This is a genomic window from Streptomyces sp. DS1-CR2, from assembly GCF_055760475.1.
In genome coordinates, this window is the sequence record NZ_CM147085.1 from 2,300,001 (window position 1) to 2,412,599 (window position 112,599).

At 71.2% G+C, this 112,599-nt stretch carries 108 protein-coding genes, 1 rRNA gene, 3 pseudogenes and 1 riboswitch (2 of these 113 running past the window's edge); of the genes and pseudogenes, 54 read left to right on the forward strand and 58 right to left on the reverse strand.

Annotated elements, in window-relative coordinates:
- Window positions 1-141: ribosomal RNA gene (locus tag ACY0PA_RS11370) — 16S ribosomal RNA — on the reverse strand (it extends 1,387 nt beyond the left edge of the window).
- Between the two features lie 569 nt (window positions 142-710).
- Window positions 711-1,352 (reverse strand): DNA-3-methyladenine glycosylase, encoded by a 642-nt coding sequence (locus ACY0PA_RS11375; RefSeq protein WP_473084511.1) that lies wholly within the window; start codon window positions 1,350-1,352, stop codon window positions 711-713.
- 193 nt (window positions 1,353-1,545) lie between these two features.
- Here ACY0PA_RS11375 and ACY0PA_RS11380 point away from each other — a divergent pair, with 193 nt between their 5' ends.
- From ACY0PA_RS11380 to ACY0PA_RS11390, 3 genes are all read left to right on the forward strand, one after another.
- Complete coding sequence (locus ACY0PA_RS11380) at window positions 1,546-2,328, forward strand: sporulation protein (protein ID WP_473084512.1); 783 nt, start codon at window positions 1,546-1,548, stop codon at window positions 2,326-2,328.
- Between the two features lie 95 nt (window positions 2,329-2,423).
- Complete coding sequence (locus ACY0PA_RS11385) at window positions 2,424-2,963, forward strand: YbhB/YbcL family Raf kinase inhibitor-like protein (protein ID WP_473084513.1); 540 nt, start codon at window positions 2,424-2,426, stop codon at window positions 2,961-2,963.
- A 145-nt stretch (window positions 2,964-3,108) separates the two neighbouring features.
- The gene (locus ACY0PA_RS11390; protein WP_473084514.1) at window positions 3,109-3,615 is read left to right on the forward strand and encodes an HNH endonuclease; all 507 of its coding nucleotides are present in this window, start codon (window positions 3,109-3,111) and stop codon (window positions 3,613-3,615) included.
- A gap of 90 nt (window positions 3,616-3,705) precedes the next feature.
- Here the strand turns inward: ACY0PA_RS11390 and ACY0PA_RS11395 are convergent, their stop codons facing one another.
- The 3 genes from ACY0PA_RS11395 to ACY0PA_RS11405 form a co-directional block, all read right to left on the reverse strand.
- Window positions 3,706-4,638 (reverse strand): SPFH domain-containing protein, encoded by a 933-nt coding sequence (locus ACY0PA_RS11395; RefSeq protein WP_100592537.1) that lies wholly within the window; start codon window positions 4,636-4,638, stop codon window positions 3,706-3,708.
- Between the two features lie 139 nt (window positions 4,639-4,777).
- Complete coding sequence (locus tag ACY0PA_RS11400; RefSeq protein WP_473084515.1) at window positions 4,778-5,209, reverse strand: NfeD family protein; 432 nt, start codon at window positions 5,207-5,209, stop codon at window positions 4,778-4,780.
- Between the two features lie 64 nt (window positions 5,210-5,273).
- On the reverse strand, window positions 5,274-6,089 hold the full coding sequence (locus ACY0PA_RS11405) for an ABC transporter ATP-binding protein (protein WP_473084516.1): 816 nt from the start codon (window positions 6,087-6,089) through the stop codon (window positions 5,274-5,276).
- A 105-nt stretch (window positions 6,090-6,194) separates the two neighbouring features.
- On the opposite strand from ACY0PA_RS11405, the gene ACY0PA_RS11410 reads away from it, so the two are divergent.
- On the forward strand, window positions 6,195-6,983 hold the full coding sequence (locus tag ACY0PA_RS11410; protein ID WP_473084517.1) for a hypothetical protein: 789 nt from the start codon (window positions 6,195-6,197) through the stop codon (window positions 6,981-6,983).
- Between the two features lie 219 nt (window positions 6,984-7,202).
- Here the strand turns inward: ACY0PA_RS11410 and ACY0PA_RS11415 are convergent, their stop codons facing one another.
- From ACY0PA_RS11415 to ACY0PA_RS11430, 4 genes are all read right to left on the reverse strand, one after another.
- Window positions 7,203-7,337 carry a hypothetical protein gene (locus tag ACY0PA_RS11415; protein ID WP_473084518.1) on the reverse strand — a complete coding sequence of 45 codons (135 nt, stop codon included), beginning with the start codon at window positions 7,335-7,337 and terminating at the stop codon, window positions 7,203-7,205.
- Between the two features lie 93 nt (window positions 7,338-7,430).
- Window positions 7,431-7,673 (reverse strand): chaplin, encoded by a 243-nt coding sequence (locus tag ACY0PA_RS11420; RefSeq protein WP_100592533.1) that lies wholly within the window; start codon window positions 7,671-7,673, stop codon window positions 7,431-7,433.
- 200 nt (window positions 7,674-7,873) lie between these two features.
- On the reverse strand, window positions 7,874-8,518 hold the full coding sequence (locus tag ACY0PA_RS11425) for a response regulator (protein ID WP_100592532.1): 645 nt from the start codon (window positions 8,516-8,518) through the stop codon (window positions 7,874-7,876).
- Window positions 8,511-9,656, reverse strand: a complete 1,146-nt coding sequence (locus ACY0PA_RS11430) for a GAF domain-containing sensor histidine kinase (RefSeq protein ID WP_473084519.1) — start codon at window positions 9,654-9,656, stop codon at window positions 8,511-8,513. Before ACY0PA_RS11430 ends, ACY0PA_RS11425 begins: the two co-directional genes overlap by 8 nt.
- 201 nt (window positions 9,657-9,857) lie before the next feature.
- Between ACY0PA_RS11430 and ACY0PA_RS11435 the strand changes: the two genes are divergently transcribed.
- The 3 genes from ACY0PA_RS11435 to ACY0PA_RS11445 all read left to right on the forward strand — a co-directional run bounded on the left by ACY0PA_RS11435 (window position 9,858) and on the right by ACY0PA_RS11445 (window position 12,658).
- Window positions 9,858-10,559 carry an SDR family NAD(P)-dependent oxidoreductase gene (locus ACY0PA_RS11435; RefSeq protein WP_473084520.1) on the forward strand — a complete coding sequence of 234 codons (702 nt, stop codon included), beginning with the start codon at window positions 9,858-9,860 and terminating at the stop codon, window positions 10,557-10,559.
- Complete coding sequence (locus ACY0PA_RS11440; protein ID WP_473084521.1) at window positions 10,556-11,638, forward strand: S-adenosylmethionine:tRNA ribosyltransferase-isomerase; 1,083 nt, start codon at window positions 10,556-10,558, stop codon at window positions 11,636-11,638. Before ACY0PA_RS11435 ends, ACY0PA_RS11440 begins: the two co-directional genes overlap by 4 nt.
- A 297-nt stretch (window positions 11,639-11,935) precedes the next feature.
- Complete coding sequence (locus ACY0PA_RS11445; RefSeq protein WP_473084522.1) at window positions 11,936-12,658, forward strand: transglycosylase SLT domain-containing protein; 723 nt, start codon at window positions 11,936-11,938, stop codon at window positions 12,656-12,658.
- A gap of 87 nt (window positions 12,659-12,745) precedes the next feature.
- On the opposite strand, the gene ACY0PA_RS11450 is transcribed toward ACY0PA_RS11445, so the two are convergent.
- Window positions 12,746-15,280, reverse strand: a complete 2,535-nt coding sequence (locus ACY0PA_RS11450; protein WP_473084523.1) for an ABC transporter ATP-binding protein/permease — start codon at window positions 15,278-15,280, stop codon at window positions 12,746-12,748.
- 250 nt (window positions 15,281-15,530) lie between these two features.
- Here ACY0PA_RS11450 and ACY0PA_RS11455 point away from each other — a divergent pair.
- A pseudogene (locus ACY0PA_RS11455) lies at window positions 15,531-17,413 on the forward strand (streptophobe family protein).
- Window positions 17,414-17,526: 113 nt separating this feature from the next.
- Window positions 17,527-18,765: a phosphoserine phosphatase SerB gene (gene serB / locus ACY0PA_RS11460; protein WP_473084524.1), complete on the forward strand. Its 1,239-nt coding sequence runs from the start codon at window positions 17,527-17,529 to the stop codon at window positions 18,763-18,765.
- A gap of 98 nt (window positions 18,766-18,863) precedes the next feature.
- On the opposite strand, the gene ACY0PA_RS11465 is transcribed toward serB, so the two are convergent.
- From ACY0PA_RS11465 to ACY0PA_RS11480, 4 genes are all read right to left on the reverse strand, one after another.
- Window positions 18,864-19,382, reverse strand: a complete 519-nt coding sequence (locus ACY0PA_RS11465) for a SixA phosphatase family protein (RefSeq protein ID WP_326776438.1) — start codon at window positions 19,380-19,382, stop codon at window positions 18,864-18,866.
- Window positions 19,383-19,467: 85 nt separating this feature from the next.
- Entirely contained in the window at window positions 19,468-19,683 is a 216-nt protein-coding gene (locus ACY0PA_RS11470) for a hypothetical protein (RefSeq protein ID WP_473086295.1), read from the reverse strand.
- A 221-nt stretch (window positions 19,684-19,904) separates the two neighbouring features.
- Window positions 19,905-20,024, reverse strand: coding sequence for an SGM_5486 family transporter-associated protein (locus ACY0PA_RS11475; protein WP_264484672.1), 120 nt, complete (start codon window positions 20,022-20,024; stop codon window positions 19,905-19,907).
- Between the two features lie 60 nt (window positions 20,025-20,084).
- A complete protein-coding gene (locus tag ACY0PA_RS11480) occupies window positions 20,085-21,368 on the reverse strand; it encodes a CynX/NimT family MFS transporter (protein WP_473084525.1) in 1,284 nt (427 codons plus the stop codon).
- Between the two features lie 147 nt (window positions 21,369-21,515).
- Here ACY0PA_RS11480 and ACY0PA_RS11485 point away from each other — a divergent pair, with 147 nt between their 5' ends.
- Window positions 21,516-22,199: a FadR/GntR family transcriptional regulator gene (locus ACY0PA_RS11485; protein ID WP_473084526.1), complete on the forward strand. Its 684-nt coding sequence runs from the start codon at window positions 21,516-21,518 to the stop codon at window positions 22,197-22,199.
- A 27-nt stretch (window positions 22,200-22,226) separates the two neighbouring features.
- On the opposite strand, the gene ACY0PA_RS11490 is transcribed toward ACY0PA_RS11485, so the two are convergent.
- The 3 genes from ACY0PA_RS11490 to fabG all read right to left on the reverse strand — a co-directional run bounded on the left by ACY0PA_RS11490 (window position 22,227) and on the right by fabG (window position 24,247).
- Complete coding sequence (locus tag ACY0PA_RS11490; protein ID WP_473084527.1) at window positions 22,227-22,604, reverse strand: hypothetical protein; 378 nt, start codon at window positions 22,602-22,604, stop codon at window positions 22,227-22,229.
- A gap of 153 nt (window positions 22,605-22,757) precedes the next feature.
- Complete coding sequence (gene fabI, locus ACY0PA_RS11495; RefSeq protein WP_473084528.1) at window positions 22,758-23,525, reverse strand: enoyl-ACP reductase FabI; 768 nt, start codon at window positions 23,523-23,525, stop codon at window positions 22,758-22,760.
- Window positions 23,526-23,530: 5 nt separating this feature from the next.
- Window positions 23,531-24,247, reverse strand: a complete 717-nt coding sequence (fabG, locus tag ACY0PA_RS11500; protein WP_116502852.1) for a 3-oxoacyl-[acyl-carrier-protein] reductase — start codon at window positions 24,245-24,247, stop codon at window positions 23,531-23,533.
- A 244-nt stretch (window positions 24,248-24,491) separates the two neighbouring features.
- Here fabG and ACY0PA_RS11505 point away from each other — a divergent pair, with 244 nt between their 5' ends.
- The 3 genes from ACY0PA_RS11505 to tyrS all read left to right on the forward strand — a co-directional run bounded on the left by ACY0PA_RS11505 (window position 24,492) and on the right by tyrS (window position 28,853).
- On the forward strand, window positions 24,492-26,015 hold the full coding sequence (locus tag ACY0PA_RS11505) for a TldD/PmbA family protein (protein ID WP_473084529.1): 1,524 nt from the start codon (window positions 24,492-24,494) through the stop codon (window positions 26,013-26,015).
- 91 nt (window positions 26,016-26,106) lie between these two features.
- Window positions 26,107-27,501: a metallopeptidase TldD-related protein gene (locus ACY0PA_RS11510; protein ID WP_473084530.1), complete on the forward strand. Its 1,395-nt coding sequence runs from the start codon at window positions 26,107-26,109 to the stop codon at window positions 27,499-27,501.
- A gap of 83 nt (window positions 27,502-27,584) precedes the next feature.
- Window positions 27,585-28,853, forward strand: a complete 1,269-nt coding sequence (tyrS, locus tag ACY0PA_RS11515; RefSeq protein ID WP_473084531.1) for a tyrosine--tRNA ligase — start codon at window positions 27,585-27,587, stop codon at window positions 28,851-28,853.
- Between the two features lie 70 nt (window positions 28,854-28,923).
- Here the strand turns inward: tyrS and ACY0PA_RS11520 are convergent, their stop codons facing one another.
- Window positions 28,924-29,199, reverse strand: a complete 276-nt coding sequence (locus ACY0PA_RS11520; RefSeq protein ID WP_473084532.1) for a GlsB/YeaQ/YmgE family stress response membrane protein — start codon at window positions 29,197-29,199, stop codon at window positions 28,924-28,926.
- A gap of 214 nt (window positions 29,200-29,413) precedes the next feature.
- On the opposite strand from ACY0PA_RS11520, the gene ACY0PA_RS11525 reads away from it, so the two are divergent.
- Together ACY0PA_RS11525 and ACY0PA_RS11530 are read left to right on the forward strand one after the other, a co-directional pair.
- Entirely contained in the window at window positions 29,414-29,800 is a 387-nt protein-coding gene (locus tag ACY0PA_RS11525) for a DUF3099 domain-containing protein (protein ID WP_473086296.1), read from the forward strand.
- Window positions 29,801-29,996: 196 nt separating this feature from the next.
- Window positions 29,997-30,218, forward strand: coding sequence for a hypothetical protein (locus ACY0PA_RS11530; RefSeq protein WP_100592515.1), 222 nt, complete (start codon window positions 29,997-29,999; stop codon window positions 30,216-30,218).
- 10 nt (window positions 30,219-30,228) lie between these two features.
- On the opposite strand, the gene moaA is transcribed toward ACY0PA_RS11530, so the two are convergent.
- The 3 genes from moaA to ACY0PA_RS11545 form a co-directional block, all read right to left on the reverse strand.
- Window positions 30,229-31,218 carry a GTP 3',8-cyclase MoaA gene (moaA, locus tag ACY0PA_RS11535; RefSeq protein WP_399979709.1) on the reverse strand — a complete coding sequence of 330 codons (990 nt, stop codon included), beginning with the start codon at window positions 31,216-31,218 and terminating at the stop codon, window positions 30,229-30,231.
- Between the two features lie 143 nt (window positions 31,219-31,361).
- Complete coding sequence (locus tag ACY0PA_RS11540) at window positions 31,362-32,990, reverse strand: solute symporter family protein (protein WP_473084533.1); 1,629 nt, start codon at window positions 32,988-32,990, stop codon at window positions 31,362-31,364.
- Complete coding sequence (locus ACY0PA_RS11545) at window positions 32,987-33,355, reverse strand: DUF485 domain-containing protein (RefSeq protein WP_473084534.1); 369 nt, start codon at window positions 33,353-33,355, stop codon at window positions 32,987-32,989. Before ACY0PA_RS11545 ends, ACY0PA_RS11540 begins: the two co-directional genes overlap by 4 nt.
- A 329-nt stretch (window positions 33,356-33,684) precedes the next feature.
- Here ACY0PA_RS11545 and ACY0PA_RS11550 point away from each other — a divergent pair, with 329 nt between their 5' ends.
- The 4 genes from ACY0PA_RS11550 to ACY0PA_RS11565 all read left to right on the forward strand — a co-directional run bounded on the left by ACY0PA_RS11550 (window position 33,685) and on the right by ACY0PA_RS11565 (window position 38,764).
- Window positions 33,685-35,226 (forward strand): S8 family serine peptidase, encoded by a 1,542-nt coding sequence (locus ACY0PA_RS11550; RefSeq protein WP_473084535.1) that lies wholly within the window; start codon window positions 33,685-33,687, stop codon window positions 35,224-35,226.
- A gap of 103 nt (window positions 35,227-35,329) precedes the next feature.
- On the forward strand, window positions 35,330-36,886 hold the full coding sequence (locus ACY0PA_RS11555; RefSeq protein WP_473084536.1) for a S8 family peptidase: 1,557 nt from the start codon (window positions 35,330-35,332) through the stop codon (window positions 36,884-36,886).
- Between the two features lie 87 nt (window positions 36,887-36,973).
- On the forward strand, window positions 36,974-38,380 hold the full coding sequence (locus ACY0PA_RS11560; protein ID WP_473084537.1) for a CoA transferase: 1,407 nt from the start codon (window positions 36,974-36,976) through the stop codon (window positions 38,378-38,380).
- Between the two features lie 93 nt (window positions 38,381-38,473).
- Window positions 38,474-38,764: a hypothetical protein gene (locus tag ACY0PA_RS11565; RefSeq protein ID WP_473084538.1), complete on the forward strand. Its 291-nt coding sequence runs from the start codon at window positions 38,474-38,476 to the stop codon at window positions 38,762-38,764.
- Here ACY0PA_RS11565 and ACY0PA_RS11570 read toward each other — a convergent pair.
- The 8 genes from ACY0PA_RS11570 to ACY0PA_RS11605 all read right to left on the reverse strand — a co-directional run bounded on the left by ACY0PA_RS11570 (window position 38,754) and on the right by ACY0PA_RS11605 (window position 46,548).
- Complete coding sequence (locus tag ACY0PA_RS11570; protein ID WP_473084539.1) at window positions 38,754-39,797, reverse strand: zinc-dependent alcohol dehydrogenase family protein; 1,044 nt, start codon at window positions 39,795-39,797, stop codon at window positions 38,754-38,756. The two genes, ACY0PA_RS11565 and ACY0PA_RS11570, sit on opposite strands and share 11 nt — an antisense overlap.
- Before the next feature lie 58 nt (window positions 39,798-39,855).
- A complete protein-coding gene (locus tag ACY0PA_RS11575; RefSeq protein WP_473084540.1) occupies window positions 39,856-40,581 on the reverse strand; it encodes a lysoplasmalogenase in 726 nt (241 codons plus the stop codon).
- On the reverse strand, window positions 40,578-41,480 hold the full coding sequence (locus tag ACY0PA_RS11580; protein ID WP_473084541.1) for a sterol desaturase family protein: 903 nt from the start codon (window positions 41,478-41,480) through the stop codon (window positions 40,578-40,580). Before ACY0PA_RS11580 ends, ACY0PA_RS11575 begins: the two co-directional genes overlap by 4 nt.
- 124 nt (window positions 41,481-41,604) lie before the next feature.
- The gene (locus ACY0PA_RS11585) at window positions 41,605-42,327 is read right to left on the reverse strand and encodes a VIT1/CCC1 transporter family protein (RefSeq protein WP_473084542.1); all 723 of its coding nucleotides are present in this window, start codon (window positions 42,325-42,327) and stop codon (window positions 41,605-41,607) included.
- A 22-nt stretch (window positions 42,328-42,349) separates the two neighbouring features.
- Window positions 42,350-43,576 (reverse strand): amidohydrolase family protein, encoded by a 1,227-nt coding sequence (locus ACY0PA_RS11590; protein ID WP_473084543.1) that lies wholly within the window; start codon window positions 43,574-43,576, stop codon window positions 42,350-42,352.
- Window positions 43,573-44,856 (reverse strand): amidohydrolase family protein, encoded by a 1,284-nt coding sequence (locus tag ACY0PA_RS11595; RefSeq protein WP_473084544.1) that lies wholly within the window; start codon window positions 44,854-44,856, stop codon window positions 43,573-43,575. The genes ACY0PA_RS11590 and ACY0PA_RS11595 overlap by 4 nt, the downstream gene beginning before the upstream one ends.
- 10 nt (window positions 44,857-44,866) lie before the next feature.
- Window positions 44,867-45,751, reverse strand: a complete 885-nt coding sequence (locus ACY0PA_RS11600) for an SDR family NAD(P)-dependent oxidoreductase (protein ID WP_473084545.1) — start codon at window positions 45,749-45,751, stop codon at window positions 44,867-44,869.
- On the reverse strand, window positions 45,751-46,548 hold the full coding sequence (locus ACY0PA_RS11605; RefSeq protein WP_473084546.1) for an acetoacetate decarboxylase family protein: 798 nt from the start codon (window positions 46,546-46,548) through the stop codon (window positions 45,751-45,753). The genes ACY0PA_RS11600 and ACY0PA_RS11605 overlap by 1 nt, the downstream gene beginning before the upstream one ends.
- 83 nt (window positions 46,549-46,631) lie before the next feature.
- Between ACY0PA_RS11605 and ACY0PA_RS11610 the strand changes: the two genes are divergently transcribed.
- The 6 genes from ACY0PA_RS11610 (at window position 46,632) to ACY0PA_RS11635 (ending at window position 52,099) form a co-directional block, all read left to right on the forward strand.
- Window positions 46,632-47,261, forward strand: coding sequence for a TetR/AcrR family transcriptional regulator (locus ACY0PA_RS11610; RefSeq protein WP_473084547.1), 630 nt, complete (start codon window positions 46,632-46,634; stop codon window positions 47,259-47,261).
- A 61-nt stretch (window positions 47,262-47,322) separates the two neighbouring features.
- Window positions 47,323-48,318, forward strand: a complete 996-nt coding sequence (locus tag ACY0PA_RS11615) for a DEDDh family exonuclease (RefSeq protein ID WP_473084548.1) — start codon at window positions 47,323-47,325, stop codon at window positions 48,316-48,318.
- 63 nt (window positions 48,319-48,381) lie between these two features.
- Window positions 48,382-48,615 (forward strand): hypothetical protein, encoded by a 234-nt coding sequence (locus ACY0PA_RS11620; RefSeq protein ID WP_473084549.1) that lies wholly within the window; start codon window positions 48,382-48,384, stop codon window positions 48,613-48,615.
- Between the two features lie 54 nt (window positions 48,616-48,669).
- Complete coding sequence (locus tag ACY0PA_RS11625) at window positions 48,670-49,464, forward strand: SURF1 family cytochrome oxidase biogenesis protein (RefSeq protein WP_473084550.1); 795 nt, start codon at window positions 48,670-48,672, stop codon at window positions 49,462-49,464.
- An 89-nt stretch (window positions 49,465-49,553) separates the two neighbouring features.
- Window positions 49,554-51,338: a glycoside hydrolase family 15 protein gene (locus ACY0PA_RS11630; RefSeq protein WP_473084551.1), complete on the forward strand. Its 1,785-nt coding sequence runs from the start codon at window positions 49,554-49,556 to the stop codon at window positions 51,336-51,338.
- A gap of 5 nt (window positions 51,339-51,343) precedes the next feature.
- Window positions 51,344-52,099, forward strand: a complete 756-nt coding sequence (locus tag ACY0PA_RS11635; RefSeq protein ID WP_473084552.1) for an SDR family oxidoreductase — start codon at window positions 51,344-51,346, stop codon at window positions 52,097-52,099.
- A gap of 38 nt (window positions 52,100-52,137) precedes the next feature.
- Here ACY0PA_RS11635 and amaP read toward each other — a convergent pair whose 3' ends face one another.
- Genes amaP through ACY0PA_RS11660 form a run of 5 tightly spaced genes read right to left on the reverse strand, consistent with a single transcriptional unit; the run spans window position 52,138 to window position 54,414 of the window.
- Window positions 52,138-52,716, reverse strand: coding sequence for an alkaline shock response membrane anchor protein AmaP (amaP, locus tag ACY0PA_RS11640; RefSeq protein ID WP_473084553.1), 579 nt, complete (start codon window positions 52,714-52,716; stop codon window positions 52,138-52,140).
- Between the two features lie 4 nt (window positions 52,717-52,720).
- Entirely contained in the window at window positions 52,721-53,383 is a 663-nt protein-coding gene (locus tag ACY0PA_RS11645) for a DUF6286 domain-containing protein (RefSeq protein WP_473084554.1), read from the reverse strand.
- Window positions 53,380-53,724: an Asp23/Gls24 family envelope stress response protein gene (locus ACY0PA_RS11650; RefSeq protein WP_473084555.1), complete on the reverse strand. Its 345-nt coding sequence runs from the start codon at window positions 53,722-53,724 to the stop codon at window positions 53,380-53,382. Before ACY0PA_RS11650 ends, ACY0PA_RS11645 begins: the two co-directional genes overlap by 4 nt.
- Window positions 53,725-53,727: 3 nt before the next feature.
- Window positions 53,728-53,913 (reverse strand): hypothetical protein, encoded by a 186-nt coding sequence (locus tag ACY0PA_RS11655; protein ID WP_473084556.1) that lies wholly within the window; start codon window positions 53,911-53,913, stop codon window positions 53,728-53,730.
- A 39-nt stretch (window positions 53,914-53,952) separates the two neighbouring features.
- Window positions 53,953-54,414, reverse strand: coding sequence for an Asp23/Gls24 family envelope stress response protein (locus ACY0PA_RS11660; RefSeq protein ID WP_473084557.1), 462 nt, complete (start codon window positions 54,412-54,414; stop codon window positions 53,953-53,955).
- 117 nt (window positions 54,415-54,531) lie between these two features.
- Between ACY0PA_RS11660 and ACY0PA_RS11665 the strand changes: the two genes are divergently transcribed.
- Window positions 54,532-55,266: an Asp23/Gls24 family envelope stress response protein gene (locus ACY0PA_RS11665; RefSeq protein ID WP_473084558.1), complete on the forward strand. Its 735-nt coding sequence runs from the start codon at window positions 54,532-54,534 to the stop codon at window positions 55,264-55,266.
- A 33-nt stretch (window positions 55,267-55,299) separates the two neighbouring features.
- On the opposite strand, the gene ACY0PA_RS11670 is transcribed toward ACY0PA_RS11665, so the two are convergent.
- The 3 genes from ACY0PA_RS11670 to ACY0PA_RS11680 all read right to left on the reverse strand — a co-directional run bounded on the left by ACY0PA_RS11670 (window position 55,300) and on the right by ACY0PA_RS11680 (window position 58,469).
- Window positions 55,300-56,112, reverse strand: coding sequence for an enoyl-CoA hydratase/isomerase family protein (locus ACY0PA_RS11670; protein WP_473084559.1), 813 nt, complete (start codon window positions 56,110-56,112; stop codon window positions 55,300-55,302).
- 128 nt (window positions 56,113-56,240) lie between these two features.
- Window positions 56,241-56,465, reverse strand: a complete 225-nt coding sequence (locus ACY0PA_RS11675; RefSeq protein ID WP_189492003.1) for a helix-turn-helix domain-containing protein — start codon at window positions 56,463-56,465, stop codon at window positions 56,241-56,243.
- Window positions 56,466-56,870: 405 nt separating this feature from the next.
- Window positions 56,871-58,469 carry an ABC-F family ATP-binding cassette domain-containing protein gene (locus ACY0PA_RS11680; protein ID WP_473084560.1) on the reverse strand — a complete coding sequence of 533 codons (1,599 nt, stop codon included), beginning with the start codon at window positions 58,467-58,469 and terminating at the stop codon, window positions 56,871-56,873.
- 234 nt (window positions 58,470-58,703) lie between these two features.
- Here ACY0PA_RS11680 and ACY0PA_RS11685 point away from each other — a divergent pair.
- Window positions 58,704-58,826 (forward strand): annotated as a pseudogene (locus tag ACY0PA_RS11685) (VOC family protein); the annotation flags it as partial.
- 16 nt (window positions 58,827-58,842) lie between these two features.
- Here the strand turns inward: ACY0PA_RS11685 and ACY0PA_RS11690 are convergent.
- The 3 genes from ACY0PA_RS11690 to ACY0PA_RS11700 all read right to left on the reverse strand — a co-directional run bounded on the left by ACY0PA_RS11690 (window position 58,843) and on the right by ACY0PA_RS11700 (window position 62,307).
- Window positions 58,843-60,252, reverse strand: coding sequence for a hypothetical protein (locus ACY0PA_RS11690; protein WP_473084561.1), 1,410 nt, complete (start codon window positions 60,250-60,252; stop codon window positions 58,843-58,845).
- Window positions 60,253-60,432: 180 nt separating this feature from the next.
- Window positions 60,433-61,560, reverse strand: coding sequence for an alpha/beta hydrolase (locus ACY0PA_RS11695; protein WP_473084562.1), 1,128 nt, complete (start codon window positions 61,558-61,560; stop codon window positions 60,433-60,435).
- 69 nt (window positions 61,561-61,629) lie between these two features.
- Entirely contained in the window at window positions 61,630-62,307 is a 678-nt protein-coding gene (locus ACY0PA_RS11700; protein WP_473084563.1) for a class II aldolase/adducin family protein, read from the reverse strand.
- Between the two features lie 203 nt (window positions 62,308-62,510).
- On the opposite strand from ACY0PA_RS11700, the gene ACY0PA_RS11705 reads away from it, so the two are divergent.
- From ACY0PA_RS11705 to cobI, 10 genes are all read left to right on the forward strand, one after another.
- On the forward strand, window positions 62,511-63,254 hold the full coding sequence (locus ACY0PA_RS11705; protein ID WP_473084564.1) for a lysozyme: 744 nt from the start codon (window positions 62,511-62,513) through the stop codon (window positions 63,252-63,254).
- Window positions 63,255-64,288: 1,034 nt separating this feature from the next.
- Window positions 64,289-65,566: an anion permease gene (locus ACY0PA_RS11710; protein WP_473084565.1), complete on the forward strand. Its 1,278-nt coding sequence runs from the start codon at window positions 64,289-64,291 to the stop codon at window positions 65,564-65,566.
- Between the two features lie 15 nt (window positions 65,567-65,581).
- Window positions 65,582-65,803 carry a hypothetical protein gene (locus tag ACY0PA_RS11715; protein ID WP_356289598.1) on the forward strand — a complete coding sequence of 74 codons (222 nt, stop codon included), beginning with the start codon at window positions 65,582-65,584 and terminating at the stop codon, window positions 65,801-65,803.
- 129 nt (window positions 65,804-65,932) lie between these two features.
- A riboswitch (cobalamin riboswitch) is annotated at window positions 65,933-66,053 on the forward strand.
- A 113-nt stretch (window positions 66,054-66,166) separates the two neighbouring features.
- Window positions 66,167-67,108, forward strand: coding sequence for a cobalamin biosynthesis protein (locus ACY0PA_RS11720; protein ID WP_473084566.1), 942 nt, complete (start codon window positions 66,167-66,169; stop codon window positions 67,106-67,108).
- On the forward strand, window positions 67,105-68,616 hold the full coding sequence (locus ACY0PA_RS11725) for a cobyric acid synthase (protein ID WP_473084567.1): 1,512 nt from the start codon (window positions 67,105-67,107) through the stop codon (window positions 68,614-68,616). The genes ACY0PA_RS11720 and ACY0PA_RS11725 overlap by 4 nt, the downstream gene beginning before the upstream one ends.
- Entirely contained in the window at window positions 68,613-72,308 is a 3,696-nt protein-coding gene (cobN, locus tag ACY0PA_RS11730) for a cobaltochelatase subunit CobN (RefSeq protein ID WP_473084568.1), read from the forward strand. The genes ACY0PA_RS11725 and cobN overlap by 4 nt, the downstream gene beginning before the upstream one ends.
- Window positions 72,305-74,365 (forward strand): putative cobaltochelatase, encoded by a 2,061-nt coding sequence (locus ACY0PA_RS11735; RefSeq protein WP_473084569.1) that lies wholly within the window; start codon window positions 72,305-72,307, stop codon window positions 74,363-74,365. Before cobN ends, ACY0PA_RS11735 begins: the two co-directional genes overlap by 4 nt.
- Window positions 74,365-74,964, forward strand: a complete 600-nt coding sequence (cobO, locus tag ACY0PA_RS11740) for a cob(I)yrinic acid a,c-diamide adenosyltransferase (protein ID WP_329574575.1) — start codon at window positions 74,365-74,367, stop codon at window positions 74,962-74,964. Before ACY0PA_RS11735 ends, cobO begins: the two co-directional genes overlap by 1 nt.
- A gap of 8 nt (window positions 74,965-74,972) precedes the next feature.
- Window positions 74,973-76,475, forward strand: a complete 1,503-nt coding sequence (locus ACY0PA_RS11745) for a cobyrinate a,c-diamide synthase (RefSeq protein WP_473084570.1) — start codon at window positions 74,973-74,975, stop codon at window positions 76,473-76,475.
- A complete protein-coding gene (gene cobI, locus ACY0PA_RS11750; RefSeq protein WP_473084571.1) occupies window positions 76,472-77,236 on the forward strand; it encodes a precorrin-2 C(20)-methyltransferase in 765 nt (254 codons plus the stop codon). The genes ACY0PA_RS11745 and cobI overlap by 4 nt, the downstream gene beginning before the upstream one ends.
- A 23-nt stretch (window positions 77,237-77,259) precedes the next feature.
- Here cobI and ACY0PA_RS11755 read toward each other — a convergent pair whose 3' ends face one another.
- Complete coding sequence (locus tag ACY0PA_RS11755) at window positions 77,260-77,991, reverse strand: ZIP family metal transporter (protein WP_473084572.1); 732 nt, start codon at window positions 77,989-77,991, stop codon at window positions 77,260-77,262.
- A gap of 162 nt (window positions 77,992-78,153) precedes the next feature.
- On the opposite strand from ACY0PA_RS11755, the gene cobM reads away from it, so the two are divergent.
- The 5 genes from cobM to cobC are packed head-to-tail and all read left to right on the forward strand — an operon-like array spanning window position 78,154 to window position 84,004.
- A complete protein-coding gene (gene cobM / locus ACY0PA_RS11760; RefSeq protein WP_473084573.1) occupies window positions 78,154-78,981 on the forward strand; it encodes a precorrin-4 C(11)-methyltransferase in 828 nt (275 codons plus the stop codon).
- A complete protein-coding gene (gene cbiE, locus ACY0PA_RS11765; RefSeq protein WP_473084574.1) occupies window positions 78,978-80,276 on the forward strand; it encodes a precorrin-6y C5,15-methyltransferase (decarboxylating) subunit CbiE in 1,299 nt (432 codons plus the stop codon). Before cobM ends, cbiE begins: the two co-directional genes overlap by 4 nt.
- Entirely contained in the window at window positions 80,273-82,033 is a 1,761-nt protein-coding gene (cobJ, locus tag ACY0PA_RS11770; RefSeq protein WP_473084575.1) for a precorrin-3B C(17)-methyltransferase, read from the forward strand. The genes cbiE and cobJ overlap by 4 nt, the downstream gene beginning before the upstream one ends.
- Entirely contained in the window at window positions 82,030-82,956 is a 927-nt protein-coding gene (locus ACY0PA_RS11775; protein ID WP_473084576.1) for a sirohydrochlorin chelatase, read from the forward strand. Before cobJ ends, ACY0PA_RS11775 begins: the two co-directional genes overlap by 4 nt.
- Entirely contained in the window at window positions 82,946-84,004 is a 1,059-nt protein-coding gene (gene cobC / locus ACY0PA_RS11780) for an Rv2231c family pyridoxal phosphate-dependent protein CobC (RefSeq protein WP_473084577.1), read from the forward strand. The genes ACY0PA_RS11775 and cobC overlap by 11 nt, the downstream gene beginning before the upstream one ends.
- Window positions 84,005-84,080: 76 nt before the next feature.
- On the opposite strand, the gene ACY0PA_RS11785 is transcribed toward cobC, so the two are convergent.
- Both ACY0PA_RS11785 and ACY0PA_RS11790 read right to left on the reverse strand, forming a co-directional pair.
- Window positions 84,081-85,013, reverse strand: a complete 933-nt coding sequence (locus tag ACY0PA_RS11785) for an SCO1860 family LAETG-anchored protein (protein ID WP_473084578.1) — start codon at window positions 85,011-85,013, stop codon at window positions 84,081-84,083.
- Window positions 85,014-85,347: 334 nt separating this feature from the next.
- On the reverse strand, window positions 85,348-86,442 hold the full coding sequence (locus ACY0PA_RS11790) for an amidohydrolase family protein (RefSeq protein ID WP_473084579.1): 1,095 nt from the start codon (window positions 86,440-86,442) through the stop codon (window positions 85,348-85,350).
- Between the two features lie 110 nt (window positions 86,443-86,552).
- Here ACY0PA_RS11790 and ACY0PA_RS11795 point away from each other — a divergent pair, with 110 nt between their 5' ends.
- From ACY0PA_RS11795 to thpD, 5 genes are all read left to right on the forward strand, one after another.
- Complete coding sequence (locus tag ACY0PA_RS11795; RefSeq protein WP_473084580.1) at window positions 86,553-87,671, forward strand: pyridoxal-phosphate-dependent aminotransferase family protein; 1,119 nt, start codon at window positions 86,553-86,555, stop codon at window positions 87,669-87,671.
- A gap of 385 nt (window positions 87,672-88,056) precedes the next feature.
- Window positions 88,057-88,551 (forward strand): diaminobutyrate acetyltransferase, encoded by a 495-nt coding sequence (ectA, locus tag ACY0PA_RS11800; RefSeq protein WP_473086297.1) that lies wholly within the window; start codon window positions 88,057-88,059, stop codon window positions 88,549-88,551.
- 107 nt (window positions 88,552-88,658) lie between these two features.
- Entirely contained in the window at window positions 88,659-89,930 is a 1,272-nt protein-coding gene (gene ectB, locus ACY0PA_RS11805; protein ID WP_454402564.1) for a diaminobutyrate--2-oxoglutarate transaminase, read from the forward strand.
- Between the two features lie 60 nt (window positions 89,931-89,990).
- A complete protein-coding gene (locus ACY0PA_RS11810) occupies window positions 89,991-90,389 on the forward strand; it encodes an ectoine synthase (protein ID WP_100592467.1) in 399 nt (132 codons plus the stop codon).
- A gap of 5 nt (window positions 90,390-90,394) precedes the next feature.
- Window positions 90,395-91,288, forward strand: a complete 894-nt coding sequence (thpD, locus tag ACY0PA_RS11815; RefSeq protein WP_473084581.1) for an ectoine hydroxylase — start codon at window positions 90,395-90,397, stop codon at window positions 91,286-91,288.
- Here the strand turns inward: thpD and ACY0PA_RS11820 are convergent.
- The 5 genes from ACY0PA_RS11820 to ACY0PA_RS11840 form a co-directional block, all read right to left on the reverse strand.
- Entirely contained in the window at window positions 91,272-91,481 is a 210-nt protein-coding gene (locus ACY0PA_RS11820) for a hypothetical protein (RefSeq protein WP_473084582.1), read from the reverse strand. The two genes, thpD and ACY0PA_RS11820, sit on opposite strands and share 17 nt — an antisense overlap.
- A 47-nt stretch (window positions 91,482-91,528) precedes the next feature.
- Complete coding sequence (locus ACY0PA_RS11825) at window positions 91,529-92,581, reverse strand: aminotransferase class V-fold PLP-dependent enzyme (RefSeq protein ID WP_473084583.1); 1,053 nt, start codon at window positions 92,579-92,581, stop codon at window positions 91,529-91,531.
- A gap of 115 nt (window positions 92,582-92,696) precedes the next feature.
- Window positions 92,697-93,413, reverse strand: coding sequence for a DsbA family oxidoreductase (locus tag ACY0PA_RS11830; protein WP_356274805.1), 717 nt, complete (start codon window positions 93,411-93,413; stop codon window positions 92,697-92,699).
- 132 nt (window positions 93,414-93,545) lie between these two features.
- Window positions 93,546-94,154: a DUF1349 domain-containing protein gene (locus ACY0PA_RS11835; RefSeq protein ID WP_473084584.1), complete on the reverse strand. Its 609-nt coding sequence runs from the start codon at window positions 94,152-94,154 to the stop codon at window positions 93,546-93,548.
- A 72-nt stretch (window positions 94,155-94,226) separates the two neighbouring features.
- On the reverse strand, window positions 94,227-95,759 hold the full coding sequence (locus ACY0PA_RS11840) for an aldehyde dehydrogenase (NADP(+)) (RefSeq protein ID WP_473084585.1): 1,533 nt from the start codon (window positions 95,757-95,759) through the stop codon (window positions 94,227-94,229).
- Between the two features lie 134 nt (window positions 95,760-95,893).
- Here ACY0PA_RS11840 and ACY0PA_RS11845 point away from each other — a divergent pair, with 134 nt between their 5' ends.
- Together ACY0PA_RS11845 and ACY0PA_RS11850 are read left to right on the forward strand one after the other, a co-directional pair.
- A complete protein-coding gene (locus ACY0PA_RS11845; RefSeq protein WP_116502788.1) occupies window positions 95,894-96,667 on the forward strand; it encodes an IclR family transcriptional regulator in 774 nt (257 codons plus the stop codon).
- 153 nt (window positions 96,668-96,820) lie between these two features.
- Window positions 96,821-98,284: a penicillin-binding transpeptidase domain-containing protein gene (locus ACY0PA_RS11850; protein ID WP_473084586.1), complete on the forward strand. Its 1,464-nt coding sequence runs from the start codon at window positions 96,821-96,823 to the stop codon at window positions 98,282-98,284.
- Here ACY0PA_RS11850 and ACY0PA_RS11855 read toward each other — a convergent pair.
- Together ACY0PA_RS11855 and ACY0PA_RS11860 are read right to left on the reverse strand one after the other, a co-directional pair.
- Window positions 98,274-99,029, reverse strand: a complete 756-nt coding sequence (locus ACY0PA_RS11855; protein WP_473084587.1) for a hypothetical protein — start codon at window positions 99,027-99,029, stop codon at window positions 98,274-98,276. The two genes, ACY0PA_RS11850 and ACY0PA_RS11855, sit on opposite strands and share 11 nt — an antisense overlap.
- A 32-nt stretch (window positions 99,030-99,061) precedes the next feature.
- Window positions 99,062-100,516 carry an NCS2 family permease gene (locus ACY0PA_RS11860; protein ID WP_473084588.1) on the reverse strand — a complete coding sequence of 485 codons (1,455 nt, stop codon included), beginning with the start codon at window positions 100,514-100,516 and terminating at the stop codon, window positions 99,062-99,064.
- Between the two features lie 457 nt (window positions 100,517-100,973).
- Between ACY0PA_RS11860 and ACY0PA_RS11865 the strand changes: the two genes are divergently transcribed.
- Window positions 100,974-101,591: a helix-turn-helix domain-containing protein gene (locus ACY0PA_RS11865; RefSeq protein ID WP_473084589.1), complete on the forward strand. Its 618-nt coding sequence runs from the start codon at window positions 100,974-100,976 to the stop codon at window positions 101,589-101,591.
- Window positions 101,592-101,656: 65 nt separating this feature from the next.
- Here the strand turns inward: ACY0PA_RS11865 and ACY0PA_RS11870 are convergent, their stop codons facing one another.
- The 7 genes from ACY0PA_RS11870 to ACY0PA_RS11900 all read right to left on the reverse strand — a co-directional run bounded on the left by ACY0PA_RS11870 (window position 101,657) and on the right by ACY0PA_RS11900 (window position 108,312).
- Window positions 101,657-102,451: an HAD family acid phosphatase gene (locus ACY0PA_RS11870; RefSeq protein WP_473084590.1), complete on the reverse strand. Its 795-nt coding sequence runs from the start codon at window positions 102,449-102,451 to the stop codon at window positions 101,657-101,659.
- Between the two features lie 459 nt (window positions 102,452-102,910).
- Entirely contained in the window at window positions 102,911-103,681 is a 771-nt protein-coding gene (locus ACY0PA_RS11875) for an MBL fold metallo-hydrolase (RefSeq protein WP_473084591.1), read from the reverse strand.
- A gap of 40 nt (window positions 103,682-103,721) precedes the next feature.
- Window positions 103,722-104,336: a TIGR03086 family metal-binding protein gene (locus ACY0PA_RS11880; protein ID WP_473084592.1), complete on the reverse strand. Its 615-nt coding sequence runs from the start codon at window positions 104,334-104,336 to the stop codon at window positions 103,722-103,724.
- Between the two features lie 178 nt (window positions 104,337-104,514).
- Entirely contained in the window at window positions 104,515-104,877 is a 363-nt protein-coding gene (locus ACY0PA_RS11885; RefSeq protein ID WP_473084593.1) for a hypothetical protein, read from the reverse strand.
- A complete protein-coding gene (locus ACY0PA_RS11890; RefSeq protein WP_473084594.1) occupies window positions 104,829-106,109 on the reverse strand; it encodes an RNA-guided endonuclease InsQ/TnpB family protein in 1,281 nt (426 codons plus the stop codon). Before ACY0PA_RS11890 ends, ACY0PA_RS11885 begins: the two co-directional genes overlap by 49 nt.
- Before the next feature lie 92 nt (window positions 106,110-106,201).
- Entirely contained in the window at window positions 106,202-107,365 is a 1,164-nt protein-coding gene (locus ACY0PA_RS11895; protein WP_473084595.1) for a hypothetical protein, read from the reverse strand.
- Window positions 107,362-108,312, reverse strand: a complete 951-nt coding sequence (locus tag ACY0PA_RS11900; RefSeq protein ID WP_473084596.1) for a 5-dehydro-4-deoxyglucarate dehydratase — start codon at window positions 108,310-108,312, stop codon at window positions 107,362-107,364. Before ACY0PA_RS11900 ends, ACY0PA_RS11895 begins: the two co-directional genes overlap by 4 nt.
- A 230-nt stretch (window positions 108,313-108,542) precedes the next feature.
- Here ACY0PA_RS11900 and ACY0PA_RS11905 point away from each other — a divergent pair, with 230 nt between their 5' ends.
- A complete protein-coding gene (locus ACY0PA_RS11905) occupies window positions 108,543-109,352 on the forward strand; it encodes an NAD-dependent epimerase/dehydratase family protein (protein WP_473084597.1) in 810 nt (269 codons plus the stop codon).
- A 9-nt stretch (window positions 109,353-109,361) separates the two neighbouring features.
- Here the strand turns inward: ACY0PA_RS11905 and ACY0PA_RS11910 are convergent.
- A pseudogene (locus ACY0PA_RS11910) lies at window positions 109,362-109,709 on the reverse strand (diaminopimelate decarboxylase); the annotation flags it as partial.
- 417 nt (window positions 109,710-110,126) lie between these two features.
- Between ACY0PA_RS11910 and ACY0PA_RS11915 the strand changes: the two are divergent.
- The 3 genes from ACY0PA_RS11915 to ACY0PA_RS11925 all read left to right on the forward strand — a co-directional run.
- Window positions 110,127-110,888, forward strand: a complete 762-nt coding sequence (locus ACY0PA_RS11915; RefSeq protein WP_454402605.1) for a DeoR/GlpR family DNA-binding transcription regulator — start codon at window positions 110,127-110,129, stop codon at window positions 110,886-110,888.
- A 96-nt stretch (window positions 110,889-110,984) separates the two neighbouring features.
- Complete coding sequence (locus ACY0PA_RS11920; protein ID WP_473084598.1) at window positions 110,985-112,355, forward strand: ABC transporter substrate-binding protein; 1,371 nt, start codon at window positions 110,985-110,987, stop codon at window positions 112,353-112,355.
- On the forward strand, window positions 112,352-112,599 hold the beginning of the coding sequence (locus ACY0PA_RS11925; protein ID WP_473084599.1) for a carbohydrate ABC transporter permease. Its footprint extends 688 nt past the window's final position; the window shows 248 of its 936 coding nt (coding positions 1-248); its start codon is at window positions 112,352-112,354; its stop codon lies beyond the right edge, outside the window. The genes ACY0PA_RS11920 and ACY0PA_RS11925 overlap by 4 nt, the downstream gene beginning before the upstream one ends.

A 112,599-nucleotide genomic window follows, 5' to 3' on the forward strand; every position in this document is an offset into this window, starting at 1 on the left:
GTCCCAGAGTGCAGGGCAGATTGCCCACGTGTTACTCACCCGTTCGCCACTAATCCACCCCGAAGGGCTTCATCGTTCGACTTGCATGTGTTAAGCACGCCGCCAGCGTTCGTCCTGAGCCAGGATCAAACTCTCCGTGAATGTTTTCCCGTAATCGGGACCACACCACGAGAGCGGAACCGCCGGGAGGAATAATCCCCACGATTCACTGCGTCCTCGCTAGTGTTGCCCCACCCCGGTGTCGGAGTGAGGACTTTTTCAAAGGAACCTCCAACCCACCAAAGATGGGCCGGGGTTGTCAATCTGGCGTTGACTTTTGGCACGCTGTTGAGTTCTCAAGGAACGGACGCTTCCTTTGTACTCACCCGAGAGACTCTCTCAGGCTTTCCTCCGGGCAGTTTCCCTTCGGTCTTGCGTTTCCGACTCTACCAGATCCGTTTTCCGTTCCGTTTCCGGTTCGGAATTCATTTCCGGTGGCCGTTGGGGGCCTTTGCCTTTCGGCTGCCTTTCGGCGTGTCCACTACGTTAGCGGATTTCCCTTGGGCCTCATAATCGAGTCCCGCGGATTCAAATTCGGGCATACAGGCACGCCGAATAGGCCCCCGCCGAGGGGAAGTCGTAGCTAGTGGTTTGGCCGCCTTCGGCTGCTGGCAGATTGCCGTAACCGGGTCAAGCGGCTCGGGCTACATTACGGATCCACCAGGGGCCAGTCAAGTTGAACGACGGCGTGGCGTATGCGGCCGATATGGGCTCACCGTCGGGTCGTTGACGGTCCAGTAGCGCCAGGGGTGGACGCCGCCCTCGCCGGCCACGCCCGTGCGCGGACCGTTCCGTACCTGGTCGCGTGGCGTGGGGGTGCCGGAGAGGATCGCGAGCGGGGAGTCCGGGGAGGCGCAGACGTCGGTGCCGTTCAGTGCGCGGTCCACGTCCAGGGCCGTGGCCAGGCGCGCCGGCCCTTTGGCCAGTTCCTTGTCGTTGCGGGCCGATAGTCGACGTTTACGCGTGAGGTCGGCGCCCTTCGTGATCTCGCCGGCGCGGAGCAGGACCCCGCTCGCGGTGCCTTCCGGGCCGCACACCAGGTTGAGGCAGGACCACATGCCGTAGGTGAAGTAGACGTACGCGTGTCCGGGCGGACCGAACATCACGTCGTTGCGGGCGGTGCGGGAGCGGTACGCATGGGAGCCGGGGTCGTTCGGGCCGTCGTAGGCCTCCACCTCTGTGAGGCGTAGCTCGATCGGGCCTTCCGCGGTGTTGCGGACGAGGACGCGCCCGAGGAGATCGGGAGCGACCTCCAGTACAGGCCGGTCGAAGAACTCCCGTGGGAGGGGCGTACGGTCAGGGGCCGCGATCATGGCGGACGAGCGTAGTCCAACGGAGAAGTGACGGAGAACTGCGGCGAATCGGCGTGGACGGGTAGCCCTCGGGCTTCTTTGCTTGCCAGGGTGAGCCGCGCGGAACCGGTCACCGGTCTATCGCGTTGGTAGAGATCAAGGATCGCGACAGGAAGACACGGGCCACGGGTGTGGCACGGGGAGGAGTGGAGTCATGGGGTTCAAGCGGCTGCTGGCGAGTCTCGGTGCGGGCGGTGCGTCGGTCGAGACGGTGCTGACCGAGGTCAATGTGGTGCCGGGTGGCGTCGTCCAGGGTGAGGTGCGGATCCAGGGCGGGTCCGTGGACCAGGACATCGAGGGTCTGTCGGTCGGTCTGCAGGCGCGCGTCGAGGTCGAGGGCGCCGACCAGGAGACCAAGCAGGACATCGAGTTCACGAAGCTGCGCCTCGGCGGGGCGTTCCAGCTGCAGGCGAACGCGGTGCACGCGGTGCCGTTCGGGCTCGAGATCCCGTGGGAGACGCCGGTCACGACGATCGACGGGCAGCAGCTGCGCGGCATGAACATCGGTGTGACGACGGAGCTGGAGATCGCGCGCGCCGTGGACTCCGGTGACCTCGACCCGATCAACGTGCACCCGCTGCCGTCGCAGCAGGCGATCCTGGATGCCTTCATCGGGCTGGGCTTCCGGTTCAAGAGCGCTGACATGGAGCGCGGACACATCCGGGGGACGCGGCAGAAGCTGCCCTTCTACCAGGAGGTCGAGTTCTTCCCGCCGCAGCAGTACCGCGGGCTCAACCAGGTCGAGCTGAGCTTCGTGGCGGACGACCGCGAGATGGACGTCGTCCTGGAGATGGACAAGAAGCCGGGGCTCTTCAGCGAGAGCAGTGACACCTTCCGGTCGTTCGTCGTCGGGCACAACGACTTCCAGGGGACGGACTGGTCGGCGTATCTGCACCAGTGGCTGTCCGAGGTCGGTAGCAAGCGCAACTGGTTCTGATCCCCGTGCGTCGGCCGGTGGCGGCGCCGTCCGCTGCCGGCCCGGCGGGGCATAGGCTCGGCACCGAGAGTTTTCGCCGATCAGGAGGTGCCGACGTGACCGACCTCAAGAGGCCGCCGCTTCCCCATGACTTCCATCCGCAGGTGCCGTCGTTCACGGTGGTGAGCGAGGACTTCGAGGCGGGCGCGGTACTCAAGGACGCTCAGGTCTACGCGGCCGGGAACACCTCGCCACAGCTGCGGTGGGAGGGCTTCCCCGCCGAGACGAAGAGCTTCGCGGTGACATGTTTCGACCCGGACGCACCCACGGGCAGTGGTTTCTGGCACTGGACCGTGTTCGACATCCCGGTTTCGGTGACCGAGCTGGCGGCCGGCGCGGGCAGCGGCAAGTTCGAGGGGCTGCCCGCCGGTGCGGTGCAGGTGCGCAACGACTACGGGACGAAGGACTTCGGGGGCGCCGCGCCGCCGCCCGGTGACCCGGCCCACCGTTACGTCTTCACCGTGTACGCGGTGGATCAGGAGAAGCTGGGTCCCGACTCGGACGCCTCGCCGGCTGTCGTCGGGTTCAACCTGCGCTTTCACACGCTGGCGCGTGCGCAGGTGATCGCTGAGTACGCGGCTTCCGCGGATAGCTAGCGTTCATCGTCTGTTTGCCCGTTCCCGGTCATGGAAGTGATCGGGGGCGGGCATTTTTATTGCGTTGTCCATCTCGGCGCGCCCGGCCAGAGTTGATCCAAGCCCGCCACGGGGGTGGGCCGGGGACGTACGGGAGGTGGGCGAGATGCGGGACACGCTGGTACTGAACGCCAGCTTCGAGCCGTTGTCGACGGTGACGCTCAACCGGGCCGTCGTGCTGGTGCTGCAGGACAAGGCCGTCGTCGAGCGGGCCCACCCCGGACTCCGTGTGCGTGCGGCCGCCGTGGACATACCGGTGCCGCAGGTGATCAGGCTCTGCAGGTATGTACGGGTGCCTTTCCGAAGACAGGCTCCGTGGTCGAGGCGGGGTGTGCTGGTGCGTGACCAGCACCGGTGCGCGTACTGCGGGCGGCGGGCGACGACTGTGGACCACGTGGTGCCGCGGTCGCGCGGGGGTGCGGACTCCTGGCTGAATACGGTCGCCTCGTGCGCGGAGGACAACCACCGCAAGGCGGACCGGACTCCGGAGCAGGCGGGGATGCCGCTGCTGCGGGAGCCGTTCGAGCCCACGCCCGCCGACGCGATGCTGCTGACGCTCGGGCAGTCCGAGCGGGAGGCGCTGCCGGCTTGGCTGGCGCGTACGGCGGCGTAGCCCGGGACGCGGTGATGCACGGAAAAGCCCGCCTCCGGGGTGCCGGGGCGGGCCTCTTCGTGTGCGGGGCGGTCAGTCGGGTCAGTCGGGTCAGTCGATGGGAGGCTGTTCGCGGCGCTCGGCGCCCGCGGGGGCCGAACCGCCGCCCATCGGGCCGAAGTTGCCCATGGCGCCGGAGAGTCCCTTGAGTGCGTCGCCGATCTCGCTGGGCACGATCCAGAGCTTGTTGGCGTCGCCCTCGGCGATCTTCGGGAGCATCTGGAGGTACTGGTAGGCGAGGAGCTTCTGGTCGGCGTCACCGGCGTGGATGGACTCGAAGACCGTACGGATGGCCTGGGCCTCGCCCTCTGCGCGCAGGGCGGCGGCCTTGGCCTCACCTTCGGCGCGCAGGATCGCGGACTGCTTCTCACCTTCGGCGGTGAGGATCTGCGACTGGCGGATACCTTCGGCGGTGAGGATCGCGGCGCGCTTGTCGCGGTCGGCGCGCATCTGCTTCTCCATCGAGTCCTGGATGGAGGTGGGCGGCTCGATCGCCTTGAGCTCGACGCGGTTGACGCGGATGCCCCACTTGCCGGTGGCCTCGTCGAGGACGCCGCGCAGGGCCGCGTTGATCTCTTCGCGGGAGGTCAGGGTCCGCTCGAGGTCCATGCCGCCGATGATGTTGCGCAGGGTGGTGACGGTGAGCTGTTCGATGGCCTGGATGTAGCTGGCGACCTCGTAGGTCGCGGCGCGGGCATCGGTCACCTGGTAGTAGATGACGGTGTCGATGTTCACCACCAGGTTGTCCTGGGTGATCACCGGCTGGGGCGGGAAGGGCACGACTTGTTCGCGCAGGTCGATCCGGTTGCGGATCGAGTCGATGAACGGGACGACGATGTTCAGGCCCGCGTTCAGTGTGCGGGTGTAGCGGCCGAAGCGTTCGACGATGGCCGCGCTTGCCTGCGGGATGACTTGAATGGTCTTGATCAGGGCGATGAAGACCAGCACCACCAGAATGATCAGGACGATGATGATCGCTGACATCGCGTCTCCCGTGCCCTTCGTGCCGTCGTCGTTCCGGCGGGTCCCGCCGGAAGATCTTGAGGATCTTGCTGGTCGAGTCTGTCAGAACGGGCCCTGCAGCGTGGGGAGTTCAAGCCACCTCCCCGATCAGGCACCATGATCACACAACGATCGCGGTGGCTCCCTCGATGTCGACGACGTCGACCTGACGGCCCGGCTCGTAGCTCGCGGAATCGTCGAGTGAGCGGGCGGACCAGACCTCTCCGGCCAGCTTGATGCGGCCACCGCTGCCGTCGACGCGTTCGACGACTACGGCCTGTTTGCCCTTCAGGGCCTCGATTCCGGTGGCGAGCACGGGTCGTCGGGCGCTGTGGCGGGCCGCGATGGGCCGTACGACGGCGATGAGCCCCACCGAGACCGCGGCGAAGACAAGGACCTGCATCACCATCCCGCCGCCGAGACCGGCGGTCACGGCGCCCGCGACGGCACCGGCGGATAGCATGCCGAATTCGGGCATCGCGGTGATGACGAGGGGGATTCCGAGCGCGGCCGCCCCGATCAGCCACCACACCCATGCGTCGATGTCTGCCACATGGTCATGGTAGGACCGGGGTTACCTCCGGGGACAGGGCGCCGTGGGGGCGGCCCGCGCCGGGTCAGCCCAGCGGGAGGCCCTGCGCGCTCCAGCGCTCGCCTCGCTGCTCGACGACGAGCGGGAGGCCGAAGCAGAGGGAGAGGTTACGGGAGGTCAGCTCCAGCTCCAGGGGGCCCGCGGCGAGGACCTTGCCCTGGCGGATCATGAGGACGTGCGTGAAGCCGGGGGCGATCTCCTCGACATGGTGCGTGACCATGATCATCGAGGGGGCGATCGGGTCGCGGGCGAGGCGGCCGAGGCGTCGTACGAGGTCCTCGCGGCCGCCGAGGTCGAGACCGGCGGCGGGCTCGTCGAGGAGGAGGAGCTCGGGGTCGGTCATCAGGGCGCGGGCGATCAGGGTGCGCTTGCGCTCGCCCTCGGAGAGCGTGCCGAACTTGCGCTCCACGTAGTCGCTCATACCGAGGCGGTCGAGGAACGCGCGGGCGCGCTGCTCGTCGATGTCCTCGTAGTCCTCGTGCCAGCCGGCGGTCATGCCGTACGCGGCGGTGAGGACCGTCTGCAGGACGGTCTGGCGCTTGGGGAGCTTCTCGGCGAGCGCGATGCCGGCGACACCGATGCGCGGTCGCAGCTCGAAGACGTCGGTGCCGGGCTTTCCGAGGGTCTCGCCGAGGACCGTGGCGGTGCCCTGGCTGGGGAAGAGGTAGCTGGAGGCGACGTTCAGGAGGGTCGTCTTGCCGGCGCCGTTCGGGCCGAGGATGACCCAGCGCTCACCCTCCTTGACCGACCAGGAGACCTGGTCCACCAGAGCCCGGCCCTCGCGGACCACGGATACGTCCACCAGCTCCAGTACATCGCTCATGAGCGCGTTGTCTCCCATTGCAGTCTCGGCAGTCGCGTGCGCCTTGTGGACGCATCCCCATGGGAAAACCTACGCCACCGGTCGACCGGTCCAATCCATCGGCCGGTCTTTAGGGTGGGGCCCATGCTTTCGGAACCACGCTCAGGTCGGCTGGCCTCATGGGGAAATGCCCTTTTGGCCGGGTTTGTTTCTCCTGATGACGCCGCGCTCGCCATAGTCGGTGAGGATGCGGTGCACCGGGTGGAGGGGCTGCCCGGCGAGTCGGCGCCGGTGGGGCTGACGCTCGCCCTGGGGCGGCTGCGCACGCTGGGGGCGACGGGGCTGCGGGTGGCGCTGCCCGCGCCGGGCCACCCGCTGGGCCTGAGCGGCCCTCCCGAGTTCAATGCGCGCGCCCTCGACGCGGAGGAGGCCGTCGTGTGCCAGGGGGCCGCGCTCGGGCTCGTGCCCGAGGTGTACGAGGCCGGGCCCGCCGGCGACGTCCATGTCGACGTCCTGTGGCACTGCCTTCCCGTGCGGGAGGCGCCCCCTGCGGATGTGCCCTCGCTCAGTGAGGCCGAGCGGGAGCTCGCGGAGGCGCTGCGGGACGCGACGGCCGTGCTCTCGCGGCTCGACGTGGCCGGGTCGGGGCCGGTGGCCGAGGCGGCGGTGGACGCGTACCGGGCGCGGGCGGAGCGGGGGCGCGAGGTCCTCGCGCCGGGCTATCCGCCGCGCGCGGTAAGGGTGTTGGAGCTGGCGCAGCGCGTCGGGCTGCTGATCTCGGTGGCGCACGAGAGCGGGCACGGCGGGGCCATGAGTGCCTCGGAGATGGCGGCGCGGTCACAGGCGCTGCGTCCGGTGGAGCGGACGGCCCGTCGGGCGCAGGTCGCGGCGTACAACGCGTTCGTGGAGGAGCGGGAGCACGGGGGGCGGTGAGGTGTGTTGCGCGTTGGGGCGGGGCCGCAGAGCGTCGGTGCGCGGGAGCCAGATGCGTGCCGGGGCGCCGGAGTCGGGGACGCCGGAGCGCCGGAGCTCGGTAGCGGCGTCACACGAGCCTGAGTTGGGGGCGCCGCAGCGCAGGCCGCTCCGGGGTCGCGTGACTCGCCGGTAGGGCCCCGCGGATCTGTGTCCGTGGGGGCCCTTCCTGGGGGTGTGTCAGTTGCCCGAGCCCGCATCCGGGGAGTTGGCCGCCTGGCCGTCGGCGCCCGCGCCCGCGAAAGCGGCTCCGACACCGGCGCCCGCGGCGAGAGCCGCGACGGCGACGGTCAGGGCGGGGTCGGCGACGCGCACGTACGGATCAACTGGCCCCCGGCCGGGCCGGAAACGGGACCGGCCCCCGGGACACCCGGGGGCCGGTGGTCACTGGTGGACCTGAGGCGTACGTCAGTGGTTGACGCCGAGGTTGCCGAAGGCCGGGTTGAGCACACCGATGACGTTCACGGTGTTGCCGACGACGTTGACCGGGACGTGGACCGGAGCCTGGATCACGTTCCCAGAGACGACGCCCGGCGAGTGCACGGCCTGGCCGTCCGCGTGCGCGTCGGTGGCGGAGGCCATACCGGCACCGGCGGCGACGAGCCCACCGGCAACCATCGATACGGCCGCGACCCTCTTCAGCTTCTTCACTTCTTGACCCTCCTAGGCGATCACTGCGACGAGCCGCCGCAGCACGCACTGGAGAACGCCGGAGCCTCGCGCAGGATGCGCCATCCGGGGGACATACACACGACAGTATGAATCTCAGCCCGGAACGCAACCATCCGAATTGCCGTCCCCCCAATTCCGGCCCGGCGGAGCCGCACACCCTCCCGCAGCCGCGGCACGGTTCAGCCGGCCGCCCCATGGCGTACGGCCCACAGGGCGGCCTGGGTGCGGTCCGCCAGGTCGAGCTTCATCAGGATGTTGGACACATGGGTCTTGACCGTCTTCTCGGAGAGGACGAGGGCGCGGGCGATCTCGCGGTTCGAGCGGCCGTCCGCGATCAGGCCGAGCACCTCGCGCTCCCGCTCGGTCAGGGAATTGCCTCTCCCCTGCCCGCCATTGGTCTCCTCCTGCGAGAGCAGGGCGCCGGCCACCTCCGGCTGGAGCAGCACATGCCCGGCGTGCACCGAGCGGATGGCGCCGGCCAGGGCGTCCGGGTCGACGTCCTTGTAGACATACCCGGCGGCGCCCGCTCGCAGGGCGGGGACCACGGTGCGCTGCTCGGTGAAGCTGGTGACGATGAGCACGCGCGCGGGGTTGGCGAGCTCGCGCAGCTTGCGCAGGGCCTCCACGCCGTCCATGACGGGCATCTTGACGTCCATCAGGACGACGTCGGGCTTCAGCTCCTCGGTGAGGGCGACGCCCTCGGCGCCGTCGGACGCCTCCCCCACGACCTCGATGTCGTCCTGGACCTCGAGGAACGTGCGCAGCCCGCGGCGGACGACCTGGTGGTCGTCGACCAGCAGCACCCGGATCCTGTTGTCAGCCACCGGGGACCTCCATCTCGATCGTGGTGCCCTTGCCGGGCTCCGATTCCACCGTCAGACGGCCGCCGACGCCACTGGACCGGTCGCGCATCGAGACCAGGCCGAGGTGGCGTCCCGCGTGCCGGACTGCCTTGGGTTCGAAACCGCTGCCGTCGTCGGTGACGCGCAGGACGGCTCCGCGGCCTCGCTTGTCGAGCGTCACGCGGACGTGCTCGGCGCCCGAGTGGCGCAGCGCGTTGTGCAGCGCCTCCTGGGCGACGCGGAGCATGGCCTCCTCCTGGGCGGCGGGCAGGGCACGGATGCCGCCGCAGTCGAAGGTGACGTGGGCCGAGTGGGCGCGGTCGAGGACCTGGATCTGCGTGCGCAGCGTGGCGATCAGGCCGTCCTCGTCGAGCGCTGCGGGGCGCAACTCGACCACCGCGGCGCGCAGTTCGTCGGCGGCTTCGGCGGCCAGCTCGGCCACATGCTGCAACTCGCCCTTGGCGCGGGACGGGTCGCGGTCGACGAGGGCCGCGGCGGCCTGGGCGGTCAGGCGCAGGGAGAAGAGCTTCTGGCTTACGGCGTCGTGCAGTTCATGGGCGAGGCGCGAGCGCTCCTCGGCGATGGTGAGTTCGCGGCTGCGCTCGTACAGGCGGGCGTTCGTCAGGGCGATGGCCGCGTGCTGGGCGAGGATCGTCAGCAGCTCCTCGTCCTCCAGGGTGAAGCCGCAACACCCTTGCGGCTTCGGGCACTTCTTGTTGGCGAGGAAGAGGGCGCCGATGACCTCGTCCCCGTCCCGGACGGGCAGGCCGAGGAAGTCGGACATGTCGGGGTGCGCGGACGGCCAGCCCTCGAAGCGCGGGTCCTCGCGCACGTCGCCCAGTCGCTCGGTCTTCGCGTCGCGCAGCATCGCGGCGAGGATGCCGTGCTGGCGCGGGAGCGGGCCGATGGCCTTCCACTGCGCGTCGCTCACGCCGTCGACGACGAACTGGGCGAAGCCTCCGTGGTCGTCCGGCACTCCGAGGGCCGCGTACTCGGCGTCGAGCAGCTCGCGGGCCGACGCGACGATCGTCTTGAGGACGTCGCGCACCTCGAGGTGTCTGCTCATGGCCAGCAGCGCGGAACTCACCGCGGAGAGGCCGGATCGTGGGCCGTGACTCATGACCTCAAGGTACCGGCGGGGTGTGACAGCGCGTATCGGGCCTGTGGCGGCCGCCTTCTGGTCCGGTGGACGTAGGGCGAAGGGCCCTCGTGAGGTGCGGCCCGCGGACGAGGCGCCGGGGGCGGGTCGGTTCCTACGTTGGAGGCGGATCGAAGCACGTAGGCAATAGGGCGGCCCGACGGGCCCGAGGGGACGGATGTCATGCCGGTGGCGATCATCACGGGGGCTTCGAAGGGGTTCGGTCGCGCGCTCGCCGTGGCTCTCGCGCGGCGCGGCTGGGATCTGGTGCTCGACGCCAGGTCCGGGGCGGTGCTGCGGGAGGCGGCGGACGAGGCGGGGAAGTACGGGACAAGGGTGGAGGCGCTGCCGGGGGATGTCACGGACACGGCGCACCGCGCGGAGCTGGTGGCGGCGGCGCGCGGTCTCGGGGGTCTCGATCTGCTGGTGAACAACGCGAGCGCGCTGGGGGCCGAGCCGCTGGTGCGTCTTGACGCCCTGCCGGTGGAGGGCCTGCGGCGTGCCCTTGAGGTCAATGTCGTGGCGGCGTTCGGTCTGGTGCAGGAGGCGCTGCCGCTACTGCGCGGGGCGGCCGGGGGCGCGGTCGTGTCGGTGAGCTCGGACGCGTCGGCGGAGGCGTACGAGACGTGGGGCGGTTACGGCGCTTCGAAGGCCGCGCTCGACCAGCTGTCCGCGGTCCTCGCGGTGGAGGAGCCGGGACTGCGGGTGTGGGCGGTGGATCCGGGCGACATGCGCACGGACCTCTACCGGGCGGCAGCGCCCCTCGACGACGACTCGGACAGGCCGCTGCCGGAGACGGTGGTGCCGGCGTTCCTGCGGCTGCTCGACGAGCGGCCGGACAGCGGGCGGTATGCCGCCCCCTCTCTTCTTCTGGATGCACGGTGACCGTCGCGGTGCGGGTGCCGGAGGAGCTGTCGGCCCGGGTGCCGGCGGAGCAGCGTGGGCCCGGCCTGGACCGGGACGCGGTGCGGCTGCTCGTTTCGCGCGGCACGGACGTCACGCACCGGGACTTCGCCGAGCTGCCGGGAGAGCTGCGAGCCGGGGATCTGCTCGTGGTCAATACGTCGCCGACGCTGGCCGCGGCGGTCGACGGGCGGATCGGGCACGCGCGCGTGGTGGTGCACTTCTCCACGCGTGGCGATGACGGTCGCTGGGCCGTCGAGTTGCGGGACCCGGACGGACATGGCACCACGCGCCCGCGTGCGGGCGGTCCGGAGGGGACGGCGGCTGTGCTCCCCGGGGGCGTACGTCTCATCTGGGAGGAGCCGCTGGCGGGCGGCGGGGCGCGGTTGTGGTGGGTGCGGGTCGCGGGGGACGTGCCCGCGCTGCTGCGGCGCCACGGCAGACCCATCCGCTACTCCTATACGGAGCGCGATCAGCCGCTCTCCGTCTATCAGACGGTGTTCGCGCTGCCGTACGCCGACGGGGCGGGCAGTGCGGAGATGCCGAGTGCGGCGCGTCCGTTCACGGCGCGGCTTGTGGCAGAGCTGGTCAGCAGGGGGGTGCAGTTCGCGCCGATCACGCTGCATACGGGGGTGGCGTCGGCGGAGTCGTACGAGCCGCCGTATCCGGAGCGGTTCGAGGTACCGGAGGCGTCGGCGCGGCTGATCAACGCGGCGAGGGCCGGGGGCGGGCGAGTGGTGGCGGTCGGTACGACGGCCGTACGGGCCGTGGAGTCGGCCGCGGGGCCCGACGGGGTGGTGCGGGCGGCCTCGGGCTGGACGGACCTCGTGGTGACGCCCGAGCGGGGAGTGCGAGTGGTGGACGGGCTCCTCACAGGGCTGCACGAGCCTGAGGCCTCACATCTGCTGATGTTGGAGGCCATCGCTGGAGTCGAGGCAATTACCAGTACATATACGGAAGCATTGGGACATTTTTACCTGTGGCATGAGTTTGGGGACGTCAACCTCATACTTACCGATGAATCCGGTCACGTAGCGCGTTGCAGTGGCAACGCATGGTGAGTTCGCTACGTGCCCGATGTGAGCCCGCGCATAGGACGTACGTCACGTACGAAGGCGGCTAGGAATGAGCTGCGGGCGGCGACACCGGGGCAGGAGGGGCGAAACGGACCTCGATGGGGGGCCTGATCCACTACCTGGCTTCGTACGTCACATGATTGCCACGGAATTTTGCGGCCGCTAACAATGGCTCTCGTTGCTCGACAGCGTGGGCCTCAATACCCACAGCGTTCATGACCGAAACATGAGCGGTCCTGCTTTGGACCGGTGAGCGACTTCCCCGATTCGAAGAGGTCCTCCATGCCCAAGCTCAGCTTCTCCGGTCATAGTCCCCTGACGAAGACCCACAAGTACTCGATCGCCGGTATCGCCACGCTCGGCGCCGCTGCCCTCGCGTTCACGCTGGTGCCGGGCAACTCCACCGCGGAGGCCGAGACGATCTCGGCGGCTCCGGTGGCCTTCGAGGTGGCCGCCGGCAAGCCCCAGATCAAGGACGTGCACGCCAGCGTCACCAACCAGCTGGCCACCGCCGACCAGCAGGCCAAGAACGCGGCCGCCAAGCTGAAGGCCACGCAGAGCGCCGCGGCGAAGGTCGACGCAGCTGCAAAGGCCAAGGCTGAGGCCGCCGCCAAGGCGAAGGCCGAGAAGGACCGTGCGGTCAAGGAGGCCGCCAGCCGCGCCGCCGCCCGCAAGCCCGTCTACGCGAACAACCTGGACGGCTGGATCCGCGAGTCCCTGGCCATCATGAAGTCCAAGGGCATCCCCGGCTCCTACGAGGGCCTGCACCGCAACATCATCCGCGAGTCCTCCGGCAACCCGAAGGCGATCAACAACTGGGACATCAACGCGATCAACGGCATCCCCTCGAAGGGTCTGCTGCAGGTCATCCCGCCGACCTTCACCGCGTACCACGTCCCCGGTACCTCGTGGAACATCTACGACCCGGTCGCCAACATCACCGCCGCCGCGAACTACGCCGCGGACAAGTACGGCTCGATGGACAACGTGAACAGCGCTTACTGAGACTCTCCCTGGACCTCAGGGTTTCTGTGAACGCCGAAGGGCGGCACCCCGTGCGGGGTGCCGCCCTTCATCCGTGCGCGGGTCACGCTACTTGCGCATGACCTCGGGCTCGTGGCGGCGCAGCAGGCGCGCGACCGCGAAGCCGCAGATGACACCGAGCGCGATCAGGATCGCGAGGTTGATGCCCCACTGGCTCACCGAGTGCTCCCACAGCGGGTCCAGGTCGTTCGGGTGCGCCTGGTCCCACGGCGGCATGAGGTGCGCGAGGTCCAGCGTCGAACCGGCGCCGGCGATGGCCCAGCGCGACGGCATCAGCCAGGCGAACTGCTCCAGGCCCGGCGAGCCGTACACCTGGAACAGGATGCCGGTGAAGACGACCTGGACGATCGCGAACATGACCAGGAGCGGCATCGTCTTCTCGGCGGTCTTCACCAGCGAGGAGATGACCAGGCCGAACATCATCGACGTGAAGCCCAGCGCGATGATCACGATGCACAGCTCGACGGCCGGCGGCATCATCAGGCCCTCGGCGGGCAGGTCGCGCGGGAAGAAGCCGATGGCGCAGATGATCACGCCCTGGATGGCCGTGACGACGCCGAGGACGATCACCTTCGACATCAGGTACGCCGAGCGGGAGAGGCCGGTGGCCCGCTCCCGTTCGTAGATGACGCGTTCCTTGATCAGCTCACGTACGGAGTTGGCCGCACCCGAGAAGCACATGCCGACCGCGAGGATCAGCATGATCGTGCCGGCGTCGCCGTTGAAGCGGGACGGCGGCTTGGGCGGGCCCAGGCCGAAGTCGGCCGGGATCACGGTGCTGACGACGCCGAGGACCGCCGGCAGGATCACCATCAGGCCCAGGAAGCCCTTGTCGGACGCGATCACCGACGTGTAGCGGCGGATCAGGGTCCACAGCTGCGAGCCCCAGCCCTGCGGCTTGGGCGGCTTCATCGCCTGCGGTGGCGGCATGTGTACGGACTGTGCGGCGACGGCGTCGATGTCCGCGGCGTACATCTGGTAGTGCTGCGAGCCCTTCCAGCGGCCCGCCCAGTCGTAGTCGCGGTAGTTCTCGAAGGCGGAGAAGACGTCGGCCCAGGTGCTGTAGCCGAAGAAGTTCAGGGCCTCCTCGGGCGGACCGAAGTACGCCACCGAACCGCCGGGCGCCATCACCAGAAGCTTGTCGCAGATCGCCAGCTCGGCGACCGAGTGCGTGACGACGAGGACCGTGCGGCCGTCGTCGGCGAGGCCGCGCAGGAGCTGCATGACGTCGCGGTCCATGCCCGGGTCGAGGCCGGAGGTCGGCTCGTCCAGGAAGATCAGCGACGGCTTGGTGAGCAGCTCCAGGGCGACGGAGACGCGCTTGCGCTGGCCACCGGAGAGCGAGGTGACCTTCTTCTCCTTGTGGATGTCCAGCTTGAGCTCGCGCAGCACCTCGTCGATGCGCTGCTCGCGCTCCTGCTCGCTGGTGTCCGAGGGGAAGCGCAGCTTGGCCGCGTACTTGAGGGCCTTCTTGACGGTCAGTTCCTTGTGCAGGATGTCGTCCTGCGGGACCAGACCGATGCGCTGACGCAGCTCGGCGAACTGCTTGTACAGGTTCCGGTTGTCGTAGAGCACGTCTCCCTTGTTGGCGGGCCGGTAGCCGGTGAGCGCCTTGAGCAGGGTGGACTTGCCGGAACCCGAGGGGCCGATGACCGCGATGAGCGACTTCTCCGGGACGCCGAAGGAGACGTCCTTGAGGATGTCCTTGCCGCCGTCGACCGTCACCGTCAGATGACGGGCGGAGAAGGAGACCTCACCGGTGTCGACGAACTCCTCGAGACGGTCGCCGACGAGGCGGAACGTCGAGTGGCCGACGCCGACGATGTCGTTCGGGCCGAGCAGCGCGGAGCCGCCCTTGGCGATCGGCATACCGTTGACGTACGTGCCGTTGTGCGAGCCGAGGTCGCGGATCTCGTAGCGGCCGTCGGGCGTCGCGTGGAACTCGGCGTGCAGGCGCGAGACCTGGAGGTCGGAGACCACCAGTTCGTTCTCGAGCGCACGGCCGATCCGCATCACCCGGCCGAGGGCCAGCTGGTGGAACGTGGTGGGGCTGCGGTCGCCGTAGACCGGCGGAGCCCCCGCGACACCGCCGGGCCCCTGCTGGGGCGGGATGTTCTGCGCCTGCTGCGGCGGGAAGTTCTGCGCCTGCTGCGGCTGCTGCCAGCTCTGCTGGGCGGGCACCTGCTGCTGCGGCGGCGCGTTGTGCGCCCAGCCGGGGTCACCGCCCTGCTGCTTCTGGACCGGTGCCTGCTGCTGGGCCTGCTGGGCCGCGGGCACGGCCGCGCCGGAGGCGCTGCCCGAGAGGTTGACCCGCGGACCGTCCGTCGCGTTGCCGAGGTGCAGCGTCGAGCCCGGGCCGATCTCCATCTGATGGATCCGCTGGCCCTGCACGAACGTGCCGTTGGTGGAGCCGTGGTCCTCGATGACCCAACTCCGGCCGCCCCAGCTGATCGTGGCGTGTCGCCAGGAAACCCTGGCATCGTCGATCGCGACGTCCCCCTGCGGATCACGTCCGAGGGTGTATGGCCTGGACGGGTCGAGCGTCCAGGTCCTTCCATTCAATTCCAGTACGAGTTCCGGCACTCCATGCCCCACTGAGTTGTCCCCCGAGCTAGCCCCCATCTTGGGGAGTCTAGGGATGTCGAACATCGTGGGGAACTATTTCAGGCGGAGCCCCCTGACCGAAAGTCGGGCCTTGCGGCGGGCCTTGTGAAGACCGCCTACGCGCCTTCGCGCCCGCCCCGTTGACGGCGCAGAAACAGCCCCGGAGAGTAGTAAGAACCCACAACTGCCCACGGATCATGCGCGAATGGGACATCCAATACATCAAGGCATGGATCGGGAGGCCCTGATGGAGACCGTTGTGCGGCGGAGCGGGCGCGAGGGCGTGCGCTGGGGGGACGTACTGCTCTCCGCGGTCGCCTCCGTGAGCTGGGCGTTCATCGGGATGGCGGCGGTCGCCGCGGCCGGCCTCCATCTGCTCGGTGCGGATTCCGCGGGCCCGCTCGGCCCGATGACGGCCGCTGTGGTGGCACTTGGGGCGGGTGGGAAGGTCACGCCCTCGGGAGACGTCTCAGCCTTTGGACTGGAGGGTGCGCAGGCTCACACGGCGATCGATATCGCGCCGCTCGGCGTGGGTCTCACGGGCGCGCTGCTGCTCAGCTGGTTCTTCCTGCGTTCCCTGCGTGGGGCGGGAGTTGAGGTCACGCCGGCCGAACTCGCGGTGCGCGTGGGGAGCGTGGTCGCGCTGTTTCTGGCGATGCTCGCAGGGCTCGCCTGGGCTGGTCACGACCTCATCACGATTGACGGCGGGAAGCTCGGGCTCAACCGGATACCGGACGGGGATCTGCCGGGCGGCATCAAGGACAAGCTGCCGGGCGGCCTTGACCTCGGAGGGCTCCTGCCGGACCACATCGGCGGTCTCGTGGACGCGAAGGCGACCGTAGGGTTCACCGTCGAGACCGGGGCCTCACTGCTGGGCGGCGCCGCGTGGGTGATCGGCGTCCTGTTGATCGCGCTGCTCGCGTCGCGACGTACTCCGCTCCCGCGCTCCCTGGACGCGCTGCACCGGGTCGTCCGTCCCGCTGCTTCGTCGCTGGTCACGGTGTTACTGGTGGCTGTCGCCGCGGGGCTCGCGGCGGCGGCGTACGCGACGATCGGCGACGACCATCCGCGGCGGATCGCGGGCGCCGCGCTGCTCGGGGCGCCCAACGGGGTGTGGCTCGGCATTCCCCTCGGCCTCTTCGTCCCCTGGGACGGCAAGGCGACGGGCGCACTCGCGCAGGCCCTTCCCCATCCGGTCGACGAGCTGCTGCGGATGCGCGCGGACGAACCGGTGACGCTGAGCCGTCTTGCCGAACTGGACGGCAGGGTATGGCTGTTGGCCTTCGCGATGGTTTTGATGATGGTGCTCGCGGGCGTGCTGACCCCGTACGGACACCTGCGGTGACCGGCGGGCCCGGGTCGCAGCCGATGGGGGTCGTCGGCTTCGCCGGGAGGTGCGCGCTGCGGCTCGGGGCCGTCACGGCGCTCGGCCTGCCGCTGCTCGTGCGGCTGACGGACGTATCGGCGGACGCCTCGCTGTCCGTACTCGGCTTCGACGCCTTCGGGGCCGGGATCGAGCTGCACGGACATCTCGGCATGGCACTCCTGCTCGGGGCCGCTTGGGGAGCGGGGGCGGGAGCGGTGGGGGCGCTGCTCGCTTACGGGGCGGGGGCGGCGGGCCTGCGAGCCGCTCCGGCTGCGCTGGGCGGGGGTGGCGTGGAGCCGGAGGGGCGGGTGGAGGACGGGGCGCCGGGGGACGGCGCCGTCCCGCCCGTCCCGCCCGTCCGGCCCGTCCCGCCTCAGGAGGCAGGGCCGTATCGGCCGAGTACTCCGTACCGGGGGTCGCCGGACGGGACCAACCCTTATCTGAAGCCGCCGGACGAACGGGCGGGCGATCGGCAGGATGATCTGCCGGACGATTTGTCCGGGGCGCCGACGATGGTGGGGCCGCTCAGGCCCCCGGTGCCGCCTCGTCCGCGGGGGCGGCCCGGGTCCGGCAAGGGCGGATGGCCCGTGCCGCCACCGCCTCCTCCCCCACCACCACTTCCGCACTCGCCGCCCCCATCGCCGTCGCCCCCATCGCCGTCGCCCCCATCGCCGTCGCCCCCATCGCCGTCGTCGCCGCCGGAGGAAGAAGGGCCGCCGCCACCCCGGAGGGGCCCGCGCGGCTGAGCCGAATGCGGGCCGTGGACGGCGGACCGACCGGTCGGAGTGCGCGTCGCGCATGTCCGCCACGCGGACCACCGCCGCGCGGCGCGACGCGGGCCGGATAACGTGGGACCACCATGAGTGCTTCGCAGCCCCGCCACCCCGCTGATGTCCCGGTCGCAGTTCCGGACGACGTCCCGACGCTCCTCGTCAAGATATTCGGCAAGGACCGCCCCGGCATCACCGCCGGGCTCTTCGACACCCTCGCCGCCTACTCCGTCGATGTCGTCGACATCGAGCAGGTCGTCACCCGGGGCCGCATCGTGCTGTGCGCCCTGGTGACGGAGCCGCCCCCCGGTCTCGAGGGCGATCTGCGGTCCACCGTCCACAGCTGGGCGGAGTCCATGCGGATGCAGGCCGAGATCATCTCGGGCATCGGCGACAACCGTCCGCGTGGGCTCGGCCGCTCCCTCGTCACCGTCCTCGGCCACCCGCTGACCGCGGAGACGACGGCCGCCATCGCCGCCAGGATCACCGGCACCGGTGGCAACATCGACCGTATCTTCCGGCTCGCGAAGTACCCCGTCACCGCAGTCGAGTTCGCCGTTTCCGGCGCGGAGACCGAGCCCCTGCGCACCGCGCTCGCGACGGAGTCGGCGGCGCTCGGCGTCGATGTCGCGGTCGTCGCGGCCGGGCTGCACCGGCGCGCCCAGCGACTCGTCGTCATGGACGTCGACTCGACGCTCATCCAGGACGAGGTCATCGAGCTCTTCGCGGCACACGCGGGCTGCGAGGACAAGGTCGCCGAGGTCACCGCGGCGGCGATGCGGGGCGAGCTGGACTTCGAGCAGTCACTGCACGCGCGGGTCGCGCTGCTCGCCGGGCTCGACGCCTCGGTCGTCGACAAGGTCCGCGCCGAGGTGCGGCTCACGCCCGGCGCGCGGACCCTGATCCGCACCCTGAAGCGGCTGGGCTATCAAGTGGGCGTCGTCTCGGGCGGGTTCACCCAGGTCACGGACGATCTGCAGGACCGGCTCGGGCTCGACTTCGCCCAGGCCAACACCCTGGAGATCGTCGACGGCAAGCTGACCGGCCGGGTCACCGGCGAGATCGTGGACCGCGCTGGCAAGGCGCGGCTGCTGCGCCGGTTCGCCGCGGAGGCCGGGGTGCCGCTCGCGCAGACCGTGGCGATCGGCGACGGCGCCAACGATCTGGACATGCTGAACGCGGCGGGGCTCGGCGTCGCCTTCAACGCGAAGCCCGTGGTCCGCGAGGCCGCGCACACCGCGGTGAACGTGCCGTTCCTCGACACCGTCCTCTACCTCCTCGGCATCACCCGTGAAGAGGTCGAGGCGGCGGACGCCCACGACGACTGACTCCGGTCGACACGGACAGTTACTGACGCGGCGGGCCCCGGTACCCATGCGGTACCGGGGCCCGTCGGCATATCAGGGTCCGGCCGCCGGCGGACGGGTCACTTGGACGGTGCCCAGTAGTCGATAAGGGTGGCGGTGCCCGGTTCGAGGGACTTCCAGGAGCCGGTGAAGGACAGGACCGCGAAGGCGGAGGTCGGGAAGCCGCGCCGGGCCATCCGCTCCCCCGCGTCGCCCTCGACCTGCCCGGAGAGGATCTCGGCGAGGCCCTGGATCCCGGGGTTGTGGCCGACCAGCACCGCGCTCCGCACGTCGTCCGGGGTCTCGTTCAGCACGGCGATGAGCTCACCGGGCGAGGCCTCGTAGATCCGCTCCTCGTACACCGTCCTGGGTCGGTGGGGCAGCTCGTGGACGGCGAGCTTCCACGTCTCGCGGGTCCTCGCGGCGGTCGAGCAGAGGGCCAGGTCGAGGTCGATACCGGAGTCGGCGAGCTTGCGGCCGGCGACGGGGGCGTCCTTTCGGCCCCTCTCGGCGAGCGGCCTCTCGTGGTCGGAGACCTGGGGCCAGTCCGCCTTCGCATGCCGGAAAAGGACAATCCTGCGGGGTTCTGCGACGCTCATGGGTCCCAGCTTCGCATGAAACCGGCCACGGGGCGCAGGGAGTTGACGCGCTCGACCGGCACGGGTGACGCGCCGTGCGGGCTGCTCACGGGGCTGTGTGCAGCACCGCCTGCTGGATGCGGTCGAGGAGCTGGCCGACCGCCGGTTCGCCTGTCGCGGCGTGCGCGTCGGCAGGGTTGATTATCAGGAGCAGGAGCACGGCGAAGGTGATCGCGGGCAGGGCGATCGCCCACCACGGGAGCCTGACGTCGACGCCGCCCGCTGAGGCCGGGTGGGGCCGGGTGTGCGTAGGGGCCGACATGACGCCTCCGGGGTCCTCGAGATGCTCGGTGCCGTGGTCCGCGGTGCTCGCGGTCACCTCTCGAATTTACGGAAGGTCAGGCCCTCAACCCATCCGGTGATCCACCCAGTTGACCCTGACACTGACCCCCTAAGGGTTGGTGGTGCCAGCACCACCAACGCCGACCGCGAACGGGCCCGACCGCTGTCACGGTGAGGCGACGACCACGATGGCGGCCATGATCACGGTGAGGCGATCGAGGCGATGACCGCGATGATCACGGTGATGGCCAGCATCGAGCCGAGCACGATGAGGAGCTTCTTCTGGCCGTTCTGGGGGTTCGGGTCGAGCACAGGCGACATGCGGTCAGTCTCGCACCCTTTGCCCCGGCTCGCGGAGCCGGGGTGGGCCATGGGCCGACGTCAGACCGCCGCGGCCGGAGCGGCCTCGTCCTCGACCGTACGGTTGCGTCCCGCGATGACGCCCGCCACGATCTGCGGCACCATCAGCGCCGCCATGAGCGCGATCGGGACGCCCCAGCCGCCGCTGTGCTGGTAGAGCACGCCGACGAGCAGCGGGCCGGGGATGGAGATCAGGTAGCCGGTGCTCTGGGCGAAGGCGGAGAGTTTGGCGACGCCCGTGCCGGTCCGCGCCCGCATGCCGACCATCGTCAGGGCGAGCGGGAAGGCGCAGTTGGAGATGCCGAGGAGGACGGCCCACGCCCAGGCGCCGCCGGACGGGGCGAAGTAGAGGCCCGCGTAACCGGCGAGGCCGCACACGCCGAGGGCGATCACGATGGGGCCCTGGCTGGGCAGGCGCGTGGCGAGGCGCGGGATGACGAAGGCGAGCGGTACGCCCATCGCCATGGTGACGGCGAGCAGCACGCCCGCGGTGCCCGCGGAGACGCCGGCGTCGCGGAAGATCTGCGCCATCCAGCCCATGGTGATGTAGGCGGCGGTGGCCTGGAGGCCGAAGAAGGCGGCGAGCGCCCAGGCGGTGCGGCTGCGGGTGATGCGCAGGCCGTCGTCCCGCTGCGGGGTGCCGGCGGTGGCGCCGCCCTCGGCGCCCCGTTCGCGTGCGAGCGGGACCCACGGGACGACGGCGGCCACGGCGAGCGAGGCCCAGAGGGCGAGGCCGGTCTTCCAGCTGCCGCCGAGCGCGTCCGTCATGGGCACGGTCACGGCCGCCGCTAGGGAGGTGCCGAGCGCGAGGGCCATCGAGTAGAGGCCGGTCATGGAGCCCACGCGGTCGGGGAACCAGCGCTTGACGATCACCGGCATGAGGACGTTGCTGACCGCGATGCCCATGAGGGCGAGGGCACTGGCGACGAGGAAGCCGACGGTGCTGCCGGTGAACGGGCGGATGACCAGACCGGCGGCGATCGCGGCCATGCCGGCGCACACCACGGCGCCGGGGCCGAAGCGGCGGGCGAGCCGGGGCGCCATCACTCCGAAGATCGCGAAACAGAGCGGGGGTACGGAGGTGAGGAGGCCGGCGACGCTGCCGCTCATGCCGAGCCCGTCGCGCACCTCTTCGAGGAGGGCTCCGAGGCTGGTGATGGCGGGGCGCAGGTTCAGAGCCGCGAGGACGATGCCCACGATCATCAGGCGCACGGCCCACGCGCGCGTGGGGGCTGTTTTCGCTTCGGGTGCGCTCTCGGTACGTATCGGGGTCTGCGTCATCGTCGGGGCTTCCTCACTGGCCATGACCTCATCTTAGAATCATGGGATGATTGGGTGTCCAATCGGTTTGCGTCACACTTGGCGCGACGCACCGCCCGCGCCCGTTCCCTGCCCGCCCCGCCCCGCCCCGCCCCGCCCCGCCCCGCCCCAGTCATCGAACCAAGGACCCTCATGCCGCTGACCTCCCCCAGGCGATCGGCTCTCTCCGAACAGGTCATCGCCGGGCTGCGCGCCCAGATCTCGTCGGGCGAGTGGCCGGTGGGCTCCCGCATCCCGACCGAGCCCGAGCTGGTCGAGCAGCTCGGCGTCGCGCGCAACACGGTGCGCGAGGCCGTGCGCGCGCTCGCCCACAACGGCCTGCTCGACATCCGGCAGGGCTCGGGCACGTATGTCGTCGCCACCAGCGAGCTGGCGGGCGTGATGCAGCGCAGGTTCGCCGACGCCGACCCCCGGCACATCGCCGAGCTGCGCTCGACCCTGGAGTCCAGCGCCGCGAGCCTCGCCGCGCAGCGCCGTACGGAGCGCGATCTCAAGCAGCTCGACGCGCTGATGGTGCGCCGGGAGGACGCGTGGGCGTCGGGCGACGCGGAGGCGTTCGTGGCGGCCGACGCGACCTTCCACCTGGCGGTCGTGGCCGCGTCCCACAACGACGTCATGACAGCGATGTACGCGGACCTCGGCGAGGTCCTGCGGGACGTCCTGCGTGTGGACGTGGGCGAGGAGCTGAGGCCCGAGAACCACATGGACCACGCGGGTCTGCTCGACGCGATCCGCGTGGGCGACGCGGAGGCCGCGGCGGCGGAGGCGGCGCGCTATCCGTTCCTGTGCCTGCCGGGCCACCCCGCCGCTCACTGAGCAGAAACCCGAGCCGGGGCCCAGCGCTCAGCTGTCGACCTTGGCGTGGCTGATCCAGGCCGAGCGGACCTCTTTCCAGCACCGGCCGGTGAGCCGCACGGTCTCGGCGGCCTCGGCCGGGACCTGCCCGCCGTCGCTGTCTATGTCCCACCAGCGGTCGCACTCGACATGGAGGCTGACCCCGTCGGTCGCCGGATACGGGTTGTGGCAGTACGCCGTCACGTCCGAACCGGAGACGGTCACCCGGCAGTCCGCTCCGAAGGGTTCGGTCCTGCGGTCGTCCGGGCTGTCGGGCACGCGCGCGTGGGGCGCGGTCCGGACGGGGTGGGAAGCGGCGTCGTACGGCACCGCGAAGAGGAGCACGAGGGCTGCGAGTACCGGGGTACCGCGCTGAGAAAGGCGCACAAGGGGACCTCCTCGGCCGTACGGGAGAGGGGGAACGAACGCCTTCTCAGCCTGCGTGCTCACCCGTCGCGCCCGCCCGGCCAGTGGGCCGAACGGGTGACGCCCCGCCCCCCGCGCGCTGCGGGGAACGGGGCGTCGGCCACGTACGGGTGATCAGGCGCCGATCGCGTGCAGACCGCCGTCGACGTGGATGATCTCGCCGGTGGTCTTCGGGAACCAGTCGCTCAGGAGAGCGACGACGCCCTTGCCGGCCGGCTCCGGGTCCTTGAGGTCCCACTCCAGGGGGGCGCGGTCGTCCCAGACCGCGGCCAGCTCACTGAAGCCCGGGATGGACTTGGCGGCCATGGAGCCGAGCGGGCCCGCCGAGATGAGGTTCGAGCGGACGTTCTGCTTGCCGAGGTCGCGCGCGAGGTACCGGTTGGTGGCCTCGAGGGCAGCCTTGGCGGGGCCCATCCAGTCGTACTGCGGCCAGGCGTACTGGGCGTCGAAGGTGAGGCCGACGACCGAGCCGCCGTTCTGCATCAGCGGCAGGCAGGCCATGGTCAGCGACTTCAGAGAGAAGGCGGAGACGTGCATGGCCGTGGCGACCGACTCGAACGGGGTGTTGAGGAAGTTGCCGCCGAGGGCGTCCTGCGGCGCGAAGCCGATGGAGTGCACGACGCCGTCGAGGCCGCCGAGCTCCTCGCCGACGACCTCGGCGAGGCGGCCGAGGTGCTCGTCGTTGGTGACGTCGAGCTCGATGACCTTGGTGGGCTTGGGGAGCTTCTTGGCGATGCGCTCGGTCAGCGTGGGCCGCGGAAAGGCGGTGAGGATGATCTCCGCGCCCTGCTCCTGGGCCAGCTTCGCGGCGTGGAAGGCGATGGAGGACTCCGTCAGCACACCGGTGATCAGGACGCGCTTGCCCTCGAGAATTCCGCTCATGGTGATCAGTGACCCATGCCCAATCCGCCGTCAACGGGAATGACGGCTCCAGTGATGTACGAGGCGTCGTCCGAGGCGAGGAACCGCACCGTCGCGGCGATCTCCTCGGGCTGCGCGTAGCGGCCGAGGGGCACCTGCTTCACGATGCCCTCGCGCTGCTCGTCGGTGAGCGCCTTGGTCATGTCGGTGTCGACGAAACCGGGCGCGACGACGTTGAAAGTGAGGTTGCGCGACCCGAGCTCACGGGCGAGGGAGCGCGCGAAACCGACCAGACCCGCCTTCGACGCGGCGTAGTTCGCCTGTCCGGCGGAGCCGAGGAGGCCGACCACGGAGGAGATCAGCACGACGCGGCCCTTCTTGGCGCGCAGCATGCCGCGGTTGGCACGCTTCACGACGCGGAAGGTGCCGGTGAGGTTGGTGTCGAGGACCGACGTGAAGTCGTCCTCGGACATGCGCATGAGGAGCTGGTCCTTGGTGACGCCGGCGTTGGCCACGAGGACCTCGACGGGACCGTGCTTCTCCTCGATCTCCTTGTACGCCTGCTCCACCTGCTCGCTGTCGGTGATGTCGCACTTGACGGCGAGGAAGCCGGCCTTCTCCAGCTCGGCCGCGTCGCCCGAGCGGTACGTGATCGCGACCTTGTCGCCGGCGTCGGCGAATGCACGGGCGATGGCGAGGCCGATGCCCCGGTTTCCTCCGGTGACGAGAACCGAGCGGCTCAACGGATCACCCTTTCCATAGCGGTCTGGTACCTCGAAAACCTATCGGTACCGCCCCGGATACGGAGAATCGACCACCGACAGTGGCGCAGGTGAGTCGCTGTCGGGTCCCTACAGAAAAGTGTGGCCGCGGGGCCCGCCGACGCGACATGATCGGGGCTGGCCGGCGCCCGCACCCGGGAGCGGCCGGCGCCCGAGGCTCCTGACAGCGCTTACGACAGCGTCTCCGACAGCAGGGAGAACATCCGTGCCCCATTCGATCGATGAAGCCTTCACGGCGCTGCCGCTGCGGGCCCTCGCCGATGCCGCGCTGGCCCGCGCGCGGGCTCTCGGCGCCGACCACGCGGACTTCCGCCTGGAGCGGGTGCGCAGCGCGGAGCGGCGGCTGCGGGACGCGCGGCCCGCGGGTTCGTCGGACACCACGGACCTGGGGTACGCGGTACGGGTCGTGCACGGCGGCACATGGGGCTTCGCGTCGGGCGTGGATCTGACGATGGACGCGGCCGCGAAGGTGGCGTCGCAGGCCGTCGCGATGGCGAAGCTGTCGGCGCAGGTGATCAAGGCCGCGGGTTCGGACGAGAGAGTGGAGCTGGCCGCCGAGCCGGTGCACGAGGACCGGACGTGGGTGTCCTCGTACGAGATCGATCCGTTCTCCGTGCCGGACGAGGACAAGGCCGGGCTGCTCGCCGACTGGAGTGCGCGGCTCCTCGGTGCGGACGGCGTCGACCATGTGGACGCCTCGCTGCTCACCGTGCACGAGAACAAGTTCTACGCCGACACGGCGGGGACGGTGACGACGCAGCAGCGCGTACGGCTGCATCCGCAGCTGACGGCGGTCGCCGTGGACGGTTCGAGCGGCGAGTTCGACTCGATGCGGACGCTTGCGCCGCCGGTGGGCCGCGGCTGGGAGTACCTCACCGGGACCGGCTGGGACTGGGACCGCGAGCTGGCCGAGATCCCGGAGCTGCTCGCCGAGAAGATGCGGGCGCCCAGCGTCGAGGCCGGCCTGTACGACCTCGTGGTCGACCCGTCCAACCTGTGGCTGACCATCCACGAGTCGATCGGCCACGCGACCGAGCTGGACCGTGCGCTCGGCTACGAGGCGGCGTACGCGGGCACGTCCTTCGCCACGTTCGACCAGCTCGGGAAGCTCAAGTACGGCTCCGAGATCATGAACGTGACGGGTGACCGCACGGCCGAGCACGGCCTCGCGACCATCGGGTACGACGACGAGGGCGTGGCCGGGCAGTCCTGGGACCTGGTCAGGGACGGGACGCTCGTCGGCTATCAGCTGGACCGCCGTATCGCGAAGCTGACGGGCTTCGACCGGTCGAACGGGTGCGCCTACGCGGACTCCCCCAGCCATGTGCCCGTCCAGCGGATGGCGAACGTGTCGCTGCAGCCGGACCCGGGCGGTCTGTCGACCGAGGACCTGATCGGGGGCGTCGACCGCGGGATCTACGTCGTCGGCGACCGGTCCTGGTCGATCGACATGCAGCGCTACAACTTCCAGTTCACGGGGCAGCGGTTCTACCGCATCGAGAACGGACGGCTCGCCGGACAGCTGCGCGATGTCGCCTACCAGGCCACGACCACCGACTTCTGGGGTTCGATGGCGGCGGTCGGCGGACCGCAGACGTACGTGCTGGGCGGCGCGTTCAACTGCGGAAAGGCCCAGCCGGGACAGGTCGCGGCGGTGTCGCACGGCTGCCCCTCCGCCCTCTTCAAGGGCGTGAACATTCTGAACACCACGCAGGAGGCGGGACGATGACCGGACGCCACGGAGTCTGCCGGGGGTCCGGGGGTCGTCCCCCGGGCGAGCACAGCCTGAACACCACGCAGGAGGCCGGACGGTGAGCCCTATGAGTCCTCGGACGAACAAACCGCACGAGATCGTCGAGCGTGCCCTCGCACTGTCCTCGGCGGACGGCTGCGTGGTCATCGCCGACGAGACGTCCACCGCGAATCTGCGCTGGGCGGGCAACGCGCTCACGACGAACGGTGTGACGCGCGGGCGCACCCTCACCGTCATCGCGACCGTCGACGGCAAGGAGGGCACGGCCTCCGGGGTCGTCTCGCGCTCGGGAGTGACCGCGGCCGACCTCGAACCCCTGGTGCGGGCCGCCGAGGCCGCGGCCCGGGGCGCGGCGCCCGCGGAGGACGCCGGGCCGCTGGTGTCCGGAGTGCCGCACTCCGGCGACTTCACGGACGCTCCCGCCGAGACCTCGTCGGCCGTCTTCGCGGACTTCGCGCCGGCCCTGGGCGAGTCGTTCGCCCGCGCCCGGGCCGGCGGCCGTGGGCTGTACGGCTTCGCCAACCACGAGCTCGTATCCAGCTATCTCGGTACGTCGACGGGCCTGCGCCTGCGGCACGACCAGCCGAACGGGACGCTGGAGATGAACGCGAAGTCGCCGGACCGGACGCGTTCCGCGTGGGCCGGACGCTCTACGCGCGACTTCAAGGACGTCGACCCGGGCGCGCTGGACGCCGAGCTGGCGCAGCGCCTCGACTGGGCGCGCCGCCGCATCGAGCTGCCCGCCGGCCGCTACGAGACGCTGCTGCCGCCGACCGCGGTCGCCGATCTGCTGATCTACCAGCTGTGGTCGGCCGCGGCCCGGGACGCCGCCGAGGGCCGGACCGTCTTCAGCAAGCCCGGCGGCGGCACGCGCGTCGGCGAGCGGCTGACGGAGCTGCCGCTGACGCTGCGCAGCGACCCGAACGAGCCGGGCCTGGAGTCGGCGCCGTTCGTCCTCGCCCATGCCTCGGGCGACAGCGCCTCCGTCTTCGACAACGGTCTTCCGCTGACGGCGACGGACTGGGTGCGCGAGGGCGAGCTGGCCCATCTGACGACGACCCGGCACAGCGCGGGTCTCACCGGCCTCCCGGTGGCGCCGGCGATCGACAACCTGATCCTGGACGGGGGCGAGGACCGCTCCCTGGACGAGATGGTCGCGGCCACCGGGCGCGGGCTGCTCCTGACCTGCCTCTGGTACATCCGCGAGGTCGATCCGGCGACACTTCTCCTGACGGGTCTGACCCGGGACGGGGTGTACCTCGTGGAGGACGGCGAGGTGGTGGGCGAGGTGAACAACTTCCGGTTCAACGAGTCGCCCGTCGACCTGCTGGGGCGCGCGGTGGAGGCCGGGCGGACGGACAAGACGCTGCCCAGGGAGTGGAGCGACTGGTTCACCAGGGCTGCCATGCCGGCCCTGCGGGTGCCGGACTTCAACATGAGCTCGGTCAGCCAGGGCGTCTGACCCCCATAGACTCGCCCATACACTGGCCGAGTACTCACCAGCACTGTTTGACCCATCAGCACTGTTCAAGGAGACACACGACCGTGACGGACATCGTCGACGAGCTGAAGTGGCGGGGACTCTTCTCCCTGTCCACCGACGAAGATGCACTGCGCAAGGCGCTCGCGGACGGTCCCGTCACGTTCTATTGCGGCTTCGACCCGACCGCGGCCTCCCTGCACGTCGGCCACCTGGTCCAGGTGCTCACCGTCCGCAGGCTCCAGCAGGCGGGTCACCGTCCGCTGGCGCTCGTGGGCGGGGCCACCGGCCAGATCGGTGACCCCCGGCCGACCGCCGAGCGGACGCTGAACGACCCGGAGACCGTCGCGAACTGGGTGTCCCGGCTGCGCTCCCAGATCGAGCCGTTCCTGTCCTTCGAGGGCGAGAACGCCGCGACGATGGTGAACAACCTGGACTGGACCGCGGGCCTGTCCGCGATCGAGTTCCTGCGCGACATCGGCAAGCACTTCCGCGTCAACAAGATGCTCACCAAGGATTCCGTGGCCCGCCGCCTGGAGTCCCAGGAGGGCATCAGCTACACGGAGTTCAGCTACCAGCTCCTGCAGGGCATGGACTTCCTGGAGCTGTACCGCCGTTACGGCTGCACGCTCCAGCAGGGCGGCAGCGACCAGTGGGGCAACCTCACCGCGGGCATCGACCTGATCCACCGCATGGAGCCGGACGCCGTGGTGCACGCGCTGGCGACGCCGCTGATGGTGAAGGCGGACGGCACCAAGTTCGGCAAGTCCGAGAGCGGCGCCGTCTGGCTGGACCCGGAGATGACGACGCCGTACGCGTTCTACCAGTTCTGGCTGAACGTGGACGACCGGGACATCTCGAGGTACATGCGGATCCTGTCCTTCAAGTCCCGCGAGGAGCTGGAGGAGCTGGAGAAGGTCACCGAGGAACGGCCGCAGGCACGCGCCGCTCAGCGGGCCCTCGCCGAGGAGCTGACGACGCTGGTGCACGGCCCCGACCAGTGCGCCGCGGTCATCGCCGCGTCCAAGGCGCTGTTCGGGCAGGGCGACCTGGGTGAGCTGGACGAGGCGACTCTCGCGGCCGCGCTCTTTGAGCTGCCGCACGCGAAGGTCGACACGCTCGGCCCGGTCGTGGACCTGCTCGCCGAGGTCGGCCTCGTGGCGAGCAAGTCGGCCGCCCGGCGCACGGTGAAGGAGGGCGGCGCGTACGTGAACAACGTGAAGGTCGCCGCCGAGGACGCGATGGCGACCGCGGACGAGCTGCTGCACGGGCGCTGGCTCGTGCTGCGCCGCGGCAAGAAGAACCTGGCGGCGATCGAGGTCGTCGGCGCCTGAGCGCGCAGGGCTGAAGTCACAGCCGGAAGGGCGGTCCCGCACCTGGTGCGGGGCCGCCCTTCCGGCTGGGTCAGGCTCGCTGTTTGTTGCCTCGCATGGCCACCCAGGCCATGTCTCCCAGCCACACGATGACCACGGCTCCGGCCAGTTGGAGCAGGTGACGGGTCCAGTCGATGCCCTTGGTGTCGCTGACGCCGATCCAGGCGGCGACGGAGTTGCCCAGGATGCTGCCGATGATCCCGAAGATGACGGTCAGCCACAGAGGGATCTGCTGCTTGCCCGGAAGGATCGCCTTCGCGATCAGTCCGAGCACCAGACCCACGATGATCGCCCACAACCAGCTCATGTTGTCGCCTCCTCTGTGGCGCTCTGTGCGCATCTGCGCCCAGTCTCAGCTTATCCGCCATACGGCGCATGTCGGGCGCATCCGTACGCGGTACGGCGCAACACGTACGCGCAGGCCGGCCCGCCCCGCGCTCGAACGCGGAGGAAGCCGGGCGTACCGTGGAGGCAGTCCGGACCGGGGAGAGTCCGGCATGGCAGGCAGGCGGTGGAATGTGATGCGGAAGCAGAGCAGCGGCGAGGTTTTCCGGATCACCGGGGCGAGGCAGGGCCTCGCCGCCGACGTCCGCGGCAGGCAGCGCCGCTATGTCATCTCGATGTCGGTCCGCACCCTCGCCGTGATCCTCGGCGTGGCTCTGTGGAACGTGGAACGCCCGGTCGCGATCGCAGCCCTGGTACTCGGTCTGCTGCTCCCCTACATCGCCGTGGTCATCGCCAACGCGGGCCGGGAGAACGTCCCTTCCCTGCCGTCGACGTTCGTCACCGCGCCGATGCGGCCGATGCTCACACCGCCCGACGCCACCGCCCCCGCGGAATCCGTTCCGCAGGACAACACCGGTGCGCACGACGAGGAGCTGCGTGATCACTCGGGTGAGCGCGGCTGACCACCGGCGATCCGCAAAGCTCAAGAAAAGCTCAGATCAATCATGTAGTTCCGGTGCCGGGCGGCCGGTCCCCCATGACATACTTCGTACGCGCTCCGCATCCCCCGTCGGAGCGACGGACCGACGCCGGGCAGCTCCCCCCGTGGCTGCTCGGCGTCGCCTTTGTTTGGGCGCGTAAGTGTTTGGGGCGGTACCTGTGAGTGACGAAAACCCGATCTGTTCCGCCAAGGGCTGCCGCGTCGACGCGGTCTGGGTGCTCGCCTGGAACAACCCGAAGCTGCACACGCCGGAGCGGCGCAAGACGTGGCTCGCGTGCGACGAACACCGCGAGCATCTCTCCCAGTTTCTCGGTGTGCGCGGCTTCCTGAAGGACGTCGTCGCGCTCAAGGACTGGGAGTCCGGGGACCGCGAGGGCTGAGCGCCCCGGCTCAGCCGCCGATCGCCGACATCGGGCGCTCGGGCTGGAGGAACTTCGGGTCGTCCAGGCCGGAGCCGGCCTTCTTGCCCCACATGGCGAGCTTCCATATGCGGGCGATCTCCTCGTCCCCGCTGTCCGAGCGCAGGGCCGCGCGCAGGTCCGTCTCCTCACTGGCGAACAGGCAGGTGCGCACCTGTCCGTCGGCGGTGAGCCGGGTGCGGTCACAGGCCGAGCAGAACGGGCGGGTGACGGAGGCGATGACGCCGACGCGCTGCGGTCCGCCGTCCACGAGCCAGCGCTCCGCGGGGGCGGAACCCCGCTCGTCGGAACCCTCGGCCGTGAGGTCGAAGCGCGTGCGCAGGGACGCGAGGATGTCACCGGCTGTGATCATGCCGTCGCGCTTCCAGCCGTGCTGGGCGTCCAGCGGCATCTGCTCGATGAAGCGCAGCTCGTAGTCGTGCTCGACGGCCCAGGCGAGGAGGTCGGGTGCCTCGTCGTCGTTCAGCCCCGGCATCAGCACGGAGTTGACCTTGACGGGGGTGAGCCCGGCGTCGCTGGCGGCTTCGAGGCCGGCGATGACGTCCTTGTGGCGGTCACGCCGGGTGAGCGTCTTGAAGACGTCGGGGCGCAGGGTGTCCAGCGAGACGTTGACCCGGTCGAGGCCGGCCTGCTTGAGGGCGGCGGCGGTGCGCTTGAGTCCGATCCCGTTCGTCGTCAGGGACATCTGGGGGCGGGGCTCCAGCTGGGCCACCCGCTCCACGATGCCGACGAGGCCGGGGCGCAGCAGGGGCTCGCCGCCGGTGAATCTGACCTCCGTGATGCCGAGCTGGGTGACGGCGATCCGGATGAGCCGGACGATCTCGTCGTCCGTGAGCAGATCGGGCTTGGCCAGCCACTGAAGGCCCTCTTCGGGCATGCAGTATGTACACCGGAGATTGCACCGGTCGGTCAGCGAGACGCGGAGGTCGGTGGCCACTCGGCCATAAGTGTCGATCAGCACGTGGGCCCCCTCTCCGATGCGGATCTGATAGAGCGAGCCTACGTGATGGGCCTGACATCAGGGGCTCCCGATCCCACGGGAGCGGGACGGCCGCATCGTAGTTCCATACGAGGATCTGCGACGCGGCCGTTCGAATCCCGAGGTCAGTGGGCTCCCGTACCGGTGAGGGAGCGGACTTCGAGCTCCGCGTACTTGCCGGCGTCCGCCTTCTCCTTGGACAGGACGGTGCCGAGCCAGCCGAGCAGGAAGCCGACCGGGATCGAGATGATGCCCGGGTTCTCCAGCGGGAACCAGTGGAAGTCGACGCCCTTGAACATGGACGTCTTCGGGTTCCCGGAGACGACCGGCGAGAACAGCACCAGGAAGACCGCCGCGAAGAGGCCTCCGTAGATCGACCAGAGTGCGCCCTGGGTGGTGAAACGCTTCCAGAAGAGGCTGTAGAGGATCGTCGGCAGGTTGGCGGAGGCGGCGACCGCGAAGGCGAGCGCGACCAGGCCGGCCACGTTCAGGTCGCGGGCGAGGGCGCCGAGGCCGATGGAGACGACGCCGATGAAGACGGTCGCCCAGCGGGCCGCCTTCATCTCCTGCTTCTCGGATGCCTTGCCCTTCTTGATGACGTTCGCATAGATGTCGTGCGCGAACGACGAGGACGAGGCGAGGGTCAGGCCCGCGACGACCGCGAGGATCGTGGCGAAGGCGACCGCCGAGATCGTCGCGAGGAGGATCGCGCCCCACGACGAGTCGACCCCGCCGAGGTGCAGCGCGAGGAGCGGCGCCGCCGTGTTGCCCGCCGGGTTGGACGCGATGATCTCTTCCGGCTTGATGAGGGCTGCGGCGCCGAAGCCGAGCGCGATCGTCATCAGGTAGAAGGCGCCGATGATGCCGATCGCCCAGTTCACGGACTTACGGGCGGCCTTGGCGGTGGGGACCGTGTAGAAGCGGATCAGGATGTGCGGCAGTCCCGCGGTGCCGAGGACGAGCGCGATGCCGAGCGAGATGAAGTCGATCTTCGACGTCGACGTGGCGCCGTACTTGAGTCCGGGCTCCAGGAACGCGGCGCCCCCTCCGCTGTTGGAGGCCGCCTTGCCGAGCAGGTCGGAGATGTTGAAGTTGAACTTCAGCAGGACCAGGAAGGTGAGCAGTATCGTGCCCGCGATCAGGAGCACCGCCTTGACCATCTGGACCCAGGTGGTGCCCTTCATGCCGCCGATGGTGACGTACACGATCATCAGGACGCCGACGAGGGCGACGATGCCGACCTTGCCCGCGTCGGACGTGATGCCGAGCAGCAGCGAGACGAGGACGCCCGCGCCCGCCATCTGCGCGAGCAGGTAGAAGATCGAGACGACGATCGTGGAGGTGCCGGCGGCGGTGCGGACCGGGCGCTGGCGCATCCGGTAGGCGAGGACGTCGCCCATCGTGTAGCGGCCGGAGTTGCGCAGCGGCTCGGCGACCAGGAGCAGGGCGACGAGCCAGGCGACGAGGAAGCCGATGGAGTAGAGGAAGCCGTCGTAGCCGAAGAGGGCGATGGCTCCGGCGATGCCGAGGAACGAGGCCGCGGACATGTAGTCGCCGGAGACGGCGAGCCCGTTCTGGAAGCCGGTGAACTGGCGCCCGCCCGCGTAGAAGTCGGAGGCGTTCCTCGTCTGGCGGCCCGCCCAGACGGTGATCACCAGGGTGGCGAGGACGAACACCGCGAACAGGGAGATGATCAGCGGCCGGTGCTCGCTCGCCTCACCCGCGGCGATTACCTGCGTGACTGCGGAGCTCATGCGCCGCCCTCCATCCGGGACTTGATCGCCTCGGCCTTGGGGTCGAGCTTGGTGGCGGCGTGGCGGGAGTACCACCAGGCGATGAGGAACGTGGTCAGGAACTGGGCGAGGCCGAGGACCAGCGCGACATTGATGTTGCCGAAGACCTTGGTGCCCATGAAGTCGCCCGCGTAGTTCGACAGCAGTACGTACAGCAGGTACCAGGCGATGAAGGCGACGGTCAGGGGGAAGGCGAACGAGCGGTGGGCATGTCGCAGTTCGGCGAACTCCGCGCTCTCCTGCTCCGCGATGAATTCCTCCGTGGAGGGCGGTGCGGGTCGGGTGCTGGAGCCGCTTTTCGACGGTGGCGATGCATCGGTGGCCACGGAGTCTCCTCGCGGTGCGGGTGCGGCGGGCGAAACGGACATGTGGTTCTCAGACCTCACAGTGATCACCTGGGTCGGGTGGCGATGGTAGGGCCACCCGGCGTGATCCGACAGGGGGCGGGGATCGTGCGCATGCCCCCTGCTCAACGTCACGGGGGCACGCGCACACCGGTTCAACTGCGTTGCCCAGTCATGCGTTTTCTTTGGGATTTCATTGCTGGCCTGCGAGGACCCGGGATACGTTCACCCGAGCACCACGCGTCATGTACCTGCCCGGGCACCAACTGTGTTCGGGCTTTTCCATATACGACGGATGTTGTGGAGATCCCATGGCTCATCTGCGTTCCAGACGCCGGCTGGCGCTCACCCTGCCGCTCGGCCTCGCGCTCACCGCGTCCCTGGGCTTCCTGCCCGGTGCCGCGTCGGCCACACCCGCCGACTCCCGTGCTGCCACGGCCGGTTCGGCCACCGCCGACGCCGGGGCACTCGCGTACGTCGTGAACACCAGGACGGACCACCGCACCCTCGCGTCCGTGAAGAAGGCGATCGCCGAGGCCGGCGGGACCGTCGTCGCCTCGTACGACCGGATCGGCGTGATCGTCGTCCACGCCTCGAACCCGGACTTCGGCCAGCAGATCCGCGCCGTCAAGGGCGTGCAGTCGGCGGGCGCCACGCGTACGTCTCCGCTGGTCGCCGCCGGCACCACCGACGAGGGCGGCGCCCAGGTCCTGTCGAAGACGCAGGCCACATCCCTTGCCGCGCACGCCACTTCGGGCACCGAGCCGCTCGAGGCCGACCAGTGGGACCTGCGGGCGATCGGCGCGGACAAGGCCGCGGAGATCAACCCGGGCAGCCGCGACGTCACTGTCGGCGTCATCGACACGGGCGTCGACGACACCCACCCCGACCTCGCCCCGAACTTCTCCGCCTCGCAGTCCGCGAACTGTGTCGGCGGCAAGGCGGACACCTCGCCCGGCGCCTGGCGCCCCTACGACCCGGCCGAGGACTACCACGGCACGCACGTCGCCGGTGAGATAGCCGCGGCCCGCAACGGCATAGGCGTCGCCGGGGTCGCTCCCGGTGTGAAGGTCGCGGGCATCAAGGTCAGCGACCCAAACGACGGCCTGTTCTACCCGGAGAACGTGGTCTGCGCCTTCGTGTTCGCCGCCGACCACGGCGTCGAGGTAACCAACAACAGCTATTACGTGGACCCTTGGCTCTACAACTGCATGGACGACCCGGACCAGAAGGCCATCGTCGACGCCGTGAACCGGGCCCAGCTGTACGCCCAGAGCAAAGGCACCCTCAACCTCGCGTCGGCCGGTAACTCCAACGACGACCTGGACTCGGACGCGCTCGTCGACGACTCCAGCCCCGACGACTCGACGCCGGTCACCCGCACGATCGACCCGCACAAGTGCTTCGACATCCCGACGCAGCTGCCGGGCGTCGTCACCGTCAGCGCTTCGGGCCCGACGGGCGCCAAGGCGTACTACTCCAGCTACGGCAAGGGTGTCATCGACATCGCGGCGCCGGGCGGCGACAAGTTCCAGTTCCCGGACACCCCGTCGAAGAACGGCCGCATCCTCTCGACGATGCCGGGCGGCCAGTACGGCTTCCTCCAGGGCACGTCGATGGCGTCGCCGCACGCCGCCGGAGTCGCCGCACTGCTCAAGTCGGCCCACCCGAGGGCCACTCCGGCCCAGCTCCAGGCGCTCCTCAAGGCCGAGGCCGACAACCCGGGCTGCCCGTCGGACCCGTACGACGGGGACGGCGACGGTGTCGTCGACGCCACCTGCGAGGGCGGGAAGCGCGTCAACGGCTTCTACGGCTTCGGCATCGTCGACGCGCTCGACGCCGTCAGGAAGTGACGGGGACGCGAACCGTCAAGCAACCCTGTATCAGAGGCACTTGGGGCGGCTACGGCCGCCTGCCGCTCCACGCATTCCGAACGCAACGACCCCAGGAGACACCATGACGGCGCCCCTCGCGCGCTCCCGCTCCATCCGCCGTTCGATAGCCGTCCCGGCCGGGATGGCCATGGCCACGGCTCTCGCGTTCCTGCCGAACGTCACCGCGTCGGCCGCAGGACAGGCCCCTCAGGCCGCGCAGGCCCCTCAGGCGCCGGTCGCCACGGACGGCCCGTCGCTCAGCTATGTCGTCAACGTGCGCTCGGGACACGGCACTTCGGGCGCCGTCCAGAAGGAGATCGCCAAGGCCGGCGGCACCGTCGTCATCGCGTACGACAAGATCGGTGTCATCGTCGCGCACTCCTCGAACCCGGACTTCGCGAAGACGATCCGCAAGGCCCGCGGGGTCGACTCGGCGGGCGCCACGCGCACCGCTCCGCTGCCCGCCCAGTCCACGGCCGATCTCGGCACCCCGAAGGTGCTGACCGCCACTCAGCTGGCCGCCACGGCCGGTCAGGCAGCCGCCGGACAGGACCCTCTGGAGCCGTTGCAGTGGGACCTGCCCGCCATCAAGGCGGACAAGGCGCACGAGAAGTCGCTCGGCAGCAGCAAGGTCACCGTCGCCGTGATCGACACCGGCGTCGACGACACCCACCCGGACATCGCGCCGAACTTCGACCGCGGGGCGTCCGCGAACTGCGTGTCGGGCAAGCCGGACACGACAGACGGCTCGTGGCGTCCCAGCGCCTCGGAGAGCCCGCACGGCACGCATGTCGCGGGTGAGATCGCGGGCGCCAAGAACGGCCTCGGCATCACGGGTGTCGCGCCCGGCGTGAAGGTCTCGGGCATCAAGGTGGGCAACCCGGACGGCTTCTTCTACACGGAGGCCGTGGTGTGCGGCTTCGTGTTCGCGGCCGAGCACGGCGTGGACGTCACCAACAACAGCTATTACACCGACCCGTGGTACTTCAACTGCACCGACGACCCGGACCAGAAGGCCCTGGTGAAGGCCGTCGCGCGGGCCTCGCAGTACGCCGAGAAGAAGGGCGCCGTGAACGTCGCGGCGGCCGGCAACGAGAACTACGACCTGGCCTCCGACGAGATCACCGACCCGTCGAGCCCGAACGACACGACGCCGGGCGACCGGGTCGTCGACCCGTCCAAGTGCTTCGACATCCCGACACAGCTGCCGGGTGTCGTCACGACCGCGGCGACCGGGGCCAAGGGCCTCAAGTCGTCGTTCTCCAACTACGGCCGGGGCATCATCGACATCGCGGCCCCGGGCGGCGACTCGACGGCGTACCAGACGCCGGCGCCGCCCGCCGCGAGCGGCCTGATCCTCGGCCCGCTGCCCGGCGGCAAGTGGGGCTACATGGCCGGTACGTCGATGGCGTCCCCGCACGTCGCCGGTGTCGCCGCGCTGATCAAGTCGACGCACCCGCACGCGTCCGCGGCGGCCGTGAAGGCGCTCCTGTACGCGCAGGCCGACGCCACGCCGTGCACCGACCCGTACGACATCGACGGCGACGGCAAGGTCGACGCGGTGTGCGAGGGCGGCACGAACAAGAACGGCTTCTACGGGCACGGCATCGCCGACGCCCTGGACGCGGTGACCAAGTAACGGCGTAGGCAGAGCAGTTCAGGTGGGCCGGGCGGCAGCGTCCGGCCCACCTGTTCCGTTCCGCGGGCCGTGCGCGATAGTGCCCGCATGACACATGCACCGGTGGGTGAGGGAACCCGGACGGCCTGGGCGGCTCTCGGCGGAGACCCGGCCCTGACCTCGCACATCGCGTCCGTCGTACGCGAAGGGGCACTGCCCGCGCGGCTGCCCGTGATCGACCTGGCGCGCGCGTGCGTAGGCGCGTGCTCGCTGGCCGCGGCCGAGCTCGCCGCCCGGCGCACCGGACGGCCGCTGCCGCGCGTGGTCCTCGACGACGGGGCACTGGCCACCGCGTTCGTCAGCGAGCGGCATCTGCTGATCGACGGGCGCGCGACGGTCAACTTCGCGCCGCTGTCCCGGTTCTGGCGCACGGCGGACGGATGGCTGCGGACCCACGCCAACTATCCGCACCACCGCGCGCGCCTGCTGGCCGCCCTCGGGCTCGGCGACGACGCGTCCGTGGAGCGGGTCGCCGCGCTGCTCGCGGAGCGGTCGGCCGCCGAGGCCGAGGAGACCGTGTATGCCGCCGGTGGCCTGGCCGTCGCCCTGCGGACCATGGAGGAGTGGGCCGCGCACCCCCAAGGGGAGGCGGTCGCCGGACGGCCGCTGCTCGACCGGGAGCGGCTCGACGACGCGGCGCCGCGGTCGCTGTCCCCGCTCACGGGCGACCCGTTGCTGCCCGCGTCCGGGCTGCGCGTCCTCGACCTGACGCGGGTCACCGGCGGTCCCGTCGCCACGCGTACCCTCGCGCTGTTCGGCGCGGACGTCCTGCGCGTCGACGCCCCGCAGCTGCCGGAGGATCCGGAGGCCCACGCGGACACCGGATTCGGGAAGCGGTCCACGCGGCTCGATCTGACGGGCGCGGCGGACCGGCGCGCCTTCGACGACCTCCTCGCGGGAGCGGACGTCGTCGTGACCGGCTACCGGCCCGGCGCGCTCGACCGGTTCGGCCTCGCTCCCGAGGCGCTGGCCGCCCGCAGGCCCGGGCTCGTGGTGGCGCAGCTGTCCGCGTGGGGCGCGTACGGGCCGTGGGGCGAGCGGCGCGGCTTCGACAGCGTGGTGCAGGTGGCCACTGGCATCGCGGCCGTCGAGGGGTCCGGGAAGCGGCCGGGGGCGCTGCCCGCGCAGGCCCTGGACCACGGCACGGGCTATCTCCTCGCGGCGGCCGTCCTGCGCGCCGTCACCGAGCAGCTGGACGAAGGCGGCACGCGCGCGTTGCGGCTGGCGCTCGCCCGGACCGCGCACTGGCTGACGCGGGAGCTCCGGCACGGGCCCACCGCGGCCGTGGAGACGTACGACGCCGAGGACCCGGCGCGCTGGCTCACGCAGACCGGCAGTCCCGCGGGGCGGCTGCGCCACGCGCTGCCGCCGGCCGGTTTCGTCGGAGGGCCCGTCAACTGGGCTCGCCCGTCCGGGCTCTGGGGTACCGACTCGCCCGAGTGGCGCCATGGCTGAAGCCGGCCGCTCAGGCGGAATGCCACTGCGCCAGTCGTTTTCCCGACCTTGTCCGGATCTGTCACAGCTGGTGAAGATCTTGAGGTGAGTTCCATGCGACCGACCACCGAGGTGCCCGCCCCCGCCGGGGACGACACCGCCCCTCACTCCCGGCGGCCCGCCACCCGGCGGGCCGTCGCCGTGCTCGTCCTCGTGGCCGTCGTCTGCGTGCTCGCCCTGGTCGCGCGGGGCCGGCAGCGCCACGGCGGCCTGGGGGCCGCGTACGCGCCCGCGCGCGGAGGTGGCGGTCCTGGGCGTGGTGGTCGCGGTGTCGGCCGTCCTGACCGCGCTGCCGCTCCCGATCCGCTGGTCGTGAACCCCCACGCGCGGGGCGTCAGTTGGTGACGAGCACCTTGAGCGCGGTGCGCTGGTCCATCGCCTTGTAGCCGTCCGGGACACCTTCGAGGCCGACGGTCAGGTCGAAGACGGGCGACGGGTCGATCGTGCCGTCGAGAATGTCGGGCATCAGCTGCGGGATGTACGTGCGCACGGGCGCGACGCCGCCGCGCAGGGCGATGTTCCGGTCGAACATGACGCTGAGGTCGAGACCGGTGCCGCTGCCGTGCGGCACGCCGACGAAGCCGATGGCGCCGCCGTCGCGGGTGATGTTCACGGCCGTGCTCATGGACTGCTCGGTGCCGACGGCCTCGATCACGGCGTGGGCGCCCTGACCGCGGGTCAGCTCACGGACGGCCGCGATCGCCGCGTCCCCGCGCTCGGCGACGACGTCGGTGGCGCCGAAGCGGCGCGCGATGTCGGTACGGACCTGGTGGCGGCCGAGCGCGATGATCCGCTCGGCGCCGAGCCGCTTGGCCGCGAGGACGGCGCACAGGCCGACGGCGCCGTCACCGACGACGGCGACCGTGGCGCCCGGGCGCGCACCCGCGCCGAGCGCGGCGTGGTGGCCGGTGCCCATGACGTCGGAGAGCGTGAGCAGCGCGGTCAGGAGGTGGTCGTCGGAGGCGGCGTCGGCGGGCAGCTGGACGAGGGTGCCGTCGGCGTACGGGACGCGGACCGCTTCGCCCTGGCCGCCGTCGTAACCGACCGCGCCCCAGAAGCCGCCGTGCTCGCAGGAGGTGGTGAGGCCTTCGGTGCAGTAGTCGCAGACACCGTCCGACCACATGAAGGGGGCTACGACCAGGTCGCCGCGCCGGACGCCGGTCACCTCGGAGCCGGTGTCCTCGACGACGCCGAGGAACTCGTGTCCGATGCGCTGGCCGGGCCGGCGCACCGCCTCGCCGCGGTACGCCCACAGGTCGCTGCCGCAGATGCAGGCCCGCAGGACCCTGACGACGGCGTCGGTGGGGAGCTGGACGACGGGTTCCGGCACGTCCTCCACGCGCATGTCGAACGGGGCATGGATGGTGGTGGCGCGCATGAGTGGGGGTCCTTCGTGCTGGTCACAGGCGCCGCTGACGGATCACGTGCGGGGCGCCTCAGGAGGTGGTCGTGCGTTTTTCACGGTACGCCGCCACCGGCGTCACGCGCGCATCGAGGGTGCGTCCGAGCATGCCGCGCGCCAGCAGGTACTGGGCGGCCACGTAGGTGAGCATCACCCAGAAGTCGGGCCGCGGGAGCTGCGGCCAGTCGGCGACGCCCGTCGCGATGAGCGTGTCCGACAGCAGGAAGAGCGCGCCGCCCCACCCCGCCGTGCGGCCCATGCGCGAGGAGCCGTACGCCATGGCGGTCAGGAGCAGGCTGTAACCGGCGACGGGCCCGCGCATGTCGGCCGGCAGGTCGGGCCACAGGAGCGCCACGGTCGTCACGAGCGCGATGCCGTACGCGGCTGCGAGCAGACCGCCACGCACGCGTGGCGTGCCCGCGCGCTTGAAGAGCACGAGGTAGCAGACGTGTCCGGCGGCGAAGGACCCCATGCCCGCGAGGAACGCGACATCGGCGTCGAAGAGCAGCAGCAGGTCGCCGCCCCACCCGAACAGCAGCGCGGCAGTCAGGAGCCGCGGGCCGCCGCGCACGACGACGGACGCGGCGAGCAGCGGCATGAGGAGCGGTTTGGCGACGGTGTGTACGAGGTCGGTCCCGGCGAGCAGGGCGATCAGGTCGACGGCCGTCGCCACCGCGAAGGCAGCGAGCAGGAGGCGGGCCGCGCGTTCACGAGCGGGTGCCGACGCCTCTCCAGGCGCCGGGGCCGGGGTCGGCGTCACGCGGCGCCCTCGGTGGCCTTCTGCGTGGTCTGGCCCGCGGTGGGGGCCAGGGTCGGCGCGGTCCCGTCCTTCGGCTGCCACCCCGGCCCGCCGAACACCCGGCCGCCCCGCTCGCGCCAGCTGCCGGCCGCCTTCAGGTCCCTGGCGATGGCCGCGTACTCGTGCGTGGCGACCCGCAGCGGGTTGTACGTGCTGATGTTCTTGGTCAGGCCGAACACCGGGCGCTCGACCTCGGGCACGAACGACCCGAAGAGGCGGTCCCAGACGATCAGGATGCCACCGAAGTTACGGTCCAGGTAGCCGCCCTGGGAGGCGTGGTGGACGCGGTGGTGGGAGGGCGTGTTGAGGACGAACTCGAAGGGGCGGGGCAGCTTGTCGATGCGCTCGGTGTGGATCCAGAACTGGTAGACGAGGTTCACCGAAGAGCAGAACGCGAGCGCGGCCGGGTGCACGCCGCAGGCGATGAGCGGCAGGTAGAACGGCCACACCGTCAGGCTCGTCCACGGCTGGCGCAGCGCGGTCGACAGGTTGAACTTGCGGCTGGAGTGGTGCACGACGTGGCACGCCCACAGGATGCGGATGACATGGTGTCCGCGGTGCGACCAGTAGTAGAAGAAGTCCTGCGCGAGGAGCATCAGCGGGATCGTCCACCACAGGATCGGCACGCGCAGCGGCGTCAGCTCGTAGACCGCCGTGTAGATCGCGACGATCGGGATCTTCCACAGGAAGTCGAAGACGAGGCTGCCGAGCCCCATGCCGATGCTCGTCGCGGCGTCCTTGGTCTCGTAGCCTGCGGCGTCGTCATCGGGATGGATGCGCACGCTCACGATCTCGACGACGGTGAGCAGCACGAAGGCCGGAATCGACCAGAGCACGACATCGGGCAGGTTCGGCGACATGCCTGCACCGTAGGGCCACGGACGGGCCACGGCTAGACGGTGTTACCGACAAGTATTACCAGGGGTAAGACTCTCGTTGTTGGTGCCTTCCCCCATTGATCTCCGCCTGTTCCCGCGCGTTCGCTCAGACCCCGGCCGCCCCCAGGAGCGACCCCGCCCCGTACGTCACGGCCATCGCGAGCGCCCCGCCCGCCACGTTCCGCCACACCGCGGGCCGCACCGCCGCCGAGCCCATCCGCGCGCTGCTCCAGCCGGTGAGGGCGAGCGCCGCGAGCACGCAGACCACGGTGACGAGCAGCCGCCAGGCGCTCGGCGGCAGGACGATCGCGAGCAGCGGGAGCAGCGCGCCCGCGGTGAAGGCGAGGAAGCTCGCCCAGGCGGCGTGCCACGGGTTGGTGAGGTCGTCGGGGTCGATGCCGAGCTCCACGCGCGCGTGCGCCCGCAGCGCGTCACGCGAGGTGAGCTGCTCTGCGGCCTCCCGCGCCACTTCGGGGCTGAGCCCGCGATCCTCGAGCAGTCCCGTCAGCTCCACGAGTTCGGCCTCCGGGTACTCGCGCAGCTCCCGCTTCTCCTGCGCGAGCGCCGCCTTCTGGGAGTCGCGCTGCGTGGACACGGAGACGTACTCCCCCGCGGCCATCGACATGGAGCCGGCGAGCAGCCCGGCGAGGCCCGCCGTCAGGAGGGTGCCGCGGTCCTCGGTGGCGCCGGCCACGCCGACGACCAGGCCTGCGGTGGAGACCACGCCGTCGTTGGCGCCGAGCACGGCGGCGCGCAGCCAGTTGAGCCGCGCTCCGAGCGCGCCGCCGTGGGACTCCTCGTGCGGTGCGTCCTGCACATCGTCAGTCACCCGATGAGCATCGCACCGTCGGTCACCAGATCCGGACCGACCCTCCCCGGGCGAACACCGGACTTGTCGCGTCCTTCGGCACCTCGTCGAGGGGTTCGCCCAGTTCCTGGACGGTCGGTCCGACGCGGGCAGCTATCGGGGCGAGCAGACCGAGGTCGAAGCCGTAGACACGGGCCGTGTTGCCGCCGACCATCGCGGCGATCTCGCTCTGCGGCAGCCCCGCGTACGCGATCCGCAGCCCTTCGCGCGTGTACGGGTACGTGCCCTCGTCGTGCGGGTAGTCGCTGCCCCACATGATCTTGTCGAGGCCGATGCGGTCGCGCAGCGGCACCTCGTGCGGGCGCATGAAGCTGGCCCCCACGTAGCAGTTCTCGCGCCACACGTCGGACGGCCCCTTGCCCATCGAATCGGCGAGCCCCGCGCCGAACTTGGACTCCGCCGTGTTCGCCCGCGTCGCCGCCGCCACGAGTCGCCCGTGGTAGTAGTCCAGCATGTCCAGGACCCCGGGGATCCAGCCCGAGCCCTGTTCGGTGAGGACCAGCTTCAGGCCGGGGTGGCGGCGGAACGCGCCGCCGAACACCAGGTGCCACAGGGCCCGGTGCGAGAACCACGTCGTCTCCACCATGAACACGGCGCGCGCCGCAGGTTCGTCGCCGAGCGGCGGGGACGCCGAGCCCGCGTGGTGGTTGACCGGCACACCGAGCTCGGCGCAGGTGGCCCAGATCGGGTCGTACGCTGCCGAGTACAGCTCGGGAAGGCCCGAGCCCGGCGGTGTGCCGGGCAGCAGCAGGCCGCCCTTGAGCCCGGCGGCAGCCGCCCACCTGATCTCCTTGACGGCCTCGTCGACATCGTTGAGGAGGATCTGGAAGACGCCCGCCCTGCGCCCCGGGGCGGCGGCGCAGAAGTCGGCGAGCCAGCGGTTGTGGGCACGCAGCCCCGCCCAGCGCCGCGTGAACTCCTCGCGGGTCGGGGCCGGGGCCATCAGGGACGCGGACGGGAAGAAGGGCGGGATCGTGTTCGGGAAGACGACCTCCGCGACGATCCCGTCCTGTTCGAGCTCGGCGATGCGCCGGTCCGAGTTCCAGTTGCGGTCGGCGGTGTCCGCGAGCAGGTCGGCGTACGGATTGACGTAGCTCGCCGCCCACGCGTCGAACGCGTCGTGGTGGCGGGACTCCAAGTAGGGCCGGTAGTCCAGGAGATCGGCGCCCGCGTGGCAGTCGGCGGAGATGACGGTGTAGCGGTCGCTCATGGGGTCACCCCGAGAGTCGGGAAGTCGTGGTCCGTCAGCCAGTGGCGGCCCACGTCGCGCGAGCGCGCCCAGGACGCCTCGACGGCCGACTGGTCGGTGTCCTGGCCGAGATCGGCGGGGGTCGGTCCGATGCGGGCGGCCAGCGGGGCCAGTTTCCCGGTGTCGAAGCCGAAGACCTCGGCGGCGGCGAGGCCCAGCATGCGCCGGGTCTCCGCCACCGGGATGTCGTGGAAGGTCTTCCTCAGCCACGCGCGCGTGTCGGGCCAGGTGCCCTCGGGGTGCGGGAAGTCGCTGCCCCAGAGGATGTTGTCGACGCCGATCTCGTAGCGCTGGGCGAGTTCGCGGCGCTTGGTGTTGGTGGCGCAGATGAACACCTGGCGGTCCAGGTACTCGTGCGGGGAGCGCTTGAGCTCGGCGAACGGCGAGAGCTTCTTGCCGCCGTGCGCGCCCAGGTAGAGGCGGTCCATGAACCACAGCAGGTTGGGCAGCCACCAGCAGCCCGACTCCGCGACGCCGAACCTCAGGCCCGGGTGGCGCTCGAAGACGCCCGACCAGAGCATGAACCACAGCGGCCGCGCCGGCCACCACGTCACTTCGGAGACATAGATCCCGAGGTGGTCGCCGTACTCGTGGCGGGGCGCCGCCCCGGAGTGCGTGACCACGGGCATCGCACACTCCGCCGCCGCGGCCCACACGGGGTCGTAACGCCGGTCGTGGTAGGGCGCCTTGTCGACCCACATGGAGGGAATCATCAGCGCGCCGAGCCCGGACTCCTTGGCGCGGTGGACTTCGGCGACGACGCGGTCGACCTCGCCGGTGATGGGCAACAGGGCAACACCGCAGTGCCGTTCGGGGTGTTCGGACACGAAGTCGGCGAGCCAGCGGTTGTGCGCCTGAGCGCCCGCCATGCCGAGCTCCGGGTCCTGGTCACCCGACAGCCCGAGCCCGACGCCGAAGGGCGCCGCCGTCCGGCTGTCCACGGCGTCCGCGTCGGGGAAGACGACCTCGGCGGCCACCCCGTCGCCGTCCAGCTCCTTGAGGCGCTGCGCGCAGTCCCAACCGCCGCGCAGGCCTTCCGAGTTATCGGCGAACCATTTGGCGGCGAACGCGTCGTTGCGGATGCCGAGCCGCGTCGCCTCCTCGCGGCGGGCGCCCCGCTCGCTGAGGAACTCGTCGAAGGCGCGGTGCAAACGGCTGTCCAGATAGGGCCGGTACTCCTCGGTGGGCAGCCCGGCGTGGCAGTCGGAGGAGATGATCAAGTAGGGATCCTGGTCGGTCATCACATGCCCTTCAGTCCAGAATGAAGCTCTCCAGGTACGCCGGGTTCGCGCGCTCCAGCATCGAGGCGGACCTGGCCCTGATCTGCCGGTCGCTGTGCTCGCTCTCGGGCAGCAGCCAGAAGCGGCCGGCGGCGATGCCCTCGGCGACGAAGTCCGCGACCTCCTCGACCGGCGTGAACTCCACCTCCCGGCCCGCTTCCTTCATCGCGGACTCCCACTGGCCGAGGCTGCGGTACGGGGTCCTGCGCGGCCTCTCCTTGGCGTACCGCTCGGGCCGGTTGCGGTGCGACTCCCACAGCCCGGTGCGCAGCATGTGGGGTCCGGGGAAGAGCACGGAGGCGCCCACGCGCGCGTGCTCCGCCTTCAGGTGCGCGTACAGGGACTCGGTCATCGTCACGACGGCCGCCTTGGTGACCGCGTACACGGAGGCGGTGGGCAGCGGGGCGATGCCGCCGTCGCCGGAGGACGTGTTGACGACGTGGCCGGGCGCGCCTCCCTCGATCATGCGCGGCACGAACGCCTGGATGCCGTGGAAGACGCCCCACACGTTGACCTCGAAGGCCCACTTCCAGTCGTTCGGTTCGTGCTCCCACATGCGGCCCTCGGCGCCCGAGCCGACGCCCGCGTTGTTGCACAGGACATGGACGGCGCCGAACCTCTCGTACGCCGCGTCCGCGAGGGCGAAGACCTGGCCGCGGTCCCCGACGTCGACCACGCGCGCGTGCACGGTGGCGCCGTCCTCGCGCAGGCCGGCGGCGGCCTTCTCCAGGGCGGACTCCTCGACGTCCGCGAGCACGACCTTCAGGCCGTCGGCCGCGAACCGCCGTGCCATGGCAAGGCCGATGCCGCTCGCCGCGCCCGTGACGACGGCGACCTGTCCCGCCTCCAGCCGCATCAGGCGCTCCCCTCGGGCGGCCCGTCGAGGATCTGCTGCGGGTCGTCGTAGCGCTGGTGGATGTACGGCAGCAGGGCCTGCGCGCTGACGCGTTCGGCGACCCGGCCCTTCTGGTCGGTGGTCTTCTCGCCGATGGTGAGCTCGACCAGGGCGCGCACCGGCAGGTCGGCGACCGGGTCGTACATCGACTCCCGCAGAACCACGTCCCCGGTGATCCGCTCCAGCTTGCGGACCTTCTCGTTGCGCCGGCAGTGCACGAGCACCGGCTCCATGTCGAAGCCCGAACCGTCCACCGCGGGAAGGAACTTGAAGTAGAAATCCGTCTTCAGCGCCGGCTCGGGCAGCGGCAGCGCGCCACTCACCGCGCCGCGCACCTCCACGAAGGCGATGCCGTGCCGGGCGAGCGCCGCGCGCACCACGAGGCCGTCGCGCTCGACGCTCACCTCGCCGAGCTTCTTGGGCTCGCCGAAGACCTCACGGCCGCCGATCAGGGCGCGCTCGTGCGTCATCGGCATGACGAGCGGATACCAGCCCTCGACGCCGCCGTGCTCGGCGGCGACGGCAACCGAGCCGGCGCCCAGGGGGTAGCCGGGCAGGTCGACCTTGCTGATATTGGCCCGCACCAGCGGTCGTTCGGTGGGCTTGAGCGGGGGCGGAAGTACCGCGGCGACCGCGTCCGGATCGCTCTCCCAGACGGCCACCACCCCCGTGGACCAGATGTCGGGGAGCTTCGAGCTCGCGGTGCGCGCGGCGGAGATCTCCGCCTCCGTGCGTGCTCCGTATCGAATGCGTGCCATGTCGTACCACCCTTCGTCGGCGCGGACTTGCGTGGACGGGCGTGCACTTGCGGATGCTCTGTAACACAGTTACAACAGCTTCCGTGAAGGGTAAAGACACGCGCACACATCTCGACCGGGAACAGGTACTCGCCGCCGCCTCGAAGCTGGTGAAACAGCAGGGCCCGCAGTCCCTGACGATGCGCAAGCTCGCCGCCGAGCTCGGCACCGCCGTCACCTCCATCTACTGGCACGTCGGCAACCGCGAGTCGCTGCTCGAAGCCCTCGTCGAGCGCACCGTCGCCGACCTCGGCGAGATCCGCCCCCGCGGCGCCACACCGCAGGCGCGCGTCGTCTCCGTCGCCCGCGCCCTGCGCCGGCAGCTGCGCGACCACCCCCACCTCGTCGCGATGGTCCACGAACGCGGCCTGACCGAAAGGATGTTCCTGCCCGCGCAGCAGGTCCTCGTGCGCGAGGTGCACGCCGCGGGCCTGCGCGGGACCCGCGCCGCCGGGGTCGTACGAGCGGTGCAGTTCCATGTCGTCGGCCATGTCCTGGTAGAGCGTCAACGCGAGCGCGCGCCCGTGCAGCGGCCCGGCGAGGAGGAGCTGTGGGGCGCGCGGACGGCGGAGGACGACGCCCCGCTGGCCCGCGCGCTCGGCCTTCCGGCCGACCCGGAGAAGGTGTTCGACGTCTCCGTCAGGGCTCTGGTGTCAGGTCTGTTGCGGACATAACGGACGTGTCCGCGGGGCCGGGCGACGGAGGTGTCAGTCGTGGCCCGTATCCTCATGGACCATGCTCGAAGACCAGACGACCGCCGCGTCCGCCGCTCCGTGGCCGGCCGCGTATCCGCAGGGATACGCGGTCGTCGACGTGGAGACCACCGGCCTTTCCCGGGACGACCGGATAATCTCCGCAGCCGTCTACCGGCTCGACGCGCGGGGCGAGGTCGAGGACCACTGGTACACGCTGGTCAACCCCGAGCGCGACCCGGGCCCCGTCTGGATCCACGGTCTGACGAACGACGTACTCGAAGGCGCGCCTCTCTTCAAGGACATCGCCGAGGAGTTCGCGACCCGGCTCGACGGCCGCGTGCTCGTCGCGCACAACGCGGTCTTCGACTGGTCGATGATCGCCCGCGAGTACGCTCGCGCGAAGAGCACCGCCCCCGTCCACCAGCGCCTGTGCACCATCGCGCTGTCCAAGGAGCTCGGACTCCCGCTGCCCAACCACAAGCTGGAGTCCCTCGCCGCGCACTTCGGCGTCGTCCAGCGCAACGCGCACCACGCCCTCGACGACGCGCGCGTGCTCGCCGAGGCGTTCCGGCCGAGCCTGCGGGCCGCCGCGAGCGGCGGGGTGCGCCTGCCCCTGCTCGAGTGCAGGCCGCTCACGGAGTGGACGGACGGCGCGGCGCGGATCGGCCGCCAGGGCTCGGCCCCGTCGTCGTCCTCGTACGGGGGCGGCGGGACGTGGCGCCCTTCGCGCAAGCGGCAGCCGTGCCCGTACCCGAACCCCGGACGGTACGAACCGGGCAAACAGCTCAAGCAGGGCATGCGGGTGGCGTTCTCCGGAGACACCTCGGTGGACCGCGAGCTCCTGGAGGACCGCGCCGTCGAGGCCGGACTGCACATCGCGACGAGCCTGTCCCGGCTCACCAGTGTCCTCGTCACGAACGACCCCGACTCGTACACGTCGAAGGCTGTCAAGGCGAAGCAGTACGGGACACCGGTCATCGACGAGGCGGCCTTCGGCCAGCTCCTACGGGACGTGGCCCCGGCGTCAGACGGGTGATTGCGCGGCGACTCGCCCGCCCACCGCTCGCCCCGCGCGACCGCGACGCCCACCCTGTGGCGCATGGCACGCTGTGAAGTCTGCGGAAACGACTACGGAATGTCCTTCGAGGTGCACGCGCAGGGCGCGGTGCACGTATTCGATTCGTTCGCCTGCGCGATCCATCGCATGGCACCGATCTGCGAACACTGCCGTGTGCAGGTCATCGGGCAGGGAGTAGAGGTCGACGGGCACTGGTACTGCGGGGCGCACTGCTCCCGCGCGGAGGGGAGGGTGGGGATCGTCGACAAGGTCTGAGCCCTGGGCACACCCCCGTGATGTCGCCCCACGACCGAGTTGTACGGTCGTGGGGTGTACCGCTTCCTGTTGTCCCGGCAGTGGGTGATCCTCACCCTCATCACCCTTCTCCTCATCCCCACGATGATCGAGCTGGGCTTCTGGCAGCTGCACCGTCACGAGCACCGCGTCGCGCAGAACGACCAGATCGGTGCCGCGATCGCCGCGAAGCCGCTGCCCGCCGAGCAGCTCACCTCCCCCGGGAAGCCCGTTCCCAAGGCCGAGATCCACCGCCGGGTCTGGGCGAAGGGGACGTTCGACACCGCGCACGAGGTCGTCGTGCGGCGCCGTACGAACACCGACGACGAGGTCGGCTTCCATGTCCTGACCCCGTTCGTCCTCGACGACGGCAAGGTGCTCCTGGTCAACCGCGGCTGGATCCCGGCCGACGGCGCGCAGACCGCGTTCCCGAAGATCCCGGCGCCCGCGCGCGGCGAGATCACCGTCACCGGCCGCCTCATGGCCGACGAGACGACCGCCGCGAGCGGCATCAAGGACATCAAAGGCCTGCCGGACCGTCAGGTCATGCTGATCAGCAGCGGCCGGCAGGCCAAGGCGCTCGGCAGGCAGGTCCTCGGCGGCTTCATCGAGCAGACGTCGCCCGAGCCGAAGGGCAACACCCCCCAGCTGATCCCGACGCCCAACCACAGCGACATCGGCCCGCACATGGCGTACGCGGTGCAGTGGTGGCTGTTCGCCGCGGCCGTGCCCTTCGGCTTCGTCGTCCTCGTCCGGCGCGAGCGCCGCGACCGCGCCGAGGCGGCGACGGCGGAGGAGACCCCGGCGGGCCCCGAGCCCGCCACCGTGTAGGCCCGGGCCCACCGCCGCACGCGCAGTCGCCCTCACCCGCCCGGCCCCCGGTGGGATTGGCCGCCCCGTCCGCCGGGAACCCGGCTCACGTGCACCGACCCCTTGAGGACTACGCGCTCATCGGCGACCAGCAGACGGCCGCCCTCATCTCCCGTGGCGGCTCCGTCGACTGGCTCTGCCTCCCGCGCTTCGACTCGGCGGCGTGTTTCGCGGCGCTCGTGGGCAAGGAGGAGAACGGCCACTGGGGGCTCGGCCCGAAGGGCGGGGGCGACTGCACGCGCCGCTCCTACCGCCCCGGCACCCTCATCCTCGACTCGGAGTGGGACACCGACGAGGGCAGTGTCCGGGTCACCGACCTGATGCCGCAGCGCGACAAGGCCCCCGACCTCGTACGCGTCGTCGAGGGACTCAGGGGCCGCGTCACGATGCGCAGCACTCTGCGTCTGCGCTTCGACTACGGGTCGATCGTGCCGTGGGTGCGCAGGTCCGACGGCCACCGCGTGGCCGTCGCGGGGCCCGACTCGATGTGGCTGCGCAGCGAACCCTCCGTGCGCACCTGGGGCAAGGACCTCACCACACACTCCGAGTTCACCGTCGAAGAGGGTGAGTCCGTCGCGTTCGTGCTGACCTGGCACCCGTCGCACGAGCCTCGCCCGGGCCTCATCGACCCGTTCGAGTCCCTGCGCGGCTCCCAGGAGGAGTGGGAGGCGTGGTCGGCGCAGTGCCGCTACGAGGGTCCGCACAAGGACGCGGTCCTGCGCTCCCTGCTCACCCTGAAGGCGCTCACGTTCGAGCCGACCGGCGGGATCGTCGCCGCGCCGACGACCTCGCTGCCGGAGGAGCTCGGCGGCGTGCGCAACTGGGACTACCGCTACTGCTGGCTGCGGGACTCGACGCTCACGCTGGGCGCGCTCGTGTCGGCGGGCTATCTGGACGAGGCCACGGCGTGGCGTGACTGGCTGCTGCGCGCGGTCGCGGGCGATCCTGCGGACCTGCAGATCATGTACGGACTCTCGGGCGAGCGCCGGCTGCCCGAGATCGAACTCCCGTGGCTGGCCGGATACGGCCGCTCCCTCCCTGTACGCGCGGGCAACGACGCCGCGCACCAGCTCCAGCTCGACGTGTACGGGGAAGTGATCGACTCGCTCGCCCTGGCGCGGCAAGCGGGCATGCCGTCCGAACCGCACGCGTGGCGGCTGCAGCTGGCCCTCGTGGGGTTTCTGAGCACCGCGTGGCGCCGGCCCGACCAGGGGATCTGGGAGGTCCGCGGCCCGCGCCGGCACTTCGTGCACTCCAAGGTGATGGCGTGGGTGGCAGCCGACCGTATCGTCAGCGCCCTGGAGGACGATCCCGGCCTTTCGGGCGATCTCGACGCCATAAGGCGGCTGCGCGACGACATCCACCGTGACGTGCTGGCACGCGGATACGACCCGGAACGCAACACGTTCACCCAGTACTACGGCTCGACCGCGCTCGACGCCTCGCTGCTGCTCATTCCCCGCGTCGGCTTCCTGCCGCCCGACGACCCGCGCGTCGTCGGCACCGTCGAGGCGGTCCGCGACGAGCTCTCCCACGACGGCTTCGTGCGCCGCTACAGCGCCGAGGCGACCGGCCTCGACGGACTCCCCGGCCGCGAGGGCACATTCCTCGTCTGCTCGTTCTGGCTCGCCGACGCGCTGCATCTGACGGGGCGTACGCAGGAGGCCCGCGAGCTGTTCGACAAGCTCTGCGGGATCGGCAACGACGTGGGGCTGCTCGCCGAGGAGTACGACCCCCTGTCGGGGCGCCAGCTCGGGAACTTCCCGCAGGCGTTCAGTCATATCGGCCTGGTGGGGACCGCCCTCACGCTGTTCGGGACCGGCGAGGCAGGATAGGACCCATGGATCTTGGACTGAAGGACCGTGTCTACGTCGTCACCGGAGCCACCCGTGGCCTGGGCAACGCCGCCGCGCGTGAGCTCGTCGCCGACGGCGCGAAGGTGATCATCACCGGGCGGGACGAGAAGCGGGTGGCCGAGGCCGCCGAAGCGCTCGGCGAGAACGCCGTGGGCGTCGCCGCCGACAACGCCGACGCCGACGCCGCGCGGCGCCTGATCGAGGCCGCGCGCGAGAACTTCGGCGGCTTCGACGGCGTACTGATCAGCGTCGGCGGGCCCGCCCCCGGCTTCCTGGCGGACAACACCGACCAGCAGTGGGAGTCGGCCTTCGAGTCGGTCTTCCTCGGCGCCGTGCGGCTCGCCCGCTCGGCCGCGGCCGAGCTCGGTGAGGGCGGTGTCATCGGCTTCGTGCTCTCCGGCTCCGTGCACGAGCCGATCCCCGGCCTGACCATCTCCAACGGTCTGCGCCCCGGGCTCGCCGGCTTCGCGAAGTCCCTCGCGGACGAGCTGGGTCCGCGCGGCATCCGCGTCGTCGGGCTGCTCCCGGCGCGGATCGACACGGACCGGGTCCGTGAGCTCGACGGACTGTCCCCCGACCCGGAGGTGACCCGCGCGGCCAACGAGGCGCGCATCCCGCTGCGCCGCTACGGCCGACCGGAGGAGTTCGGCCGCGCCGCCGCGTTCTTCCTCTCGCCTGCCGCGTCGTACCTCACGGGCGTGATGCTCCCGGTGGACGGCGGCTTCCGACACGGCTTCTGAGTAGTAGGGCTCTGAGTAACGGGTTCTGAGTTACGGGGTCAACTCACGCGCTCCGCACGGTGCTTCACCGCGCGGAGCCGCACCTCGGCCGGCAGGGCGGCGAGCCCGGCGGAATCCCGCGCGTGACCCAGCGCCTCCTCGCTGATCTGCTGGAGGGCCGCTCCCGGCTCCGCGTGCGGTTCGAGGAGCAGGCCCATGCGTACCTGGGGTGCGGAGCGCCGCCCGGTCAGGACGGCCCCGGCGCGCTCCACGCCGTCGAGCGACTCCGCCTCGCTGACGAGGACCCCTTCGAGCGCGCGGCCGCGCAGCAGCGCGCCCTCGCCGTCCCCGGTGTCGACGAGGACCTCGGAGAGCCGGTGCCGGCGCAGCTGGGCGACCAGCCACCACAGGGCGAGCAGCACACAGACGGCGAGCACGGCGATGACGCCCGGCCACCACCAGCCGTCGCCGCGCCACCGGTAGCGGTCCGCCCTGCTCAGCAGCACGTCGTGCCGCCCGTCATAGATCCACCAGGACGGCGGGGACACACCGAGTCCGACGGCGAGCACGGACCCTCCGAACACGACGAGGATCAACCCGACGAGGCCGACGACGACCCGGTTCACGGTCCTGAGCACGGGCTCATCCCTTCTTTCCGGGCCGCGCCACGTGCACGGAGAGGCCGGGCGTGGAGGTGAGGCCGAGACCCTTGACGGCCTCGCCGATCACGGTGTCCAAGTCGGCGCGTACGTCGTCGAGTTGACGGAAGTGCGAGCGGGCCCGCACCTCGACCTTGGAGCGCTTCATCCGGACGCGTACGGACTGCACGCCCGCCACCTCCATGGCCCGGTCGCGCAGGACCATGGCGGCCGCGTCGCGGTGCAGTCCGGCGCGTACGTCGGGGTGGGTGCGGCGCATCGGCAGGACGGCGCGAAGGCCGGGCGTCGCGGCGAGCACGATCAGCCACAGCCCGAGCGCGGCGGCCACCCCGGCGCCGACCAGCACCCACACGTTGTCCAGGGGCCGCTCGGCGAGTTCACGGGCGAGGGCGCGCCGCCAGTGCATCGCGGAGTGACCGGCGCGCACGGCGGCGATGTCGTACAGCAAAATCCCCCAGGCACCGACGAGGACGACCGCGACCAGCGCGGCAGGGATCCGGCGCGGCGACCAGAAGCGGCCGCTGCCGTGCCCGCCCTGCGGCGTGGGCCGCGCCTTGTACGTGGCCGCAGAGCCCGACTGGCCGAACTGGTCGAGCTCGCCCTGCCCGCGTTCGACGACGGGCAGGGGCTGTGTGGGCTCGCTCATCGGATCCTCCGCTGTGCCGCGCCGCGATCGTGCTCCGAGTGCAGCCGCTCCACCTGGACGGCCACCTCGGGCACCTCCATCCCCGCCAACGCCTTTACCCGCTCAGCGACTTGGCGACGCACGGCACCGCACCGCGTCCCGATGTCGCCGGGGTAGTCCAGCTCGAGACTGATGCGCACATGGGCGATGTCGTGGCGCACGGAGACGGTGGCGTGCGGGGCGCTGCCGCCCGTGGGAACGGCGGGGAGCGCCTCACGCGCCGCCTGCGCGGCGATCTTCGCGACGACCCGGTCGGCGATCCGGGTCGCGCCGCGCTCGGCGGGCGCGACCTGCGTCGCCACCGGTCACCGCCGCCGGTCGCCGCGCGTGCGGAAGAAGTCGCCGAGTTCCAGGTCCCCCTCGAGGAACCGTCCGGCGACGAAGCCGACGGCGCCGAGCGCCGCCACCAGCAGGAAGGCCCCGAAGCCGCCGAAGTATCCGGCGAATCCGAGAGCCATTCCGGCGATCATGCCGATCACGGCCAGGTGCATCGAGCGCTCCTCCTCAAGGGCAAGCTCGCGAGCGGATGGTTACTGAAGCCGGGACTCCGGCTCCTCTTCCTCTTCGTCGGGCAGCTTCACATCGCTCACCGCGATGTTGACCTCGACGACCTCGAGGCCGGTCATGCGCTCGACGGCCGCGACCACGTTCTCGCGCACGTCGCGGGCGACGTCGGCGATCGACACCCCGTACTCCACTACGATTTCCAGGTCGAGCGCCGTCTGTACCTCGCCGACCTCGGCCTTCACCCCGCGCGTCACGGATTTGGTGCCGCCGGGCACCCGGTCGCGTACGGCTCCGAAGGTGCGGGACAGGCCGCTGCCCATCGCGTGCACGCCCATGACGTCCCGCGCGGCGAGGCCGGCGATCTTCTCCACCACACCGTCGGCGATGGTGGTGCGCCCTCGCGCCCCGGCGGATCCCCCGCCCCGCTTGGTCACACTGGCCCTGCTCCCGGTCGCTTCGCCCGGCTTCTCTGCGGTGTCGCTCATCGCGGGTCGTCCCTTTCGAAGAGGTTCTCTCAGGCCGTTCTCTGGGAGTCACTGCTCTTTCGACCACACTAAGTGCGGTTGCCCGGTCGCGCGCCATGGATGCGGCAGGCTGGGGATATGAGCGCTGACCGATGGACACAGGCAGTACGGCACCAGCTCGGACTCGGCAGGCTGGTACCGCTCGGAGGGCCGCGCGACGGGTGCTGGCTGGCCGAGTCGGCGGCGCGGTCGGCGTTGCGCCAGGCGGTCCAGTCGGTGCACGGGGTGCGGCTGGGAAGCCTGCGCGTCGAGCTCGCCGACCCCGACGGTTCCTACGAGTCCGCGGTGCCCGCGCCGCCGAGTGCCCTGCCGCCGGGGCCGCTGAGGATTGTCGCGGAGTGTGCGGCGGCGCCGGACGAACCGCTGCCCACGGCCGCGTCCCGGCTGCGCGCGGCCCTGGACGGCGCGGCGTCCGACAGGCTCGGGCTCGCGGTGGCGGAGGTGGACCTGCGGGTGACGGCGCTGCTCGACGACGGTCCAAAAGCCGAGACCGCCTCAGGAGATACAGAGTCTGATATCGCGGACGGCGGGCAGGCGAAGGCCGGCAGTGACGAGGAACGGGCCGGACAGGCCGCGCTCTCCGTGCCGGGGGTGGCGCGGCTGACCGGCTCGCTGGGCGGCCTGGGGCGCGCGGTGCACATCGGAGAGCGTCCCGAGGGTGCGGCCACGCTGCCGCGCCGCCATGTGCGGATCGAACTGGCCGTGTCGGGCGGGCGGCGGGTCCTCGATGTGGCGCGGGACGTGCGGACGGCGGTCACCGAGGCCCTGGCGGATGATCCGTCAGTGGCCGTTCTGGTGACCGCCGTGAGCTGAGGACCGTCCGGCCCGGTTCCTGCGTGGGTCGCGTCAGTCGCCGAGGCCCGCGAGGTCCCGGAGCCGGCGTCCCTGTGCGGCGCGCTCGGCGGTGCGCTGCTCCTCGTACGAGCGTCCCATGACGCCCTGGAGCAGGGCCTTGGTCTCGATGACGGCGTCGCGGGGCGCGGCGATGAGTGCGCCGGCGAGGTCACGCGCGGCGGCGTCGAGCTGGTCGGCGGGCACGACGAGGTTGGCCAGGCCCATGCGGCCGGCCTCGTCGGCGTGGACGTAGCGGCCGGTGACGCAGATCTCCAGGGCGCGCGCGTATCCCACGAGGGAGACGAGGGGGTGCGTGCCGGTGAGGTCGGGCACCAGACCGAGGCTGGTTTCGCGCATGGAGAACTGCACGTCCTCGGCGGCGATCCGCAGATCGCAGGCGAGAGCGAGCTGGAAGCCGGCACCGATCGCGTGTCCCTGCACCGCGGCGACCGTGATGAGGTCGCTGCGCCGCCACCAGGTGAACGCCTCCTGGTACTCGGCGATGGTGTCGTCGAGCACGTCGTCGGAGCCGCGCGCCAGGTCGATGAAGGACGGCTCGCCGTCGAAACCCTCGGGCGTGAACGCCTGACGGTCGAGGCCCGCGGAGAACGAGAGTCCCTCCGCGCGCAGTACGACGACGCGCACGCTGCCCGGCAGGGACTTCCCGGCGTCGGCCAACGCCCGCCACAGAGCGGGACTTTGGGCGTTGCGCTTGTCCGGGTTGGTCAGCGTCACCGTGGCGATGGAGCCGTCGACGGTGAGGCGGACCCCGTCCTTGTCGAGTACCGGCGCGAGCGAGCCGGATCCGCTGTCGGGCGAAGCCATGTGTGCCTCCGATGGTGTGCGCAGTCGGTCGAGGGCGCTCGACGCCCTCGAAACTACTGCACAGTAACCAACCGGCCGGTCGGCGGACCGACCGGGTGGTCACCATCGAAGCCTGTGCACTGCCCGGGTCAGCCGGCCGCGGTCGCCTTCTTGCCGCGTGTAGCCCCGCCGCGACCTCGCAGCGTGACTCCCGACTCACTGAGCATCCGGTGCACGAACCCATACGAGCGGCCGGTTTCCTCGGCCAGCGCTCGGATGCTCGCACCGGAGTCGTACTTTTTCTTCAGGTCTGCCGCGAGCTTGTCGCGCGCGGCGCCGGTTACCCGGCTGCCCTTCTTCAGAGTCTCGGCCACCCGTGCCTCCTCATGGGAAGTGCGCTCTGGACTTCTCATGATCACCCCTCGCGGGCTTCCTGGCCACCCATTCGGCAAGGTCCGTACGACGAGCTTGTGCGGCCGGGATGCGGCCGACACGAGTGGAACGGAGGGTTCCGGGCGCACCCGGGCGGGGCCGGAAACGGGGATCCCCGCGAAGGTCCAGGTCAGCGCCTTGCCAGGCGGCACAAGGGCCCCTGCGGGGGTGCGGCGACGGAATGCGTGTAGGACACACCGCGGTACGAGGAGATCTCACTCAGATGATGGATCACGGATCGGCCGAATGATCCATACCGAGTGGATCAGCCTTTCGATCAAGCCGTGCTGACGGCCGACCGCGATCGTGCGCGCCCGGAAGCCGGCGCGGAAGCGGACGCGGGCAGGTCAGGCGAGGCTGACCAGATCCGCGTAGTCCTGGCCCCAGAGGTCCTCGACGCCGTCGGGCAGCAGGATGATCCGCTCCGGCTGGAGCGCGTCCACGGCGCCCTCGTCGTGGGTGACGAGGACGACGGCGCCCTTGTAGGTGCGCAGCGCGCCGAGGATCTCCTCGCGGCTGGCCGGGTCGAGGTTGTTGGTGGGCTCGTCGAGGAGCAGCACGTTCGCGGAGGACACGACGAGCGTCGCGAGCGCGAGGCGGGTCTTCTCGCCGCCGGACAGGACACCGGCCGGCTTGTCGACGTCGTCCCCGGAGAACAGGAACGAGCCCAGCGTCTTGCGCACCTCGACCAGGTCCAGGTCGGGGGCGGCGGAGCGCATGTTCTCCAGGACCGTGCGCTCGGGGTCGAGGGTCTCGTGCTCCTGCGCGTAGTAGCCGAGCTTGAGGCCGTGGCCCTCGATGACCTCGCCCGTGTCGGGCTGCTCGGCGCCGCCGAGCAGCCGGAGCAGGGTGGTCTTGCCGGCACCGTTGAGGCCGAGGATGACGACGCGCGAGCCCTTGTCGATGGCCAGGTCGACGTCGGTGAAGATCTCCAGGGAGCCGTACGACTTCGACAGGCCCTCGGCCATCAGCGGCGTCTTGCCGCACGGCGAGGGCTCGGGGAAGCGCAGCTTGGCGACCTTGTCGGAGACGCGGACCGCCTCGAGCCCGGCGAGCAGCCGGTCGGCGCGCTTGGCCATGTTCTGCGCGGCGACGGTCTTGGTCGCCTTGGCGCGCATCTTGTCGGCCTGGGAGTTGAGGGCCGCGGCCTTCTTCTCGGCGTTCTGGCGCTCGCGCTTGCGGCGCTTCTCGTCTGCCTCGCGCTGCTGCTGGTAGAGCTTCCAGCCCATGTTGTAGACGTCGATCTGGGAGCGGTTCGCGTCCAGGTAGAACACCTTGTTGACGACCGTCTCGACGAGGTCGACATCGTGGGAGATCACGATGAAGCCGCCCCGGTACGTCCTGAGGTAGTCGCGCAGCCAGACGATGGAGTCGGCGTCCAGGTGGTTCGTGGGCTCGTCGAGGAGCAGGGTGTCGGCGTCCGAGAAGAGGATGCGGGCCAGCTCGATACGGCGGCGCTGACCGCCGGAGAGCGTGTGCAGGGGCTGGCCGAGCACGCGGTCGGGCAGGTTGAGCGCGGCGGCGATGGTGGCGGCCTCGGCCTCGGCGGCGTATCCGCCCTTGGTGAGGAACTCCGTCTCCTGGCGCTCGTACTGCTTGAGGGCCTTCGCGCGCGTGGCGCCCGTGCCGTTGGCGATGCGCTGCTCGTTGTCCCGCATCTTCTGAATCAGGGTGTCCAGGCCGCGCGCGGACAGGATGCGGTCGCGGGCCAGGACGTCGAGGTCGCCGGTGCGGGGGTCCTGCGGGAGGTAGCCGACCTCTCCGGAGCGGGCGATCGTGCCGCCGGCCGGGGTGCCTTCACCGGCGAGGCACTTGGTGAGGGTCGTCTTGCCCGCGCCGTTGCGTCCGACCAGGCCGATGCGGTCGCCCTTGGCGATACGGAAGGTGGCGTTCTCGATGAGGATGCGGGCGCCGGCGCGCAACTCGATGGCCGAAGCGGTGATCACGGACAGACTCCTGAGCAGGGATTGGACGGCGGAAGGGCTACTGAGGGCGATGAGCCGTCTAGTGCGTGCGGAGAATGGCCATGGGCCAAGTCTAACGGGACGATGCAAACAGTTTTCCGCCGTGCTGTTCCGGGGCTGGGGGCAGACCGTCATGAAGTGTCCGACAGTGGGCGCTGGGCGGCGGGCCGCCGCCCCTGGCGGGAAATCGCCGCCCTCTGCCCTGCGCCGCAGGCGCACGGCGTGGAGATCCTGATGCCCCCGACGGACCAGGACTACGGCTCCCGGGACTACATGGCCAAGGACGCCGAGGGCAACGTGTGGAGCTTCGGGACGTACGCGCCGCAGATACCGGCCTGATCGCAGGGGCGCGGCGTCACGCGCCTCCGGTGTGCACCTGGAAGGCGGCCCGGCGGACGGCCTTGGCGAGCGCCGGGTCCGGGTGCGCGGCGGCCAGCGCGACGAGGACCTGGACAGTGCGCGGGTGCCCGGCCGCCCGGACCTCGTCGAGGAGGGCCGGCACGGTGGGCTGCACGGCGGACTCCAGGTGGCGCACGAGGAGCTGGGCCTCGCCGTGGTCCGCAACGGCCGCCGCGGTGTCCACCCACAGCCAGGTCGTCTCCTCGCGGGTCAGCACCAGATGCACGTCCTCGGGATCGGCTCCCTCGTACTCGGCGAGCCACAGCAGCGCGTAGGGGCGCAGGGGCGGCTCGTCGGCGACGGACCGGACGACGGGCTCCGCGGGGGCTCCGACGACACGCAGGGCCTCGAATGCGAGCCCGCGCAGCAGGGCGTCCTCGCCGCGGGCGGCGGCGATCAGCTCGGCGACGGCGCTGCCGACGGGGCGGGCCGCGAGCCAGGCGCGGTATTCGGCGCGGGCCGCGTTCGGGCGCAGCCGGGCGCAGCCTCTGAGCATGGCATCGGCTGACTGTTCGATATTGCCCGCCGGCGACTGGGCGGCCACGCAGATCTGCTCCAGCTTGACCCAGACCGCCCAGCTGCCGAGCGGCGTGAGGGTGGCCTGGCCGTCGGCGTAGGTGAGGGCGCCGACGGCGGCAAGGCCGTGCAGGGCCCAGTCGAGGAGCGGGGGAAGGGCGGTGGTGGCGGTCGCGGTGTCGGTGGGCTCGGGCTGCGGTCCGTAGGGGATCTCGCAGCGTTCCGTGCGCAGTTCCTCGACGCGCTGGCCGAGCAGATCGAGGAGCTGCGGTACGGGGACCGGGCCGGCCGAGAGCTGGAGGAGGGAGAGCACCTGGGGCATCGCCTCGACGACCTCGGCGACCGCGGCGGCCTCCAGGCTCGCGTCGGCGGGGTGGGCCAGGGACCAGGCGTCGAACAGCGCGACCCAGCCGCGCAGCACGGCGGTGTCGTCACGGTCCCAGGCGCGCAGGCGCCAGCCGGGGCGCGCGCTGTCGCCGTGCACCTCGACGAGGCCCGCGAGGCGTGCGGTGTCCCAGTCGGCGCGGACCTGTCGCGGGGTCAGCTCCAGGTCGGCCGCCGCGCGTTCGGCGGTGGGCGGGGACAGGGCGCCTCTGCCGTCGGGGGTGCCGTGGCCGCTGCCGGGGCTGAGGACGGCATCGGCCCAGCGGGCCACGCGGACGGCGTCGGCGAGGCCGCGGCGGGCCATGCGGGCCAGTTCCGCCGGGGGTGGGGTGCCCTCCGGCGGGCGGGGCGCCGGGCGGGGCGGGCGTGCCTGGGTCACCACTCCGTCGGTCCGCACGGGGGCGGCGGCGAGGGTGCGCGGGCGGACAAGTCGGAGCCTGGAGTCGCGCGGGATACGGGACGTCACGGGGGCAGTCTTCCGGTTGACGGTCCGAAAACCCAAACGGAATCGTTTCGGGGCTCTTTGCGGGCGTCGCGGGAGGGTCCGCGGACCGGCGTGCGCCGGGGGTCTACGCGGGCCTTCCTGCGGATCTGTCCCGTGCGGCCGACGGGCGGTTCCCGTCCGTCCGACGGAGCTGTGCCGGAGCTACATGAGGGGGGTGAGGAAGCGGCGGAGCGACTCCTCGTACGTCTGCGGGTCGGCGTTCCACATCGCTCCGTGCGGGGCGTTGTCCACCGTGTGCAGCGAGACCAAGTCGGGGCGCCGGGCAGCCAGTTCGCGGGACAGGGCCCAGGGTGCGATCTCGTCGTCGGGGCCGTGCACCACGAGCATGGGCACCTTGAGCGACTCGGGGTGGGCAGCGGTGTCGAGGCGGTCGCCGTACAGCCCCGTGCGGCCCTGGGCGGCGCGGACCGCGAGGGGCAGCAGGGTCCCGGGAATACGGCGGGCCCCGGCGAGGGCACGCAGCGTCACGTCCCAGGCGAGGACGGGTGAGTCGAGGACGAGCCCGGAGATGCGGTCCCGCAAAGCGGAATAGGCCGCCGCGTGCAGGGCCATGGCGGCGCCGGTCGACCAGCCGTGCACGATGACGCGTTGCGCGCCGTAGCGCACGGCATAGCGGATCGCGGCGTCCAGGTCGCGCCACTCCGTCTCGCCGAGGTGCCCGAGGCCGTCCGGGGAGCGGGGGGCGCCGAGGTCGCCGCGGTAGGCGAGGTCGAGCACGGGGAAGCGGTGGCGGTGCAGGAAGTCCATGAGGACCATGGGGTGCTCGCGTGTGGTACCCAGGCCGTGGACGGTGATGACCCAGGTGTCGCGGGCGCCGGGGACGAACCAGGCGGGGAGCGCGCCCAGTTCGCCGGGGATGTCGATGTCGGCGTGGTCGAGGCCGAGTGCCGCCTTGGGGTCGCCGATGTGGACCTGGGGGGTGAGCCATGCCTTGGCACCGGGTTCGAGGGAGCCGTGCGTGACGCGCTCCAGGCGGCGCACCACGGCGTCCGCCGCGTGCGGGGCGGACTCGAGTACGGGCCCGACCACGGCGTGGAATCCGTCGCCGCTCAGGCCGTACATGCCCGGGCGCAGGGAGGCCAGGTCGCGGGTGAGCGTGATCTGGCCCGCGGCGGTGGCGTGGACGGTCAGGCGTGGCTCGGTGGGCAGCGGCCGGCCCGCGGGCGCCTTGAGGGCGGCATCGCTGGCGAACCGGCCGGCCGCGATCGCGGCCGCGCCGGCACCGATGACTGCGGTGACGGCAGCGGCCGTCGCTCTGGCGGTGCGCACCGTCCCAGTGTCCGCGCCCGGGCTCCGACCGGCCAGTGGGGCGGGGCCTTGAGTGCCACCGGGTCCGGTTCAGCCCGGCTGCCCGTACCCCCGCAGCTTCTCCTCCACCTCGCGCACCTGATCGCGAGTGAGGAGCGTCGGCGTGTGGTGGGGATGGGCGCTCGCGGTGAGCCAGACGCGGCACAGCCATTCGAGCTGGGCCGTGCGGTCGTAGGCGGCGGCGAGGGTGTCGCCGTAGGTGAGGGTGCCGTGGTTCTGGAGCAGGCAGCCTGTCCGCCCCTTGAGAGCGTCCAGCACGTTCTCGGCCAACCGCTCGGTGCCGTACGTCGCATACGGGGCAACCCGGACGGGTCCGCCGAGAGCCGCGGCCATGTAGTGGATGAGCGGGAGCTCGGGCACGAGGGTGGAGACGGCCGTGGCGTGGACCGCGTGGGTGTGGACGACGGCGCGGGCGGGCGTCGCCCGGTAGACCGCCAGATGCATCGGGAGTTCGCTGGTCGGGGCCAGGGTTCCGGCGCGCTGCCCGCCGTCGAGGCCGACGGCGACGAGGTCGTCCGCGGTGAGCTCGCCGTAGGGGACCCCGCTGGGCGTGACGAGGACGGTGTCGCCGATGCGCACCGAGACGTTTCCCGAGGTCCCGACGACGAGGCCGTCGGTGACGGTGCGCCGGGCCGTCGCCACGAGCGCGCTCCATGCCTGCGCGAGTCCGTCCGCGCCCTGCCCTGCCTCGCCCGGTTCCCGCGCCATGCCCGCATCCTGCCAGCCGCTCGGCGGGCCCGCGCGGATCTGGGCGCCCGGGCACTTTAGTGCGGAGCCGAGGAGTCCGGAAGCGCACGAATAGACATAAATGCCCGCCTGGAAACGATTGGCTGGAGATCGACGGGCTCAGAGGGATCTCCCGGTAACCTCCGGTGGGATTTGTCATGCACGTCGCCATTCCGGGGGGAAATATGGCTCGTGGTCACAAACCGTCCCGTCGCCGCGCGCACATCGCGACCGCGACATCACTCGCCGCCCTGACGTTCGGGGGGACCGCTCTCGCACAGGCTCCGGCATCCGCGGCGGGCGGCACCAAGGGGCACGACGTCTCGTCGCACCAGAAGAACGTCAACTGGCAGAAGGCCAAGAGCAAGGGCGCACGGTTCGTCTACGTCAAGGCGACCGAGTCCACCACCTACCTCAATCCCTACTTCAGCCAGCAGTACAACGGAGCGCGCAGCGCGGGCATCATCCGCGGCGCGTACCACTTCGCGCTCCCGAACAAGTCATCCGGCCGGACGCAGGCCTCGTACTTCGTGCGCAACGGGGGCGGGTGGCGGGCGGACGGCTGGACGCTGCCGCCGGCGCTCGACATCGAGTACAACCCGTACAGCTCGAAGACGTGCTACGGCCTGAGCAAGGGGAAGATGATCTCCTGGATCAGGTCGTTCAGCGACGAGGTGCGGCGCAGGACGGGCCGCCGGCCGGTGATCTACACCAATTACCGCTGGTGGAAGAAGTGCACGGGCAACAGCGCGGCCTTCGCGGGCAACCACGCGCTATGGCTCGCCCGCTACGACGAGTCCGCCGGGGCGCTGCCGTCAGGCTGGTCGTACTGGACGTTCTGGCAGTACGACAACAGCGGCGGACTGCCGGGTGACCAGAATCTCTTCAACGGTTCACAGACGCAGTTGCGGAGGTTCGCCCGCGGCTAGCGGAAGGCTTACTTCCGCTTGATTGAGCCACCGTTCCGCTTCGCGAACGACCCCGTGCCACCACCCCGTCTCCAACGGAGTGGCAGCACTCCGCTTCGAGTCACCGCACCGCCCGCCTCAGGTGAATGGAACACATCACGCTTTTCCTCGGGAGCGTGTCCCCGAGTGTTCAGTGACCAGCCTGGGCTCGGCCTTGCCCCTTGCACAGACCGGTGATCCGCTTCGAGAGCGGATACTCCGGGGCTCCTTCGGCGTTGCGTACCACCGAGCCCTGCGCCAGAGCCGCCTTGAGCTGCTCCAGTTCGGCATCTGTGAACGCCGGCTGAAGGGGCACCCGGACCGTCGGGCCCCACAGGGTGTCGCCCTCGCGGGTGAGGCAGGCCCTCCGCGTTCAGCGTGAGGGCTGCCTCCTGGGCGTTCTTGCCCTTGATCGCCATCAGCTCGAACGCCCTGCGCAGAACGGCGTGTTCTGCGCGGTCTCGCACAGATCGCCGAGTCCACAGGACGCCCAGCAGGATGCCGATGCCGCACATGACGGCCGCCGTGCCGGTGCGCCAGAGGTTCCAGCGGAACATCTGGGGGCAGACGGGGACGGGCACTTCTCCTCCAGCTCTCGGAGCCTGCGGCGCAGGCGCTCGTTCTCCGCGGTCAGGCGGTAGCCCGCCCGGCTCCGGCCGGCGACCAGGCCGCGCTGGTACGCGGCATCGATGTGAGGCATGACATTCCGCAGGACCGCGTCACGTACGCGGTGGACTCCCGCGGCGCCGCCGCAGTCGACGCCAAGGCCAATGGCGACCTCTACGGCGGCGCTCAGGGCGGGCTTCCAGTCCGGTTCAGGCACGGTTCCTCCCATGCAAAGAGCCCCCGGAAATCCGGGGGCTCCGAGTAGTGGATCTGTGGCTGTGAGTGGGGTTGCCTGAGGTCCCCCGTCAGTTCATCTTCCGTTCACTAAGCCGCTCTACGTTCTCCGAGGCTGCGGACGCTTTCCGTGGTCAGCGAGGCCGCCACCCGCACACGGAAACGGATACCCCCAGATGGCACATGAGGCCATGATTCTCCTCGGGATCGTGATCGTTACCGCTCTCGTGTTCGACTTCACGAACGGTTTCCACGACACAGCCAACGCGATGGCCACCACCATCTCGACCGGCGCTCTCAAGCCCAAGACGGCGGTGGCCATGTCCGCCGTGCTGAACCTCGTCGGAGCCTTCCTCTCCGTGGAGGTCGCCAAGACGATCTCCGGCGGCATCATCAACGAGGACGGACTCAAGACCGAGGTCATCTTCGCGGCGCTGGTGGGCGCCATCCTCTGGAATCTCCTGACCTGGCTGGTGGGCCTCCCCTCCAGCTCGTCCCACGCGCTCTTCGGCGGCCTCATCGGCGCCGCCGTGATGTCGATGGGCTGGTCGTCGATCAACGGCGGCACCGTCGTCACCAAGATCCTCCTCCCGGCCGTCGCCGCGCCGCTCGTGGCGGGCATCGCCGCGATGCTGGCCACCCGGCTCACGTACCGGATAGGCAGCAAGACCGACCAGAAGGCGACCGCCAAGGGCTACCGTGCCGGGCAGATCGCCTCCGCGGGCCTGGTCTCGCTGGCGCACGGCACGAACGACGCGCAGAAGACGATGGGCATCATCACGCTCGCCCTGATCACGGGCGGCGTCCTCAGCCCCGGCGCCAACCCCCCGATGTGGGTCATCGTCTCGGCCGGTACGGCCATCGCGCTCGGCACCTACCTCGGCGGCTGGCGCATCATCCGCACCATGGGCAAGGGCCTGACGGACCTCGCGCCGCAGCAGGGCTTCGCCGCCCAGACCAGCGCCGCGACCGCGATCCTCGCCTCCTCGCACATCGGCTTCTCGCTCTCCACGACGCAGGTCTGCTCCGGCGCCGTCATGGGCTCGGGCCTCGGCCGCAAGGGCGGCGTCGTCCGCTGGTCGACCGCGACCCGCATGTTCATCGCCTGGGGCCTGACCCTGCCGGCCGCCGGTCTGGTCGGCGCGGGCGCCGAGTTCCTCACCCAGCAGGGCTCGTGGGGCGTCGCCGTCACCGCGCTGCTCCTGATCGCCGGCGCGGGCATCATCTGGGCACTGTCCCGGCGCAACGCGATCGACCACACGAACGTCACGGACGACGACATCGATGGCGTCGAGGTCCCGGACGAGCCCGCCGGCGTCGTGACCACCGCGATCGCGGCCGTCACCCCGCCGCCCGCCGGCACGGCCGCGGACCTGGACACCGACGTGAAGACCACCATCCCCGCCCCGCCCGCCCCGCCCTCGGCGGAGTCCGCGCGACCGGCCACGGTCTAAGGAAGCAGCAGCGAAATGCACATCGACTGGGCAGCACTCGGCTCCGTGTTCGGAGTCAGCCTCGTGATCACGGTGGCCCTCGTGGGCCTGTTCACCCTCGGCATCGTCGGGCTCACCAAGCGGGAGTCGGCGGCGGCCCAGGGCGGTTCGGCGGGGCTCGCCGTCTCCGGCGCGTACGCCTGCTTCGCCCTGTGCGCGGCGGCCGTCGGTTACGGGATCTTCCTGATCGTCGCCTGACCGGAGGTAACCGGCAGGACTGCGGGGTGCGGGACGCGAAGGAGTCCCGCACCCCGCTTCGTGTGGGCCTCAGCACACTCTCCCTTCGCAGGTCAACGGCAAGTTGACGGGCGTTCGCGGGGCGTGGTGGACTTCCGGGGCCATCTACGGCAGCAGGAGAGGAAGCCGGTGCGAATCCGGCGCGGTCCCGCCACTGTCACCGGGGAGTGATCCCCGCGAGCCAGGAACTCTCGTTGCCGGTCTCTTCCAACCAGGGCGTGGACACCCTGAGTGAGGACATATCGCCATGCGCGGCTGCCAGTTGCGGGTGCTCCCGCCCAGAACGAGTACAAGGGTTCCCCTCGCCGTAGCGGCGGGCTGACGGTGCGGGCCGAGCGCGTCTTCGCGTACGGCAGCGCCGCCGGACTTCTCGGCGACCTCCTGATCGGCGATCCGCGCCGCGGGCATCCGGTCGCCGCGTTCGGGCGGGCCGCGGGCGCCGTCGAGCGCGTGCTGTGGCGTGACCACCGCGGGTGGGGCGCCGTGCACACCGCCGTGTGCGCCGGGGGCGCCGCCGTCGCCGGTGGTCTCGCCGCGCGCGCCGTGCGCCGCTCCCCCGCCGCCTCCATCGCGCTGACCGCCGCCGCCACCTGGGCGGTCGTCGGCGGTACGTCGCTGGGGCGCGAGGCGCGCGCCATCGGGGGCGCGCTGGCCGCCGGTGAAGTGGACGCGGCGCGCGAGCAGCTGCCGCATCTGTGCGGGCGTGACCCGCAGGCCCTGGACGCGGACGGGATCGCGCGGGCCGTCGTCGAGTCCGTCGCCGAGAACACCTCCGACGCCGTCGTGGGCGCGCTCGTGTGGGGCGCCGTCGCCGGTGTCCCCGGGCTCGTCGCGTTCCGCGCCGTGAACACGCTGGACGCCATGGTCGGGCACAAGTCGGCCAGGTACCGCCGCTACGGCTGGGCCTCCGCGCGCCTCGACGACGTGGCGGGCTGGCCGGGGGCGCGGCTGACCGGCGTGCTCGCCGCGGTCGCGGGCGGCCGTCCGCGCGGCGCGCTCACGGCGTGGCGCGAGGACGCGCGGCTGCACCCGAGCCCCAACGCCGGTGTGGTCGAGGCCTCGTTCGCGGGGGCGCTCGGGGTGCGACTCGGCGGGACTCTGTCGTACGGCGGGCGGGTCGAGCACCGGCCCGTACTGAACGCGTCGGGCCGGGCCGTGGAGACCGCCGACGTCGAGCGGGCGGCGCGGCTCTCGCGGCGCGTGAGCTGGCTGGCCCTCGGCGTGTGTGTCGCCGGGCGGGCACTGTTGCGGAGGGGGAAGTCGTGAGTGGTGGTGGACTGCTGGTGGCAGGGACCACGTCCGATGCCGGGAAGAGCGTCGTCACCGCGGGGATCTGCCGGTGGCTGGTGCGGCAGGGAGTGAAGGTCGCGCCGTTCAAGGGGCAGAACATGTCCCTCAACTCTTTCGTGACGCGCGAGGGCGCCGAGATCGGGCGGGCGCAGGCCATGCAGGCGCAGGCCGCCCGCGTCGAGCCGAGCGCCCTGATGAACCCCGTGCTGCTGAAGCCGGGCAGTGACCGGAGCAGCCAGGTGGTGCTCATGGGCAAGCCGGTGGGCGAGTTGAGTGCTCGGGGCTACCACGGGGGACGGCAGGCGGCACTTCTGGACACCGTCGTGGGATGCCTGGAGGAACTCCGGGGCAGCTATGACGCCGTGATCTGTGAAGGGGCGGGCTCGCCCGCCGAGATCAACCTGCGCCGCACCGACATCGTCAACATGGGGATCGCCCGGGCCGCGCGGCTGCCCGTGCTCGTGGTCGGCGACATCGACCGTGGCGGCGTCTTCGCGTCGTTCTTCGGCACGACAGCGCTGCTCGCCCCCGAGGACCAGGAGCTGCTGGCCGGCTATCTGGTCAACAAGTTCCGCGGGGACGTCTCGCTCCTCGAGCCCGGCCTCGACATGCTCAAGGACCTGACCGGGCGCCCCGCGTACGGGGTTCTCCCTTTCCGGCACGGCCTCGGCATCGACGAGGAGGACGGGCTTCGCGTGTCGCTGCGCGGCTCCGTGCGCGAGTCGCAGACCGCGGCCCCGGTCGGCGAGGACGTGTTGCGCGTCGCCGTCTGCGCCGTCCCGCTGATGTCGAACTTCACCGACGTGGACGCCCTGGCCGCGGAGCCGGGCGTCGTCGTGCGGTTCGTCGACCGGGCCGAGGAGCTCGTCGACGCGGACCTGGTCGTCGTGCCGGGAACGCGCGGCACCGTCAAGGCACTTCAGTGGCTGCGCGAGCGCGGTCTCGCCGACGTCCTCGCGCGCCGGGCCGCCGAGGGCCGGCCGGTCCTCGGGATCTGCGGCGGCTTCCAGGTGCTCGGCGAGCGCATCGAGGACGACGTCGAGTCGCGCGCGGGCGCCGTGGACGGGCTCGGACTGCTGCCCGTACGGGTGCGGTTCGAGCGCGAGAAGACCCTCGCCCGGCCTGTCGGCGAGGCGCTCGGCGAGCACGTGGAGGGTTACGAGATCCATCACGGGGTCGCCGAGGTCACCGGCGGAGAAGCCTTCTTGGACGGCTGCCGCGTCGGCTCCGTCTGGGGCACGCACTGGCACGGCTCGCTGGAGGCGGACGGCTTCCGCCGGGCGTTCCTGCGCGAGGTCGCGGCCGCCGCCGGCCGCCGTTTCGTACCGGCGCCCGACACGTCGTTCGGCGCGCTGCGCGAGGAGCAGCTCGACCTGCTCGGCGATCTGATCGAAGAACACGCGGACACGGACGCGCTGTGGCGGCTCATCGAGTCCGGCGCTCCGTCAGGACTGCCTTTCATTCCACCGGGAGCGCCCGCATGAGCACAGTGTTGTTGTTGTCGACCGCAGACACCGATCTGCTGGCGGCCCGGGCCTCCGGCGCCCCCTACCGGATCGGGAACCCGACCCGCGTCGACGTGCAGAGCGAGCTGCCGGAGCTGCTCGACGGCGTGGACATCGCCGTCGTACGGCTCCTCGGCGGCAAGCGCGCCTGGGAGGACGGGCTCGCGGCGCTGAAGGCGTCCGGCGTGCCGACGGTCCTGCTCGGCGGCGAGAGCGTCCCGGACGCGGAGCTGATGGCCGAGTCGACCGTGCACGCGGGCGCCGTCGCGGAGGCGCTGCGCTATCTCGTCGAGGGCGGCCCCGGCAACCTCGTCGAGCTGGCCCGCTTCCTCGTCCAGGACGTACTGCGGGGCGGGCACGGCCGGGCCGGCGGAGCGCCGGAGCGGCACAGCGCCGAGCCGCAGAAGATGCCCGAGTACGGGGTGCACGGCCGCCGTGCGCGCGTCGAGGGCCGTCCGACGGTCGGCGTGCTCTTCTACCGCGCCCACGAGCTGTCCGGGAACACCGCGTTCGTGGACACGCTGTGCGACGCGATCGAGGCGCGCGGCGTCAACTCCCTTCCGGTGTACTGCGGTTCGCTGCGCGGCGCCGACCCCGGCCTGTACGAGCTCCTCGGCGAGGCCGACACCCTGGTGGCGACCGTGCTCGCGGCGGGCGGTACGCACGCCTCGCAGGCGTCCGCGGGCGGCGACGAGGAGGCCTGGGACATCGGCGCGCTCGCCGACCTCGACATCCCTGTCCTGCAGGGTCTTTGTCTCACGTCGTCGAAGGCGGCCTGGGAGGCGTCGGACGCCGCGCTGTCGCCGATGGACGCGGCGATGCAGGTCGCGATCCCCGAGTTCGACGGCCGGATCGTCACCGTGCCGTTCTCCTTCAAGGAGGAGGGCCCCGACGGCGTCCCGGTGTACGCGGCCGACCCCGAGCGGGCCGCGCGCGTCGCCGGGATCGCCGTACGTCACGCGTGTCTCGGCCACAAGCCGAACGGCGAGAAGAAGCTCGCCGTCGTCTTCACGGCCTACCCGACCAAGCATTCCCGGGTCGGCAACGCGGTGGGCCTCGACACGCCCGCCTCGGCCGTCCGCGTCCTGGACGCGCTGCGCGAGGCCGGTTACGGCGTCCACGGCTACCCCGACAACGGTGACGAGCTGATCCACCGGCTCATCGAGGCGGGCGGCCACGACGTCGAGTGGCTCACCGAGGACCAGTTGGCGTCGGCGCCCGCGCGCGTGCCGCTCGCCGACTACCGCGCCTGGTTCGACAAGCTGGCGCCCGAGTTGCGCGACGGGATGCTGGAGGCGTGGGGCGAGCCGCCGGGCTCCCTCTACGTCGACGGCGACGACATCGTGCTCGCGTCGCTCCAGTTCGGCAACGTCGTCGTGATGATCCAGCCGCCGCGCGGCTTCGGCGAGAACCCGATCGCGATCTACCACGACCCGGACATGCCGCCGTCGCACCACTACATGGCCGCGTACCGCTGGCTGGAGGCTGCGACATCGGAAGGCGGCTTCGGCGCGGACGCCGTCATCCACATGGGCAAGCACGGCACCATGGAGTGGCTGCCGGGCAAGGGCCTTGGCCTGAGCGGGAGTTGTGCGCCCGACGCGGTCCTCGGCGAGCTGCCGCTGATCTATCCGTTCATCGTGAACGACCCGGGCGAGGGCACGCAGGCCAAGCGCCGCGGGCACGCCACGGTCGTCGACCATCTCGTGCCGCCGATGGCGCGCGCCGACACGTACGGCGACCTCGCGAAGCTGGAGCAGCTTCTCGACGAGTACGCGCTGGTGTCCGATCTGGACCCGACGAAGGCCCCGGCCGTGCGCGCCCAGATCTGGACGCTGGTGAAGGCCGCCGAGCTCCATCACGACCTGCATGTCGACGAGCAGCCGGACGACGGTGACTTCGACGAGTTCGTGATGCACATCGACGGCTATCTGTGCGAGATCAAGGACGTGCAGATCCGCGACGGGCTGCACATCCTGGGCGGCGGCCCGGTCGGCGAGCCGCGCGTGAACCTCGTACTCGCCGTGCTGCGCGCCTCGCAGGTGTGGGGCGGCACGGCGAACGCGCTGCCCGGTCTGCGGGCCTGCCTGGCCGAGCACTTCGGCCTGGTGGAGAAGGAGCTGCTCGGTGAGCCGGGCGCACCGGCGAAGGTGCCGGACGCGCTGACGGACCTCGTCAGCGGTCCCGCCCGCAGCGCCGCCGACGCGATCGACCTCCTGGAGCAGCTGTGCCGGCGCGCGGCCGAGGGCATGGAGGAGCGCGGCTGGGACGCCGCGGCCGTCCCCGCGCTCGTACAGGATGTCCTCGGGTTCGAACTCCCTGACGCCGTGGCGGTGTTGGAGTTCGCGTGCCGTGAGGTGGTGCCGCGGCTCGCCCGTACGACGGACGAGATCGGGCACATCCTGCGCGCGCTCGACGGCGGATACGTGCCCGCGGGACCGTCCGGGTCGCCGACGCGCGGCCTGGTCAACGTGCTGCCGACGGGCCGCAACTTCTACTCCGTCGACCCGAAGGCGATCCCCTCGCGGCTGAGCTGGGAGGTCGGGCAGGCGCTCGCCGACTCGCTGGTGGCGCGCTATCTGGCCGACACCGGCGAGTACCCCAAGTCCGTGGGCCTGACGGTGTGGGGCACCTCCGCGATGCGGACGCAGGGCGACGACATCGCGGAGATCCTCGCGCTGCTCGGCTGCCGCCCGGTGTGGGACGACGCCTCGCGCCGTGTCACCGGCTTCGAGATCGTGCCGGCCCCCGAACTCGGGCGCCCGCGCATCGATGTGACGGTCCGTATCTCCGGCTTCTTCCGCGACGCGTTCCCGCACGTCGTGGGCCTGATCGACGACGCCGTGCAGGCCGTCGCCGCGCTCGACGAGAGCGCCGAGCACAACTACGTACGGGCGCATGTCGAACAGGACGCCGTCGAGCACGGCGACCGGCGGCGGGCCACGGCCCGCATCTTCGGGTCGAAGCCGGGCGCGTACGGGGCGGGTCTGCTGCCGCTGATCGACGCCCGCAACTGGCAGTCCGACGCGGACCTCGCCGAGGTGTACGCGGTGTGGGGCGGCTACGCGTACGGGCGCGGGCTCGACGGGCGGGCGGCGCGCGGCGACATGGAGACGGCGTTCCGCCGCATCAACGTGGCGGCGAAGAACGTCGACACCCGGGAGCACGACCTCGTCGACGCCGACGACTACTTCCAGTACCACGGCGGCATGGTCGCCATGGTGCGGCATCTGACGGGGGCCTCCCCCGAGGCGTACGTCGGCGACTCCGCCGTGCCCGACCAGGTGAAGACCCGCACGCTCGGCGAGGAGACCCACCGGGTGTTCCGCGCGCGTGTGGTCAACCCGCGCTGGATGGCGGCGATGCGCCGCCACGGCTACAAGGGCGCCTTCGAGATGGCCGCCACCGTCGACTACCTCTTCGGGTACGACGCGACGGCCGGCGTGGTCGACGACTGGATGTACGAGAAGCTGTCGGCCGAGTACGTCTTCGACGCGGAGAACCAGGACTTCATGAAGAAGTCCAACCCGTGGGCCCTGCGGGGCATCACCGAGCGGCTGCTCGAAGCGGCCGAGCGCGGCCTGTGGGCCGAGCCGGACGCGCAGACGCTGGAGCGGCTGCGGGCCACGTATCTGGAACTTGAAGGCGACCTGGAGGGCGACGACCAGTGAGTACCCCCTATCCGTTCACCGCGCTCGTCGGGCAGGACGACCTGCGGCTCGCGCTGCTGCTCAACGCCGTGTCCCCGGCCGTGGGTGGTGTACTTGTGCGCGGCGAGAAGGGCACGGCCAAGTCCACGGCCGTGCGGGCCCTGTCCGCGCTCATGCCCTCCGTGGCTGTCGTTCCCGGCTGCCGGTTCTCGTGTGCGCCCGGCGACCCGGACCCGGCGTGCCCGGACGGGCCGCACGAGACCGGACCCGGCACCTCACGTGCCGCCCGCATGGTCGAGCTGCCCGTCGGCGCGTCCGAGGACCGGCTCGTCGGCGCGCTCGACATCGAGCGGGCGCTCGCCGAGGGCGTGAAGGCCTTCGAGCCGGGGCTCCTCGCCGACGCGCACCGCGGGATCCTGTACGTCGACGAAGTGAACCTGCTGCACGACCACTTGGTGGACCTGCTGCTGGACGCGGCCGCGATGGGCGCCTCGTACGTGGAGCGCGAGGGCGTGTCCGTGCGGCATGCCGCGCGCTTCCTGCTCGTCGGCACCATGAACCCCGAAGAGGGCGAGCTGCGGCCGCAGTTGCTCGACCGGTTCGGCCTCACCGTGGAGGTCGCCGCCTCCCGCGAGCCCGACCAGCGCGTCGAGGTCGTCAAGCGGCGCCTCGCCTACGACGACGACCCCGAGGGCTTCGCCGGGAAGTGGGAGCAGGAGGAGTCCGCCGTACGGGCGCGGATCGTCGCGGCCCGTGACCTGCTGCCTTCGGTGCGGCTCGGCGACGCCGCGCTGCGGCAGATCGCCGCGACGTGCGCCGCGTTCGAGGTCGACGGGATGCGCGCGGACATCGTGATGGCGCGTACGGCGACGGCGCTCGCCGCATGGGCGGGCCGCACGGATGTGCTGGCCGAGGACGTGCGACAGGCCGCGCTCCTCGCGCTGCCGCACCGCAGGCGCCGCAACCCGTTCGACGCGCCGGGGCTCGACGAGGACAAGCTCGACGACACCCTGGAGGAGTTCGGCGGCCAGGATGACGAACCGGATCCGGACGGTGACGGCGATGGTGACGGCGGCGGGGACGGGCCCGGTGGCGGGGGCGGGCAGCCGCCCCAGGACGCGCCCGAGGGCAGCGGCCCCGACACGGGCGGCGACCAGGCCGCCGGCATCCCGGCGCAGGGCGAGCCCTCCGAGAGCGGCGAGCAGAAGGCTCCCGCGGGCGGCGGCGAGCAGGCGGCCGCCCGGGCCTGCGAGCCCTTCCGTACGAAGATGCTGAGCGTGCCCGGACTCGGCGAGGGTGCCGCGGGCCGGCGCTCGCGGGCCCGCACGGAGCACGGGCGTACGACGGGTGCGCGGCGCCCGCGTGGCACCCTCACCAAGCTGCACCTCGCGGCGACCGTGCAGGCCGCTGCCCCGCACCAGCGGGCGCGGGGGCGTTCCGGTCCCGGGCTCGTGGTGCGGCGTGACGATCTGCGGCAGGCGACCAGAGAGGGCCGCGAGGGCAACCTCGTGCTCTTCGTGGTCGACGCCTCCGGGTCGATGGCGGCGCGGCAGCGGATGAGCGCCGTGAAGGGCGCTGTCCTGTCGCTGCTCCTCGACGCGTACCAGCGTCGGGACAAGGTGGGGCTCGTGACGTTCCGCGGGTCCTCGGCCGACGTGGCGCTGCCGCCGACGTCATCTGTCGACGCGGCCGCGGTGCGCCTGGAGTCGCTGCCCACGGGTGGGCGTACGCCGTTGTCCGCCGGGCTGTTGAAGGCGCACGACGTGCTGCGCGTGGAGCGGCTGCGGGACCCGGCGCGCCGGCCGCTCGTCGTCGTGGTGACCGACGGGCGCGCGACGGGCGGTCCTGAGCCGGTGGCGCTCGCGGGGCGGGCGGCGCGGCTGCTCGCCGCCGAGGGGACGGCGTCGGTCGTCGTGGACTGCGAGTCGGGCCCTGTGCGGCTCGGGCTCGCCGGTCAGCTGGCGGGCGAGCTGGGCGGGACGGCGGTGACGCTCGACGAACTGCGGGCCGACTCGATCGCCGGGCTCGTGAAGGACGTACAGGACGGTCTGCAGTCGAACAGCAGGAGGGTCGCGTAATGCCTCAGGGACAGCCGAGCGTCGTGCCGGACGACGGGCTCACGACGCGGCAGCGGCGCAACCGGCCGCTCGTCGTCGTGCACACGGGCATCGGCAAGGGCAAGTCGACGGCGGCCTTCGGGCTTGCGCTGCGTGCCTGGAACCAGGGCTGGCCCATCGGGGTGTTCCAGTTCGTCAAGTCGGCGAAGTGGAAGGTCGGCGAGGAGAACGCGCTGCGCGTCCTCGGCGCGAGCGGCGAGGGCGGGAGCGTCGACTGGCACAAGATGGGCGAGGGCTGGTCCTGGGTCCAGCGCGACGCGCAGATGGACAACGAGGAGAAGGCCCGCGAGGGCTGGGAGCAGGTCAAGCGTGACCTCGCCGCCGAGACGTACCAGCTGTACGTGCTCGACGAGTTCGCCTACCCGATGCACTGGGGCTGGATCGACACGGACGAGGTCATCTCCGTACTGCGGGACCGGCCCGGGACCCAGCACGTCGTGATCACCGGGCGCAACGCCCCCGAGAAGCTGGTGGACTTCGCCGACCTGGTCACCGACATGTCCAAGGTCAAGCACCCGATGGACGCCGGCCAGAAGGGCCAGAGGGGCATCGAGTGGTGAGTTCGTCCATGCCACGGCTCGTCATTGCCGCGCCCTCGTCGGGCAGCGGCAAGACGACCGTCGCGACGGGTCTGATGGCGGCGTTCGCCGGACGCGGGCTCGCCGTGTCGCCGCACAAGGCCGGGCCCGACTACATCGACCCCGGCTACCACGCGCTCGCCACGGGGCGCGCCGGACGCAACCTCGACGCGTACCTGTGCGGGCCCGAGCTGGTGGCGCCGCTCTTCGCGCACGGGGCGCGAGGGTGCGATCTCGCCGTCGTCGAGGGCGTGATGGGGCTTTTCGACGGGGCCTTTGGTCAGGGAGAGCTGGCCTCGACTGCGCAGGTCGCGAAGCTGCTTCGGGCGCCGGTCGTGCTCGTTGTCGACGCGTCGTCGCAGGCGCGGTCCGTGGCCGCGCTCGTGCACGGTTTCGCGTCGTTCGATCCTGAGGTGCGGCTCGCCGGGGTGATCCTCAACAAGGTGGGGTCCGAGCGGCATGAGGAGCTGCTGCGGGAGGCGCTCGACGAGGCGGGGGTGCCCGTTTTCGGCGCCTTGCGCCGGGGTGGGGAAGTGGTCACTCCCTCGCGGCACTTGGGGCTTGTGCCGGTGGCTGAGCGGGGGGCTGAGGCGGTTTCGGCTGTCGCCGCGATGGGGGAGATGGTGCGGGGTGGATGTGACCTGGACGCGCTGTACGCCGTGGCGCGTAGTGCTCCCTCGTTGGGGGGTGCGGCTTGGGATGCGGGTGAGGTTTTGGGTTCTCTCCCCCAGCCCGCCCCTTCCCGGAACCGGGGCTCGGCCCCGGACCCCGGTCCTCAAGCTCCCCCAGACTCCGTCCGGGGGGACCCCCACGGGCTGAAGGGGCCGGACGCGCTGGAATTGCCGGGCCGCACGGGGGGCAAGCCTCGCGTTGCCGTAGCCGGTGGGCCCGCCTTCACCTTCTCCTATGCCGAGCACAGTGAGCTGCTTGCCGCCGCCGGGGCCGACGTTGTGACCTTTGATCCGCTTCGCGACGAGCAACTCCCGGATGGCGCAAGCGCGTTGGTCATCGGCGGTGGTTTCCCCGAGGTCTACGCCTCCGAGCTGTCCGCCAACGAGCCCCTGCGCAAGGCCGTCGGTGCACTCGCGGCGTCCGGGGCTCCCGTCGTCGCCGAGTGTGCGGGGCTGCTGTATCTCGCGCGGTCCCTGGACGGGCAGCCCATGTGCGGAGTTCTGGACGCCGACGCGCGGATGTCGGAGCGGCTGACGCTCGGGTACCGGGACGCCGTCGCCGTGTCCGACAGCGTGCTGGCCGCGAACGGGACGCGGGTGCGCGGTCACGAGTTCCATCGCACCGTCGTCGAACCCGGGGCCGGCGCCTCCCCCGCGTGGGGCATCACGCGTCCCGGGCGGCGCGTCGAAGGGTTTGTGCAGGGCGGGGTGCATGCCTCGTATCTGCATGTGCACTGGGCCGCCGTGCCCCAGGCGGCGCGGCGCATCGTCGCGCAGGCAACCGAAGTCGCGCGGGCAACCGAAGGAGTCACCCCGTCATGACCAGCAACACCACGCACCGGCTGACCGGCGTCGGCGTGGGTCCCGGTGACCCCGAGCTCGTGACCGTGAAGGGCGTGAACGCCCTGCGCGAGGCCGCCGTCGTCGTCGTACCGGTGATGGCCTCGGCCGACGGGACCGATGGAGGCGAGCCCGGCCGCGCCGAGGCGACCGTCCTGCACTACGTGCCCGCCGACAAAGTCGTCCGAGTCGTCTTCGCGCTCAACGAGCGCTCGGACCGGGCCCGGCGCGAGGCAGCCTGGGACGCGGCCGGTGAACGCGTCGCGGCGCTCCTGCGGGAGCACGGCTCCGTCGCGTTCGCGACGATCGGCGACCCGAACGTGTACTCCACGTTCACGTATCTCGCCCTGACCGTCGGGGAGCTGGTGCCGGGGACCGTCGTCGAGACCGTGCCGGGCATCACCGCCATGCAGGATCTCGCCGCGCGGTCCGGCGCCGTGCTCACCGAGGGCACCGAGCCGCTGACGCTCGTGCCGGTGACCGCCGGTTCGGCCGTACTCAAGGAGGCGCTGGCGGGGCCCGGCACCGTCGTCGCGTACAAGTTCGGGCGGCTCGCGGGCGAGGTCGCCGCCGCGCTGCGCGAGACCGGAAGGACGCAGGACGCCGTGTGGGGATCCGCGCTCGGGCTGCCCGAGGAGTCCATCAGGCCCGCCGCCGAACTGGGCGCCGACACCGCGCTGCCGTACCTGTCGACGCTGATCGCGCCCGCGCGGCGCGACGGCGGACGGGGCGGGAAACTGTGACCCGCCGGGGGGCGGACCGGGCGCTACTCGCCCGCCGTGCCGATCACCAGCCACATCAGCGCGGCGCCCGCGATCGTGCACAGGAGCGTGGAGCGCGCCGGGTGGTGGTGGCTGGCCTCCGGCAGGATCTCCGCCGCCGCGATGTACAGCAGAACGCCGCCGAAGAACCCGAGATAGCAGGCGAGGGCCTGCGCCGGAATGGTGAACAGCAGCGTCGACGCGGCGCCCGCCACCGGGGCGAGCGCGTCCGCGCCGACCATCGCGAGTGCCTTGCGGCGGGCGTTCCCGTAGGCGCGCGTGATCGTGTACGTGTTGAAGCCGTCGGCGAAGTCGTGCGTGATCACGGCGAGCGCGACGGTGTACCCCATGGTGCTGCTCACCTGGAACGAGGCGCCGATCGCGACGCCGTCCGCGACGCTGTGCCCGACCATCGCGCAGGCGGCACCGAGGCCGACCTGGGGCACCTGTTCCTCGCCCTCCTGCGCCCCGTGCGCGGCCTGGCGCATCGCGAGCAGCCGCTCGACGATGTGCGCGGCGAGGAAGCCCGCGACGAACAGGAGCAGCGCGGCCGGCACTCCGTAGATCTCGTTTCCCGCGCCGTGCAGGGCCTCCGGAAGCAGGTCGAAGCCGACCACGCCGAGCATCAGGCCGCCGGCGAATCCGAGCACCAAGTGGCGCCGGTCGGTGACGTGGTGGGCGGTCCAGCCGCCGACGAGTGTCATCACGAACGAGCCAAGTGCGACGAGGACGGCCATGGTCCCTTGCTAGCGGATCGGTACTGTCCGCGCACGCCCGGCACCGGCTGAGCCGCACCTTGCGACCCGTCCGATACCGCTCCCGTACCTCCGTACGACCGAACCGTGTACGACCGCGTGATCCGCACGCGTAAGCCGTCCATCCCCGAGAGGACCCCAGTCATGCCCGAAGCAACCACCGGCAAGGTGACCTTCGTCGGTGCCGGGCCCGGCGCCGCCGATCTGCTCACGTTCCGCGCCGCGCGCGCCATCGCGGACGCCGATGTCGTCATCTGGGCGGCCAGCCTGGTGCAGGAGGAGGTCCTCGACCACGCGCGCGAGGGCGCGGAGATCCTGGACTCGGCGACGATGTCGCTGGAGGACGTCGTCGCCGTGTACGAGCGGGCGCACCGCGACGGGCTGCGGGTCGCGCGCATCCATTCCGGGGACCCGGCGCTGTGGGGCGGCACGCAGGAGCAGGTCGACCGGTGCGCACGGCTCGGTATCGCGACGGAGGTGATCCCGGGTGTCTCGTCGTTCTCGGCGGTGGCCGCGATCGCGCAGCGCGAGCTGACGATCCCCGAGGTCGCGCAGTCCGTGATCCTGACGCGGCTCGGCGGCGGCAAGACGCCGATGCCTCCGGGCGAGGAGGTGCGGGAGTTCGCGCGGCACGGCACGACGATGGCGCTGTTCCTGTCGGCGGCGCGCAGCGGGCAGTTGGTGCGTGAGCTTCTGGAGGGCGGCTACCCGACGTCGACGCCGGTCGTCGTCGCGTACCAGGCGACCTGGCCGGAGGAGCTGATCGTGAAGTGCACGATCGGCACGCTGGAGGAGACCGTGAAGCAGCACAAGCTGTGGAAGCACACGCTGTTCCTGGTCGGACCGGCCCTGGACGCGGAGGGCACGCGTTCGCACCTCTACCACCCGGGCCACTTCCACGGTTTCCGCAAGGCCGACCCCGAGGCGCGGGCGGCGCTGCGGGCCGGGAAATCCGCACAGGTCCAGTCGTGATCACGGTCTTCGGTACGGGGACGGGGGCGCCGCTGTCCCCGGATCCGGCCCTGTCGTCCGCCGCTCTTGTCGTCGGCGGGCGGCGTCATCTCGACGCGGCCGGGTCGCTGCTGGCTCCCGGCGCGGAGCGGGTCGTGCTCGGGCCGCTGGCTCCGGCGCTGGACGCGGTCGAGCGATACATCGAGAACGAGAAGGGGCAGGGCGTCGCGGTGCTGGCGTCCGGCGACCCGGGGTTCTTCGGCGTCGTGCGGGCGCTGGCCGAGCGGTTCGGGCCCGCGGCGCTCGACGTGCGGCCGGGGGTGTCCTCGGTGGCGACGGCGTTCGCGCGCGTCGGCCTTCCGTGGGACGACGCGGCGGTGGTCAGCGCGCACGGCCGTGACCTGCGGACCGCGGTCAACGTGTGCCGCGCGCACCCCAAGACGGCCGTCCTGACGGGGCCTGGCGCGGGCCCCGCCGAGCTGGGCGCCGAACTCGCGCACCACGGCGCCGACCGCGTGCTCGTCGTCGCGTCCCGCCTCGGCGACCCCGAGCACGAGAGCCTTGACCGCGTCACGCCGTCGGAGGCCGCCGCCCGTGACTGGGGCGACGCGGTGAGCGTGGTGCTGTGCCTGGACGAGAAGCGGGTGCTCGCACCGGTGCGCACTCTCGCGGGTCCCGGCCGCCCCCCGTCCCGATGGGCCCTGGACGAGGGCGAGTTCGAGCACCGCGACTCGATGATCACCAAGTTCGAGGTGCGGGCGCTCGCGCTCGCGCGGCTCGGGCCGCGCCCGGGGGACCTGGTGTGGGACGTCGGGGCCGGTTCCGGCTCGGTCGCCGTGGAGTGTGCGCGGTTCGGTGCCGCGGCCGTGGCCGTCGAGAAGACCGCGGACGGCGTGGCCCGGATCCGGGACAACGCCGTCGCCCACGGTGTCGACGTACGCGTCGTGCACGGCGCGGCGCCCACCGTCCTGTCCGATCTCGCCGACCCCGACGCCGTGTTCATCGGCGGGGGCGGGCGTGAGCTGACCGCGATCGTGACGGCGTGCGCGCGGCGCACGCGACGGTCCGTGGTGGTCGCCGTGGCGGCGGTGGACCGGGTGGGCGCGGTGCGGGACGCACTGGGCGCTGCCGGGTTCGTCAGCGACGGGGTGCTGCTCCAGTCGTCCCGGCTCGCGCCGCTGCCGGGCGACGTCTCGCGGCTCGCCGCGGCCAATCCGGTGTTCCTGGTGTGGGGCGTACGGCCCGATACGGAGAGCGCCACCTCCGCGACTTCCGCGACTTCCGTGACTTCCGTGAACGAAGGAGTAGTTGAGTGATCGGCCTGATTTCCGCCACGGCGGCCGGGGCGGTGTCCCGCGACCGGCTCGCGTCGGCGTGGCCGTCGCGTACGCGCGTGTACGAGGGTTCTGTGGGGGACGCCGTGCGGCGCGCGTTCACGGAGTGCGAGCAGGTGGTGTGCTTCCTGGCGACGGGGGCCGTGGTCCGGCTCGTCGCGCCGCTGCTGCGGGACAAGCACGTGGACCCGGGCGTGGTGTGCGTCGACGAGGCCGGGCGGTTCGCGGTGTCGCTGCTCGGCGGGCACGAGGGCGGGGCGAACACGCTCGCGCGCGAGGTGGCCGCCGTCCTGGAGGCCGAGCCGGTGGTGACCACGGCGACGGACGCGGTGGACGTGCCGGGGCTCGACACGCTCGGCCTGCCCGTCGAGGGGGATGTCGCCGCAGTCACCCGGGCGGTCCTCGACGGTGAACCGGTAGCCCTGCACGCCGAGTTGGCCCACCCGCTGCCCGCGCTGCCGGGAAATGTCGCGCCGGACCAGGTGGCCGCGTACACGATCCGCGTCACCGACCGCGCCGTGGAGCCCGCCGACCGCGAGGTCGTCCTGCGGCCCCCGTCGCTCGTCGTGGGCGTCGGCGCGAGCAAGGGCGCGCCGGCCGACGAGGTGCTCGGGCTCGTGCGCGACACGCTGCGGGACGCGGGGCTCTCGCCGCTGTCCGTGGCGCGGCTCGCGACCGTCGACGCCAAGGCCGGTGAGCCGGGCATCGTAGAGGCCGCCGAGCAGTTGGGTGTGCCCGTCGTGACCTACGGCGCCGAGACCCTAGCCTCAGTCGCCGTGCCGAACCCGTCGAACGCGCCGCTCGACGCCGTCGGCACGCCCTCCGTGGCGGAGGCCGCCGCGCTGGTCGCCGGCGGTGAACTCCTCGTGCCGAAGCGGAAGTCGGTGCGCGCCGACGGGAAGCCCGCGATGGCGACGTGCGCCGTCGTGCGCACCGCGCCGCGCGGCCGGCTCGCCGTCGTCGGGCTCGGTCCCGGCGCCCGTGATCTCGTGACGCCGCGCGCCCGCGACGAGCTGCGCGCCGCATCCGTACTCGTCGGCCTCGACCAGTACGTCGACCAGATCAGGGACCTCCTGCGGCCCGGCACCCGGATCCTGGAGTCCGGGCTCGGCGCCGAGGAGGAGCGGGCCCGCACGGCGGTCGCCGAGGCCCGCAAGGGGCAGGCCGTCGCGCTGATCGGCAGCGGGGACGCGGGCGTGTACGCGATGGCGTCGCCCGCGCTCGCCGAGGCGTCCGACGACATCGACGTGGTGGGCGTACCGGGTGTGACGGCCGCACTCGCGGCGGCCGCGATCCTGGGCGCGCCGCTCGGCCACGACCATGTCTCGATCAGCCTGTCCGACCTGCACACACCGTGGGAGGTCATCGAGCGCCGGGTGCGGGCCGCCGCCGAGGCGGACATCGTGGTCACGTTCTACAACCCGCGCAGCCGGGGCCGCGACTGGCAGCTGCCGAAGGCCCTCGGCATCCTCGCCGGGCACCGCGAGCCGGGCACGCCCGTGGGCGTGGTGCGCAACGCGTCCCGCGCCGACGAGTCGAGCCGGCTGACCACGCTCGGCGAACTCGACCCGGCCTGGGTCGACATGATGACCGTCGTCACCGTCGGCAACACGGCCACGCGGCGGATCGCGGGCCGCATGGTCACCCCGCGCGGCTACCGCTGGCAACAGCCGGCCGCCGCCGCTCCCGACAACACCGCCAGCACCACCACCGGCACCACCCAGAAGGAGTCCTCGTGACCACCCCTCCCGCTCTGCTCATCGCCGGACACGGCACCCGCGACGAGGCCGGTGCCGAAGCCTTCCGCGACTTCGTCAGGGAGCTCGGCCGCCGCCGTCCCGACCTGCCCGTGGCGGGCGGCTTCATCGAGCTGTCGCCGCCGCCGCTGACGGAGGCGGTGAGCGAGCTCGTGGAGCGCGGGGTGCGCCGGTTCGCGGCGGTGCCGCTGATGCTGGTGTCGGCGGGGCACGCCAAGGGCGACATCCCGGCGGCGCTCGCCCGCGAGAAGGAGCGGCACCCGGGGATCTCTTACACGTACGGGCGTCCGCTGGGTCCGCACCCGTCGCTGCTCCAGGTGCTCGAGCGGCGTCTCGACGAGGCGCTGGGCGGCGGGGCGCGCACGCCTCAGGACCGGGCCGATGTGACGGTCCTGCTGGTGGGCCGCGGTTCGACGGACCCGGACGCCAACGCCGAGGTGCACAAGGCGGCGCGGCTTTTGTGGGAGGGCCGCGGTTACGCGGGCGTGGAGACGGCGTTCGTGTCGCTGGCCGCGCCGGACGTGCCGTCGGGCCTCGACCGGTGCGTGAAGCTCGGCGCGCGGCGCGTCGTCGTCCTGCCGTACTTCCTGTTCACGGGGATCCTGCCGGACCGGGTGCGGCAGCAGACGGAGGGCTGGGCATCGGCCCACCCGGACGTCGAGGTGCTCTCCGCCGACGTGATCGGCCCGGAGCCGGAGCTGATCGACCTGGTCATGGAGCGGTACGAGGAGGCCGTCCGCGGCGATCTGCGGATGAACTGCGACACCTGCGTGTACCGGATCGCGCTGCCGGGCTTCGAGGACAAGGTGGGGCTCCCGCAGCAGCCGCACTTCCACCCGGACGACGACGGCGACCACCACGGCCACGCGCACGGTCACGGCCACTCGCACTCGCATGCGCACTGACGACGGTCACGATCTGCGCCACCACGGCGACGCGGAGGTCCGCGGCACGGGCGCGGACCTCACGGATCTCGCGGTGAACGTCCGCTCGGGCACTCCCCCGGTGTGGCTGCGCGAGCACATCGCGGACTCGCTCGGCGGGCTCGCCGCGTATCCGGACGGGCGGGCGGCCCGCGAGGCGGTGGCCGGCCGGCACGGGCTTCCCGTGGAGCGGGTACTGCTCACGGCGGGGGCGGCGGAGGCGTTCGTGCTGCTCGCCCGCGCGCTGAAGGTCCGTCACCCGGTGGTCGTGCACCCGCAGTTCACTGAGCCGGAGGCGGCGCTTCGGGACGCGGGTCATGCCGTGGACCGGGTGCTGCTGCACGAGGAGGACGGCTTCCGGCTCGATCCGGAGGCTGTGCCCGAGGACGCGGACCTGGTGGTGATCGGCAATCCGACGAACCCGACGTCGGTCCTGCATCCGGCCGCGCTCATCACTGAACTGGCCCGTCCCGGGCGGGTGCTGGTGGTGGACGAGGCATTCATGGACGCGGTCCCCGGCGAGCGCGAGGCCCTCGCGGGCCGGGGCGACGTGCCGGGGCTCGTGGTGCTGCGCAGCCTGACGAAGACATGGGGGCTGGCGGGGCTACGGATCGGCTACGTGCTGGCGGAGCCGGACACGATCGCGGAGCTGGAGCGGGCGCAGCCGCTGTGGCCGGTGTCCACGCCGGCGCTGGCCGCGGCCGAGGCGTGTGTGTCGCCGCGCGCCCTCGCGGAGGCGGCGCACGCGGCGCACCGGATCGCGGCCGACCGGGCCCATCTGGTCGCGGGGCTCGCGGAGTTCGCGGCAGAAGGCGTGTCGGTGGCGGGCCCTGCGGAGGGTCCGTTCGTACTCGTACGGGTCCCCGGTGCGGCGGCGCTGCGCGCGCGGCTGCGGGAGCGGGGTTTCGCGGTGCGCAGAGGCGACACGTTCCCGGGCCTCGGCACCGAGTGGCTGCGTCTCGCGGTGCGGGACAGGGCGACGACGGGCCGGTTCCTCCAGGCGCTCGACCAGGCGCTGGCGAGCGCCTGAGGGGGACATGCGGAGGGGCGGGAGTCCCCGACTCCCTCCCCTCCGCTCCCCTCCGGTCCCCCCTCGGGCCCTCGGGTCAGGAGCGCCCGCGCCGCGCGACGGCGACGGCCCCGCCACCGGCGACCAGCAGCACGACGGCGCCGCCCGCGATGTACGGCGTCATCGAGTTCCCCCCGGTCTCCGCCAGGTCGGCCTGGGCGGCGGGCTTGCCGATCGGCTTGGCGGCGCCGCCCTGGGGCTTCACGTCGTCGGCCGGCTTGGCCGGGGGCTTCTGCGAGGGCGCCGCCGCGGGCGTCTCGCAGGTCGCGCCGGCGAGGGTCACCGTGCCCTCCACCTCCGCCACGTTCAGCTTGAGCGGGTTGACGGACACCTTCAGTTCGAGCGCCGAGGCGGCAGCCGTACGGGATGTGGTGTGCGTCTTCGAGAGGTCGAGCCGGACCTCGCCCACGCCCGGGACCTTCACCTCCGTGGTGCCGCCCGCCGACAGGGTCACCTTCTTGCCGAGGACCGTGACCGCGCCCAGGACGTTCGACTCGGCGACGGGCCGCTCACCCGTCTCGCAGACCGCCTTCGACGTGACCTGGCCGACCTCGATGAGCGAGAGCAGCGGCAGGCCCGGGATGTGGACCTCGGCGTGGGCGAGGTTGCTGTATCCCTGAGCCTTGTGGTCGTCGACGGTGGCCTTCGCGGTCGCCACGTCCGCCCGCAGGACGCTGAACGGCTGCCCGCCGTCGACGCCGTCCAGCTTCACGGTGAGGGCGGTCTTCTCGGCACTGGCGGGGGCCTGCACCTCGTTGAGCGTGGCCGTGAGCGGGACGTTCACGGTCTTGTTGAGCAGGGAGACGTCCAGGCCGGTACGGAGGACGACGGCGCTCGACGTGCCGCCGTGGCCGCCCGTCGCGTGCGCGGTGCCCGCGGTGGCGAGGAGCGCCGGGGCGACGGCCAGGGCCGTGGCGGCGGCCGACGCGGCGAGGCGGCGCGCGGGCGCGCGAAAGGTGGTGCTGGGCATGCTGATGGGACCCCCACGAGAGAAATGGAGCCGTCGGCCCCGCCCCGCCATGGGGGACATCGCTGGGGCGCGCCGTCGGCCTCGACGGAGGGAATCTTTACGCACGGAGAGTGAACGGGCAGCAGCCTGACGTGAGTTCACTCCAAAGTGGGGTTTCCGAGCTGGTCTTCGAATCTTTGGGCTCGGTTGTTCCCTGTTGCCCCACTGTTGTCACCCGGTCGACCGGCGCTTGCCGAACGCGCCGGTCGGCCGCGCGGGCGCGCACGAGTGATGTGCAACGAACGGGCGGGCGTCGGCGTCACGTTCCGTCAACCCGCGTCCGCCGGCGGCCGGTTCAGCCCACGATGCGGCCGCGCAGCACCACGCGCCGGGGCGAGGCCAGGACCCGTACGTCGGCGCGGGGGTCCGATGCGTAGACCACGAGGTCGGCCGAGGCGCCCTCCTCGAGGCCGGGGCGGCCGAGCCAGGCGCGGGCGCCCCACGCCGTCGCGGAGAGCGCGTCCACGGCCGGGAGTCCGGCCTTGAGCAGTTCGGCGACCTCCCCGGCCACCAGGCCGTGCGCGAGCGAACCGCCGGCGTCGGTGCCGACGTAGACCGGCACCCCGGCGTCGTACGCCGCGCGCACCGTGTCGTAGCGGCGCTCGTACAGGCGGTTCAGATGGGACGACCAGCGGGGGAACCTGGTCTCGCCGGCCGCGGCGATCTGCGGGAACGTGGCGATGTTGACGAGGGTCGGGACGATCGCGACGCCGCGCTCGGCGAACAGCGGGATCGTGTCCTCGGTGAGGCCCGTCGCGTGCTCGATGCAGTCGATGCCCGCCTCGACGAGGTCGCGCAGCGAGTCCTCGGCGAAGCAGTGGGCGGTGACGCGTGCCCCGAGCCGGTGCGCCTCAGCAATGGCGGCCTCGACCTCCTCGCGGGGCCAGCACGCGGTCAGGTCGCCCGCGTCCCGGTCGATCCAGTCGCCGACCAGCTTCACCCAGCCGTCGCCGCGCTTCGCCTCCCGCGCCACGTAGGCCACCAGCTCGGGCGGCTCGATCTCGTGCGCGTAGTTGCGGATGTAGCGGCGGGTGCGGGCGATGTGCCGCCCGGCCCTGACGATCCTGGGCAGGTCCTCGCGGTCGTCGATCCAGCGGGTGTCGGAGGGGGAGCCCGCGTCGCGGATCAGAAGCGTGCCGGCCTCGCGGTCGGTGAGGGCCTGCTTCTCGGCGACGTCGGCGGGCACCGGGCCGTGCGCGTCAAGGCCGACATGGCAGTGCGCGTCGACGAGGCCGGGCATGGCCCACCCGTCGACGGTGGTGATGTCGAGGCCGGGCCCGGCAGGCCGGTCGTACGTCACCCGCCCGCCCACGACCCACAGCTCGTCCCTGACGTCGTCGGGCCCGACGAGGACCCGCCCCTTCACGTGCAGCACCGCGCGCTCACTCATGTCAGAAGCCTATGAGGCCGGTGGGTACGCTCGGAACGGCAGCCCGCCGTACGAACTCGTGAACGAAGATCGCGGGCGACGTGAGCGAAGAGAGCGAAGAGAGCACGATCGTGACCCACCCTTTTCTTGACCTGGCCCCCCTGAGCGCCGAGCACTTCGCCTCCATCGAGCGGCGCGTGGCCGGGCTGCTCGACACCTCGCAGGACGTCGTGATCATGCAGGGCGAGGCGCTGCTGCCCCTCGAAGGCGCGATCCGCGGCACCGCGCGCCCCGGCACCGTGGCCCTGAACATCATCACGGGCCCCTACGGCCAGACCTTCGGCGACTGGCTGCGGGACAGCGGCGCGACGGTGTACGACCTGGCGGTCCCGTTCCACACCGCCGTGACGGCCGAGCAGGTGCGTGACGCGCTCGCCGAGCACCCCGAGACCGACTTCGTCTCGCTCGTGCACGCGGAGGCCGCGACCGGCAACACGAACCCGGTCGCCGAGATCGGCGAGGTGGTGCGGGAGCACGGCGCGCTGTTCTACCTGGACGCGGTGGCGTCGATCGCCGCCGAGCCGGTCCTGCCCGACGCGTGGGGCGTGGACCTGTGCGTGATCGGCGCGCAGAAGGCCATGGGCGGCCCGGCGGGCGTCTCCGCGGTGTCCGTCAGCGCGCGGGCGTGGGAGCGGATGGAGTCCAGCCCGCAGGCGCCGCGCCACTCGTACCTGTCGCTGCTCGACTGGAAGCACCGCTGGATCGACGGCGGGCGCAAAGCGCTGCTGCACGCTCCGGCACAGCTGGAGATGCTCGCCCTTGAGGCGTGTGTCGAGCGCATCGAGGCGGAGGGCCTCGACGCTTTGACGGCCCGTCACGCCGGCGCCGCCGCGGCCACGCGGGCGGGCGCGCTCGCGCTGGGCGGCGGCATCGAGCCGTACGTGTACGAGGCCCGCGACGCGGCGCCGGTCGCGACGACGCTGCGTGCCCCGGCGGGGATCGACGCCTCGGAGCTGGTCGCGCGGGCGCTGGCGGTGGACCCGGTGCTGCCGCTGGCGGCCGGCGGCGGGGCGCTCGCCAAGGAGATGATCCGCGTCAACCACTACGGCCCGCAGGCCACCCGGGGCGTCGTGCAGTCCTCGCTCGCGGCGCTCGGCGGCGCGCTCGCCGAGCTGGACGGGTCGAGCGCGCCGGTGGACCTGGAGGGCGCGCGCAGGGCCGTCGCGGCGGCCTGGGTGCAGCCCCTGTAGTCCCACGACTTCACAAAGCGAGGCGCCACCCCTTCAATGGGGTGGCGCCTTCTTTTGATTTCCGAGTCAATTCTCTCGCATTTATCAGCGCAGCTTCCCATATTCTTCTGCCCGCTTTTCGGGGACGTAAACACTAAGATTTCAACAACGAGAATCGGCGTAATTCGGACGCGTCTCGCCCGGGTTACGCAGCTGTGACGTACTCCACATAGTACGTGATTCGCGTACTTCGTCCGGGGCAAATGGGCACATACCATCGAGATCTCGCGTGCGCGCACCCACCCGCGCGATAACACAGGAGGCGCATTTACGTAACCCTCTCCCGCGATGCAATCCCCGAACTTGCTCGGTAAATTGAATTCACATGACCGCGCAATTCCTGGAAATGCCCGAGAGCTTGCGGATCGACCGGCCCGACGTGGCCGACGGAGCCGCAATCTGGCGCATCGCCCGCGACTCGAAGGTGCTCGACCTCAACTCCTCGTACAGCTATCTGCTGTGGTGCCGGGACTTCGCCGCCACGTCCGTCGTGGCGCGGGACTCCGCCGGCTCCGTCGCCGGGTTCATCACCGGGTACATCCGGCCGGAGAACCCGCGCATCCTCGTGGTGTGGCAGGTGGCCGTCGACCATGCGCACCGGGGGCGCGGTCTGGCCGGGGCACTGCTCGACGGGCTCTGGGCGAAGGTCGCCGCCGACCGCGCGACAACCGTGCTCGAGACGACGATCTCGCCCGACAACACCGCTTCGCAGCGCCTGTTCGCCTCGTTCGCGCGCCGCAACGGCGCGCAGGTCGCGCAGACGGTGCTGTTCGACGCGGGCCTCTTCCCGGACGACGGGCACGAGCCCGAAGTGCTCCACCGCATCGGGCCGATCGTCTGACCCACGACCGGCCCCTCATCACTTCTCGTCACCGCATGACCGCATGACCGCATGACTGCTCGACCTCTTCCAAGCCACCCCCACCCCCATCTCCCAGGAGATTCGCTGTGACCATCACCCAGCCGGACCTGAGCGTCTTCGAGACCCTTGAGTCGGAGGTGCGCAGCTACTGCCGCGGTTGGCCCACCGTCTTCGACCGGGCGCAGGGCAGCCGCATGTTCGACGAGGACGGCCACGACTACCTCGACTTCTTCGCGGGCGCGGGATCGCTCAACTACGGGCACAACAACCCGGTCCTCAAACGCGCCCTGATCGACTACCTGGAGCGCGACGGCGTCACGCACGGGCTCGACATGTCGACGACGGCGAAGCGCGCCTTCCTGGAGTCGTTCCAGAACATCATCCTGCGCCCGCGCGACCTGCCGTACAAGGTCATGTTCCCGGGCCCGACGGGCACCAACGCCGTCGAGTCGGCCCTGAAGCTGGCCCGCAAGGTCAAGGGCCGCGAGTCGATCGTGTCGTTCACGAACGCCTTCCACGGCATGTCGCTCGGCTCCCTCGCGGTGACCGGCAACGCCTTCAAGCGCGCGGGCGCCGGCATCCCGCTGGTGCACGGCACCCCGATGCCGTTCGACAACTACCTCGACGGGCAGACCCCGGACTTCATCTGGTTCGAGCGCCTCCTGGAGGACTCCGGCTCGGGCCTGAACACGCCCGCCGCCGTGATCGTCGAGACGGTGCAGGGCGAGGGCGGCATCAACGTCGCCCGCGCGGAGTGGCTGCGCAAGCTGGCCGATGTCTGCGAGCGCTGGGACATGCTCCTGATCGTCGACGACATCCAGATGGGCTGCGGCCGCACCGGTGCGTTCTTCTCCTTCGAGGAGGCGGGCATCACACCGGACATCGTGACTGTTTCGAAGTCCATCAGCGGGTACGGGCTCCCCATGTCCCTGTGCCTGTTCAAGCCGGAGCTCGACATCTGGGAGCCGGGCGAGCACAACGGCACGTTCCGCGGCAACAACCCCGCGTTCGTGACGGCCGCCGCCGCCCTTGAGGCGTACTGGACCGACGGCCCCGCCATGGAGAAGCAGACGCTCGCCCGCGGCCAGCAGATCGAGGAGGCCCTCGGCGCTCTCCGCGACGAGTTCCCGGGCGACACCGTCGAGTACCGCGGACGCGGCCTGGTGTGGGGCCTGGAATTCCGCGACAAGGACCGGGCGGACAAGGTCGCCAAGCGCGCCTTCGAGCTCGGTCTGCTCATCGAGACCTCCGGCCCCGAGAGCGAGGTCGTCAAGCTGCTTCCGGCGCTGACGATCACGCCCGAGGAGCTGGAAGAGGGACTGCGCACGCTCACCCGGGCCGTGCGCGAGACCGCCTGACTTCCGCTCAAGCGGGCAGGCGCCCCCTCACCACGTAGAAGAGAAAGGCAGCAACTCACCGTGATCGTCCGTTCGTTCAAGGAGATCGAGAACACCGACCGGCATGTGAAGTCGGCGACCGGCACCTGGGAGAGCAAGCGCATCGTCCTTGCCAAGGAGAAGGTCGGCTTCTCACTGCACGAGACGATCCTCTACGCGGGCACGGAGACCGACATGTGGTACGCCAACCACATCGAGGCCGTGCTGTGCGTCGAGGGCGAGGCCGAGCTCACCAACAAGGAGACCGGCGAGAAGCACTGGATCGAGCCGGGCACGATGTACCTCCTGAACGGCCATGAGCGCCACACCCTGCGCCCCAAGACCGACTTCCGCTGCGTGTGCGTGTTCAACCCTCCCGTGACCGGACGGGAGGACCATGACGAGAACGGCGTCTACCCGCTGCTGACCGAGGAGGCCTGACCCTTATGAGCACGGAGACACGTACCGACCTCTACCCGACCCGCGGCGTCTCCGAGGTGGCGACGCCCCGCGTCGACCCCGTCGTCTGGTCTCCGCCGGGCGCGAGCGGTCCGATCCGCCAGTCGGACCTGCAGTCGTTCGAACGGGACGGCTTCCTGTCGATCCCCGAGCTGATCGGGCCGGACGAGATCGGCGTCTACCAGGCGGAGTTGAACCGGCTGGTCACGGATCCGGCGGTCAAGGCCGACGAGCGTTCCATCGTCGAGCCCACGTCGCAGGATGTGCGGTCCGTCTTCGAGGTGCACCGGATCAGCGAGGTGTTCGCGAACCTGGTGCGCGACGAGCGGGTGGTCGGCCGGGCGCGGCAGATCCTCGGCTCCGACGTGTACGTCCACCAGTCGCGGATCAACGTGAAGCCCGGCTTCGGGGCGAGTGGCTTCTACTGGCACTCGGACTTCGAGACCTGGCACGCGGAGGACGGCCTGCCGAACATGCGGACCGTGTCCGTCTCGATCGCGCTGACCGAGAACTACGACACCAACGGCGGCTTGATGATCATGCCGGGGTCGCACAGGACGTTCCTGGGCTGCGCGGGCGAGACGCCGAGGGACAACTACAAGAAGTCCCTCCAGATGCAGGACGCGGGCACGCCCTCGGACGAGGCGCTGACCAAGTTCGCGGACCGGCACGGCATCCGCCTGTTCACGGGCAGCGCGGGCTCGGCGACGTGGTTCGACTGCAACGCCATGCACGGCTCCGGGGACAACATCACCCCGTATCCGCGCTCGAACGTCTTCATCGTGTTCAACAGCGTGGAGAACACGGCGGTGGAGCCGTTCGCGGCTCCGGTGCGACGGCCCGAGTTCATCGGCGCGCGGGACTTCACGCCGGTGAAGTGACCTTCGTGCGGGACTGAGTTGGGGCGACGCCGGGCAAGGTGTCGCCCCAACTGGCCTTCGGGAGCATCGTCCGCCAGTCGTGCAGGCAGTTCCACGTGGTGCGGGCCGCGTGCGCCTGATCGTCCATGAGCCGGATCTGTGCAGGCGTCAGCGCCAGTCGGGCGCGGTGCCCGGCCTGTCGCTTCTCTCGCACACGTTCCGTAGCCGACACGTCAGTCCAGAAGGGGCAGTCCGAAAGCGTCAGCCGGACAGCGCGTCCAGCAGCCGGTCGACGTCGGACTCCGTGTTGTACAGGTGGAAGGCCGCCCGCAGGTTGCCCGCGCGGTGGGAGACCTCGATGCCGGCCCGGCTCAGCTCCGGCTGACGTGCGCCGAGACCCGGGACCGAGACCATGGGCGAGCCCGGCGCGGGCACGGGCTCGTGGCCGAGTGTGGCGAGGCCCGCGCGGAAGCGCTCCGCGAGGGCGAGGTCATGGGCGCGGATGGCGTCGACGCCGAGTTCCTCGATGAGCGCCAGGGAGTGCCGCGCGCCCGCGTACGAGAAGAGGCTGGGGCTCTCGTCGAACCGCCGCGCGGAGTGGGCGAGCTCCTCGACGGGTCCGTAGCAGCTGTCCCACGGGCGCTCGCCCGCGACCCAGCCCGCGAAGACCGCGCTGAGGGATCCCATGTCCTGCGGGACGACGAGGAAGCTCACGCCGCGCGGGCACAGGAGCCACTTGAAGCCGACGGTGGACGTGTAGTCCTGCGCGTCCGCGTCGACGGGCAGCCAGCCCGCGGCCTGGGAGCAGTCGATGTAGGTGCGGGCGCCGTGAGCGCGGGCCGCCTCGCGGATCGCGGGCAGGTCGGCGACGCGTCCGTCGGCGGACTGGGCCGCGCTGACGGCGACCAGCGCGGTGCCGGGCCGAACGGCGTCGGCGATCCCCTCCAGGGGCGCGGTGCGGACCTTGAGATCGCCGCGTACGTAGAAGGGGTTCACGGTCGAGCTGAAGTCGTCCTGCGCGGTGAGGACCTCGGCGCCCGCCGGGAGCGAGGCGGCGATGACTCCGGTGTAGACGGCCACCGAGGCGCCGGCCGCCACCCGGTCGGCCGGAACCCCGGCAAGCCGGGCGAAGGCGGCGCGGGCGGCCTCCACGTCCGCGAACATGTCGGCGGGGCGGCCGGCCGCGACGGAGGCGACCGCGTCCTTCATGGCCGCCACCGTGCGGGACGGGAGCAGCCCGGTGCTCGCGGTGTTCAGATAGCTGGTGACGGGTGCGAACTCGGCGCGCACGAGCGCGTGATCGAGAGTCTCCATGAGTCCACTGTGCCGCCTGGCCAACTATCGGTCCATTGCGCGTTGTTGAGCAGTACCCCTAAGCGTCTCTTATAAGTGCTGCTCCCGGGGCTGCGTACCGCTCCCGCGGCCCGTGTCAGTTCTGCGGGACCGCGCATCCGTCCGGGCCACAGGCCTCGGCGTCGCCGCTGTCGATGACCTGGAGCGGCGAGCGGCTGCCCCACGCCTGCTCCAGAGCCTGGGCGAAGACCTCGGCAGGCTGGGCGCCGGAGACGCCGTACTTGCGGTCGAGGACGAAGAAGGGCACGCCGTTCGCGCCGAGCTCGGCGGCCTCGCGCTCGTCGGCGCGCACGTCGTCGGCGTACCGGGCGGGGTCGGCGAGGACGGCGCGGGCCTCGTCGGCGTCGAGTCCTGCCTCGGCGGCAAGGCCGATGAGGTACTCGTCGGCGTCGGCGAAGACGGACCGCTCGTCGGCGAAGTTCGCGCGGTACAGGAGGCCGATCAGCTCGTCCTGGCGGCCCTGCTCCTTCGCGAAGTGGAGGAGGCGGTGCATGTCGAAGGTGTTGCCGTGGTCGCGGCCCTCGGTGAGGTAGGCGAGGCCCTCGGAGGCGGCGTTCTCGCCGAGGTTGCGCTCGGCGGCCTGCGCCTGGTCCTCGGTCATGCCGTACTTCTGCGCGAGCATCGGGATCACGAGACCGCTGTCGCCCTTGGCGCGCGTCGGGTCGAGCTCGAAGGAGCGGTGGACCACCTCCACGCCGTCACGGTGCGGGAAGGCTGCCAGGGCCTTCTCGAAGCGGGCCTTGCCGACGTAGCACCAGGGGCAGGCTATGTCGGACCAGATCTCGACGCGCATGGGGGTCACTCCAGATTCGTACGGCACAGGGTGTGCCCTGCGACCCCCTTCAACGCCCGGCCCCGGCGGCTCATTCCCCGGACCGGGCGGTGAGGTGCCCGGGCGGTGAGGTGCCCCTGGGTTCCCGAGGTGTCAGGAACCGTCCCTCAGGCCCTGTGGCCAGCTCGGGCGGAACTCGATGGCCTCGTACGTGACGACGCAGCCGTCACCGACCGGGGCCTGTGCCATGAAGCCGACCAGGGCCGCGCCCGCGGACTCCTCGTCGCCCAGCGAGAAGATCCGGACGAAGGTCCACTTCTCGCCGTCCGGCGAGGCGTGGAAGGCGAACGCCGAACCGGTGCGGCTGATGCGCAGCCACACCGTGCTGCCGCCCACGACGAACGCGTTGGCGTCGTCGGAGCGGCCGCGCGTGACGACGGTGCAGACGGTCGGCTCGTCGGGCGAGCGCTCCAGGCAGAGCTTGGCCCACTCGCGCTCGCCGACGTGCAGATAGAGCACACCCGCGTCGAAGGCGGCGGTGAAGCCGACCGTGACCCGGGCGAGCAGCTGGAAGTCGCCCTTCGGTGCCCCGAGCAGGCGGGGCGCGTCGGACGCCGGGTCCAGGGCCGTGCCGGTGGGCGGCACGAAGCGGTCCTGGCGGGGTCCGGCCCAGCCGGTGAGCACCCCGTCCTCGTACGACCAGTGCCCGTCGGGGCCGTAGGTGCGCAGCGGGAACGGGAGTTCGGGGAGTTCGATGTCCATCGGGTCAGTTTTCCAGGCGAGGGTCCGGCTTCCCGGCGAGAGACGGGCTTCCCGGTGAGGGGGCGGGCGGGTTCAGAGTTCCTGGCGGCCTTCGTAGCGGCGCGGCAGGCCCAGCGGGTTGTCGTCGCGCAGCTCCGGCGGCAGGAGTGCCTCGGGGGTGTTCTGGTACGCGACCGGGCGCAGCCAGCGCTCGACGGCGGTGCCGCCCACGGACGTCGAGGTGGACGTCGTGGCCGGGTAGGGGCCGCCGTGGTGCTGGGCGGGGGCGACGGCGACGCCGGTGGGCCAGCCGTTGACCAGGACGCGGCCCGCGAGCGGGGTGAGCTCGGCGAGGATCTCGGCGCCGCGCCCCTGGCCCGCGGCCTCGCCCTCGGACACGTGGACGGTGGCCGTGAGGTTGCCGGGCAGCCGCGAGAGCACGGAGGTGACCTCGGCGTCGTCCTCGTAGCGGGCGACGACCGTCACCGGACCGAAGCACTCCTCCAGGAGGAGGTCGTGGTCGCCGCCATCGGTGGCCAGGCGCTGGGCCGGGACCGTGAGGAAGCCGGGGCTGACGGTGTGCTCGCTGCCCGCGCCCGGGGTCACGGGGGCGTCCACGTCGGGCAGCTCCGCGCGCTCGGCGACGCCCGCGACGAAGTTGTCGCGCATGCGGTGGTCGAGGAGCACGCCCGCGTCGGTGTCGCTGACGGCGTCGGTGAGGGACTTGACGAGGCGGTCGCCGTCGGCACCGCTGGGCGCGAAGACGAGGCCGGGCTTCACGCAGAACTGGCCGACGCCGAGCGTCATGGAGCCCGCGAGCCCGGCGCCGATCTGCTCGGCACGCTCGGCCGCGGCCTGGGCCGTGATGACCACGGGGTTGAGGGAGCCGAGTTCGCCGTGGAAGGGGATCGGCACGGGGCGGGCGGCCGCCGAGTCGAACAGGGCGCGCCCGCCCCGTACGGAACCGGTGAATCCGGCGGCCGAGACCAGCGGGTGCTTCACGAGCTCGACGCCCGCCTCGAAGCCGTGGACCAGACCGAGCACGCCCTCCGGAATACCGTGCTGGGCGGCGGCCCTGCGCAGCACCGAGGCGACCAGTTCGGAGGTGGCCGGGTGGTCGGGGTGGGCCTTGACGACGACGGGGCAGCCCGCGGCGAGCGCGCTCGCGGTGTCCCCGCCGGGCACGGAGAAGGCGAACGGGAAGTTCGACGCCGAGTAGACGGCGACGACGCCCAGCGGCACCTTGTAGCGGCGAAGGTCCGGGATCGGCGGGGTCGCCGAGTCGTCGGGGTGGTCGATGACGATGCCCAGGAAGGCGCCCTCGTCGACGATGTCCGCGAAAGCGCGCAACTGGTAGCTGGTGCGGGCGAGTTCACCGGTGAGGCGGACGGGACCGAGCGCGGTCTCCGCGTCCGCGGCCTCCACCAGGTGGTCCTTGGAAGCGTCGAGGAGCTCGGCGGCGCTGCGCAGGAAGGCGGCGCGCACGGTGCGGTCCGCGAGGGCGCCCGTGGCGGCCTGCGCGGCGCGGACCGCCTGGTCCACCTCCTCGGCTGTGGCTTCCACCGCGACCTGCTCCCGATGCTTCCCGGTTCGGGGGTCGACACTCCAGACTGGTGCTGCTGCCACCGCGGGTTCCTCCAGATTTGTGCCGCTCACCTGACGACGAACAGCAGCTGTTCGATATGCTGAACGCTGTCCCTGATGATGAATGCGCTTCGGACTCAGGACACTAATTCTGGTCGAACGAAGGGGTCAAGGGAATGTCGGCAGGTGAGACGGGCGGCGGGGCTCAGGTCAAGTCCGCGGTACGGACCGTGGAATTGCTCGAATACTTCGCGGGCCGGCCCGGAATGCACTCCCTGGCGGCCGTCCAGGAAGCGGTCGGTTACCCCAAATCCAGCCTGTACATGCTCCTTCGCACGCTCGTCGAGCTCGGCTGGGTGGAGACGGACGCGACGGGCACGCGGTACGGCATCGGCGTACGCGCCCTGCTCGTCGGCACGTCGTACATCGACGGCGACGAGGTGGTGGCCGCGGCCCGCCCCACCCTCGACCGGCTCTCCGACGACACCACGGAGACGATCCACTTGGCGCGCCTCGACGGCACGAACGTCGTCTATCTCGCCACGCGCCAGTCGCAGCACTACCTGCGGCCCTTCACCCGCGTCGGCCGCCGGCTGCCCGCGCACTCCACGTCCCTCGGCAAGGCGCTGCTCGCGACCCATACCGACGAGCAGGTCCGCAAGATGCTCCCCGAGACGCTCCCGGCGCTCACCGAGCACACCATCACCGACCGCGAGAAGCTCATCGAGGAGCTGCACGCGGTGCGCGAGCAGGGCATCGCGGTGGACCGCGAGGAGAACACGCTGGGGCTTCGCTGCTTCGGCGTCGCGATCCCGTACCGCACACCGGCGCGCGACGCGATCAGCTGCTCGGTGCCGGTGGCGCGCCTGACCCCCGCGCACGAGCAGATGGTGAAGGACGCGCTGTTCGACGCCCGCGACCGGCTGACACTGGCGACGCGCCGTCTCTGACGCGCGGACTTTTCCAGGGGCGGCCCGTCTCCCCCGCGCGGGGCGGAGGCGGATCGCCTGCCGGCCGGTGACACGGATCTCATGATGAGGATTCACTGAGAAACCGGGCCGGACCGGAACGATTCGCTCTCCGTCGCTCGTCTTCTGTGCGGGATGAACAAGACGATCAGACGCGCCTCGGTCTTCTGTCTGCTCCTCGTGCTCGCTCTGCTGGTGAGGGCGACGTGGGTGCAGTTCTACGACGGCCGGGCCCTCGCGGACAACAAGGACAACCGGCGGAACGTGATGGAGCAGTACGCGTATCCCCTGGGCGACATCATCGTGGGCGGCGAGGCGGTCACCGGTTCGAAGAGAACGGGCGGCGGCAGCGACCTCGCGTACAAGCGCACGTACAAGGACGGCGATCTCTATGCGGGTGTGACGGGTTTCAGCTCGCAGGTGTACGGCCAGACGCAGCTCGAGGGCATCTACCAGGACATCCTCGACGGCACGGACACCCGGCTCAAGAACCCCGTCGACGCGGTCACCGGCAAGCACACCGAGCCGGGTGACGTGGTCACGACCATCGACCCGTCCGTGCAGAAGGCCGCGTACGGCGCGCTCGGCGACAAGAAGGGCGCGGCCGTCGCGATCGATCCGAAGACCGGGAAGGTGCTCGGTCTCGTCTCGACGCCGTCGTTCGACCCGTCGAAGATCAGCGGCTCGGACTCGGCCACGGACGGCAAGGCGTGGACGGCTCTGTCGAAGGACAAGGACCAGCCGACGCTGAACCGCGCGATCAAGCAGGCGCTGCCGCCCGGGTCCACGTTCAAGCTGGTCGTGGCGGCGGCCGCGCTGGAGGACGGGCTCTACTCGTCGGTGGACGCGAAGACCGACAGCCCGAACCCGTTCCGGCTGCCGGGCACCACCACGGACCTCAAGAACGAGAGCGCGTCCGCGCCCTGCGAGGACGCCTCGATCCGTACGGCGCTGCGCTACTCCTGTAACAACGTCTTCGGGAAGATCGCCGTCGACCTGGGCCAGGACAAGGTCAGGGCGATGGCCGAGAAGTTCGGCTTCAACGACGCCGAACAGGACATGCCGGTCAGGGCCTCGCAGAGCGTGTACCCGAAGGACATGGACAAGGCGCAGACAGGTCTGTCGGGCATCGGCCAGTTCGATGTGACGGCTACTCCGCTCCAGATGGCGATGGTCTCGGCAACGATCGCCAACGGCGGCCGGCAGGCCTCGCCGCACATGGTCTCGCAGGTCACGGACGCCGACGGCAACGCGATCAAGAGCTTCGCCGACGGCGACGACACGCGCGTGCTCAGCGGTTCCACGGCCTCGCAGCTCCAGTCGGCGATGGAGACGGTCGTGGAGCAGGGCACCGGTACGAACGCGCAGATCGCGGGCGCGACGGTGGGCGGCAAGACGGGTACGGCCCAGCACGGCGAGAACAACAGCAAGACGCCGTACGCCTGGTTCACGTCGTACGGGAAGGACGACTCCACCGGCAAGGAGGTCGCTGTGGCGGTCGTCGTGGAGCAGTCGGACGCGGCCCGCTCGGAGGTGAGCGGCAACGGTCTTGCGGCGCCGATCGCGAAGGCGATGATGTCGGCGGCGCTCAAGGGGTAGGCGGGCTCGGTGGTGGGCCGGAACCGGCGTTCCGGCCCCGCGCACGAAGGCCCCGGCGGCGCCGGCCGCGTACCGCCCAGGCTGTCACCAGCACTCCCACCAGCAGGCCCACCGCGAGACCGACGCCGAAGCCCGTGCCGGTGCTCGCCGCCACCACGGCAACGGCGACGAGGGCCAGGACGCCGCCCATGAGTACGTAACCGCGCCGGCGCCCAGGGAACGTGGGGCGCCGCGGGACCGGCGGCGGTTCGGGTGGCGCGGGCGCCGGGCCGGCGCCGACCGCCTTCTCACGCTTGAACCACGCGTACACGACCCAGCTGCCGCACGGCTCCCAGCCGTCGGGCGCGAGCCGTTCGTCGAGGCGTTCGCCGCCCTCGGTGATCAGCTCGCGCCGGTACTCCCAGCGCCGCGGCCGCTCCGGGTCGCGGTGGCTGACGAAGCGGCCGAGCGGGTCGACCCGCTCGACCTCCCAGCCCTCGTCACCGAAGCGGTTCAGAAGGTGCTCGTCGGCATACGTGTCGGCGAGCCAGCGCCAGGTCTCCAGGTGCTCGTCGGCTGCGGACGTCCCGGACGGGGCGAGGCGCCGGGCGAACGCGTCGACCGGACCGAACGCGTCCTGCGGGTCCGCTCCCCCGGCCTGCGCCAGATACGCCGCGAGATCGGCGACCGTGACGGCGACACGGTCCGGCGGAAGCCCGTGCGCCTCGCGCAGCAGCTCCGCGAGGCGGTCGAGATAGCCGGTCACGACACACGAGCCTAAATCACGGCTCTGCGCCTTCACTTCACGCCGAGCAGCTGCTCCACGGGGTCGATCGCGAAGTACACGAGGAAGAGCGCGGCCGCGCCCCACAGCAGCCAGTGCACCTCACGCGCCTTGCCGAGGGACGCCTTGATGACGACGTACGAGACGAAGCCCGCGCCGATGCCATTGGTGATGGAGTACGTGAACGGCATGACGGCGATGGTCAGGAACGCCGGGATGGCGATCTCGAACCGCTCCCAGTCGATGTGCTTGACCTGCGTCATCATCAGGAAGCCGACCGCGATCAAGGCAGGCGCCGCGGCCTGCATCGGCACGATCGTCAGGACCGGGGTGAGGAACAGGGCCAGCGCGAACAGGCCGCCGGTGACCAGGTTCGCGAAGCCGGTCCGCGCGCCCTCTCCGACACCCGCGGCCGACTCGACGTACGTGGTCGCCGAGGAGGCGGAGGCAGCGCCGCCCGCGACGGCGGCCACGCTGTCGATGAACAGCACCCGGCCGACGTTCGGCACCTGGCCGCGTTCGTCGAGCAGCCCGGCCTCGGCCGTGATGCCGACGACGGTGCCCATGGTGTCGAAGAAGTCCGAAAGGATCAGGGTGAAGACGAACAGCACCACCGTGAGCGCGCCCACCTGGCCGAAGGCACCGAACAGATCGAAGTGACCGAGGAGGCCGAAATCCGGCGAGGCGACGAGCTTGTCCGGCACCTGGGGCACGGTGAGACCCCAGGACTTGACGTCGGCGAGCTCGTTGACCGCGATGGCGACCAGCGTCATCGCCACGATGCTGATGAGGATGGCGCCCTTCACCTTGCGGGCCAGCAGCACGATCGTCAGGAGCACCCCGGCGCAGAACACCAGCATGGGCCAGCCGGTCAGGGTGCCGGTGCCGAGCTGCACCGGAACGGTGGTGTTCGCGACATCGGGAATGCGGGTGACGAACCCGGAGTCGACGAAACCGATGAAGGCGATGAACAGGCCGATACCTACGCTGATGGCCTGCTTGAGCGGCTGCGGAATGGCATGCATGACCGCCTCGCGCAGGCCCGTCAGGACCAGGACGCAGATCAGCAGGCCCTCGAGCACGATGAGCCCCATCGCGTCGTCCCAGGCCATCTGCGGCGCGAGCTGGAAGGCGACGACGGCGTTGAGCCCGAGGCCCGCCGCGAGGGCGAGCGGCAGATTGCCGCCGACGCCCATGATCACGGTCATCACCGCGGCCACGAGGGCCGTGGCGGTGACGAGTTGGACCGGATCGAGCTGGTCACCGAACTTGTCCTTGGTGCTGCCGAGGATGATCGGATTGAGGACGAGGATGTACGCCATCGTGAAGAACGTGGCGAATCCGCCGCGTATCTCCCTGCCGTACGTCGAACCGCGCTCCGATATACGGAAATAGCGGTCGACGACACTGCCCGATCCCGCGGGGGGCGCGGTGGTGGAGTTCACCGGGCCGGTCGCGTTGGTCTGCATGACTTCTCCAGGCTCTACAGCGATCTGAGGATCCAGGGATCCCGGCGTGCCGTACCGCACGCCAGGGACAACTCTCTCGTGGGATTCACCTGTCACCGCACCGTGTGAGCCATGAACGAAGGCGCACACGGGCGAGACCGGATCATACGTGCGCTCACGGGAACCGAATTCCCGCCCAGAGGGCACTTGTTCAGGCTATTTGCCGATAACGGAACATCACATTCAGCCCCAAGAGCTCCATACGATCCCCGAACCGCCTCCGCGTCAGACTCCATCTCCTGTCGGTTCCTACGAAATCTCGATTCCACTGTCCGTCTAAGTCATGATTGCTACGGAACGGTCGAAAACCGGCCACGCGAACACTCCTTACTCTGTGCTGGTGCATCGTCACCCGACAGCGGATCCGACACCCCCCTTCAACGCCAGAGCCGCGCGCACCATGCGGGAGAACCTCGGGATGGCTCCCGGTCACGTTGCGTACGGCATGCGCGCGTCGTACGGAATGAGTCACATCACCCCGGACCACATCACCGCGTGGGAGCGCGGCACCGCACTGCCCAGTTCGACCGAACTCACCGCGCTGGCCGGCGCGTTGTGGTGCGCGCCCAACCAGCTCATCGGCGCCCCGCGCACCTTGCGGGAGCATCGTCTCGCCCGCGGTCTGGCCGTCGAGGACGTGGCCCGCGGCGTCGGCCTCGACATCGGCGCGTACCAGCAGATGGAGGCGACCGGCCAGTGGGGTGGCAACAACCGCCAGTCCGCGGCGCTTGCCTCGGTGCTCGCCCTGGCCCCACGGGACCTGATCTCCATCACGGGCCGCGAGGACGACTTGGCGCAGCTGCTGCGGGACGCCGTCAGTACCCGCTGGCAGGCACACGTCCGCGCGATCGCCAAGCTGCTCTCGATGGAACGCCGTGACCTCGACGGCGCGTTGCGCGAAATGCACCAGGAATACCAGACCCTGATGGCGGCGACGCTGAGCCGGGCGGGCGGTTCGATCGCCTCGGGCGAGGCGGGCCAGCGCTATCTCGACGACATCGTGGACCACTTCTGGCACAGGGTCCCCTCGGTTTAGCTGCCGCAGGCGGCGGCGTGCACCGGTAGCCGACCCGGTGCACGCCGACGCTCGCGGCCGTGCGACTAGCTGACGTAGTACGTCGGGTTCGGGAACTTGTACGTCTTGTCGGCGTAGCCGCCCTCGAGGTCGGAGTACTGGTCGCCGAAGTTGCCGACGATGTCGTAGCCGAGGGACTCGATGTGCTTGCGGGTGCCCGACTTGTACTGCACGGTGGTGCAGTTCCAGGCGCTCGCGGTGGCGCAACCGCTGAGGTAGGCAGGCGGGTTGGTCTTGTCCTTGAGGAAGACATGGTCGGCGTCGAGGTTGACGTCGATGCCGACCTTCTTCAGGTTCTCGACGGCGGCGGCGCGCTGCGTCTCGCCCAGACCGGAGTTGTAGAAGACCTCGACGCCCTTGGACTGCGCGTAGTCGATGAGACCGGGCGTGCCGAAGACGGCCGGTCGGTTCGCCTTTGCCACGTACTCCTTCCAACTGGCGTCGTTGTAGACATAGTTGGTCTTCTTCTCGTAGTCGAGGCTGAGGAGAAGGGTGTCGTCGATGTCGAAGACGACGGCGGGCTTGTCACCTTTTCCGTGGTGCTGCTTGGCGGCCTTGGCGATCTGCCTCTTCGCACCCGCCTCGATGCGCGCCAGGTCCTTGGCGTACTGGCTGTCGGCCGAGGCCTGCCACACGCCGGCGCTGTCCTGCATGGCACCGTAGTACGAGGTGATCTCCGTGGTGAGGAGACCTATGTTGTGGGGCTCCGCGGTGGTGCTCGCCGACGCGCCGCCGGCACTCGCCGCGCCCGTACCGTAGACGGCACCGCCCGCGAGGGCGCACGCCGCGGCGATCCCCGCGACTCTGATGGACTTCCGCATGAATGGTGTCTCCGGATCTGGCCTGCAGCGGCCGTCGGGTCGGAAGGAGACCCGGCGCGCACACCGCGTCACGTGATCGTTCGCGCCAGGTCACCGCTTGTCTACGCGCATCACACGAGCGGCGACAGGTGCTTTATCCGATCGATACGCGATCCATAGAAATCCAGCCCTGCGGTTCAGCTGCTCGTCGGCGCCATGCGGGCACGAACGGTCCTGCCGATGTGCGGGCGGGGCGCCCAGTTGAGTTCGGTGACGAGGGATCACGCCCCGAAGATCCGAACGGATTCGCCAGAAGAACTCGGACACCTGGGCGGCCATGGGCCGTCCCGACACGTCCCCGGCCATTTTCGGCACACCCGGCCATCTCCGTTTCCTGGGCGCGCTCATGGCACTCGCCGGGCTGCTCCTGCTACTCGTCACGTACGCGGGGGCATCCGGGATGAAATTCCGGGTGATTGGTCAGCGCTTCCGACGGAGGCGGAGAACGTCTCCCTCGCGGGCCTGCGACGTCCGGCCGCCGAAGACCGCCCCGGCGCGGGCCGTCGCCGCCTCGGCGGTGAGCGTGGGGCCGACATGGGTGATCACCAGCTCCCCGACGCCCGCCGCCCTCGCGACGGCCCCCGCGTCCTCCGGGGTCAGATGGACCGGCTCACCGTCCCGCCGCCGGTCGATGTCGGCCTCGCACAGGAACAGGTCGGCGCCGGCGGCGAGTTCGGTCAGCTCGGGGGAGGGTCCGGTGTCCCCGGAGTACGCGAAGACCACGCCCTCGTACTCGACGCGCAGTCCGTACGCCTCCACTCCCCCGTGCGCGACGCGTCTGCTCTCCAGGATCAGGCCGCCGCCCAGGTCTGCCCGGTGTCCGTCGCCCAGGTCGCGGAAGTCGAAGACCGCCGCGAGCTGCGACGGGTCGTCACTTCCGAAGAACCCGGCCAGCCTCCGCGCGCAACCCGCAGGGGCGTGGACTGGCAGGGGCGCGGGCACGGTGAGGCCGCCGTCACCGATGCCGGCCGCCGCCGCGATGAGGTCGGCCCAGTGGTCGGAGTGCAGATGCGAGATCCAGACGGCGGTCAGCGCCTCCGGGGTGGTGTGCCGCTGAAGTTCGGCGAACGTGCCGGGGCCCGCGTCCACCCAGACCCGTACGTCTCCTGCCGTCAGGAGGTATCCGGAGCAGGGGTGTCCGGGCCGCGGGTGGGGCGATGCGGTGCCGAGGACGGTGAGGGTGAGCGCCATCCGGGCACCCTACGGTGCGCGCCGAGTGGGTGGACGGGTTTCAGGGGGCGGGCCTCCACTGCGGTTCGCGGCCGCTCAGCCCCACGACCCGGTCCAGGAGTGGTGCCTCGTCCGGGACGGGGACCACGGGGCCGAAGATGGGCGGGCGGTCCGGGCCCGTGGACTGCGCGAGGAACGCGTGGGCCGCTCCCAGGGCAGCCTCCTCGGGGTCGTACTCCTGGCCCGTGGCCCTCGCCAGGTCCCAGCCGTGCACGACGAGTTCGTCCAGGGCGACGAGGCCCGCCACGCCGCCGGGCAGGTCGACGCCGCCCGCGCGGGTCATCCCCTGCCAGGCCGCCGGGTCGCGCCACGTCTCCGCGAGTTCGTCGAGCGCCTTGGCCAGCGTGTCCCGCCAGCCGTCCGTGATGTCGGGCAGGGACGCTCCGGGGTTCGTGTCCGTCGTCGGGCCCAGGTCCTTGCGCCCGGCGTCGCGGAAGGCGACGGTCAGGCCCACGATGTGCCCGAGCAGGTGGTGCACCGCGTACTCCGGACACGGAGTGGGAAGGCCGAGCTGGTCCTCGCCCACGCCGTCCGCGAGGCGCGCGACGAGGCGGGTCTGGGGGCCGAAGTCCACCATCGGGACGGCCGGGACGGTCTGATCGGTCGCGTCGGTCATGCGGGGCTCCTCACGTACGGACAGGTGTGACCTGTGCGGGGTCTCTATGAGAGGTAGACCCCGGCCCCGGCCGGAAATCATCGCCGCCCCACCCCAAGGCGTCCGCACGATTCCGCGACCGGGACCCTAGAACCACGCTGACCTGCCATGACTCCCACTGCACGGGTCTTTCGGGACGCTACTGCACGCCGGCCCAGCGCTTGACCGTGGCGACGGCCTTGGCCTGCTCGTCCGCGGGCAGCTTGGCGATGGACGCGCCGTGGTTGGAGCCGGGCACGACATAGCGGTACGAGTCGCGCCGGCTCGGGGTGAACCTCTCGGCGCTCCACGGGTCGTTCTGCCCGTACACGAACATCATCCGCTCGCCGCGCGTCCTGACCCACTTGTCGACGCCGGAGATCGCGGAGCCGTCGTACGTGCCGCGCATCGCGGCGGGCAGGACCGAGTTGGGCTGTTGAAGTGCTCTCCTTCGTGAACGATGGAGATTCCCTCCTACCTTGCGGTGGCGGGCTTGACGCGCTTCCGCGTCTGACGACTGCACCTTCCGGCAGCCGGGACAAGCGCGAGGCCCATCCGGTATGAAGCAAGAACGTTGCGAGCGCCGTTCGTATCGGCGTTGCCGACCCAGCAGCACGCCGGGTTCTTGCACACGAATATGGCCTGGGACTCCCTGCTGCCCGATGCAGTCGTGCCGCATTGCGAGCAGCGTAGAGAAGTGCCGGGGGCGGGGACCTTGTGCAGGGACCCACCGTGGTGGCGGGTCTTGTAGTCCAGCATTGTGAGGGTACGGCCCCAGGCCTCCGCGTGGATCACCCGATTCAGGCCCGCCTTCTGCGCCACCCGGGTGCCGGGCTCCTCCACAGTGCCCCTGGCGGACCTGACCATGTTCGTGATGTGCAGGTCTTCTACCACGACCGTGCCGTATGTGCGGGCGATCTCCGTGGTGGCCTTGTGCTGCCAGTCGAGGTGTCGGCGCTTGGCTTTCGCGCGCAACCCGGCGATCTGGTCATAGGTGCGGTGCAGGCGGGCGCTGGTGCGCTCGCCTTTCGTGCGGCAAGACTTCTGCTGCGCGGCCCGGCGCTCCAACTCGAGCAGGCGAGCCCGCTCCTTCGAAGTCAGCCACGGGCTGTGGCGGAAGTCGGTGCCATCGGACAGAGCCAGCGGCACCACCACCCCCGCATCGATGCCGACCTCCGGCCCGGCGTGTGAGGCGGGAACAGAATCGTGGGTGGTAATACGGAAGGCAATGTGCCAGCCCAGGGCATCCTTGACCAGCCGCGCTCCGGTGATCCGGTTGTTCTCGTCGGCACGCTTGCCGACTGGAAGGTCCTTGGTCCAGCGGAAGCGGACCCGGCCGAGTTTGGGAATGTTGACCATCCCCCAGCGCCGATGGACCCGAGTGACGTGCAGGTCACGGCCCTGGGGGATGTCGAGAGTGAGCGGGGTGCGGAAACGGGCCTTGAACTCCGGTGCCGAAGCACGGCCCGACCAGCAGTTCTTCCACGCCTGAAAGTACGTCTTGAGCACCGCCTGGGCGGCCTGGGCAGGCAGAGCACCCATCCAGTCGATCTCTCGACGGGCCTGCCGGATCGCTCCGTCAGCAGCGGCCAGGGTGCGCTTGCCGGTCGGCAGCATGCCCCACCAGTCATGCAGCACATTCCACAGGGCGCGGGCGGAGTGAGCCTGAGAGTCCAGTGCCGCTACTTGGGCAGGGGCCAGAGCCAGCCGGGCACGATGCCCGAACTGCCTCTTCTCCAGCTCCACTTGCCCCATACCGTGCGAGACTAACAGTGCGCTGTGCAACCCCGCCGGACACTCGACCAAACGGTCAGAACCGGACACCAGGTGACCTGCAGCCTTCAGGCTCAGGCGAGGTCCGACAGGGCCCTCTCGATGAGCTTCAGGTCGCCGTCGGACGCCAAGCCCGCGTGATACAGGCGCAGTTCCGTGGCGCCGAGTTTGGTGGCGTGCCGCGCGTCGGCGGCGAGCGTGGCGGGGCTCCCGCCCATCCCGGCGACCACGGTGAGGTTGGCGGCCACGACTCCCCTGCCCTGAGCGGCAAAGGGGGCTGTCAGCTCCGCGCCGCCGGTGCACGGCACGACCACGCCGTCCGCGACGGCGAGGATGTGCGCCGGGTCCACGCCCGCGTTCGCTCCGCAGTGGTACGACGCCGGGTCGGCGTGCAGCAGGATCCGGAATCCGTCCGGGGCCTGCGCGCGGACCGCGGCGACGGCTTCCTCCTGAAGGCTACGGGCGACGCTGTCACGCCACGCGCGCGTGCCCGCCGCCGTGCGCGCCCCGAGCAGCTTCTCCACCGCCTCCCAGCCGCCGTCCGGGGTGCCGTCCCCGCGCCACAGAGGCTCCAGCGCGCGCCGGACGTCACCCGCCAACTCCACGGCGTCCAGGCCTTGCCGGCCGTAGCCGTCGCGGCACGACGGGCAGAAGCAGAGCGACATCAGGTACTGGCCCGCGTCGCCGAGGCCGACGCCTGCGGTCTTGTCATGGGCGTGCAGATGCGCGAGCCCGTACCAGCCGAGGGATTCGAGTTCGGTGCCCTGCGCGCCGGGCCGCACGGCCGCCTCCGCCGCCAGGTCGACGAGGTACGCGCGCGTGGCGGGCTGTGCGATGCAGGGGGCCCACGGGTAGCGGTCGCCATAGGCGTTGACGACGGAGGTGTCCGGATGCTCCGCGCCCAGACGGGAGTTGTGCGCGAGGACGACCCAGGTGTGGACGTCGAGCCCGGCGCCCGCGAGCGCCTCGGCGGCCTGCCCGAAGGCGTCGCCGGGAGCCCAGTCCCCCGCCTCGTACGGCCGCAGGTCCCGGCCCTGCCAGCGGTCGCCCGGCGGGTAGAGGACCGCGGCGTGTTCTGCCGTGACGACGCGGTGGCGCGGGTGACGGGGCGTCAGGGCGCGGGTGGAGTGGTAGGCGGAGGCCAGGGTGACCTGCTGGACGCCGAGGCCGGCGATGCGGCCGGCGGCTTCGGGGTCGCCGTTGACGTCCCAGGGGTAGACGAAGGCCGACGCCCTCACGCCTGGTCCCCCGTCCCGGCCAGGAGCGCGCGGCCGCGCTCGACGATGCCGGCGAGCCGCTTGACGTGGTCGTCGGTGGGCTCGTGCAGGGGCGGGCGGACCTCGCCGACGTCTAGGCCGGTGAGCCGGACCCCGGCCTTGACGAGGGAGACGGCGTAGCCGCGGCCCTCGTTGCGGAGTTCGACGAGCGGCCGGTAGAAGCCGTCGAGGAGACGGTTGGCCGTGGCATCGTCGCCGGTGCGCAGCGCCGTGTGGAAGGCGAGGGCGATGTCGGGCGCGAAGCAGAACACGGCGGACGAGTAGAGGCCGACCCCGATGCCGCGGTAGGCGAGGCCGGTGAGCTCGGCGGTGGGCAGGCCGTTGAAGTAGAGGAAGTCGGTGAGTCCCTCGGCGCGTACGGCGCTGATCGTGCGCTGGAGGAGGTCGAGGTCGCCGAGGCCGTCCTTGAGGCCGAGGATCTTGGGGTGGCGGGCGAGGGCGACGACGGTCTCGGGGGTGAACACCGCGTTGTCGCGCTGGTAGACGATGATTTCCAGGGAGGTCGCGTCGGCCAGCTCCGAGTAGTGGCGCAGCAGGCCTTCCTGGCCGGCCACCACGAGGTAGGGCGGCATCGCGAGGAGCCCGTCGGCGCCGGCTTCCTCGGCGAGGCGCGCGTAGCGCACGGCGAGGGCCGTGCCGTACCCGGACCCCGCGACAACCGGCACCCGTCCCGCGGTCTCCTCCACGGCCGCGGCCACGCACGCCTGGAACTCCTCGGGGGTCAGGGCGTGGAACTCGCCCGTTCCGCAGCACGCGAAGACCGCGGCGGCCCCGGCCTCGACGCCCTGGCGTACATGGGTGCGGAAGGTGTCGAGGTCGAGGGTGCCGTCGGAACCGAAGGCGGTGACCGGGAAGAACAGCGGCCCGCTGGGGGTGCTGAGTCGAGCGGCGAGAGGGGCTGACGTCACGGGCTCTCCCTTGGCGTGCACAGTTCTGATTTGCGTCTATATTTCTGAACTCGCTCACGCTAATCCGCCCCCAGGGCGCGGGTCAAGCACGCAAACTCGCATCCTGGCAGCGGATTTCGAGCCTCCGCGGGAGACTTGACTACCCCCGGCGGCAATCTTTAGCGTGTCCACGGATGTGAATTCCGTGCATGAATGCGGCCAACTGGCTGACTATTCGAGGAGACTCCCGCATGCCCGCTCCCCGCACCGTCCTGCTCACCGGAGCCGCCGGCGGCGTCGGCACCCTGATGCGCGGGCTGCTTCCGGCCTACGGTTACGAGCTGCGCCTCCTCGACGCCCGCCCGATCGAGGGCGAGCCGGACGCGATCACGGCCGACCTTTCCGACCGGGACGCCCTGCGCGAGGCCGTGCGCGGCGTCGACGCGGTCATCCATCTCGCGGGCATCTCCCTCGAGTCCAGCTTCGACAAGATCCTCAAGGCGAACATCGAAGGGCTCTACAACCTCTACGAGGCCGCGCGCGAGGAAGGCGTGCGCCGCATCGTGTTCGCCTCGTCGAACCACGCGATCGGCTACACGCCCCGCCCCGCGGACGGCGACCCCCGCGTTCCCGTCGACACGCCCCGCCGCCCCGACACCTACTACGGCCTGTCCAAGTCGTTCGGCGAGGACCTCGCGCAGTTCTACTGGGACAAGTTCGGCCAGGAGACCGTGTCCGTGCGCATCGGCTCGTGCTTCATGGAGCCGACGAACGTACGCATGATGTCGGTGTGGCTGAGCCCGGGCGACGGCGCGAGGCTCTTCGACGCGGCGATCAGGGCCGAGGGCGTCGGGCACACGGTCGTCTACGGCTCGTCCGACAACACGCGCGTGTGGTGGGACCTGTCCTCCGCGCGGGCACTCGGTTACGAGCCGCAGGACGACTCGGAGCAGTACGCCGAGAAGCTGATCGCCGAGTTCGGCGAGCTGGACCCGGCCAACCCCGACCACACGCGGATGGGCGGTCACTTCGTGACGAACCCGCCCATCTGGCCGTACTGAGGCGGCAGTTCATCGCCCTGTGTCGCGGCTCCTGACGTCGTCGGCCGACACGCGGGGCACCAGGAGCCCGGCCCGCCCGTCCGCCACGGCGACGACGGGCGGCCGCCCCACCAGGTGGTGGCCGGACACCGTCGACAGGTGGTAGGCGCTCACCACGGGCACGGCGAGGAGACCTCCGGGCCGTACGTCGTCCGGCAGCGGCACCTCCGAGGCGAGGACGTCGCCCGCCTCGCAGTGCCGCCCGACGACCGTGACGGGGCGCTCGGCCGCCGTGGAGTGCCTGCCGACGAGACGGGGCACGTGGCGGACGCCGCGGCCCCACGGGCTGTCGCTCATGCCTCCGTCCACGGCGGAGCTCGCCCGCCGATGAGCCTGATCCACGGCTGCCCGGGTCTGTTGACGCCTTCTCGGCCCTCCTTGACGCAAAGCGAACACGGCAGGCGGGCAGCGAACGGGCGGCCGCGGTCCCCCGAACGGGCATCGCCCTGCCCGCTTCCGCGCACCGCCCCAGGTCCGCGGCGGGCAGGCACCGGTGTGAACGGGCACAGACGGGCAGCATCGGACCGGTAACGAACCTGGTCACAGCCGCGAGCCCGCTGTACAAATTTCCCAGAGTCACCGCACGGGCCCGAACGGGCGGCGGACCGGACACCGGGCACACCCAGCCCGGAACGCACAGCAGGGACCGCACGGTCCGGACAGGACGGCCGGACAGGATTGCCGGACAGGACGGTCCGGACAGCACGGCAAAGACCGCACAGAGAGGTGCACAGCATGAGCGCCGAGGAACGCCAGCGGGAGATCGTGCGCGCCGCACGCCGCAGCGGCTCCGTCGACGTCACCGTGCTCGCGGCCCGGCTCGGGGTCGCGAAGGAGACCGTACGGCGCGACCTGCGGGCCCTGGAGGACCACGGCCTGGTGCGGCGTACGCACGGCGGCGCCTATCCCGTGGAGAGCGCGGGTTTCGAGACGACGCTCGCCTTCCGCACCACCATGCACGTCCCGGAGAAGCGCCGGATCGCCGCCGCGGCGGCCGAGCTGATCGGGGACGCGGAGACCGTCTTCGTCGACGAGGGGTTCACCCCCCAGCTCATCGCCGAGGCCCTGCCGCGGGACCGGCCGCTCACCGTGGTCACCGCGTCGCTGGCCACGGCGGGCGCACTCGCCGAGGCGGAGAACACGACGGTGCTGCTGCTCGGCGGCAGGGTGCGGTCCGGCACCCTGGCCACGGTCGACCACTGGACGACGAAGATGCTCGCCGGGTTCGTGATCGACCTGGCGTTCATCGGCGCCAACGGCATCTCGCGCGAGCACGGCCTGACCACGCCCGACCCCGCGGTCAGCGAGGTCAAGGCGCAGGCCGTGCGGGCCTCCCGGCGCACCGTGTTCGCGGGTGTGCACACCAAGTTCGGGGCGGTCAGCTTCTGCCGGTTCGCGCCGGTCTCCTCGCTGGAGGCGATCGTGACCAGCACGCAACTGCCCGCGTCCGAGGCTCACCGCTATGCGTTGCAGGGGCCCCAGGTCATCCGCGTCTGACACCCCTGCCTGCGTACGCCGATGGGTTCCGCACACCCGGGCGTACCCCTTTCCTCCCACTTTCCGCCCAATTGCCTCATACGTTCAGGAGCATTCATGCGAACCCAGAGCCGACGGAGGCCGCGCGCCCTGTGCGCCGCGGCCGCCGCAGGGACGCTGCTCACCCCGCTGCTCTCCGGCTGCTGGGCCGGTGCCGGCGGGACCGGCTCGGGCGGTGACTCCATCAATGTCCTGATGGTGAACAACCCGCAGATGACCGAGTTGCAGAAGCTGACCGCCGCGCACTTCACCAAGGAGACCGGCATCAAGGTCAACTTCACCGTCCTGCCGGAGAACGACGTCCGCGACAAGATCAGCCAGGACTTCGCCAACCAGGCGGGCCAGTACGACGTCGCGACGCTGAGCAACTACGAGATCCCCATCTACGCCCGCAACGGCTGGCTGCACGAGCTGGGTTCGTACGCGCGCAACGACACCGCGTACGACGAGCGGGACATCCTCAAGCCGATGCGCGAGTCGCTCACCGGGGACGACGGGAAGCTCTACGGCCAGCCGTTCTACGGCGAGTCGTCCTTCCTCATGTACCGCAAGGACGTCTTCGCGAAGAAGGGCCTGCGCATGCCCGCGCACCCCACCTGGCAGCAGGTCGCCGACCTCGCCGCGAAGGCGGACGGCGCCGCGCCCGGCATGAAGGGCATCTGCCTGCGCGGCCTGCCCGGCTGGGGCGAACTCATGGCGCCGCTGACGACGGTGGTGAACACCTTCGGAGGCACCTGGTTCGACAAGAACTGGAAGGCGCAGCTCACCTCGCCCGGATTCGAGAAGGCGACCCGTTTCTACGTGGACCTCGTCCGCAAGCACGGCGAGTCCGGAGCGGCCCAGTCCGGCTACGCGGAGTGCCTCAACAACCTCACCCAGGGCAAGACGGCCATGTGGTACGACGCCACGGCCGCTGCCGGTTCGCTCGAATCGGCGAAGTCCCCGGTCAAGGGCAAGATCGGCTACGTACCCGCGCCGGTCGAGAAGACGGAGAGCTCGGGCTGGCTCTACACCTGGGCCTGGGGCGTGCAGAACGCCTCGCGCAATCCCGACAAGGCGTGGAAGTTCGTCTCCTGGGCGTCGGGCAAGGGCTACGAGAACCTGGTCGGCAAGGAGATCGGCTGGTCGAACGTGCCGGCCGGCAAGCGCGCCTCGACGTACACCAACCCGGAGTACCGCAAGGAGGCCGCCGCCTTCCAGGACGTGACGCGCGCGGCCATCGAAGGGGCGCGCCCCCGCGACCCGGGCGTCCAGCCGCGGCCCGCGCCCGGCATCCAGTTCGTCGGCATCCCCGAGTTCACCGATCTCGGCACCAAGGTCTCGCAGGAGATCAGCGCGGCCATCGCCGGACGCCAGTCGGTCGGCACCGCCCTGAACAAGTCCCAGAAGCTCGCCGCCGAGATCGCGAAGGAGTACGAGGGACGATGACCGCGACCACGACCGTTCCCGTCGCCCACGCGCGCGTGGGCACCGCCAAGTCCCCCGGCCGGCTGCGCGCCTGGGCCACCAGGGCCCCGCTCCTGCCCGCCCTCGTGTTCATGATCGTGGTGACCCAGCTGCCCTTCGTGGCGACGCTGGTGATCTCATTCTTCGACTGGAACGCCCTGTATCCGGACGCCCGCCGCTTCACCTGGTTCGCCAACTACGGCGAGGTGCTCACCGACCCGGACCT

Coding starts and splice junctions, on each gene's coding strand:
- ACY0PA_RS11375 (WP_473084511.1), bottom strand. CDS start 1,352: ATGATCGCGGCCCCTGACCGTACGCCCCTCCCACGGGAGTTCTTCGAC.
- ACY0PA_RS11380 (WP_473084512.1), top strand. CDS start 1,546: ATGGGGTTCAAGCGGCTGCTGGCGAGTCTCGGTGCGGGCGGTGCGTCG.
- ACY0PA_RS11390 (WP_473084514.1), top strand. CDS start 3,109: ATGCGGGACACGCTGGTACTGAACGCCAGCTTCGAGCCGTTGTCGACG.
- ACY0PA_RS11395 (WP_100592537.1), bottom strand. CDS start 4,638: ATGTCAGCGATCATCATCGTCCTGATCATTCTGGTGGTGCTGGTCTTC.
- ACY0PA_RS11405 (WP_473084516.1), bottom strand. CDS start 6,089: ATGGGAGACAACGCGCTCATGAGCGATGTACTGGAGCTGGTGGACGTA.
- ACY0PA_RS11410 (WP_473084517.1), top strand. CDS start 6,195: ATGCTTTCGGAACCACGCTCAGGTCGGCTGGCCTCATGGGGAAATGCC.
- ACY0PA_RS11430 (WP_473084519.1), bottom strand. CDS start 9,656: ATGAGTCACGGCCCACGATCCGGCCTCTCCGCGGTGAGTTCCGCGCTG.
- ACY0PA_RS11435 (WP_473084520.1), top strand. CDS start 9,858: ATGCCGGTGGCGATCATCACGGGGGCTTCGAAGGGGTTCGGTCGCGCG.
- ACY0PA_RS11445 (WP_473084522.1), top strand. CDS start 11,936: ATGCCCAAGCTCAGCTTCTCCGGTCATAGTCCCCTGACGAAGACCCAC.
- serB (WP_473084524.1), top strand. CDS start 17,527: ATGAGTGCTTCGCAGCCCCGCCACCCCGCTGATGTCCCGGTCGCAGTT.
- ACY0PA_RS11465 (WP_326776438.1), bottom strand. CDS start 19,382: ATGAGCGTCGCAGAACCCCGCAGGATTGTCCTTTTCCGGCATGCGAAG.
- ACY0PA_RS11470 (WP_473086295.1), bottom strand. CDS start 19,683: ATGTCGGCCCCTACGCACACCCGGCCCCACCCGGCCTCAGCGGGCGGC.
- ACY0PA_RS11475 (WP_264484672.1), bottom strand. CDS start 20,024: ATGTCGCCTGTGCTCGACCCGAACCCCCAGAACGGCCAGAAGAAGCTC.
- ACY0PA_RS11480 (WP_473084525.1), bottom strand. CDS start 21,368: ATGGCCAGTGAGGAAGCCCCGACGATGACGCAGACCCCGATACGTACC.
- ACY0PA_RS11485 (WP_473084526.1), top strand. CDS start 21,516: ATGCCGCTGACCTCCCCCAGGCGATCGGCTCTCTCCGAACAGGTCATC.
- fabI (WP_473084528.1), bottom strand. CDS start 23,525: ATGAGCGGAATTCTCGAGGGCAAGCGCGTCCTGATCACCGGTGTGCTG.
- ACY0PA_RS11510 (WP_473084530.1), top strand. CDS start 26,107: ATGAGTCCTCGGACGAACAAACCGCACGAGATCGTCGAGCGTGCCCTC.
- ACY0PA_RS11520 (WP_473084532.1), bottom strand. CDS start 29,199: ATGAGCTGGTTGTGGGCGATCATCGTGGGTCTGGTGCTCGGACTGATC.
- ACY0PA_RS11525 (WP_473086296.1), top strand. CDS start 29,414: ATGCGGAAGCAGAGCAGCGGCGAGGTTTTCCGGATCACCGGGGCGAGG.
- ACY0PA_RS11540 (WP_473084533.1), bottom strand. CDS start 32,990: ATGAGCTCCGCAGTCACGCAGGTAATCGCCGCGGGTGAGGCGAGCGAG.
- ACY0PA_RS11550 (WP_473084535.1), top strand. CDS start 33,685: ATGGCTCATCTGCGTTCCAGACGCCGGCTGGCGCTCACCCTGCCGCTC.
- ACY0PA_RS11555 (WP_473084536.1), top strand. CDS start 35,330: ATGACGGCGCCCCTCGCGCGCTCCCGCTCCATCCGCCGTTCGATAGCC.
- ACY0PA_RS11560 (WP_473084537.1), top strand. CDS start 36,974: ATGACACATGCACCGGTGGGTGAGGGAACCCGGACGGCCTGGGCGGCT.
- ACY0PA_RS11565 (WP_473084538.1), top strand. CDS start 38,474: ATGCGACCGACCACCGAGGTGCCCGCCCCCGCCGGGGACGACACCGCC.
- ACY0PA_RS11570 (WP_473084539.1), bottom strand. CDS start 39,797: ATGCGCGCCACCACCATCCATGCCCCGTTCGACATGCGCGTGGAGGAC.
- ACY0PA_RS11580 (WP_473084541.1), bottom strand. CDS start 41,480: ATGTCGCCGAACCTGCCCGATGTCGTGCTCTGGTCGATTCCGGCCTTC.
- ACY0PA_RS11590 (WP_473084543.1), bottom strand. CDS start 43,576: ATGAGCGACCGCTACACCGTCATCTCCGCCGACTGCCACGCGGGCGCC.
- ACY0PA_RS11595 (WP_473084544.1), bottom strand. CDS start 44,856: ATGACCGACCAGGATCCCTACTTGATCATCTCCTCCGACTGCCACGCC.
- ACY0PA_RS11600 (WP_473084545.1), bottom strand. CDS start 45,751: ATGCGGCTGGAGGCGGGACAGGTCGCCGTCGTCACGGGCGCGGCGAGC.
- ACY0PA_RS11605 (WP_473084546.1), bottom strand. CDS start 46,548: ATGGCACGCATTCGATACGGAGCACGCACGGAGGCGGAGATCTCCGCC.
- ACY0PA_RS11615 (WP_473084548.1), top strand. CDS start 47,323: ATGCTCGAAGACCAGACGACCGCCGCGTCCGCCGCTCCGTGGCCGGCC.
- ACY0PA_RS11620 (WP_473084549.1), top strand. CDS start 48,382: ATGGCACGCTGTGAAGTCTGCGGAAACGACTACGGAATGTCCTTCGAG.
- ACY0PA_RS11635 (WP_473084552.1), top strand. CDS start 51,344: ATGGATCTTGGACTGAAGGACCGTGTCTACGTCGTCACCGGAGCCACC.
- ACY0PA_RS11645 (WP_473084554.1), bottom strand. CDS start 53,383: ATGAGCGAGCCCACACAGCCCCTGCCCGTCGTCGAACGCGGGCAGGGC.
- ACY0PA_RS11655 (WP_473084556.1), bottom strand. CDS start 53,913: ATGCACCTGGCCGTGATCGGCATGATCGCCGGAATGGCTCTCGGATTC.
- ACY0PA_RS11660 (WP_473084557.1), bottom strand. CDS start 54,414: ATGAGCGACACCGCAGAGAAGCCGGGCGAAGCGACCGGGAGCAGGGCC.
- ACY0PA_RS11665 (WP_473084558.1), top strand. CDS start 54,532: ATGAGCGCTGACCGATGGACACAGGCAGTACGGCACCAGCTCGGACTC.
- ACY0PA_RS11670 (WP_473084559.1), bottom strand. CDS start 56,112: ATGGCTTCGCCCGACAGCGGATCCGGCTCGCTCGCGCCGGTACTCGAC.
- ACY0PA_RS11700 (WP_473084563.1), bottom strand. CDS start 62,307: ATGGCGCGGGAACCGGGCGAGGCAGGGCAGGGCGCGGACGGACTCGCG.
- ACY0PA_RS11705 (WP_473084564.1), top strand. CDS start 62,511: ATGGCTCGTGGTCACAAACCGTCCCGTCGCCGCGCGCACATCGCGACC.
- ACY0PA_RS11710 (WP_473084565.1), top strand. CDS start 64,289: ATGGCACATGAGGCCATGATTCTCCTCGGGATCGTGATCGTTACCGCT.
- ACY0PA_RS11715 (WP_356289598.1), top strand. CDS start 65,582: ATGCACATCGACTGGGCAGCACTCGGCTCCGTGTTCGGAGTCAGCCTC.
- cobN (WP_473084568.1), top strand. CDS start 68,613: ATGAGCACAGTGTTGTTGTTGTCGACCGCAGACACCGATCTGCTGGCG.
- cobO (WP_329574575.1), top strand. CDS start 74,365: ATGCCTCAGGGACAGCCGAGCGTCGTGCCGGACGACGGGCTCACGACG.
- ACY0PA_RS11745 (WP_473084570.1), top strand. CDS start 74,973: ATGCCACGGCTCGTCATTGCCGCGCCCTCGTCGGGCAGCGGCAAGACG.
- cobI (WP_473084571.1), top strand. CDS start 76,472: ATGACCAGCAACACCACGCACCGGCTGACCGGCGTCGGCGTGGGTCCC.
- ACY0PA_RS11755 (WP_473084572.1), bottom strand. CDS start 77,991: ATGGCCGTCCTCGTCGCACTTGGCTCGTTCGTGATGACACTCGTCGGC.
- cobM (WP_473084573.1), top strand. CDS start 78,154: ATGCCCGAAGCAACCACCGGCAAGGTGACCTTCGTCGGTGCCGGGCCC.
- cobC (WP_473084577.1), top strand. CDS start 82,946: ATGCGCACTGACGACGGTCACGATCTGCGCCACCACGGCGACGCGGAG.
- ACY0PA_RS11785 (WP_473084578.1), bottom strand. CDS start 85,013: ATGCCCAGCACCACCTTTCGCGCGCCCGCGCGCCGCCTCGCCGCGTCG.
- ACY0PA_RS11790 (WP_473084579.1), bottom strand. CDS start 86,442: ATGAGTGAGCGCGCGGTGCTGCACGTGAAGGGGCGGGTCCTCGTCGGG.
- ectA (WP_473086297.1), top strand. CDS start 88,057: ATGCCCGAGAGCTTGCGGATCGACCGGCCCGACGTGGCCGACGGAGCC.
- thpD (WP_473084581.1), top strand. CDS start 90,395: ATGAGCACGGAGACACGTACCGACCTCTACCCGACCCGCGGCGTCTCC.
- ACY0PA_RS11825 (WP_473084583.1), bottom strand. CDS start 92,581: ATGGAGACTCTCGATCACGCGCTCGTGCGCGCCGAGTTCGCACCCGTC.
- ACY0PA_RS11830 (WP_356274805.1), bottom strand. CDS start 93,413: ATGCGCGTCGAGATCTGGTCCGACATAGCCTGCCCCTGGTGCTACGTC.
- ACY0PA_RS11835 (WP_473084584.1), bottom strand. CDS start 94,154: ATGGACATCGAACTCCCCGAACTCCCGTTCCCGCTGCGCACCTACGGC.
- ACY0PA_RS11845 (WP_116502788.1), top strand. CDS start 95,894: ATGTCGGCAGGTGAGACGGGCGGCGGGGCTCAGGTCAAGTCCGCGGTA.
- ACY0PA_RS11850 (WP_473084586.1), top strand. CDS start 96,821: ATGAACAAGACGATCAGACGCGCCTCGGTCTTCTGTCTGCTCCTCGTG.
- ACY0PA_RS11860 (WP_473084588.1), bottom strand. CDS start 100,516: ATGCAGACCAACGCGACCGGCCCGGTGAACTCCACCACCGCGCCCCCC.
- ACY0PA_RS11865 (WP_473084589.1), top strand. CDS start 100,974: ATGGCTCCCGGTCACGTTGCGTACGGCATGCGCGCGTCGTACGGAATG.
- ACY0PA_RS11870 (WP_473084590.1), bottom strand. CDS start 102,451: ATGCGGAAGTCCATCAGAGTCGCGGGGATCGCCGCGGCGTGCGCCCTC.
- ACY0PA_RS11875 (WP_473084591.1), bottom strand. CDS start 103,681: ATGGCGCTCACCCTCACCGTCCTCGGCACCGCATCGCCCCACCCGCGG.
- ACY0PA_RS11880 (WP_473084592.1), bottom strand. CDS start 104,336: ATGACCGACGCGACCGATCAGACCGTCCCGGCCGTCCCGATGGTGGAC.
- ACY0PA_RS11890 (WP_473084594.1), bottom strand. CDS start 106,109: ATGGGGCAAGTGGAGCTGGAGAAGAGGCAGTTCGGGCATCGTGCCCGG.
- ACY0PA_RS11905 (WP_473084597.1), top strand. CDS start 108,543: ATGCCCGCTCCCCGCACCGTCCTGCTCACCGGAGCCGCCGGCGGCGTC.
- ACY0PA_RS11915 (WP_454402605.1), top strand. CDS start 110,127: ATGAGCGCCGAGGAACGCCAGCGGGAGATCGTGCGCGCCGCACGCCGC.
- ACY0PA_RS11920 (WP_473084598.1), top strand. CDS start 110,985: ATGCGAACCCAGAGCCGACGGAGGCCGCGCGCCCTGTGCGCCGCGGCC.